Origin of the sequence: Streptomyces filamentosus (assembly GCF_014654895.1) — a bacterium.
Lineage (GTDB): Bacteria > Actinomycetota > Actinomycetes > Streptomycetales > Streptomycetaceae > Streptomyces > Streptomyces filamentosus.
Window position 1 is genome coordinate 209531 of record NZ_BNBE01000003.1, and the last position, 114402, is coordinate 323932.

Below are 114402 nucleotides of genomic sequence, written 5' to 3' on the forward strand. Positions count from 1 at the left end.
AGCTCGCGAAGGTCGCCGCCGTCGACGCCGACCGCAAGGCCGTCACGGTGGACGGCGCCGCGGGCCGCGAGGAGCTGGCGTACGACTCCCTCGTCTACGCCCTCGGCAGCGGCTGGGACCACGGAGGGGTCCCCGGCGTCGCCGAGCACGCCCACGAGGTGTCCGGCCGCCCCGGCGCGCTGCGGCTCCGCGACCGCCTGGCCGCCCTGGAGGCCGGCCGGACCGTGGTGGTGGTCGGCGGCGGTCTGACCGGCCTGGAGGCCGTGACCGAGATCGCCGAGGCCCGCCCCGACCTCGACGTGGCCCTGGTCGTCCGCGGCGCCCTCGGCGACTGGCTCTCGGAGAAGGGCCGGGACCACCTGCGGAAGGTCGCCGGCCGCCTCGGCATCACCGTCCACGAGCACCGGTCGGTCGCCGCCGTGGCCGCGGACCGGGTGACCACCGCCGACGGCACGGTCCTCCCGGCCGACGTCACCGTCTGGACCACCGGCTTCGCCGTCCACCCGCTCGCGGAGGCCACCGGCCTGGCGCTGGCCGCCGACGGCCGGATCGCGGTCGACGCCACCATGCGCTCGGTCTCCCACCCCGACGTCTACGCCGTCGGCGACGCGGCCGTGACCGCGGGCCCGGGGGGCGAGCCGCTGCGGATGTCCTGCGCCTCGGGCGTCCCGATGGCCTGGCAGGCCGCCGACGCCCTCGCCGCCCGGCTCGCCGGCGTCGAGGTGCCCCGCGTCCCCATCCGCTACGCCCAGCAGTGCGTCTCGCTGGGCCGCGGGGAGGGCCTGATCCAGTTCGTCACCGCCGACGACCGGGCCAAGGAGAAGGCCCTGACCGGCCGCTTCGCCGCCTTCTACAAGGAGATCGTCTGCAAGGGAGCGGCCTGGGGCGTCGCCCACCCGACCCTGGGCGTGCCCGCCCGCCGGCGCCGCGTGGCCCGGCCGGAGGTCCGGGACGCGGCCCGCGCGCAGGCCACGGCCTGAGAACCTCGCGGAAGACGCCCCTCCATGATCGCGGGACCGTAGGGTTCACGACCGGACGACGATTTTCGGACGACCGGACGGAGCGCACGGACATGAGGATCGCGGTACTGGGCACGGGCGAGGTCGGCAGACGGCTCGCCACCGCCCTCGCCGGGCTCGGCCACGAGGTCGGGCTCGGCTCCCGCACCGCCGACAACGCAGAGGCGGTGAAGTGGGCCGAGGGCCGCCCGGGCGCGATCCACGGCACCTTCGCCGAGGTCGGCGCCGCCGCCGAGCTGGTCGTCAACGCCACCGGCGGACTGGTATCGCTCGCCGCCCTGGAGGCGGCCGGCGCGGGGAACCTGCGCGGCAAGGTGCTGGTTGACGTCTCGAACCCGCTCGACTTCTCCGGGGGCTTCCCGCCGAAGGTGGTCACCTTCGACGGCCTCAGCCTCGCCGAGCGGATCCAGGCGGAGTTCCCGGAGACCCGCGTGGTGAAGACGCTCAACACCATGACCAACGCGGTGATGGTCGACCCCGGCCGGGTCCCCGGCGAGCACGTCGTCTTCGTCGGCGGTGACGACGCGGACGCCAAGGCCGTCGTCACCGGACTGCTCGGCTCCCTCGGCTGGCCCGCCGCCCGGATCATCGACCTCGGCGACCTGACCAGCGCCCGCGCCACCGAGCAGCTCATGCCGATCTGGCTCCGCCTCCACGGCGTCCTCGGCACCGGCGACTTCAACTTCGCCGTCTGCCGGGCGGCGGACCAGCCCTCCTAGGGCCCTAGGAGGAGGCCCGCGAGCCGATGGGCTCCTCGCGCTCCGCGGCCGGGCGTGCGGCCGTCCCCGCACCGGGGCCGGCCGCGTCCGGCACCGTCAGGGGCTCGATCTCCCGCGACAGGCGGTGCGGCCAGGTGCCGTACCAGAAGAAGGCGACGAGGAAGCCGAAGCCCAGGCAGATCAGGCCGCCCACCGCGTCCAGCCAGAAGTGGTTGGCGGTCGCGACGATCACGACCAGCGTCGCCGCCGGGTAGAGCAGGCCCAGGATCCGCGCCCAGGGCGCCTTGGCCAGGAAGAAGACGGTCAGCCCGCACCACGTCGACCAGCCGATGTGCATCGACGGCATCGCCGCGTACTGGTTCGACATGTGCTTCAGGTCGCCCGAGGCCATCGAGCCCCAGGTGTGGTGCACCAGCACCGTGTCGATGAAGTCCTTGCCCTCCATCAGCCGGGGCGGCGCGAGCGGGTACAGGTAGTAGCCGACCAGGGCCACGGCGGTGGTGGCGAAGAGGACCGTGCGGAACGCGGCGTAACGGCCCGGCTGCCATCGGTACAGCCACACGAGCACACCGATGGTGACGACGAAGTGCAGCGTCGCGTAGTAGTAGTTCATCGTCACGATGAGCCAGGTCACCGAGTTCACGGCGTGGTTGACGGCGTGCTCGAAGGCGAGGCCGAGGGACTCCTCGGTCCGCCAGATCCAGTTCGCGTTCCGCAGCGCCTCGGCCTTCTGCTCCGGCACCGCGTTGCGGATCAGCGAGTACACCCAGTAACTGACCGCGATCAGCAGCAGTTCGAACCAGATGCGCGGCCGCCGAGGGCTGCGCGCACGCAGCCACGCCCACCGGCCGTCGGCCACGATGGGTGACGACGGGGTCGTCCGGTCGTCCAAACTCTTCACGGTCGTTTCACCCATAGGCAGAGAGTTTGCCAGATCCACGCCCCCCGACCGATCATCCCTCGGACGGGTGTGCGGCGCACTCCCTCCGCCCTGAGGACTACGCGGGGGGAGGGGCCGACGCCGTGGAGCCGCGGACGACCAGCTCCGGCATGAAGACGAACTCCGAGTGCGGGGCCGGGGTGCCCCCGACCTCCTCCAGGAGCGCCCGCACCGCCGCCTGCCCCATCGCCTGCACCGGCTGCCGGATGGTGGTCAGCGGCGGATCGGTGAAGGCTATGAGCGGGGAGTCGTCGAAGCCGACGACCGAGACGTCCCGGGGCACGTCCAGACCCAGCTGACGGGCCGCGCGGATCGCACCCAGCGCCATCATGTCGGAGGCGCAGACCACGGCCGTGCACCCCTTGGAGATCAGGGCCGACGCCGCCGCCTGCCCGCCCTCCAGGGTGTACAGGGAGTGCTGGATCAGCTCCTCGGACTGCTCGGCGGTGAGGCCGAGCCGGTCCAGGACGCCCTTCTGGAAGCCCTCTATCTTGCGGAGCACCGGCACGAAGCGCTTCGGTCCGACGGCCAGCCCGATGCGGGTGTGGCCGAGGGCGGCGAGGTGCGTGACCGCCAGCTGCATCGCGGCCCGGTCGTCGGGGGAGACGAAGGGCGCCTGCACCTTGGGGGAGAAGCCGTTGATGAGGACGTACGGGACGCCCTTGCCGCGCAGCTGGTCGTAGCGGGAGGTGTCCGCGGTGGTGTCCGCGTGCAGGCCGGAGACGAAGATGATGCCGGCCACCCCGCGCTCCACCAGCATGTCGGTGAGCTCGTCCTCGGTGGACCCGCCGGGGGTCTGGGTGGCGAGCACCGGGGTGTAGCCCTGCCGGGTCAGCGCCTGTCCGATGACTTGCGCGAGGGCCGGGAAGATGGGGTTGTCCAGTTCGGGGGTGATCAGCCCGACCAGGCCCGCGCTGCGCTGGCGCAGCCGTACCGGGCGCTCGTAGCCGAGCACGTCGAGCGCGGCAAGCACGGATTCACGGGTGGCCGTGGCCACGCCGGGCTTGCCGTTGAGCACGCGGCTGACTGTGGCTTCACTGACCCCCGCCTGGGCTGCGATGTCGGCGAGCCGCGCGGTCATGAGAGTGGACTGTACCGGTCACAGCGCGTATTGCCCACCGGCCCGGGGTGCGCGGCCCTCCGGGAGCCACTTCCGCAAGGTCTTGCAGGTCTTGCAGCTGGGTGCGGGAGGTCATGGAGGCGGACGGACCGGTTCCGTTCGGAGGAGGAGGCGTCGGCCGGGCCCCGCGGGGCGGGATGTTCCGGGCATATGGGCAGAAGTGACCCCTCCGTGTCGCTGTCAAGCGCTTCGGCGGCAACCTTCAGGACACGCGGATGTAACGATCGCCGGTCCTTGCAGAAATTTCACGCAAGGTCTTTCGGCGCGTTTTCATCCCTGTTACGTTCCTGGCAACCCGGAGCGCCGCGAGGGAGCGGTCGCAATGAGGAAGGTTCCAGCCCCTCGTCACCCCGGGATCATGTTGAAGGAGTTCACATGCGGCGTGGCATAGCGGCCACCGCGCTGGTCGCGGCCCTGGGCGTCACCCTGGCGGCGTGCGGCGGGAGCGACAGCGGTTCCAACGGCGGTTCGAAGGGCTCGGGCGAGCTCTCCGGCACCGTGACCTGGTGGGACACCTCCACGGTCGGCTCCGAGGACAAGGTCTTCAAGAAGATCGCCGAGGACTTCACCAAGAAGCACCCGAAGGTCACGGTCAAGTACGTCAACGTGCCCTTCGGCGAGGCGCAGAACAAGTTCAAGAACGCCGCGCAGGCCGGCGCCGGCGCCCCCGACGTGATCCGCTCCGAGGTCGCCTGGACCCCCGACTTCGCCAACCTCGGGTACCTCGCCCCGCTGGACGGCACCGCCGCGCTGAAGGACCAGGACGACTTCCTGGAGCAGGCCTCCGCCTCCACCAAGTACGACGGCAAGACCTACGCCGTGCCGCAGGTCATCGACTCCATGGGCGTCTTCTACAACAAGAAGATCTTCAAGGAGGCCGGCGTCGAGGTCCCGAAGAACATCGCCGAGCTGAAGACCGTCTCCGCCAAGATCAAGGAGAAGACCGGCAAGACCGGCCTGTACCTCCGCGGCGACGACCCGTACTGGTTCCTCTCCTTCCTCTACGGAGAGGGCGGCGACATGGTCGACGCCGACAACAAGACGGTCACCTTCGACAACGCGGCCGGCGTCAAGGCCTTCCAGACCGTCAAGGACCTCGTCGACTCCAAGGCCGCGATCACCGACGCGACCAACGGCTGGGACAACATGCAGTCCGCCTTCAAGGACGGCAAGGTCGCCATGATGATCAACGGCCCGTGGGCCGTGGCCGACACCTACGCCGGCAAGGAGTTCACCGACAAGGCGAACCTCGGCATCGCCCCGGTCCCGGCCGGCTCCGGCGGCCAGGGCGCCCCGCAGGGCGGCCACAACCTCGCGGTCTACGCGGGCTCCAAGAACCTCGACGCCTCCTACGCCTTCGTCGAGTACATGACGTCGGTCGAGAACCAGTCGAAGATCACGAAGGAACTCAGCCTGCTCCCGACCCGCCAGTCCGCGTACCTCGACAAGACGGTCGCGAACAACCCGATGATCGGCTTCTTCAAGCCGGTCGTGGACAAGGCCGTCGAGCGTCCCTGGATCCCGGAGGGCGGCAGCCTCTTCGACCCGATCAAGGTCCAGTACACCAAGGTCCTCACGGGCCAGACCACCCCGGAGACGGGAGCCAAGGCGGTCGGCGACAGCTACCGCAAGCTCCTGAAGGACTGGAAGTAAGAGGAAGGCTGACCGGCTGATGGCTGTGGACACTCCCAGCCAGTCGGTGGTGAAGGCCGCGGGCGACCACGCCCGCGGCCGGAGCCGCGGGACTGGTCCGAAGCGGCGGGCGCCCAAGCGCTCCCTCGCCACCCACTGGTACGCCTGGGCCATGGTGGCCCCGGTGGTGATCGTGATCGCCGTGATCATCGGTTACCCGTTGGGACGCGGCATCTACCTGTCGCTGACCGACGCCAACGAGCGCAACGTCGCGCGGACCATCGGCGTCAACGAGATCCCGGCCACCTACGAGTTCGTCGGCCTGGACAACTACAAGGCCGCCCTCACCGGCAGCCAGTTCCTCTCCACCCTCGGGTGGACGGTCCTGTGGACCGTCTCCTGCGTGACGATCACCTTCGCCCTCGGCCTGGTCTTCGCCAACATCCTCAACCGGAAGTTCGCCGGCCGCTCGGTCTACCGGATGATGCTCATCCTGCCCTGGGCGATCCCCGGCTTCGTCTCCGTCTTCGCCTGGCGCTTCCTCTACGACGAGCGCCGCGGCATGCTCAACCAGATCCTCACCGGCGCGGGCCTCGACGGCGTCCCGTGGCTGAACGACCCCACCTGGGCCAAGTTCGCGGTCATCGCCGTCAACGTCTGGCTCGGCGTGCCCTTCATGATGGTGGCCCTCCTCGGCGGCCTCCAGTCCATCCCCGGCGAGCTGTACGAGGCCGCCGAGATGGACGGCGCCAACGCCTGGCAGCGCTTCCGGAACATCACCCTGCCGGGGCTCCGCTCGGTCTCCACCACCGTGCTGCTGCTCTCCACGATCTGGACCTTCAACATGTTCCCGGTGATCTTCCTCCTCACCGGCGGCGGACCCGGCGACGCGACGCAGATCCTCGTCACCCAGGCGTACCAGTTCTCCTTCCAGATCAGCCCGCGGGACTTCGCCCAGTCGTCCACCTGGGGCGTCCTCATCCTGGTGCTCCTGATGGCCTTCGCCGCGATCTACCGGCGCGTCCTCCGCAAGCAGGGAGAAGTCTGGTGACCACCACGACCCCCACCCCCCAGGCCGTGAACGCCCCGATCCGGGGACGCCGCTCCCCGCTCGCCTCGGTGGCGCTGCACCTCACCCTGATCGTCGCCTCCGTCATCGCCGTCTTCCCGGTGCTGTGGGTCCTGCTGACCTCGCTCAAGCCCGCGAAGTACGCGACCACCACGGACTTCTTCAAGGAGACGACGGTCGAGAACTACACGAACCTGCTGAGGGACACCCCGTTCCTCACCTGGTTCGGGAACTCGCTCCTCGTCGCCGGACTCACCACCGTCGTCGGCGTGTTCATCTCGGCCACCACCGGCTACGCGGTCAGCCGCTTCCGCTTCCCGGGCAAGCGCGGCCTGATGTGGACCCTGCTCATCACGCAGATGTTCCCGGTCGCCGTCCTCATCGTGCCGATCTACAACATCATGGCGTCGCTGGGACTGCTCAACCGGTCGGCCGGCCTGGTCATCACCTACCTGACCATCGCCGTCCCGTTCTGCGCCTGGATGATGAAGGGCTTCTTCGACGGCATCCCGCGCGAGATCGACGAGTCGGGGTACGTCGACGGGCTCACCCCCTTCGGCACCTTCTGGCGGCTCATCCTGCCGCTCGCCAAGCCGGGCATCGCGGTGACCGCGTTCTACTCCTTCATCACCGCCTGGGGCGAGGTGGCCTACGCCTCCGCCTTCATGGTCGGCGACGAGAACATGACGCTCGCCGGCGGTCTCCAGAAGTTCGTCAACCAGTACGGGGCCCAGTGGGGTCCGATGACGGCGGCCTCCGTCCTCATCGCCATCCCCGCCGCCCTGGTGTTCCTCTTCGCCCAGCGCCACCTCGTCACCGGCATGTCCGCCGGTGCGGTGAAGGGCTGACGGCCCTGAGCGCCGAACCCGTACGCCCCTCCTTACCTCCCAGGGAAGACATGACCCAGCACCTCGCCACCGCCGCCGACGCCCCCACCACCGGCACCGACACCGGCTGGTGGAGAGAAGCGGTGATCTACCAGGTCTACCCGCGCAGCTTCGCCGACGGCAACGGCGACGGCATGGGCGACCTGGTGGGCATCCGCAGCCGGCTGCCGTACCTCAAGGAGCTCGGCGTCGACGCCGTGTGGCTCTCCCCCTTCTACGCCTCCCCGCAGGCCGACGCCGGGTACGACGTCGCCGACTACCGGGCCATCGACCCGATGTTCGGCTCGCTGCTCGACGCCGACGCCCTGATCCGCGAGGCCCACGACCTGGGCCTGCGGATCATCGTGGACCTGGTCCCCAACCATTCCTCGGACCAGCACGAGTGGTTCCAGCGCGCCCTGCGCGAGGGCCCCGGCTCCCCGCTGCGCGAGCGCTACCACTTCCGCCCCGGCAAGGGCGAGACCGGCGAACTCCCGCCGAACGACTGGGAGTCCATCTTCGGCGGCCCGGCCTGGACCCGCACCGAGAACCCGGACGGCGCCCCCGGCGAGTGGTACCTCCACCTCTTCGCCCCCGAGCAGCCGGACTTCAACTGGGAGCACCCGGCCGTCCGCGACGAGTTCCGCTCGATCCTGCGCTTCTGGCTCGACATGGGCGTCGACGGCTTCCGCGTCGACGTCGCCCACGGCCTCGTCAAGGCGGCCGGCCTGCCCGACATCGGCGCCCACGACCAGCTCAAGCTGCTCGGCAACGACGTCATGCCCTTCTTCGACCAGGACGGCGTCCACGAGATCTACCGCTCCTGGCGGCAGATCCTCGCCGAGTACGACGGGCAGCGCGTCCTCGTCGCCGAGGCGTGGACCCCGACCGTCGAGCGCACCGCCAACTACGTGCGCCCCGACGAGATGCACCAGGCGTTCAACTTCCAGTACCTGGGCACCCACTGGGACGCGACCGAGCTGCGCACCGTCATCGACGCCTCGCTGGAGGCGATGCGCCCGGTCGGCGCCCCCACCACCTGGGTGCTGTCCAACCACGACGTCACCCGGCACGCCACCCGCTTCGCCAACCCGGCGGGCCTCGGCACCCAGCTGCGCACCGCCGGCGACCGCGAGCTCGGTCTGCGCCGGGCCCGCGCGGCGACCCTGCTGATGCTGGCGCTGCCCGGTTCGGCGTACGTGTACCAGGGCGAGGAGCTGGGCCTCCCGGACGTCACGGACCTGCCCGACGAGGTCCGCCAGGACCCGTCGTTCTGGCGGGCCAGCGGCCAGGACGGCTACCGCGACGGCTGCCGGGTGCCGATCCCGTGGACCGCCGCCGGCTCCTCGTACGGCTTCGGCGACGGCGGCTCCTGGCTGCCGCAGCCCGCGGCCTGGGGCGAGCTGAGCGTCGAGGCGCAGACCGGCGACCCCGGCTCCACCCTGGAGCTGTACCGCAGCGCGCTCGCCGTACGGCGCGAGCGCCCCGAGCTCGGTGCGGGCGAGGGCGTCGAGTGGCTGGAGGCACCCGAGGGTGTGCTCTCCTTCCGCCGCGACGGCTTCGTCTGCACCGCCAACACCACCGGCCGGGCCATCACCGTCCCGCTGCCCGGCCGGTATCTCCTCTCCAACGAGGAGGTCCGCGTGGTGGACGACGAGGCGGAGATCCCCGCCGACACCACCGTCTGGTGGGCGGTGTGACGATCCCCCTGCCGCGGGGCGCCGGGAACGGTGCCCCGCGGCTCGCGGACATCGCGGCCCAGTCCGGGGTCAGCGAGGCCACCGTCAGCCGGGTCCTCAACGGCAAGGCGGGGGTGGCCGGCGCGACCCGGCACAAGGTGCTCGCGGCGCTCGACGTGCTCGGCTACGAGCGTCCCGTCCGGCTCAAACGCCGCAGCGCGGGCCTCGTCGGGCTCGTGGTGCCCGAGCTGACCAACCCGATCTTCCCGGCCTTCGCGCAGGTCGTGGAGCAGGTGCTCGCCGGGCACGGCTACACGCCGGTGCTCTGCACCCAGATGCCCGGCGGCGCCACCGAGGACGAGCTGGTCGACCAGCTCGTCGAGCGCGGGGTGGCCGGCATCGCCTTCCTCTCCGGGCTGCACGCGGACGCCACCGCCGACCCGGGGCGCTACTCCCGGCTGACCGAGCGGGGCGTGCCGTACGTCCTCATCAACGGCTACCACGAGCGGATCGACGCCACCTTCGTCTCGCCGGACGACCGGGCCGCGGCCCGGATGGCGGTGCGGCACCTCGCCGAGCTGGGGCACGAGCGGATCGGCCTGGCCATCGGCCCGACCCGCTACGTGCCCTCGCGCCGCAAGGCGGAGGGCTTCGCCGCCGAGCTGTACGAGTGCCTGGGCGTGGAGCGGGCGGAGGCCGAACGCTTCGTGCGGCCCACCCTGTTCGGCGTCGAGGGCGGACACGCCGCCGCCGAGATCCTGCTCGACGAGGGGTGCACCGGCATCGTCTGCGGTTCCGACCTGATGGCGCTCGGCGTCGTCCGGGCGGCCCGCGCCCGGGGCCTCGACGTGCCCCGGGACGTCTCCGTCGTGGGCTTCGACGACTCCCCGCTGATCGCCTTCACCGATCCGCCGCTGACCACCGTGCGCCAGCCCGTGCAGGCCATGGCGACGGCGGCGGTCGGCGCGCTCCTGGAGGAGATCGAGGGCAATCCGGTGCAGCGCACCGAGTTCGTCTTCCAGCCGGAGCTGGTCGTGCGCGGGTCCACCGCGCAGCCGCCGCAGCCCGCGCGGTGACTCCTCGCGCGATCCCTCACGAGGGGCGTGCCGGAAGTATTGACCGCACGCCTGTACGCCCCTACGGTCGCGGCTGAAAACAGTTGCTGAGATTTTCGGCAACTTCTTGCGAACAGCTCTCGACACGACAGGGACGTCGTCCAGGAGGAAGCATGGCAAGAAAGACCGTGGCCGCTGCACTCGCCCTCGTGGCGGGAGCCGCTGCGGCCGTCACGGTGAACGCCCCGGCCCAGGCCACCCCGCCGGGGACCAAGGACGTCACCGCGGTGATGTTCGAGTGGAACTTCGCCTCGGTGGCCAGGGAGTGCGCCGACCGCCTCGGCCCCGCCGGCTACGGCTACGTGCAGGTCTCCCCGCCCCAGGAGCACCTCCAGGGCGGCCAGTGGTGGACCTCGTACCAGCCCGTCAGCTACAAGATCGCCGGCCGGCTCGGGGACCGCGCCGCCTTCCAGAACATGGTGAACGCCTGCCACGCGGCCGGCGTGAAGGTCATCGCGGACTCGGTCATCAACCACATGGCCAACGGCTCCGGCACGGGAACGGGCGGGACCCCGTTCTCCAAGTACGACTACCCGGGCCTCTACTCCGGCTCCGACATGGACGACTGCCGGTCCTCGATCTCCAACTACCAGGACCGCGCCAACGTCCAGAACTGCGAACTGGTCCAGCTCCCCGACCTCGACACCGGCGAGGACTACGTCCGCGGCAGGATCGCGGGCTACCTCAACGACCTCCTCTCGCTGGGCGTCGACGGCTTCCGCATCGACGCCGCCAAGCACATGCCGGCCGCCGACCTGGCGAACATCAAGTCCCGGCTGACGAACCCGAACGCCTTCTGGAAGCTGGAGGCCATCCACGGCGCCGGAGAGGCCGTCTCCCCGAGCGAGTACCTCGGCAGCGGCGACGTCCAGGAGTTCCGCTACGCCCGCGACCTCAAGCGGGTCCTCCAGAACGAGAAGCTCGCCTACCTGAAGAACTTCGGCGAGGCGTGGGGCTACATGCCCTCCGGCCAGTCCGGCGTCTTCGTCGACAACCACGACACCGAGCGCGGCGGCGACACCCTGTCCTACAAGGACGGCGCGAACTACACCCTCGCCTCCGTCTTCATGCTCGCCTGGCCCTACGGCTCCCCGGACGTCCACTCCGGCTACGAGTGGACCGACAAGGACGCGGGACCGCCCAACGGCGGCCAGGTGAACGCCTGTTACAGCGACGGCTGGAAGTGCCAGCACGCCTGGCGCGAGATCTCCTCCATGGTCGCCTTCCGCAACACCGCCCGCGGCGAGGCCGTCTCGAACTGGTGGGACAACGGCGGCAACGCCATCGCGTTCGGCCGCGGCTCCAAGGCGTACGTGGCGATCAACCACGAGTCCTCCGCGCTGACCCGCACCTTCCAGACCTCCCTGCCGGCCGGCACCTACTGCGACGTCCAGTCGAACAGCCCGGTCACCGTCGCCGCGAACGGCCAGTTCACGGCCACCCTCGCCGCGAACACCGCCCTCGCCCTCCACACGGGCGCCACGAACTGCGGCGGCACCACCGCCCCCACCACGCCCCCCGCCACCGCGGGCGCCTCCTTCAACGTCACCGCCACCACGGTGACGGGCCAGAACATCTACGTCGTCGGCAACCGCGCCGAACTGGGCAACTGGGCCCCCGCCGCCGCCCTCAAGCTCGACCCCGCCGCCTACCCCGTGTGGAAGCTGGCCGTGAACCTGCCCGCCGGCACGGCCTTCGAGTACAAGTACGTCCGCAAGGACGCGGCCGGGAACGTCACCTGGGAGTCCGGCGCCAACCGCACCGCGACCGTCCCGGCCTCCGGCCAGGTCACCCTGAACGACACCTTCCGCAGCTGAACCCCCTCCCTCCGCAGGGCCGCCCCGACCGGGGCGGCCCCCTCTTCCCGTACCTCCAGGGAGCCCCCGTGATACCCAAGAGAACGGCCGTGGCGCTCGCCGCTGCGCTGTGCGCGACCCTCGTGCCCGCCCTTCCCGCGACCGCCGCGCCCCGCCCGCCCGCCCCGCCGTCGGACCGCGCGCTCGCCGCCGAACCCGCCCGCCACGACCTCACCCGCGAGCAGTTCTACTTCGTGCTCCCGGACCGGTTCGCCAACGGCGACACCGCCAACGACAAGGGCGGCCTCACCGGCAGCCGTACCGCCACCGGCTTCGACCCCACCGACAAGGGCTTCTACCAGGGCGGCGACCTCAAGGGCCTCACCCAGCGGCTCGACTACATCAAGGGCCTCGGCACCACCGCCATCTGGATGGCGCCCATCTTCAAGAACAAGCCCGTCCAGGGCGAGGGCAAGGACGCCAGCGCCGGCTACCACGGCTACTGGATCACCGACTTCACCCAGGTCGACCCGCACTTCGGCACCAACGACGACCTCAGGAAGCTCATCAAAGCCGCCCACGCCAAGGGCATGAAGGTCTTCTTCGACGTCATCACCAACCACACCGCCGACACCGTCGACTACGCCGAGAAGAAGTACGGCTACCGCCCCAAGGGCGCCTACCCCTACCTCGACAAGGACGGCCGCCCCTTCGACGACCGCACCGCCGTCGGGAAGGTCGACGCCGACTCCTTCCCGTACACCCCGGTCGAGAAGGAGAACACCAAGGTCCCGGCCTGGCTCAACGACCCGACGATGTACCACAACCGCGGCGACTCGACCTGGCAGGGCGAGAACGCCGAGTACGGCGACTTCGTCGGCCTCGACGACCTGTGGACCGAGCGCCCCGAGGTCGTCGAGGGCATGAAGCGGATCTACGAGACCTGGGTCCGCGACTTCGACATCGACGGCTTCCGCATCGACACCGTCAAGCACGTGAACCTGGACTTCTGGACGCAGTGGGCCACCGCCCTCGACGCGTACGCGAAGAAGCAGGGCCGCGAGGACTTCTTCATGTTCGGCGAGGTCTACTCCGCCGACACCGCCGTCACCGGCCCCTACGTCACCCGCGGCCGGCTCGACGCCACCCTCGACTTCCCCTTCCAGGACGCCGCCCGCGCCTTCGCCTCCCAGGGCTCCGGCGCCGACCGCCTCGCCAAGGTCTTCGCCGAGGACTACCGCTACACCACCGACAAGGCGAACGCCTACGAGCAGGTCACCTTCCTCGGCAACCACGACATGGGCCGCTTCGGGACCTTCCTCAAGCAGGACAATCCGAACGCCTCCGACGCCGAGCTGGTCCGCCGCGCCACCCTCGCCAACGAGCTGATGTTCCTCTCGCGCGGCAACCCGGTGGTCTACGCGGGCGACGAGCAGGGCTTCACCGGCGCCGGCGGCGACAAGGACGCCCGCCAGACCCTCTTCGCCTCCAAGGTCGCCGACTACCTCGACGACGACCAGCTCGGCACCGACCGCACCCACGCCACCGACGCGTACGACACCACGCACCCGCTCTACCGGTCGATCGCCGCCCTGTCGAAGCTCACCCGCGAACACCCCGCCCTGCGCGACGGCGTCCAGCAGGAGCGCTACGCCGAGGGCTCCGTCTACGCCGGCTCCCGCACCGACGCCCGGCAGCGCGTCGAGTACCTGGTCGCCGCCAACAGCTCCACCGAGCCGAAGACCGTGAGCGTCCCGGTCGACTCCGCCTCCTTCCGCACCCTCTACGGCGGTCAGGGCGTCGTCACGGCGAAGGACGGCAAGGCCACCGTCACCGTCCCCGCCCTCTCCACCCTCGTCCTCCGGGCCGACCGGCCCCTCCCCGCCGTCGCCGCGAAGCCCTCCGTCACCCTGAAGGCCCCGGCCGCCGGCGCCACCGGCACCGTCGAACTCACCGCCGACGTCACCGGCGGCGGACTCGACCGCGTCGTCTTCGCCGCCCAGGTCGGCGACGGCCGCTGGCAGACCCTCGGCACCGCCGACCACGCCCCCTACAAGGTCACCCAGCACGTCACCGCACCCGTCGGCACCGCGCTCCGCTACAAGGCCGTCGTCGTCGACCCCGCCGGCCGCACCGCGAGCGCCACCGCCGCCACCACCGCCGGCGCGCCCCCGGCGCCCGAGAAGCCCGTCGCCGTCGAGCGGCCGTACGCGATCGTCCACTACCGGCGCGCGGACGGCGACTACGACGGCTGGACCCTCAAGGCCGCGGGCCAGGAAGCCGCCTTCACCGGCCGAGACGCCCACGGCGCCTTCGCCTGGGTCAAGGTCCCCGAGGGCGCCTCCTCCGTCGCCTACACCGTCGAGAAGGCGGGCACCGCCGACGGCCCGCAGCGCACCGTCCCCCTCGGCCGCACCGGCGAGGTCTGGATCACCCAGGGCCAGGACGGCCAGTCCGAGACCGCCCCGGCTCCGACCGCCCCGGACAGGACCAAGGCCGTCCTCCACTACCAGCGCCCGGACGGGAACTACGACGGCTGGGGCCTCCACCTGTGGACCGGCGCCGCCCAGCCCACCGACTGGTCCAAGCCCCTGCTGCCCGCCCGCTTCGACGCCTACGGCGCCGTCTACGAGGTCCCGCTCGCCGAGGGCGCCACCTCCCTCTCGTACATCCTCCACAACGGCGACCAGAAGGACCTCCCCTCCGACCAGTCCCTCGACCTCGCCGCCCGCGGCAACGAGGTCTGGCTCCTCGGCGGACAGTCCGGCTACCTCCTGCCGACCGTCGGCGGCGCCCCCTCCCTCGACCTCGGCAAGGCCGAGGCGCAGTGGATCGACCGCACCACCGTCGTCTGGAAGGTGAAGGCGAACGACTCCACCAGCCAGCAGCTCGTCCACGCCCCCGAGGGCGGCATCACCGTCACCGACGGCGCCCTCAGCGCCGAGGGCCGGTGGCTCCGGCTCAGCCCCGGCAGCCTCACCGACGCCCAGAAGGCGAAGTTCCCGCACCTCAAGGACTACCCCGCCTTCACCGTCGACCCGCGCGACGCCGACCGGATCCGCGCCTCCCTGCGCGGCCAGCTGATCGCCACCCAGCGGGCCGCCAACGGCGCCCTGCTCGCCGCCACCGGCGTCCAGACCGCCGGCGTCCTCGACGACCTGTACGCCGCGAAGGCCGTGAAGGCCGACCTCGGCCCCGTCTTCCGGGGCGGCCGCCCCACCCTCTCCCTGTGGGCGCCGACCGCGCAGTCCGTCGCCCTGGAGATCGACGGCCGGACCGTGCCCATGCGCCGCGACGACGCCTCCGGCGTCTGGCGGACCACCGGCCCCAAGTCCTGGACCGGCAAGCCGTACCGGTACGTCGTGAAGGTCTGGGCGCCCACCGTGCAGAAGCTCGTCGAGAACCGGGTCACCGACCCCTACTCGACCGCCCTCACCGCCGACTCCGCCCGCAGCCTCGTCGTCGACCTCGCCGACCCGAAGCTCGCCCCGGCCGGCTGGAAGACCCTGCGGAAGCCGGCCGCGGTGCCGCTGCGCGACGCCCAGATCCAGGAACTCCACGTCCGCGACTTCTCCGTCGCCGACCCCACCGCGAAGGACGCCCACCGCGGCACCTTCCTCGCCTTCACCGACAAGGACAGCAAGGGCTCGAAGCACCTCAAGGCCCTCGCCGACTCCGGCACCTCCTACGTCCACCTCCTCCCGGCCTTCGACATCGGCACCGTCCCCGAGAAGAAGTCCGACCGGAAGGAACCCGCCTGCGACCTCAAGGTCTACGCCCCCGACTCCGAGGAGCAGCAGGCCTGCGTCACCGCCGCCGCGGCGAAGGACGCCTACAACTGGGGCTACGACCCGCTGCACTTCACCGTCCCCGAGGGCTCCTACTCCACCGACCCGGACGGCACCCGCCGCACGGTCGAGTTCCGGCAGATGGTCCAGGCGCTGAACGGCGAGGGCCTGCGCACGGTCATGGACGTCGTCTACAACCACACGATCGCGGCCGGACAGTCCGACAAGTCCGTCCTCGACAAGATCGTCCCCGGCTACTACCAGCGCCTCCAGGCCGACGGCTCCGTCGCCACCTCCACCTGCTGCGCCAACACCGCCACCGAGAACGCCATGATGGGCAAGCTCGTCGTGGACTCGATCGTCACCTGGGCGAAGCAGTACAAGGTCGACGGCTTCCGCTTCGACCTCATGGGCCACCACCCGAAGGAGAACATCCTCGCCGTCCGTGCCGCGCTCGACGCCCTGACCGTCGAGAAGGACGGCGTCGACGGCAAGGCGATCGTCCTCTACGGCGAGGGCTGGAACTTCGGCGAGGTCGCCGACGACGCCCGCTTCGTCCAGGCCACCCAGAAGAACATGGCCGGCACCGGCATCGCCACCTTCTCCGACCGGGCCCGCGACGCCGTCCGCGGCGGCGGCCCCTTCGACGAGGACCCCGGCGTCCAGGGCTTCGCCTCCGGCCTCTACACCGACCCCAACGGCTCGCCGGCCAACGGCACCCCGGCCGAGCAGAAGGCCCGCCTCCTGCACTACCAGGACCTCGTCAAGGTCGGCCTGAGCGGCAACCTCGCCTCGTACTCCTTCACCGACACCACCGGGCGCGCGGTCAAGGGCTCCGAGGTCGACTACAACGGCTCCCCGGCCGGCTACGCCGCCGCCCCCGGCGACGCCCTCGCCTACGCCGACGCCCACGACAACGAGTCCCTCTACGACGCCCTGGCCTTCAAGCTGCCCGCCGGCACGTCCCCGGCGGACCGGGCCCGCATGCAGGTCCTCGCCATGGCCACGGCCACCCTCTCCCAGGGCCCGGCGCTCTCCCAGGCCGGCTCCGACCTGCTCCGCTCCAAGTCCCTCGACCGCAACTCCTTCGACAGCGGCGACTGGTACAACTCCATCCAGTGGGACTGCCGCGCGGGCAACGGCTTCGGCCGCGGCCTGCCCCCGGCCGCCGACAACAAGGCCAAGTGGGGCTGGGGCAAGCCGCTCCTGACCAACCCGAACCTGACGGTCGGCTGCGCCGAGATCGACGGCGCCTCCGCCGCCTACCGGGACCTCCAGAAGATCCGCACCACCGAACCGGCCTTCTCCCTGGCCACCGCCGGCCAGGTGCAGTCCGCGCTCTCCTTCCCGCTCTCCGGCGCGGACGAGACGCCGGGCGTGATCACCATGCGCCTCGGTGACCTCGTGGTCGTCTTCAACGCGACCCCGGGCGAGCGGAAGCAGACCGTCCCCGCCCTGGCGGGCACCGGCTACGGCCTGCACCCCGTCCAGGCGAACGGCTCCGACGCCACCGTCAAGTCGGCCTCGTACGAGGCAGGTTCGGGCACCTTCACGGTCCCGGCCCGGACGGTCGCCGTCTTCCGCGCCGCCGGCTGACGTTCCTGACCGGACCACGGGCCCCGGCCGCCACTTGTGCGGCCGGGGCCCGTGCCGTGAAGCTGTGGCCCGACATCCGTACCAGCAGGAGACGCCGTCATGCCGCAGATCACCGTCGACTACTCCGCGCCCCTGGACCGGCGCGGCTTCGCGCTCGCCCTCCACCCGCTCGTGGCGGAGGCCACCGGCGCCCCGCTCTCCGCCTGCGCGACCCGCTTCCGGGAGGTCGAGGAGACCGTCGTCGGCGACGGCGCCACCGAGCGGGCCGTGGTGCACGTCGACATCGTCGTGCGCTTCGGGCGGACCGACGACGACAAGCGCCGCCTCTCGAAGGCCGTGCTCGCCCTGCTGCCCCGCCACCTCAAGACGGCCGAACGGGCGCGCCTCTCGGTCGAGGTCCGCGACTTCGAGAACTCCTACCTGGAGGGCTGAGCCGGTATGCCGGGGGCGAGCGAGAGCAACCGGCCCACCAGCTCCGCGAACGGCCCGTCCGCCGGCTCCGCCGCCAGGATCGCCGCCAGCACCCCCGCCGTCTGCTCGTCGTCGACCGCGCTCACCGCCGTCAGGGCGGCGAAGTCGTGCACCAGCTTCCGCTCCAGCTCCGCGCGCGGCACCCGCCGCCCGTCCAGCCACAGCAGCGCCGTCGACTCCGCGAGCGACACCCAGGACCGCACGACCAGTTCGAGCCGCGGCGAGGGCTCCGCCACCCCGAGGTGGGCGACGATCTGCTCGTACGCGGCCTGCCGCACCTCGTCGATCATCGCGTTGGTCGTCGACGAACCCACCGCGGGGCCGCCCCGCATCAGCGCCGCGAACCCCGGGCCGTGGTCGTCGACGAAGTCGAAGAAGCGGCCCATCACCCGCAGCAGCCGCGCCCCCAGCGGACCCTGCGGCGGCTCCAGGAAACGGGCCGCCAGCTCGTCGGCCGCCCGCCGCAGCGCCGCCTCGTACAGACTCTGCTTGCCGGGGAAGTAGTGGTAGACCAGCGGCCGGGAGATGCCCGCGGCGGCGGCGATCTCGTCGATGGAGACCTCGTCGGGGGAGCGGCTGCCGAAGAGTTCGAGGGCCACCCCGATCAGCTGCTGCTTGCGCTCCTCGACGCCCATCCTGCGCCGTACACCGGTCGTCATACGAACAGCCTAACGGGGTCCGTTACGCTCCTCGTCCATGAGCGCTTCCGACCGTGACACCCCGGCCCCAGAGGCCCCCGAGACGGACGAGCCCGACGAGGTGCTGGAGGAGGAAGAGCAGGACGAGGAGGAAGCGGCGCCCGGCGAGGGCATGACCCCCAAGCAGGCGAGACGGCTGCGCGTGGCGGCCGCCTCGGTCCTGCTCGTGGTGATGGGCGTGATCCTGGTGGTCCGCCTCGCGAGCCGCACCTCCGTGCTGGTCGTCGGCGTCTACGGCCTCGCGATGATCCTCTGCGGCGTCGTCATCGAGCTGTCCCGCAACGGCCGCACCCGGCTGGGCACCTGGCTGCTGGCGGGCGGCCTCGCGGCCGCCCTCGCCCTCGACTGGCTGGTCCTGCCCTGACCCCGGCGGCTACAGGTCCAGGACGAGCTTCCCCCCGGCGCAGCGCGAGACGCAGATCAGCATCGAGCCCGCCCGCTCCGCGTCGGTGAGCAGCTCGTCCCGGTGGTCGACCTCGCCCGCCAGGACGGTCTGCCGGCAGGTGCCGCAGAAGCCCTGCGTGCAGGAGTACATGAGGCCCGGCACCTCCGGGCGCACCGCCTCCAGCACCGACTGGCCGGCGGCGACGGCCACCGTCCGCCCGGAGCGCCGGAGTTCCACCTCGAAGGGGGTGCCGCCGGCCGGGGCGAGCGCCGAGAAGCGCTCCAGGCGCGGGGTGCGTCCCTCCGGCAGCGCGGCGGACACGGCGTCCATCAGCCCGTCGGGACCGCAGCAGTAGACGAGCGTCTCGGCGGGCGTCTGCGCCAGGAACGACAGGTCCGGATACCCGGACTCGTCCTCCGCGACGACCGTCACGCGGTCCCCGCCGAGCCGGACGAGGTCCGCCAGGTACGGGATGGTGGCGCGGGACCGGCCGCAGAGGACCAGCCGCCAGTCCGCGCCCGCCGCCTCGGCGGCCCGCACCATCGGCAGGACCGGCGTGATCCCGATGCCGCCGGCGACGAAGACGTACGCGGGGGCGGCGAGCAGCGGGAAGCGGTTGCGGGGCCCCCGGATCTCGATCTCGATGCCCTCGTGGAGCTGCTCGTGGACCTCGCGCGAGCCGCCCCGGCCGCCCCGCTCCTCCTCGACGAGCCGGGCCGCGATCCGGTAGACGTCCGGCTGCCCGGGGTCGCCGCAGAGCGAGTACTGCCGGACCTGGCCGGAGGGGAGGACGACGTCGATGTGGGCGCCGGGCTCCCAGGACGGCAGGCGCTCGCCCTCCAGGCGCAGTTCGACGACGCCCTCGGCGGGGACGGACCGGCCGGTGACGAGCACCCGGCGCGGGACGGTCGCGCCGCGGCCGTAGCCGGACACCGGGGTCTCCAGGGACGGCATCGGCCACAGCGGCGCGCTCGTCATCCGGGAGCGGACCGCCCGGCGGACCAGGAGCGCGGCGCCCGCGACGAGGGCGACGGTGGCGAACCGGGGCATCAGCGGCCTCCGTTGGCGCCGGGGGAGGCGGCGAGGTAGGCCACGGCCTGCGCGGTGTCGCCCTCCTGGGAGGGGTGGTAGGCGCGGCTCAGGTAGCGGGGGATGGAGCGCAGCACGGCCGGGGTGGCGGGCAGCACGCCCTCGCGGCCCTTGCGGTAGAAGTCCGCCCAGGACGCCTTGGGGTCGAGCAGGCTGGGGTCGTTCTCCAGGAAGAAGCGGACCCCGCGCTGCCAGAGGAAGACCAGCGCGCCGAAGGCGAGCGCCCAGGTGCGGGCGCGGCGCCGGTAGCCGCCGTCGAGGTGCATGAAGAGCTCGAAGGCCACCGCCCGGTGCTCGACCTCCTCGGCGCCGTGCCAGCGCAGCAGGTCCATCATCATCGGGTCGGCGCCCCGCCGGTCCAGTTCCTCGGCGTTGAGCACCCAGTCGCCGAGGAAGGCGGTGTAGTGCTCGATCGCGGCGATCAGCGCGACCCGCTCCATCAGCCACCAGCGGCGGGCCCGGCCCGGCGGCAGCGTCCGGTCGCCGAGCAGCTTCTCGAAGAACCAGTCGACCTGCGCGGTGTACGGCGTCGGGTCGAGGCCCTGCGCGCGCAGGTGCGGCAGGACGTCGTCGTGCGCCTGGGAGTGCACGGCCTCCTGGCCGATGAAGCCGATGACGTCCTCGCGCAGCCGGTCGTCGGTGATGTACGGCAGCGCCTGCTGGTAGACGTGCACGAACCACCGTTCCCCGGCGGGGAGCAGCAGGTGCAGCACGTTGATCGTGTGTGTGGTGAAGGGGTCGCCGGGTACCCAGTGGAGCGGGGTCTCCTGCCAGTCGAAGGCCACCTTGCGGGCCTTGAGCTCGACGTGTTCCGACGCCACCGGAGCAGGCTGCGTATTAGACATGCCGTCAATGTACTGAGGAGTAAGCACGGCGAACAGAGCCCTGCACGGGCTTTTTCACCCCGCGCGGGAGAGACCGGGGGCGGTGCGGCGGCGACCCGGGGGACCGCCCCGGGCCGCCCCCGGGGCCTTCACCGCAGGGCGGGCATCCGGCGGCCGTCCTCCAGGGTGGCGCTCAGCTCCGCGCGGGTGCCCGCCGCCGCCTTCGCGGCCAGGGCGGGACCGTCCGCGCGGGCCGTCACCGCGCCCGTCACCGCCACCGACGCCACGTCGGGACCGCCCGCCGCCAGCACGTACCAGCCGCCGCCCGGCGCCTGCCACAGCGCGCCCGCCAGCACCCTCGGCTCCCGCACCCCGCACGCCGGGGCGTCCTGGGCACGGGCGGCGAGCGCGGCCGGCGCCTTCCGGTCCGGCGGCAGGAACTGCGCGAGCACCCGGGGGCCCGTGCCCCGCCAGGTCTCCGCCCGGGTGCACACCCAGGCCGCCCGCCCCGCCCCCTCCGGCAGCGTCTGCCGGGCGAACCGCCAGGCCCGCACCGACCGCACCCCCTGCCCGAGGACCGTCGACATCTGACAGGCCGTCCGCGCCCACACCGCCCGCGCCTCGCGGCCCGTCGCGTCCACCGGCGCCCCGGGCGGACCCCACAGCAGCCGGGCGGGCAGCAGCTCGCCGAGGTCGCCCAGGACCCGGCTGCCGGAGTCGTCCTCCAGCTGGAGGGTGTTCCACCGCTCGCACTCCCTCGCGAGCGCGGGGCTGGGCACGGCGTCGGTCACCCCGTGCGCGTCCCGCCCCAGCGCCCACGGCTCCTTCCCGGGCATCAGCAGGTCCCGTACGGAGGCGCCGGTCACCCAGGGCGCGGTGAGGTAGCGCACGTTGCCGTCCGCGCGGGACACGACGACGGCCTCCGCCTCGGGGCCCTCCGCCGCGTCCGCGCGGGCGAAGTCCAGCGCCGCGCCCGCGGTGCCCGCCACCGGCTCGGCGTACCGCACGACCCGCAGCCCGTCGTGGAGGAGCACCACCCTGGTCCCGTCCACCCGCCCCGCGAAGAGGAGCTGGGGCGGCCCCATCGGCGGCCCGACCGGAGTCCCCGGCGTCGCCGAGGACTCCACCGCCCCGCCGGGCCGCGCCCACACCGCCAGCGCCCGCCGCAGCAGCGCCGCGTCCCCCACGAGGTCCCCGCGCGCGGGCCACACCGAGAAGTCCCGCCGCACCGCCCCCGGCCACACGGCCGGCCCGACCCGCTTCACCGCGGCCGGGTCGAGCGCGGCCTCGGCGGCGGGGTTGCGGGCGTAACTGGGCGCCGCAGCACCGTTTCTGCCCCAGCCGTCGCCGGGCAGCCCGAGCAGCGTCCCGCACACCAGCAGCGCCGCCGCGCCCACCAGCACCGCCCGTCCGTGCTGCCGCCGGCGCAGCAGGTCGCCGGGCCGCGCCTGGAGGGTGCACGGGTCGAACTCCGCCGATTCGAGCAGCGAGGCACCACTGAGCCGCCGCCCGGCGGGACCGCCGTCCGGGGCTGCTTCCGGGGGCGGGCCCGTGCCCGCGTTCGCGCCCGTGTCCCCGATCGCTCCCCCGGTCGCTTCCGCGGTCGCTTCCGGCGGCGGGGGAGCGGTGGCGTGACGGCTCCGGCCGGGGCCGGCCTGCTCCGCCACCCGCTCGGGGCGCTCGCCGCCGCGCGGGGCCCGCGCCTCCTCCCGCGCCTCCGGGTCCTCCCCTTCCGGCCCGTCCTCCAGGCCGGCCAGCTCGGCGAGGGCGGACTCCGGGTCCTCGGCCCCCACCGAGGCGAGCACCCGCAGGACCTCCGCGTCGCCCTGCCGCTCCAGGCCGCGCAGCACGTACGCGGCGCGGGCCGGGCCGGAGAGGCGGGAGAGCAGCTGGTCCAGGGCGAGTTCGTCCGCCCCGCCGGCCCGGGGGTAGAGCCTCAGCCCCCACACCTGCGGCAGCAGCGGCGGCAGTTGCGCGCGCCGCGGCACCGCGAGTCGCCGCAGCGGCCGGCCGGCCACCAGCGCCTGCCGCAGCACCTCGCCCCGTACGTACGCGTACCCGGGGTCCACCGCGTCCTCGGGCCGCCGGGGTTCGGGCACGGCGGGCCCCGGCACCCGGCGGCGCGGCAGCGCCCGCTGGACCAGCGCGTGCGCGGTCAGCACCCGCCGGCTGCGGCCCATCGTCGGCGGCAGGACCAGATAGGCGATGCGCACGAGGCGCGGATAGCGCTCGACGAGGGCGGCCTCGGCCTGCTCGACGTCGACGGGGCCCACGGGCGAGGGAACGAGATCCTGGGTGCTCACGTTCAGCAGAACGAGCGATTCTTCCGATGGTCACCCCGGCGGGGATCCGGCGGGGGCCCGGCGAGGTGCCACGCGGGCGCCGTGCGGTGCGCGGTGAGGCGTGCCGTACGGGGCGTGGTCCGGTGTGCCGTGCGGGTCCTTCCCCGGCCGCGCCTCAGGCCGCGTACACCGTCAGCCGCTCCCTGACCAGGTCGGCGAGGTCGTCCGGGACGCCGAGGCCGTCGCGCACGTACGCCTCCATCGACCCGTGCCGGTCCGCGACCTCCTCCAGCGCCGCGTCCAGGTACTCCGGGAGCACCCCGACCATCGCGAGCACCAGATCGGGGTCGCCGCCCTGGGTGACGAAACCCTCGATCATCGGCGCGAACGCCTGCCGCACCGCCGGGTTCACCGCCAGGTACTCCTCCCGTACGGTCGTCTCGTCCGCCCCGAGCAGCGAGAGCAGCACCGTCGCCGCCCAGCCCGTGCGGTCCTTGCCCGCCGTGCAGTGGAAGAGCAGCGGCCCCGCGCCCGGCGTGCCCAGCTCGGCCAGGAGCGCCCGGTAGGAGGCGCGGGCCGAGTCGCTGGTGACGAAGGCGCGGTAGGTGCGCCGCATCGCCTCGTGGATCCGGCCGCCGCCGAGGTGCTGCTCGGCGAGGGCCGGATCGGCGAGGAGCGTCTTGAGCCGCGCGGCCGGCGGGAGCCCGCTCGCCGCCAGGTGGTCGGCGAGCACGTCCGCCACGAGCACCCGCGTCCCGTCCGGGAGCAGGTCGGGCCGCTCCGTCCGCTCGGCCTCGGTCCGCAGGTCGACGACGGTGCGCAGGCCGAGCCCGGACACGAGCGCCTCCGCCGGGTCCAGCCGGTCGAGCTGCCCGGAGCGCAGCACCAGGCCGGAGCGCACGGACCGCCCGCCGCCCAGCGGCAGGCCGCCGAGGTCCCGGAGGTTGGCCACGGAGACGGCGGGTATCGCGGGCATGGGGTCGGGCTCCTCCCGTCGTGCGGTTCTCCCCCGACCGTATGCGCCCCCGGTCCGCTCGGCACCACGAGCCGGGCCCCCTCCGGGACCCGGTCACGGAAGGTACTTGTAGCCGACCCGTCGCACGGTCTGGATCGCGTGGCGGTGCTCGGCGCCCAGCTTGCGCCGCAGCCGGGCCACGTGGACGTCGACGGTGCGGCCGTCGCCCACGTGCCCGTAGCCCCACACCGTCTGCACCAGCTGGTCGCGGGTGTGCACCCGGTGCGGGTGGGCCACGAGGTGGGCCAGCAGCTCGAACTCCAGGTACGTCAGGTCGAGCGCCCGCCCGTCGACGGTCGCGATCCGCCGCTCGCCGTCGATGCCGACGGGCCCCTCGGCGACGACCGGGCCGTCGGCCGGTCCCGCGGCGGGGGAGGGGACGGGGGAGGGCGGGGCGAGGGGCGAGGGCAGCGGTACGGGCGGATGCTCCTCGGCGGGCAGCAGCACCAGGTATCCGACCATCGGCGGGCGGCCCGGCAGCGTGGGCAGCGCGTGCGGCGGGGCCGGCAGGAGCGTGGCGCCCGGCGGCAGGAAGTCGGCGACCCGGGCGAGGCCCGCGATCTCGTCGCGGGCGACGGCGCGCAGCCGGGGACGCTGGTGGGGAGCGGCGAACGGGGTGGCGGCGGTCTGGGTGTGGGCCATGGGAGGTCAGCTCTTTCGCGCGAGTGGACGGACGGACGGGCGTCGAACGTCATGCGCGTCGGCCGAAGGCCGGGGGACCGGACACGTCTCCGGTCGAGGCTTTAGAGGGCCGACGCGTTCCCCACGCGCCGACAGCACCGATCGAAGTCGTGGTGCTGGCGGGAAGGCCAGAAGGGCTCGAGGTCGGGGCGACCCGTCGCGGTGTCCTTCTTCATGCTGGCCATATCCCTATTAAAGCAGGAGGGAACGGCTCCGGGCAGCCATCGTCCGGTCAACGCCCCTTCCGTCCCACTCTCTGGACACTCCCTCAGCTCACCGGCCCTCACCGGCCCCACGCGTCACGGAAGGGCGCGGAAGGGGGGAAACGCCTCGGGTGCGCGGAAGGGGCTTCGGGCACGCGGAAGGGGCGCCCACCGCGTCGGCGGTGGGCGCCCCTTCCCCGGGTGCGGGCGGATCAGACCTGGCCGGCCTTCTCCAGGGCCTCGCAGCAGGTGTCCACGATGAGGCGGGTCACCACGTACGGGTCCACGTTCGCGTTCGGACGGCGGTCCTCGATGTAGCCCTTCTGGTCCTGCTCGACCTGCCACGGGATGCGGACCGAGGCGCCGCGGTCGGAGACGCCGTAGGAGTAGCGGTCCCACGGGGCGGTCTCGTGCAGACCGGTCAGGCGCTCGTCGATGCCGGCGCCGTAGTTCTTGACGTGGTCGAGCGGCTTCGAGCCCTCGCCCAGCGACTCGCACGCGGTGATGATCGCGTCGTAACCCTCGCGCATCGCCTTCGTGGAGAAGTTGGTGTGCGCGCCGGCGCCGTTCCAGTCGCCCTTGACCGGCTTCGGGTCGAGGGTCGCGGAGACGTTGAAGTCCTCGGCCGTGCGGTAGAGCAGCCAGCGGGCGATCCACAGCTGGTCGGAGACCTCCAGCGGGGACAGCGGGCCGACCTGGAACTCCCACTGGCCGGGCATGACCTCGGCGTTGATGCCGGAGATGCCCAGGCCCGCCGTGAGGCAGTTCTCCAGGTGCGCCTCGACGATCGGACGGCCGTGGATCTCGTCCACGCCGACGCCGCAGTAGTAGCCGCCCTGCGGGGCCGGGAAGCCGTTGACCGGGAAGCCCAGCGGACGGGTGCCCTCGAAGAAGGTGTACTCCTGCTCGATGCCGAAGATCGGCTCCTGGGAGCCGTACTTCGCGGCGACCTCGGCGAGCGCGGCACGCGTGTTGGACTCGTGCGGCGTCATGTCCGTGTTCAGGACCTCGCACAGCACCAGGATGTCGTCGCCGCCGCGGATCGGGTCCGGGCAGGAGAAGACCGGCTTGAGGACGCGGTCCGACGCGTGGCCCTTGGCCTGGTTGGTGCTGGAACCGTCGAAGCCCCAGATCGGCAGCTCCGCCAGCGGCAGGACCTCGCCCGCGATGATCTTCGTCTTGGAGCGAAGCTTCGCGGTCGGCTCGGTGCCGTCGATCCAGATGTACTCAGCCTTGAAGGTCACGGGGTCATCCTTAGGGCGTGGCGTGCTGCTGCGGGTCTCCGCGGCGGCTCGCGACGCTGCGAGAAGCTGCGGGCGGCGCCGAACGCCCGGCCGGGGCCCGGCCTGCCGTCTGTGACGCCTTTCGTGTGACCGCAGCTTCGCAACACGGGATTTCCCTTCGGTTGCCCGTTTGTGAACCCCGTGTTACTCAGCCTTCCTGCGATTCCCGAGCCGCCCGTGCGAGCCCGTTCGCGTCGAGCAGTCCGCCGAAGCCCGCCGCCCGGATCCGCCGCACCAGCTCGTCGCGCACGATCCCCAGCTCCCCCGCCGTCCGCTCCAGGTGCCAGTCCTGGAAGGCCAGCCTGCGCAGCAGATAACCCCGTCTGACCTGGGCGTCCGACAACCGGAAGGTCTTCAGGTAGGCCGTCCGCCCCTTGCGGTCGGCGATCAGCTCGCCGATGTGCTGCTCCCGTCCGTCCCGCAGGAACGGCGGCAGGAACCGGTACAGGGCGAACGGCCCCGCCCGGTGGACCCGCTCGAAGGCGTACGTCGTCTCCAGCAGGTCCCGCGCCATCAGCCCGTCGTGCGCCACCGCCCAGCGCCGCTCCTGCTCCCGCGCCGCCGCCCGCAGGTCCGCGAGGTCCCGGATCCCGCCGGCGCCGTCCCGGATCCGCGCCGCGAACGCGGGCACCGGGCCGCCGTAGTGCGCGTACTGGTGCACCAGCTCGCCGTACAGGTCCTCCACCAGCGTCGGATGGAGCAGCCGGTAGTCCTCCGGATGCGGGACGACGAAGGCCGCCGCCAGCGCGTCCGCCGCGTACACCAGCACCCCGCACTGGCCCGGGTGCACCTCGAAGACCCGCAGCGCCTCCGCCAGCCCCGGCACGTCCACGCCCGCGTGCGCCGCCTCGGCCCGCGGCGACAGGCCCCGCCGCAGCGCCTCCCGCGACCACTCCTCCCACAGCACCGGCGGCCCGCCGAAGTGCAGCGCCAGATACCCCTCCAGGGCCAGGTGGAGCGGGAGGAACCGCAGCCGCCGCTCGCCGCGCCGCAGCTTGGCGAGCCGGTGGTGCGGGGCGCGCACCGGCACGGTCGCCGGGGAGCCGTCCCCGAGCCGGGTGCCGTACGCGGCCGTCTCCCGGTCCTCGCCGGACCAGTCCGCGACGAAGCCGTGCGGGACGTACGAGGTGTAGACGGTGCCGTCGCCCACGTCCACCGGAGAGGAGGGGCCGGGGGACGAGGCGTACCCGCAGTCCCGCCCGCCGTCGTCGAGCCGGGCCCCGCCGCCGTACACCTCCCGGTGCAGCCGCAGCCCCTCGACCGGCTCGGCCCGCACCAGCGGCACCAGCCGGATCCCGCCCCACACCTGCGAGGGCCGCACCTCCAGGCCGGTCAGATCGATCCGCGTCACGTCCCCGCCCCCTCTCCCGCCGCCTTCGCCTTCTTCTCCCTCTCCGCCTTCTCCCGCGCGTGCTCCGCGAGGAAGTCCGCCACCCGCCGGTCCAGATAGGACCGCAGCTCGGTCAGCCCGGTCCGGCCCTCCGCGAACCGCGCGATCTCCACGAGGGCCGGCAGGTCCTCCGCGTCCCGGATGCCGACCGCGGGCACCGAGGGGCCCAGCCGCCGCACGTCGAAGACCCCGGCGTCGTATACGGGGTTCACATGGACCACGGCCGTCCGCCGCTCCGGATCGAGCCGCGTCCGCCACACCCGCAGCACCTCGCCCGCGAGCCCCGGCGGCGCGTTGTCCCAGCCGTCCGAGACGACCACCAGCCGCTCCGGCCCCGTGTCCAGGGCGTCGAGGATCCGCATCCCCAGCGGGGTCGGGCCGTACGGCCGGACCAGCAGCGGGTCCGTGCCGCCCGAGGTCCACAGACCGGTGTACGACCCCGGGGCCGCCAGCGCCTCCAGGAGGAAGTGGCCGCCGAGCGCCACGGCCAGCGGCCGGCGCCGCTTCACCGCGGAACCCGACGAGGAGAAGCTGTCGTCGAGCACCGCCGCGACCCGCCCCCAGCTCCCGGCGTACGGCCCCGCGGCCCGCCGCGCCGCCGCCCGCAGCGCCTCCGTCAGCTCGGCCCGCCGCGCAGCCCGCTCCGCGAACGGCAGACCCAGCACGTACAGCGCGAGCCGGGTCAGCGGCATCACGGCCAGGCCGGACGCCCCGGCGGGACGGCCGGCGGCCCGCTCGCTCCGCAGCCGTTCGAGCCGGGTCATCCGGGGCGCGATCCGCTCCAGGAACACCTTCCGCTCCACCCCGTGCTTCGCCGCGAACCCCTCGGCGACGGTGAACGGCAGCGCGTACAGCGCGTTCTCGTCGTAGTGGGCCCGCCGGTACGCCTCCAGGGTGCGGTTCTCGTAGCGCGTCCGCCTCCCCGGCGCGAAGAGGAAGTCGCCGGTCTCGGCGTCGGCGGCCGGCAGGTGCGCGTGCCGGAGGGCGTCCTTCACCCCGGCCCGGTACTTGACGGCGTCCAGCGCCGGATCGGGCCGCGCGGCCAGCCACTCCCGCACGATCGCGCGCGTGCGCCGGTTGTTCACCCCGGCCCCGCGCAGCGTCCGGAAGAGCCGGTACACCCGCTGCGGCGCCGTCCGCGCCAGCCGGGCCGCGATCAGCCGCCCCTCCCCGTCCCCGGCCTCGCCGGGCGTCCGCAGCAGGTGCTCCGCGACGAGCACGGCGTTGTGGTCGTTGATGTCGAGCGCGAGGCAGGAGGCGTACAGCGGGCGGTAGTTGACCCGCACGTACTCGTGCAGGAAGGCGAGCGACAGCCGCTGCTCGGCGGCGGACGAGCGGAACTCCCGCTGTCCGGTGGCGGTGACGGCCGCGTTGACGAACAGCAGCACGTCCTCGGCCGCGACCAGTTCGGACACGGCGTCCCCCTTCCTCACGTGTAGGCGTGCCGGCCGGGGAGAGGGAGCGTGATCAGCGAAGACGTTGCTTTACCAGGCAGGTTCCGGAAGTCACGCCGAAGTCCCGCGGCCGGCACCCGAGCAAACTAACACCGTCCCGGGGACGCCGGGCCAGCGGATTTCGAGGCTGTGGACAACCGGCGTGCGCGCGATCGGCCTGTGGACGACGGGGACCCTGGGCCCCGGGCCGGGCAGACTGGCCCCATGGCGCATCACTCCCTTCCCGACCGCCCCCGCATCGGCCTCCTCGGCACCGGCCCCTGGGCCGCCCGCACCCACGCCCCGGCGCTCGCCGCCCACGAGGGCGTCGAGTTCGCGGGGGTGTGGGGCAGGCGCCCCGAGGCGGCCGCCGAACTGGCCGCCGCCTCCGGCACGCGCGCGTACGACGACCTGGACGCCCTCCTCGACGCCTGCGACGCCGTCGCGGTCGCGCTGCCGCCGGACGTCCAGGCGCCGATCGCGGCCCGCGCGGCCCGGGCCGGCCGCCACCTCCTCCTCGACAAGCCCCTCGCGACGACCGCCGGGGCGGCCCGCGAGGTCGTGGACGCGGCGGAGGAGGCGGGCGTGGCCTCGGTCGTCTTCTGCACCCTGCGCTTCGCCCGGCAGACGGCCGACTGGATCGAGGAACAGCGGGCCACCGGCGGCTGGTACCTGGGCGAGGCCCGCTGGCTCGGCTCCCTGTACGGCCCCGGCTCGCGGAGCGCGTACGCGGCCTCGCCGTGGCGGCGCGAGAAGGGCGGCCTGTGGGACGTCGGCCCGCACGTCCTCTCCGTCCTCGTCCCCGTCCTGGGCGACGTCACCTGGCTGCGGGCGGCGCGGGGCCCGGACGACACCCACCACCTGGTCCTCGGCCACGCCTCGGGCGCCAGCAGCACGGCGACGGTCACCCTGAGCGCCCCGCCGGAGGCCGCGGGCGCGTCGATCACCCTCCACGGCGCGGCGGGCCGCGTGGACCTGCCCCCGTGGGACGGCGCGGCGGACGCCTACGGCCGCGCCGTCGACGCCCTCCTCGCGGCGGCCCGCACCGGCACCCCCCACCCGTGCGACGCCCGCTTCGGCCTCCGCCTCACCGAGCTCCTCCTCCAGGCGGAACACGACGCGAAGACCACCTGACCCCCGCCCGGCGCCCCCCCCGCGCGCCGGGCCCCGGCCCGGCGCGGGGCGCCCCCTACCCCCGGCCGAGGGCGTCCCGGACGGCCTCCTCGGACCGCCCGACGACGGCGGTGCCGTCGTCCGCGGTGATGATCGGCCGCTGGATGAGCTTCGGATGGGCGGAGAGCGCCTCGATCCACCGCTCGCGGTCGCCGGCCTCCCGCCCCCACTCCTTCACGCCCAGCTCCTTCGCCACGGCCTCGCCGGTCCGCGTGATGTCCCACGGTTCGAGCCCGAGCCGGTCCAGCACGCCCCGGATCTCCTCGGCCGAGGGCACGTCCTCCAGGTACTTCCGCACCGTGTAGTCGGCCCCCTCGGCGTCGAGCAGGGTGAGGGCGCTCCGGCACTTGGAACAGGCGGGATTGATCCAGATCTCCATCCCCCCAAACTACCCCCGGACCCCGTCCGACCAGGCCCGATTGTCAGTCCCCGGCTTTAGAATGGGAGACGAAGGCAAGGGCCCCGGGGAGGGCCCCCGCCACCGTTCGCCAGGAGGTAGCCCATGGCAGTAGCCGTGATCCGCAGGCCGTCCATCGAACCCTTCACGCCCCTCCAGAAGAAGGCCCTTCCGGCCGGCCGCCCCCGCGAGTGGTACATCACGCACAACCGCCGCCTGAAGGCGATGCGCCTCACCATCGCCCTCCTCGACTCCGGCGTCTACATCCCCTCCAAGGCCACCAACGCGGCGATCCGCACCATGGCCGAGCGCATAGGCATCCACCCGCCCTCGGACACCACCTGCCGCATGGTCCGCACCCTCATCCGCTACAACAACCGCTGAGGTCCCGGCACCGCCCGGCGCCGATCCGCACGGCGAAGGCCGCCGCCCCCGGGGTTCCGGGGGCGGCGGCCTTCGTGGTGGTGCGGGGTGCCTCGCGGTTTAGAGGTCGTAGTAGAGCTCGAACTCGTGCGGGTGCGGGCGCAGCTGGATCGGGGCGATCTCGTGGGTGCGCTTGTAGTCGACCCAGGTCTCGATCAGGTCCGAGGTGAAGACGCCGCCGGCCTGGAGGTACTCGTTGTCCTCCTCCAGGGCCTTGAGGACGGCCTCCAGGTTGGTCGGGACCTGCGGGACGCTCGCGTGCTCCTCGGGGGCGAGCTCGTAGAGGTCCTTGTCGATCGGCTCCATGGGCTCGATCTTGTTCTTGACGCCGTCGAGGCCCGCGAGGAGGAGGGCGGAGAAGGCGAGGTACGGGTTCGAGGACGGGTCCGGCGCGCGGAACTCGACGCGCTTGGCCTTCGGGTTCGAGCCCGTGATCGGGATGCGCATGGCGGCGGAGCGGTTGCGCTGCGAGTAGACCAGGTTGACCGGCGCCTCGAAGCCCGGGACCAGGCGGTGGTAGGAGTTCACCGTCGGGTTGGTGAAGGCGAGCAGCGACGGGGCGTGCTTGAGGATGCCGCCGATGTAGTAGCGGGCGGTGTCCGACAGGCCCGCGTAACCGGCCTCGTCGTAGAACAGCGGGGAGCCGCCCGACCACAGCGACTGGTGGACGTGCATGCCCGAGCCGTTGTCGCCGAAGATCGGCTTCGGCATGAAGGTCGCGGACTTGCCGTTCCGCCAGGCGACGTTCTTGATGATGTACTTGAACAGCATCAGGTCGTCGGCCGAGGCGAGCAGGGTGTTGAACTTGTAGTTGATCTCGGCCTGGCCGGCGGTGCCGACCTCGTGGTGCTGGCGCTCGACCTGGAGGCCGACCTTCTCCAGCTCCAGGGACATCTCGGCGCGCAGGTCGGCGAAGTGGTCGACCGGCGGGGCCGGGAAGTAGCCGCCCTTGTAGCGGACCTTGTAGCCGCGGTTGTTCTCCTCCGCACCGGTGTTCCAGGCGCCGGCCTCGGAGTCGATGTGGTAGAAGCCCTGGTTCGCGGAGGTCTCGAAGCGGACCGAGTCGAACACGTAGAACTCGGCCTCGGGGCCGAAGTACGCGGTGTCGGCGATGCCGGTGGAGGCGAGGTAGGCCTCCGCCTTCTTCGCGATGTTCCGCGGGTCGCGGCTGTAGGCCTCGCCCGTGATCGGGTCGTGGATGAAGAAGTTGATGTTGAGCGTCTTGTCGCGGCGGAACGGGTCCAGGCGGGCCGTGGAGAGGTCCGCGCGCAGCGACATGTCGGACTCGTGGATGGCCTGGAAGCCGCGGATCGACGAGCCGTCGAAGGCGAGCTCCTCGGACGGGTCGAAGGCCGTCGCAGGGATCGAGAAGTGCTGCATCACGCCGGGAAGGTCGCAGAAGCGGACGTCGACCATCTTGACGTCCTCGTCCTTGATGAACTTCGCGACTTCGTCGGCGTTCTGGAACCCGTGCTTGGACATCCAACTCCTCCTACTCCCGGCCCGGGGAGGGGCGGGGTTGCAGCTCGGTGATGCACCAGTGCGGTGGCGCACGCTCGGACCCGACCCTAGGCAGTCGGGATTTCTCAAGCATGACCCATTTGTTTCGTCGAAGTTAACCGGGGCGGTTCTGGCCGGCTCGTGTCGCGCCCCATCCGCACCCGGACCGAAGTGATCGAAAACGGGCGCAGTACGGTGGTCGGGTGGACAACAGGCAAGCACTCGGATCGTGGCTCTCCGGCCCCCGCGCCGCCGCGGAGCAAGCAGGCGTGGACTTCGGCTACCGGGGGCAGCAGCTGGGCCTCCCGGAGGAGGGACCCGGCTCCATCGCCCGGCCCGGGGCACGTCTGGGCGCCCTCGCCGTGGACTGGGCCCTGTGCAGCGTGATCGCATACGGACTCATCACCCAGAGCTATGGCCAGACCAGCCAGAACTGGGCCCTGCTCATCCTCTTCGTCCTGATGACCCTGACGATCGGCACCGTCGGCGCCACCCCGGGGAAGCTGATCTTCCGCCTCCGGGTCGTGTCCGTCCGCGGCGGCCGGCTCTCCCCGCTCCGCGCACTGCTCCGCGCGGCCCTCACCTGCCTGGCGATCCCCGCCCTCGTCTGGGACCGCGACGGCCGCGGCCTCCACGACCGCCTCTCCGGCGCCGTCCAGATCCGGGTCTGAACCGTCCGGACCCGGGGATCCGGGACGGGGCGGACGTACGACCGGGACGGGGAGACGTACGAAAGGCGGTGCCCCGGGCCTCTCACAGGTCCGGGGCACCGCCTCTTCCGTCTCGTGCGCCGGTCAGCGCATCTTTCCGCCGCGCGGCATCTTCATGCCCTTGGGCATCGGGCCCTTCGGGAGCGGCATGTTGCTCATGAGGTCGCCCATCGCCCGCAGCCGGTCGTTGGCGGCCGTCACCTGGGGACCGCTGAGCAGCCGGGGCAGCTTCAGCATCTTGGTGCGGATCTTCTTGAGCGGGACCTGGCCCTGCTCCTCGTCGTTGCCGACGATGATGTCCGTGACCGGGACGTCGACCACGATCCGGGCCATCTTCTTCTTCTCGGCCGCGAGGAGGGGCTTCAGCCGGTTCGGGTTGCCCTCGCCGACCAGCACGATGCCCTGCCGGCCGACCGCGCGGTGCACGACGTCCTGGCTGCGGTTCATCGCGATCGCCGGGGTCACGGTCCAGCCGCGCCCGATGTTCTGGAGCACGGCCGCCGCCGCGCCGGGCTGTCCCTCCATCTGCCCGAAGGCCGCCCGCTCGGCGCGCCGCCCGAAGACGATCGCCATCGCCAGGAGCGCCAGGACGAAGCCCAGGATGCCCAGGTAGACCGGGTGTCCGATCAGGAAGCCGATACCGAGGAGGACGCCGAGCACGACGATGCCCACGCCGGCGACGACGAGCCCGACCTTGGGATCGGCCTTCCGGGTCATCTTGTACGTGAGGGCGATCTGCTTCAGTCGCCCTGAGTTCGCGGCGTCAGCGCCGCCCGTGTTTGCCTTCCTCGCCATGCCTTGAAGTCTACGTGGCCCGGGACGTCCGGCCGGACGCGGCCTCCAGGACGTGCTGGGCCTCCACGCGGTCCCTGGCTCGGCGGCGGTCCTCCAGGACGGAGGTCCAGGCGTTGCGCCGGGCGGTGCGCTGTCCGGCGCCGAGGAGCAGCGCCTCGACGGCCCGGAGGGTTCCGGTGACAGACGGGAGGGCGCTGACGCGCACGTGCGTCGATGCGGCCGGCATGAGGGGTCCTCTCGCGCGCGGGTGGTGACGAGGCGGGGGTGGGAGCGGTTCGGTGGCGGTGCGTGGAACCATGCTCACAGAACGGTGTTACCAGGGCATGACCCGGCGGTCAAACACTGGTGAAACGCCGGTGCGGACCCCCCGGACGGCGGAGCGGCCCGCACCGCCCCGCTGAACTGCGGGGCCGTACGGGCCGCTCACCCGGCAGGCACTACCTACCGGTAACCACCTGTGCGGCGACTCACACGACCGGCAGCCCGGCCGCGGCCGCCCCGCGCTTCTCGGGGCCCTCGGCCGAGCTCCGCCTCGCCACCGCTCCGGCCGCGTGCCCGCCCTCGTTCCTCGGACGGACCCGCAACCTACGCTTCGACTCGGCTGCGCTTCTCCATGGCCTGCTGGTAGAGACGCCCCGCGCGGTAGGAGGAGCGGACCAGCGGGCCCGACATGACGCCGGAGAAGCCGATCTCGTCGGCCTCGTCCTTCAGCTCCACGAACTCCTGCGGCTTCACCCAGCGCTCCACGGGGTGGTGCCGGACCGAGGGGCGCAGGTACTGGGTGATCGTGATGAGCTCGCAGCCCGCGTCGTGCAGCTGCCGCAGCGCCTCGCTGACCTCCTCGCGGGTCTCGCCCATGCCGAGGATCAGGTTGGACTTCGTGACCAGACCGTAGTCGCGGGCCTGCCGGATCACGTCCAGGGAGCGCTCGTAGCGGAAGCCGGGGCGGATCCGCTTGAAGATCCGCGGCACCGTCTCCACGTTGTGCGCGAAGACCTCGGGGCGGGAGTCGAAGACCTCCCGGAGCAGCTCCGGCACCGCGTTGAAGTCGGGGGCCAGCAGCTCGACCTTGGTGCGGCCGGCGGCGCGCTCCGCGGTCTGCTGGTGGATCTGGCGCACGGTCTCCGCGTACAGCCAGGCGCCGCCGTCCTCCAGGTCGTCGCGGGCGACGCCGGTGATGGTGGCGTAGTTCAGGTCCATCGTGACGACCGACTCGCCGACGCGGCGGGGCTCGTCGCGGTCCAGCGCCTCGGGCTTGCCCGTGTCGATCTGGCAGAAGTCGCAGCGCCGGGTGCACTGGTCACCGCCGATGAGGAAGGTCGCCTCGCGGTCCTCCCAGCACTCGAAGATGTTGGGACAGCCCGCCTCCTGGCAGACCGTGTGCAGGCCCTCGCTCTTCACGAGGCTCTGCATCTTCGTGTACTCCGGACCCATCTTCGCGCGGGTCTTGATCCACTCGGGCTTGCGCTCGATGGGGGTCTGGGCGTTCCGGACCTCCAGGCGCAGCATCTTGCGTCCGTCGGGGGCGACTGCGGACACATCGGCTCCTGTAGCTTCGATTCTTCGGCGTACATCAGGGTACGCCCGTTGCTTCCATGCCTTGCTACGTCTGGCCAACCCGTGGCCAGAGCCGGGCATTCCTAGGCCGGGGCCCGTTCCGTCTCGCGCGCGATCTCCCGGGGCCGGGGCTCCGCGCTCTCCAGCACGTCCCGCAGGTGCCGCTCCACCACCGGGAGGACCTCCTCGACGGTGACGTCGCGGCCCAGCTCGTTGGCGAGCGAGGTCACGCCCGCGTCGCGGATGCCGCACGGGATGATCCGGTCGAACCAGGCGTTGTCCGGGTTCACGTTGAGGGCGAAGCCGTGCATCGTGACGCCCTTGGCGACCCGGATGCCGATGGCGGCGAGCTTGCGGTCCTCGCGGCGCTGGCCGGCGTTGGAGGGGGCGTACTCGGGGCCGTTCAGGCGCGGGTCGAACTCCTCGTCCGTCAGCCGCGGGTCGAAGTCCAGCGAGAGCCCGCCGAAGGACGGCCGCTGCTCGACCGCGTCGCCCAGCACCCAGACGCCGCTGCGGCCCTCGACCCGGGTGGTCGCCACGCCGAACTCGGCGGCGGTGCGGATCAGGGCCTCCTCCAGGCGGCGCACGTGCGCGACGACGTCCACCGGGCGGGGCAGCTTGAGGATCGGGTAGCCGACCAGCTGGCCGGGGCCGTGCCAGGTGATCTTGCCGCCGCGGTCGACGTCGACGACCGGGGTCCCGTCGAGCGGGCGCTCGCTCTCCTCCGTGCGCCGGCCCGCCGTGTAGACCGGGGGGTGCTCCAGGAGCAGACAGGTGTCGCCGGTCTCGTCGGCGAACCGCGCGGCGTGCACCTCGCGCTGCTTGTCCCAGGCCGCCCGGTACTCGACGGCGTCCTCGCCGAAGCCCAGGCGGACGAATTGCAGCTCACTCACGGCCATGCCTCCTCCTGGGTGCCCGCGGCCGGGTTCCGGGGATCTTCCCGGGGCGGGAGCCGGCCCGGCACCCTGCGTTTTACGCGCCCATGCCACTGTACGGCGGCGTCGGCGCGTTCCTTCGGGCAGGTGGAGGGCCCGGGGGACCGCGGGGAGCGGCCGGGCCGAGGTCAGCGCCGCGCGACAACGAGGGTTCCGGTTCCTCACACGATCGGATGAATGTGGGGCGAAGCTGGCGGTACGGGCCGGGATGACCGCTACATTCACGCCGTTCCATGAGGGTCCAAACGGGCTGCCACCTGCGCCCGAAGGCAGGAGACCGCACAGCCGATGACGGAACGACCACCGCAGCGCGTCCCGAACCGCCAGCTCGCCGCGCTCATCGCCGAAGCCGGGTTCTCCAACGCGGGGCTCGCCAGAAGGGTGGACCAGCTGGGCCTGGAGCACGGCCTCGACCTGCGGTACGACAAGACCTCCGTGACGCGCTGGCTGCGGGGCCAGCAGCCGCGCGGCACCACCCCCGCCCTCATCGCCGAGGTCTTCACCCGCCGCCTCGGCCGCCGGCTCTCCGCCCAGGACCTCGGGCTCGACGCCTGCGCCCCGGTCTACGCGGGCCTGGAGTTCGCCGCCACCCCCGAGGAGGCCGTGGACATCGTCAGCGGCCTCTGGCGCAAGGACTCCGGCAGCCACGCCGAGCTCCGCAAGATCGCCTTCACCCCGGCCGGCCTCGTCGTGCCCAGCCGCGACTGGCTCATCGGCCGCGCCGACGACCGGGTGGCCCGCGGCGAGCAGCCGCCCGTGCCGGTGGTCCGCCCGGCGGCCCAGGGCGGCCCGGTCCGCCCGATCGGCCAGGACCCCCGGGTGCCCGCGCAGGGCCGCTTCTCGGTGCCCCGCCAGCGCGGCACCGAGCGGGGCCCCGGCCAGCGGGTCTCCGGCGGCGACGTCGCCGCGCTGCGCTCCGTCGGCGACCTCTTCCGCACCCTCGACCACGCCTACGGCGGCGGCCACGCCCGCCAGGCCCTCGTCCGCTACCTGGAGCACGAGGCCGAGCCCATGCTCCGCGGCACCTACGGCGAGACCACCGGCCGCCGCCTCTTCGGCGCCGTCGCCGACCTCACCCGGCTCGCCGGCTGGACCTCGTACGACATCGCCGCGCACGGCCTCGCCCAGCGCTACTTCGTCCAGGCGCTGCGCCTCGCCCAGGCCGCCGGGGACCGGGCCTACGGCTCGTACGTGCTCCTCACCATGAGCTGCCAGGCCGTCTACCTCGGCCACGGGCGCGAGGCCGTGCAGCTCGCCCGGGTCGCCCAGCAGGGCGTCGGCTCCGCCGCCCCGCCCGCCGTCCAGGCGATGCTGAACGCCGTCGAGGCCCGCGGGCACGCCGTCCTCGGCGAGGCCCGCGCGTGCAGCGCCTCCCTCGTCCGCGCCGAGCGGGCCCTGGAGTCCGCCCGGCCCGGCGACGAGGCGCCAGCCTGGGCGCGCGCCTTCGACGAGGCCCAGCTCGCCGACGACCTCGGCCACTGCCACCGGGACCTCCAGCAGTACCGTCCCGCCGCCCAGCACGCCGAGCGGTCCCTCCAGCTCCGCGCCCCCGGCCACGCCCGCAGCCGCCTCTTCTGCCGGGTCGTCCTCGCCACCGCCCGGCTCGCCCTCGGCGAGCTGGACCAGGCGTGCGCGCTCGGCGCCGAGGCCGCCCAGCAGGCCGCCGAGATGCGCTCGGCCCGCGCGATCGAGTACGTCCGCGACTTCGAGCGCCGCCTGGAGCCCTACCGCGACGCCCCGCCCGTCCGCACCTACCGCGACCGCGTGGCCGCCCTCGGCTGACCGCCGCCCTAGGTGTATTGCCCTGTGAGGTTGGGGACGCGGCTGGCGGGTGGTTTGCCTGCGAGCGCGGTGTGTCCGCGGTGGTGATTGTAGGAGTGCAGCCAGCCGGGGAAGGTGTCGCGTCGTTCCTGCTCTGACCGGTAGGGCTTCGCGTAGGCCCATTCGTCGAGCAGGGTGCGGTTGAGGCGTTCGACCTTGCCGTTGGTCTGGGGTCGGTAGGGCCGGGTTCGCTTGTGCGCGATCCCGGCCCGGGCGAGGGCGTCGCGCCAGTCACGGGAGCGGTAGCAGGCTCCGTTGTCGGTCAGGACGCGCTCGACGGTGATCCCGACGCTGGTGAAGTAGGCGTGGGCCCGCTGCCAGAAGCCGGTGGCAGTCTCCTTCTTCTCGTCGGCCAGGATCTCGCTGTAGGCGAGGCGGGAGTGGTCATCGACGGCGGTGTGGATGTAGCTGTAGCCGACGCCTGCACGGTTCTTCCGGCCGGCCCGGCGGCCGAGGGTCTTGTGGCCGCCGCCGTCGGGGATGTTGCCGAGCTTCTTGATGTCGACGTGGACGAGTTCGCCCGCCCGGTCGCGTTCGTAGCGGCGTATGGTCCGGCCGGTGGCCCGGTCCAGGTGGGACAGGCGGGCCAGGCCGAACCTGTTCAGGACCCGGTGCACGGTCGAGGGCACCAGGCCCAGCAGGTGCGCGATGCGGGCCGGTCCCCACCGCCGCGTGAGCCGGACCTTGATGATCCGGCGCTCGGTTCGGGTCGGCGTCCGGCGGGGGCTGTGGTGCGGTCGTGACGAGCGGTCGGTCATCCCGGCCTCGCCCAGCAGCCGGTAGCGGCCGGCCCACCGCTGGGCGGTTGTGGGTGAGACCTGGAAGCGTTCGGCGGCCCGGCGCAGCGGCCAGCCGTCCTCGACCACGCAACGGGCCAGGCGCAGGCGTCCGGTCTCGGTCAGGGGTGCATTACGGTGGGGCACGAGGGCCTTTCTGGTCGCCGGTGCAGATGTCGCAATCCACACCAGGCCAGAAGGCCCTCGCCCATTTCAAGATCCCTCAGCCGAGACCTGCATCACCTGTCCACAACCTCCCGGGACAGAACACCTAGGCCGCGTCCTCCAGCTCCGCCAGGGGCAGCGGGCGCAGCCCCAGGTCGGCGAGGACGGCGGCGGCCGCGCGCTCCCCGGAGGCGAGGGTGGAGCGCAGGGTGCCCGCCGCCCGGTGGTCGCCGCAGACGTACAGCCCGGCGAGCAGCCGCACCGAGCGGCACGGGTCGTGCGCCGGCGGGGTGGCGAGCACCGCGTCCCGCGTGTGGTGCAGCGCCAGCAGCTCCCACTCGTCGGTGGACGTGCCGTACAGCGCCGCCAGGTGCTTGCGGACCCGCCGCTCGGTGTCGTCCGGCGGCGTCCCGAGGACCGTCGACGTGACCAGCGTCCGGCCCGCGGGCGCCCGCGTCGGGTCCACCGCGCTCATCACCGCCGTGTGCGCCACCGGCCCGCCCGGGTCCGACTCCACCAGCAGCGCCGGCTCCGCCGAGGGCGCCACCGGGGCGGTGTGGTGCAGCACCGTCACCGGGTGGTACGCCGGGACCCGCAGGCCCGGCAGCAGCCCGGCCGCCGTCCGTGCCCCGGTCGCGAGGACCACGGCCCGGCAGCCGACCGTCCCGTGCTCCGCCGTGACGACCCGGGCCGCCGACACGTCCACGACCCGGACGCCGGTGCGCACCGTGCCCGGCGGCAGCAGCGCGGCCAGCCGTTCGGGGACCGCCGACGCCCCGCCCTCCGGCACCGACACCCGGCCCCGGGCGAAGGCCCGCAGCGCCAGGTCCGCCCGCCGGCTCGACACCTCCAGGTCCGGGTCGGCGAGGAGCGCCGCGAGCAGCGGCCGCAGCACGGTCTGCACGGTCCGGACGGGCAGCCGCCCCGACAGCGCCTCCTGCGCGGTCCGCTCCGGCCGGGCGAGGATCCGCTGGGTGGGGGTGGCCGCGAGCCGCACCAGGGAGGCGCCGAGCCGCGCCTGGTCCAGGGAGGCCGCCGGATGCCGGGGGGCGCTCGCGAGGGCGCGCGCCACGGTGAACGCGCCCCTGCGGTTCCGGGGGTGCGGCGCGCCCCAGCGGGCGTACCGCCCGTCGGAGTGGACCAGCACCCCCGGCGCGAAGGGGCGCGGCACCACGCCGCCGAGGCCCGGCAGGGCCCGCAGCTCCTCCGGCGAGAGGGTGAGCAGCCGGCCCACCCGGTCGAGCCGGAAGCCGTCGGTCACGGTGGTGGCGTGCCGTCCGCCGACGGACGGACCGGCCTCCAGGACCGCGACCGAGAGCCCCGCCCCGGTCAGCCGCCGGGCCGCGGCGAGCCCCGCGACCCCGGCGCCCACGACGACCACGTCGACGTCCCCCGGGTCACCGGGGCCGCTCCGGCCGTCCGCCGCCTGCCGGGGCCCCGGGACGGCCGTGTCCTGCGCGGCCGCCGGCACGGTGGTGACCTCCGTGGCGTCGTCCGCGTGCTGTGCCTGCTGTGCGGTGCGTGCGGTACTGAGCACGTGCCCCTCCCCAGGTCTGCGCCGCCTGTTGGGGGCCTATGCCCCCAACGGGCCCCCGGAATGCCCGAGTTCGCGATCCGTGTCGACTGGTGGGCATCGAGGGTAGGCAGCGCTCCCACGGCGGCGGCCCCGCGCGCGGCGGGCTTGCCGGAGCACGGGGGAGCGCAGGGAGCGCAGACCCGGCTCAGCGGGCCGCGGCGGCCCGGATGGAGTCGTCGATGGTGGGGAAGGCGAAGGAGAAACCTGAGGAGAGCAGCCGTCCGGGCAGCACCCGCTGGCTGCCGAGGACGTCCTCCGCGAAGTCCCCGAGGGCGAGGCGCAGGGCGGGCGCGGGGACCGTCAGGAGGGTCGGACGGCGCAGCACCCGGCCCATCGCCGCGGTCACCTCGCGGTTGGTGACCGGCTCGGGGGCCGTCAGGTTCACCGGGCCCGACAGCGACGGGGTGTCCATCAGGTGCCGCAGGGCGGCGACCTCGTCGTGCAGCGAGATGAAGGACCAGTACTGGGAGCCGTCGCCCATCCGGCCGCCGAGTCCCGCCCGGAAGACCGGGAACAGCCTTCCCCACGCGCCGCCCTGACGGGCCACCACCAGACCGGTGCGGGCGTACGTGACGCGGATCCCGGCCTCCTCGGCGGGGGCCGCCGCGGCCTCCCACTCCACGCACACCGAGGGCAGGAAGCCGGTGCCGGCCGGGGCGTCCTCGTCCACCGCGCGGCTGCCGGTGTCGCCGTACCAGCCGAGCGCCGTGCCGCACACCAGCGCCTCGGGCGGCTCGGCGAGCCCGGCGAGCGCCCGCGCGATCGCGGTGGTGCCGAGCACCCGGCTGTCCCGGATCTCCTTCTTGTACGCCTCGGTCCACCGCCGCTCGCCGACGCCCGCGCCCGCCAGGTGCACGACCGCGTCCACGCCGACGAGCCCGGCCGCGTTCACGTACAGCCGCTTCGGGTCCCATTCGACCTCGTCGGCGGCGGCGGCGGGCCGGCGGACGAGCCGGAGCACGTCGTGCCCGTCGGCGCGCAGGGAGTGGACGAGGGCGGCGCCGATGAGCCCGGAGGCCCCGGTGACGGCGACGCGCTTGCGGATGGCGGAAGGCTGCATGCCCCCATCCTGCCCCGGCCGGCCCGGGGCGTGGCACAGTGACGGCCATGACCGAGCCGGAGACCTTCCTGATCAGGGCCGCCCTGCCGGGCGACGCCGAACCGCTGGGACTGCTGGACCGGGCCACCTGGTCCCCGCTGCACGCGGTGGTGCCCGCGCCCTCGGAGCCGTACCCGCCCTTCTTCGACGACCGCCACCGGCCCGCGGACCACCTGGTGGCCGAGCGGGCCGGGACCCTGCTCGGCTACGTCCGGGTGGGGCACCCGACGCCGCTCGCCGCCAACGCCCACGTCCGCCAGATCCAGGGCCTCGCCGTCGCCGACGGGGCCCGCGGCCAGGGGGTGGGCCGCGCCCTGCTGCGCGCCGCGCTGGTGAAGGCCCGCGCCGACGGCGCCACCCGCATCACCCTGCGGGTCCTCGGGCACAACGTCCCGGCCCGCGCGCTCTACGAGGCGGAGGGCTTCGCCGTCGAGGGCGTGCTGCCCGGCGAGTTCCTCATCGACGGCGCTTTCGTCGACGACGTGCAGATGGGGCGCTCGCTGGACTAGAAGCCACCGGGGGGAAGGGGAAGAGGGGATCAGGCGGGCCCCAGCTCCCACAGCTTCACGCCGCCCGTCAGCTCGCGCAGGCAGCGCAGGGCGAGGGCGGCGGGGGAGCCGGGGCCCTCGACGGGGGCGTCGGACTCGGCCCAGCTCTCCAGGGCGACGCGGATGGCGTCGGTGGCCGCCGCGGCGGCGAGCCGTACCTCCAGGGGGTCGGCCCCGGGCCCGGCGAGGGTCGCCAGGACCTCCCGCAGCCGCTCCTCCGACTCCTGGTTGACCCGGTACCAGACGGCCCGCAGCGCCGGGTCCTCGGCCGAGGCGCGCAGCAGCCCCCGGGTCCAGCGCAGCCCCTCGGCCTCGGCCTCGTCGGCCGGGGTGAGGGAGGCGGTGATCGAGTCCTCCAGCGCGGCCGGCAGCGGGACCCCCGGGCCGGCCGCGGCGAGCGACTCCCGCCAGCGGTCCGCGCCGCCCGCGAGGAGCGGGGCGACGGCGTCCTGTTTGGAGCGGAAGTACCGGTAGAAGGTGCGCAGCGCGACCCCGGCCCGCTGGGCGATGGACTCGGCGGTGGTGCCGTCGGGGCCGTCCTCGGTGAACAGCTCGGCCGCGGCGCGGGCGATGTCCAGCTGGGTGGCGGCCTTGCGGCGCTGGGTCAGGGAGGGCGTCGCGGCCGTCGTGTCGGGTCGGTTGCTCACCGTACGAGGGTACGCCCCCCTCCCTCCGGCCTGCATGAAATGCATGTGTGGCAAAACGTGCCACTCGGGCGTACGGTGGCAGGCAAGCAAGGAAGCTTGAGATCGAGAGGTTGCCGCCATGAACCAGCTCACCCGTTACGAAGGACGCCGCGCGCTCGTCACCGGAGGCGGTTCCGGCATCGGCCAGGCCACCGTCCTGCGCATGCTCGCCGAGGGCGGCCGGGTCGTCGCCGCCGACATCAGCGAGGACGGCCTCGAGGACACCGTCGCCAAGGCGGGCGACGCCGCCGACCGGCTCACCACCGTCGTCGTGAACGTCGCCGACGAGGCGTCCGTACGCGCCGGCGTCGCCGCCGCCGTCGACACCCTCGGCGGCCTCGACGTCCTGGTCAACGCGGCCGGCGTGCTCCGCTCCTCGCACACCCACGAGACCGGCCTCGACTCCTTCGAGCAGGTCATCCGGATCAACCTGACCGGCACCTTCCTCATGATCCGCGAGGCGATACCGGCGCTCCTGGAGGGCAACGGCTCCGCCGTCGTCAACTTCTCCTCCACCTCCGCGATGTTCGCCCACCCCTACATGGCGGCCTACGCGGCCAGCAAGGGCGGCATCCAGTCCATGACCCACGCGCTCGCCGCCGAGTACGCCAAGCGGGGCATCCGCTTCACCGCCGTCCAGCCCGGCTCCATCTCCTCCGGCATGACCGACGGCTCCGGCGCCAGCAGGCAGTCCGTGGGCCCCGGCCTCCCCGCCGACGCCGACATGTCCCTCTTCGTGAAGCTCGCCCCCGCCCTCGGCCAGGGCTTCGCCGGCCCCGAGACCGTCGCCGGCGTCGTCGCGATGCTCGCCAGCGAGGACGGCCGCTTCATCACCGGCACCGAGGTCCGCATCGACGGCGGGACGCACTTCTGATGTCCTCGCGCGCCCTGAGGGAGTTCGCCGGCCGCGTCGCCGTCGTCACCGGAGCCTCCTCCGGCATCGGCGCCGGCCTCGCCCGGCACGCCGCGAAGCTCGGCATGAAGCTCGTCCTCGCCGACATCGCCGCCGACCGGCTCGCCGCCTTCGCCGAGGAACTGCGGGCCGCCGGGGCCGAGGTCGAGGCCGTCGTCACCGACGTCGCCGAACCCGCCTCCGTCGAGGCCCTCGCCGACACCGCGTACACCCGCTTCGGCACCGTCGACCTCCTGGTCAACAACGCCGGGATCATGGCCATGGGCTACTCCTGGGAGATCCCCGCCGAACGCTGGGACGCCATGCTCCGGATCAACATCGGCGGCTACGTCAACGGCATCCGCGCCTTCGTCCCCCGCATGCTGGAGCGCGGCGAGAAGGCCTGGATCGTCAACGTCTCCTCCATCGGCGGCCTGCTGCCGAGCCCGCTCATGGCCCCGTACAGCGTCACCAAGTTCGGCACCCTCGCCCTCAGCGAGTCGCTGCACCACGAGATGCTGATGAAGGGCGCCCCGATCCAGGTGTCCGTCGTGACCCCCGGCTCGGTCAAGAGCGAGATCTTCAGGGCCGCCCGCCCCGGCGAGACCGCGCCCCCGGAGATCGCCGCCTTCAACGACCGGCTCCAGAAGCTCGCCGACGAACACGGGCTCACCCCCGAGGAGCACGCCGAGCGCGTCTTCGAGAGGGTCGCCGAGGGGAAGTACTGGGCGATCCCGCAGCCCGAACAGCTCTTCCCCGCCCTCCAGCCGCGCACGGACATGATCCTCGCCCAGGAGAACCCCCGCCTCCAGACCGGCTGACCCCTCACCCGCACCACCGCACGGGCCCCGGCACCCCCTCCGCCGGGGCCCGACCGGCCGCGAACCGCTCCCGCGGCCGGGCCGGGGGTCTAACCGGCCTTGAACCGCTCCCACAGCCGGGGCAGCCGGGCCGCCAGGGCGGGGCCGTGCGCCAGGTCCAGGGGCACGCCCTCCGGCTCCCCGGCCGGCATCGCGATCCCCAGGTCCGGGGTCTCCGAGCCGGTCAGCGTCTCGTACGCCTCGTCCGCCGCGAAACCGAGCTCCTCGCCGTCCCCGTCCAGCTCCGGGTCGAACTCCTCCAGGAGCTCCGCCAGCCCGTCCGGATCGGCCACCCCGCCCTCGTACACCTCCCGGCCCTGCCCGATCAGCCAGCAGCGGAAGGCGTCGAAGCCCTCCTCGGCCGTCCCCGCCCCGTCGAGCAGCACCGCCGCCGCGCCCCACACGTCCCAGTGGTACGCGCGGTTGAAGCGGGCCTCGAAATGGCGCGCGTAGTCGAGCACCGTGTCCGGATCCAGCCGGGTCAGCCGTTCCACGAGCAGGTCGGCCTGCTCGTCGGGGTCGCCCTCGGCCTCCTCGCGGGTGGCGTCGATGATCTCCCAGAACTCGGTCTCGTCCATCACGGCTCCAGGATCGGGGCTCGGACCGGAGGACGCACCCGGAAAGCCCGGATTCCATCCGGACAGAAGATGTCGGGTATTCCTGCCAGCCTGAAGCCATGACCACCGACAGGAACACCGACGGGAACACCGACGCGAAGCCGCTGCGCGGCCGGATCTGCCTGGTCGCCGGGGCCACCCGGGGCGCCGGCCGGGCCATCGCCGTCCAGCTCGGCGCAGCCGGGGCCACCGTCTACGTCACCGGCCGCACCACCCGCGCCAGGCTCAGCGAGGTCGGCCGCGCCACCGAGACCATCGAGGAGACCGCCGAACTGGTGACCGCCGCCGGCGGCGAGGGCACCGCCGTCCCCACCGACCACCTCGACCCCGGCCAGGTCCGCGCCCTCGTCGACCGGATCGACCGCGAGCAGGGCCGGCTCGACGTCCTCGTCAACGACGTCTGGGGCGGCGAGCACCTCCTCGTCGACACCTTCGGCAAGAAGACCTGGGACATCGACCTCGCCGCCGGCCTCAGGATGCTCGAACTCGGCGTGCGGACCCACCTCGTCACCTCGCACACCGCGCTGCCGCTGCTGGGCCGCCACCCCGGCGGCCTCGTCGTCGAGGTCACCGACGGTACCGACGCCTACAACGGCACCCACTACCGCGAGAACCTCTTCTACGACCTCGCCAAGAACGCGCCCCTCCGGATGGCCTTCGGCCTCGCGAAGGAACTCGCCGACTCCGGCGGCATCGCCGTCGCCGTCAGCCCCGGCTGGCTCCGCTCCGAGCAGATGCTCGCCCACTTCGGCGTCACCGAGGAGAACTGGCGGGACGCGACGGAGAAGCTCCCCGACTTCGGCGTCTCCGAGTCCCCCGTCTACATCGGCCGGGGCGTCGCCGCCCTCGCCGCCGACCCCGACCGCGCCCGCTGGAACGGACGCTCGCTCGACAGCGGCCGGCTCGCCCGGGAGTACGGCTTCACCGACGAGGACGGCTCCCGGCCCGACTCCTGGGGCTTCATCCTCGCCAAGGAGGCCGACCCGGACACCCGTATCGAGGACTACCGGTAGACCGAGGTCCACCGGCGGCCCGTGGTCCACCGGTCGGCCGTGGAGCACCGGTCGGACCGCGGACCACCGGCCGCCGGGCGCTACCGGTAACGCTCGGCCGCCGCCCGCGCCGCCTCGGCGAACCGCGCGCGCAGGGAGGCGGGGGCCACCACCTCCGCCTCCGGGCCGAGCCCGAAGAGCTGCCCGAAGGCGACCTCCTCGTCCTCCACCCGCAGCGTCGCCGTCACCCGCCCGTCGACCTCCGGCACGGCCCCCGCCAGCGCCTCCTCGGCCGCCGCCCGGTCCGTCACGTACGGCAGCCGCCGCGCACCCGCCTCCGTCAGCCGCAGCACCACCTCGGCCCGCAGCAGCGAGCGCGCGAACTCCAGCGCGCGCTCCGCCCAGAAGACCGGCAGGTCGAAATCCGGGTCCCGGTCGAAGCGCTCCCCGCCCACCGCCACCGCCGTGAACCGGTCCACCCGGTAGGTGCGGTACGAACCGCCCGCGCGGGCGCACACGTACCAGACCCCCGCCTTCAGGACGAGCCCGTACGGCTCCAGCTCCCGCTCGACCTCCTCGCCGTCACCGCGCCGGTAGCGCGCCGACAGCCGCCGGTCGTCCCAGACCGCCTCCGCCACCGCGGGCAGCAGCTCCGGCGTCACCGGCTCCTGGTACCAGCCGGGCGCGTCCAGGTGGAAGCGGCGGGCCGCCGACCCCGGCGCGTCCGCCAGCGAGGGCAGCAGCGCCGCCGACACCTTCAGCCGGGCCGCCGAGGCCGCGTCCTGGAGCCCCATGTCCCGCAGCGCGCCCGGGAGTCCGGACAGGAACAGCGCCTCCGCCTCGTCCTTCGCGAGCCCGGTCAGCCGCGTGCGGTACCCGCCGACCAGCCGGTACCCGCCCGCCCTGCCCCGCTCCGAAAACACCGGAACCCCCGCCTCCGAGAGGGCGAGGGCATCACGGGTGACGGTCCGCTCCGACACCTCCAGCTCGGCGGCGAGTTCGGCCGCCGTCATGGAGGCGCGGTTCTGGAGGAGCAGGACCATCTTGATGAGTCGGGCGGCGCGCATGAGGACATCATGCGCGCCGCCACCGACACGCGGCCCCTACAGGCCGTAGCGCTCGCGCGCCTCCTTGACCGCGGTGGCCGGGACCTCGCCGCGGCGGGCGAGCTGCGCCAGGGACGCGGCCACGATCGACTGGGCGTCGACGCCGAAGTGGCGGCGGGCTGCGGCGCGGGTGTCCGACAGGCCGAAGCCGTCGGCGCCCAGCGAGGAGTAGTCCTGCTCGACCCACTGCGCGATCTGGTCCGGGACCTGGCGCATGTAGTCGGAGACCGCCAGGACCGGCGACTCGACGCCCGCGAGGGCCTGGCGCAGGTACGGCACCCGCTCCTCGCCGCGCAGGAGGGCGGCGTCCGCCTCCAGCGCGTCGCGGCGCAGCTCGGTCCAGGAGGTGGCGGACCACACGTCGGCGCCCACGCCCCACTCCTCGGCGAGCAGCTTCTGCGCCTCCAGGGCCCAGTGGATCGCGGTGCCCGAGCCGAGCAGCTGGATCCGCGGCGCGTTGGCGGGCAGGGTCAGCCCGGCCGACTCCGCCGTGTTGAAGCGGTACAGGCCCTTGACGATGCCCTCGTCGACGCCCGCGTGGCCCGGCTTGGCCGGCTGCGGCATCGGCTCGTTGTAGACCGTCAGGTAGTAGAAGACGTCCTGGTCCTCGCCCGGGGCGGCCTCGCCGTACATCCGGCGCAGACCCTCCTTGACGATGGCCGCGACCTCGTAGGCGAACGCCGGGTCGTAGGTCAGGGCGGCCGGGTTGGTGGCCGCGATGACGGGGGAGTGGCCGTCGGCGTGCTGGAGGCCCTCACCGGTCAGGGTGGTGCGGCCGGCGGTCGCGCCGACGAGGAAGCCGCGGCCGAGCTGGTCGCCGAGCTGCCACATCTGGTCGGCGGTCCGCTGCCAGCCGAACATCGAGTAGAAGATGTAGAACGGGATCATCGTCTCGCCGTGCGTGGAGTACGCGGTCGACGCGGCGATGAAGTCGGCCATCGAGCCGGCCTCGGTGATGCCCTCGTTCAGGATCTGGCCGTTGACGGCCTCCTTGTAGTACATCAGCTGGTCGCGGTCGACCGGCTCGTACGTCTGGCCCTTCGGCGAGTAGATGCCGAGCGAGGGGAAGAGGGACTCCATGCCGAAGGTGCGGGCCTCGTCCGGGACGATCGGGACCCAGCGCTTGCCGGTCTCCTTGTCGCGGACCAGGTCCTTCACCAGGCGGACGAAGGCCATCGTGGTGGCGATCGACTGCGAGCCGGAGCCCTTGTCGAAGGAGGCGAAGGCCTTCTCGGACGGGGCCGGGAGCGGGGCGACCGGGTGGACGCGGCGGGCCGGGGCGGGACCGCCGAGGGCCGCCCGGCGCTCCTGGAGGTAGCGAACCTCGGGGGAGTCGGCGCCCGGGTGGCCGTAGGGGACCACGCCGTCGACGAACTGCGCGTCGGAGATGGGGAGTTCGAGAAGGTCACGCATGTTCTTGAACTCGTCGGAGGTGAGCTTCTTCATCTGGTGGTTCGCGTTCTTCGACGCGAAGCCCTCACCCAGGGTGAAGCCCTTGACGGTCTGCGCCAGGATCACGGTCGGGGCGCCCTTGAACTCCAGGGCGGCCTTGTACGCGGCGTACACCTTGCGCGGCTCGTGGCCACCGCGCGAGAGGTGGAAGCACTCCAGGATCTTGTCGTCCGAGAGCAGCTGCGCCATCGCGACCAGCGCCGGGTCCTTGCCGAAGAAGTCCTGGCGGATGTAGGCGGCGTCGCGGGTCTGGTACGTCTGGACCTGCGCGTCCGGCACCTCGCGGAGGCGGCGGACCAGGGCGCCGGTGGTGTCGAGCGCGAAGAGCTCGTCCCAGGCGTTGCCCCACAGGGTCTTCACGACGTTCCAGCCGGCGCCGCGGAACTGGGCCTCCAGCTCCTGCACGATCTTGAAGTTGGCGCGGACCGGGCCGTCGAGGCGCTGCAGGTTGCAGTTGATGACGAAGGTCAGGTTGTCCAGGCCCTCGCGGGCCGCCAGCGCGAGGGCGGCGGTCGACTCGGGCTCGTCCATCTCGCCGTCGCCGAGGAAGGCCCACACGTGCGAGGCGGAGACGTCCTTGATGCCGCGGTTGGTCAGGTAGCGGTTGAAGCGCGCCTGGTAGATCGCGGAGAGCGGGCCGAGGCCCATGGAGACGGTGGGGAACTCCCACAGCCAGGGCAGGCGCCGCGGGTGCGGGTAGGAGGGGAGGCCCTCGCCGCCCGACTCCTGCCGGAAGTTGTCGAGGTGCGACTCGTTCAGGCGGCCGTCGAGGAAGGCGCGGGCGTAGATGCCGGGGGAGGCGTGGCCCTGGATGTAGAGCTGGTCGCCCGAGCCGTCGCCCTCCTTGCCCTGGAAGAAGTGGTTGAAGCCGGTCTCGTAGAGCCAGGCCGCGGAGGCGAAGGTGGCGATGTGGCCGCCGACGCCGTGCTTGGAGCCGCGGGTGACCATCGCGGCCGCGTTCCAGCGGTTCCAGGCGGTGATCTTCCGCTCCATCTCCTCGTCGCCGTCGATGACGGGCTCGGAGGAGGTGGGGATGGTGTTGAGGTAGTCCGTCTCCAGGAGCTTGGGCAGGGCCAGGCCCGCGCCCTCGGCGTGCTGGAGCGTGCGGCGCATCAGGTAGGCGGCCCGGTGGGGGCCGGCGGCCTTGGTGACGGCGTCCAGGGAGGCCGCCCACTCGGCGGTCTCCTCGGTGTCACGGTCCGGGAGCTGGTCGAGCTCGCTCGGAATCTTGCCTACGGGATCGGTCATGATCGCCGCCTTCCGGACAGATGGGGGTGGAGATAAAAACGGGGCCTTGTCTGGCAGGACAGGGCGAAGGGCCGGGTAGCGGCCCGCCGGAAACTGTAAACCGCCGATCGATGATCGATCAAAGGGTTGAAGGAGGAAACCTCTTCAGATCGAGAAAGTCGGCACAGGGTGCCGCGAAAAGGGGCACCCGGTGCCGACTTTTCGAACGGTGGGAGAACGCCGGGAGCCCCGCCGAAGCGGGGCTCCCACCTGCGAAAACGCTCAGGCGCGGGGCGCACAGCCCAGGACGTGGGCCTTCACCAGGGCCCCGATGTTCGGATCGCCCCGGCGGAAGGCCTCCACCAGCTCCTGGTGCTCCTCCGCGTACGACTTCTGCACCGTGCCCAGCCAGCGGATCGACAGGGCGGTGAAGACCTCGATGCCCAGCCCCTCCCAGGTGTGCAGCAGCACGCTGTTGCCGGCCGCCTTCACCAGCTCGCGGTGGAAGGCCACCGTGTGCCGGACCTGCGCCGTGCCGTCGGAGCCCGCGTCCGCCTCGTACAGCGCCGCCACGTGCGGCTCCAGCGTCGAGCAGTCGGCGGACAGCCGGGGCGCCGCCAGCTCGGCGGCGATCTGCTCCAGACCGGCCCGGACCGGGTAGCTCTCCTCCAGGTCGGCCGCGGTGAGGTTGCGGACCCGGACGCCCTTGTTCGGCGCCGACTCGATCAGCCGCAGCGACTCCAGCTCCCGCAGCGCCTCGCGGACGGGCGTCTGGGAGACCTCCAGCTCGGTCGCGATCCGGCGCTCCACGATGCGCTCGCCCGGCTTCCAGCGGCCGCTGACGATCCCCTCCACGATGTGCTCGCGGATCTGCTCGCGCAGCGAGTGGACGACGGGGACGGTCATGGAACGGCTCCTCCGGGAGTTTCGTGACCCTTAGACAATACGGCGGTGCCCCCGCCCGGACCCACATCCGGACGGGGACACCGCTGGTGAGGCTCGTTACGTTGCCTCAGAGGCGAAGGGCCTCACCGAGTCCTCAGAGACCGAGGTCCACCTCGAACTCGCCGGCCTCCAGGATCGCCTTGACGGCCGTCAGGTAGCGGGCGGCGTCGGCGCCGTCCACCAGACGGTGGTCGTAGGAGAGCGACAGGTAGGTCATGTCGCGGATGCCGATGACGGTGCCCTCCGCGGTCTCGATGACGGCCGGACGCTTGACCGTGGCACCGATGCCCAGGATGGCGACCTGGTTCGGGGGCACGATGACCGTGTCGAACAGCGCGCCGCGCGAACCGGTGTTGGAGATGGTGAAGGTCGCGCCGGCCAGGTCGTCCGGGGTGATCTTCGAGGCGCGCACGGCGGCCGCCAGCTCCGCGGTCTTCTTCGAGATGCCGGCGATGTTGAGGTCGCCCGCACCCTTGATGACCGGGGTCATCAGACCCTTCTCGGAGTCCACCGCGATACCGATGTTCTCGGTGTCGAAGTAGGTGATCGTGCCCTCGTCCTCGTTGATCCGGGCGTTGATGACCGGGTGGGCCTTCAGCGCCTGGGCCGCCGCCTTCACGAAGAACGGCATCGGGGAGAGCTTGACGCCCTCGCGGGCGGCGAAGGCGTCCTTCGCACGGCCGCGCAGCTTCATCAGCTTGGTGATGTCGACCTCGACGACCGAGGTCAGCTGGGCCTGCGAGTGCAGCGCCTTCATCATGTTGTCGCCGATGACCTTGCGCATGCGGGTCATCTTGACGGTCTGGCCGCGGAGCGGGGAGACCTCCAGGGCCGGAGCGGCCTTCGACGCGGAGGCCGGGGCGGCAGCGGCGGCGGGGGCCGGGGCGGCCTTCTTGGCCTCGGCAGCCGCGAGGACGTCCTGCTTGCGGATGCGGCCGCCGACGCCGGAGCCCTTGACGGACGCCAGGTCGACACCGTTCTCGGTGGCGAGCTTGCGGACCAGCGGGGTCACGTAGGCGCCGTCCTCCGCCGGGGCGGGGGCGGCGGCCGGAGCGGCCGGGACCGGGGTGACCACGGCCGGAGCGATCGACGGCGCGGCCGGGGCGGCCGGAGCCTGCGCCGGGGCGGCGGCGGGCGCGGCCGGAGCGGCGGGAGCCGGGGCCGGAGCGGCCGGAGCCGGGGCGGCGGCCGGGGCGGCCGGAGCCGGGGCGGCGGGGGCGGCCGGAGCGGCACCCGCGGCACCGATGACGGCCAGCTTGGCGCCGACCTCGGCGGTCTCGTCCTCGCCGACCACGATCTCCAGGAGCACGCCGGAGGCGGGCGCCGGGATCTCGGTGTCGACCTTGTCCGTGGAGACCTCGAGCAGCGGCTCGTCGGCCTCGACGGTCTCGCCGACCGACTTCAGCCAGCGGGTGACGGTGCCCTCGGTGACGGACTCGCCCAGCGCGGGCAGGACGACGTCCGTGCCCTCGGCGGAGCCGCCGCCGGCGGCGGCCTCGGCGGTCGGGGCCGGAGCCGGCTCCTGGACCTCGGTGGACGGGGTGGCCTGCGGCGCCTCGGCGGCCGGGGCCTCGGCGGCCGGGGCCGGGGCGGCCTCGGCGGCGGGCGCCGGGGCGGCGGCGGGGGCGCCGGTGCCGTCGTCGATGATGGCGAGCTCGGCGCCGACCTCGACGGTCTCGTCCTCGGCCACCTTGATGGAGGCGAGGATGCCGGAGGCGGGAGCGGGGATCTCGGTGTCGACCTTGTCGGTCGAGACCTCGAGCAGCGGCTCGTCGGCCTCGACGCGCTCGCCCTCGGCCTTGAGCCAGCGGGTGACGGTGCCCTCGGTGACGCTCTCGCCGAGCGCCGGCAGGGTTACGGAAACCGACATGGTTTCAGTTGCTCCTAACGAATTGCGGAAGTTGGTCGTCGCGCCCTGTGAGTGACGTGAGCGTCAGTCGTGGGAGTGCAGAGGCTTGCCGGCCAGGGCCAGGTGGGCCTCGCCGAGCGCCTCGTTCTGCGTCGGGTGGGCGTGGATGAGCTGCGCGACCTCGGCCGGCAGCGCCTCCCAGTTGTAGATCAGCTGCGCTTCGCCGACCTGCTCGCCCATGCGGTCACCGACCATGTGGACGCCGACCACGGCACCGTCCTTGACCTGGACGAGCTTGATCTCGCCCGCGGTCTTCAGGATCTTGCTCTTGCCGTTGCCCGCGAGGTTGTACTTGAGGGCGACGACCTTGTCCGCGCCGTAGACCTCCTTGGCCTTGGCCTCGGTGATGCCGACGGAGGCGACCTCGGGGTGGCAGTACGTCACCCGGGGCACGCCGTCGTAGTCGATCGGGACGGTCTTCAGGCCGGCCAGCCGCTCCGCGACGAGGATGCCCTCGGCGAAGCCGACGTGCGCGAGCTGGAGGGTCGGGACCAGGTCGCCGACGGCGGAGATCGTGGGCACGTTGGTGCGCATGTACTCGTCGACCAGGACGTAGCCGCGGTCCATGGCGACGCCCTGCTCCTCGTAGCCGAGACCGGCCGAGACCGGGCCGCGGCCGATGGCGACGAGCAGCACCTCGGCCTCGAAGGTCTTGCCGTCGGCGAGGGTGACCTTCACGCCGTTCTCGGTGTACTCGGCGCTCTGGAAGAAGGTGCCGAGGTTGAACTTGATGCCCCGCTTGCGGAAGGCGCGCTCCAGCAGCTTGGAGCTGTTCTCGTCCTCGACCGGCACGAGGTGCTTCATGCCCTCGATCACCGTGACGTCGGTGCCGAAGGACTTCCACGCGGAGGCGAACTCGACGCCGATCACACCGCCGCCGAGGATGATGGCGGACTCCGGCACACGGTCCAGGGTGAGGGCGTGGTCCGAGGTGATGATGCGGTTGCCGTCGATCTCCAGGCCCGGCAGGGACTTCGGCACGGAACCGGTGGCCAGCAGGACGTGGCGGCCCTCGACCCGGCGGCCGTCGACGTCGACGGAGGTGGGGGAGGACAGGTGGCCGGTGCCCTCGATGTAGGTCACCTTGCGGGAGGCGACGAGACCCTGGAGGCCCTTGTACAGGCCCGAGATCACGTCGTCCTTGTACTTGTGCACGGCCTTGATGTCGATGCCCTCGAAGGTGGCCTTGACACCGAACTGCTCGGCCTCGCGCGCCTGGTCGGCGACCTCGCCGGCGTGGAGCAGGGCCTTCGTCGGGATGCAGCCGTTGTGCAGGCAGGTGCCGCCGAGCTTGTTCTTCTCGATCAGTGCGACGTCCAGGCCCAGCTGCGCTCCGCGCAGCGCCGCGGCGTAACCGCCGCTACCGCCGCCGAGGATCACTAGGTCGAAAACGGTGCTGGCGTCGTTCGCCACGTCACGTCCTCCATGCATGTGCGCTCGTCGCCGGTCTTCGGTGACCGGGCGGCGGCTGGTGTCCGGCCGCATTATGTCGGCCCTGTGGTGGGGGCCCTGTCCTGCCGAGAACCCATCTTCGCACTTGTTGACGGATGGCGGGACGCGGGGCCGGTGGATGAGACCGGGCGATCGTCCGTCCGGCCGCCCAGGAAGGCGTACGAACCTACGGATTTCGTCGTCGGCGAACACCCGCGGGAGCGGGACGGGAGCGGGACGGCAGCGGCACGGGACCGCGCGGCGGGAGCGGACTCGGGCCGGGCGGAGCGAGCGGACGCGGGCCGGGCGGAGAGGAGCGGGCCGGGCGGAGGGAGGAGGGGGCGGAGACGGGTGAGGGCCCCGGGCGGGAAGCCCGGGGCCCTCACCGCCGGCGTGCTCAGAGCTCGCCGGCCGCCGTCAGCTCGGCGAGGCGGACCAGGGTGCGGACCGAGGAGCCGGTGCCGCCCTTGGGGGTGTAGCCGTACGGGGCGCCCTCGTGGAAGGCCGGGCCCGCGATGTCCAGGTGGGCCCAGGTGATGCCCTCGCCCACGAACTCCTGGAGGAACAGGCCGGCGACCAGGCCGCCGCCCATCCGGACGCCCATGTTCGCCATGTCGGCGGTGGGGGAGTCCATGCTCTTGCGCAGGTCCGCCGGGAGCGGCATCGGCCAGGACTGCTCGCCGACCTCGCCCGCGATCTCGTGGATCGCGGTCCGGTAGTCGTCGTCGTTGGCCATGACGCCGAAGGTGCGGTCGCCGAGGGCGAGGACCATCGCGCCGGTCAGGGTCGCCACGTCGACGATCGCGTCCGGGTGCTCCTCGGACGCCTTGGTGATCGCGTCCGCGAGAACGAGCCGGCCCTCGGCGTCGGTGTTGAGGACCTCGACGGTCTTGCCGCTGTACATGCGCAGCACGTCACCCGGGCGGGTGGCGGAGCCGGACGGCATGTTCTCCGCGAGGGCGAGCCACGCCGTGACGTTGACCTCCAGGCCGAGGCGGGCCGCGGAGACGACGGTGGCGAGGACGGCGGCGGCGCCGGCCATGTCGCACTTCATCGTCTCGTTGTGGCCGGCCGGCTTGAGGGAGATGCCGCCCGAGTCGTAGGTGATGCCCTTGCCGACCAGCGCCAGGGACTTCTCGGCCTTCGGGTGGGTGTAGGCGACCTTGACCAGGCGCGGCGGGTTCACCGAGCCGGCGCCGACGCCGAGGATGCCGCCGAAGCCGCCCTTGGCGAGCGCCTTCTCGTCGAGGACCTGGACCTTCAGGCCGTGGTCCTTGCCGGCGGCCTGGGCGACCGCGGCGAAGGCGGCCGGGGTGAGGTCGTTCGGCGGGGTGTTGACCAGGTCGCGGGCGCGGTTGATCTCCTCGGCCACGGCCTGGGCGCGCTCCGCGGCGGCCTTGTGGGCCTTGTCGCGGGGCTTGGCGCCGAGCAGGGCCACCTCGGCCGGCGGCTTCTTCGCGTCCTTCTGCTGCTCCTGGAAGGCGTCGAAGGAGTACGCGCCGAGCAGCGCGCCCTCCGCGACGGCGCCGGTGGCCTCGGCGGAGGCGACCGGCAGCGCGAACGCGACCTTCTTCGAGCCGAACAGCACGCGGGCGGCGGTGCCGGCGGCGCGGCGCAGGGTCTCGGTGTCGTACGCCTCGCCGTCCTCGGGGGCGGAGCCGAGGCCGACGGCCAGCACGACGGGGGCCTTCAGGCCGGCGGGCGCGGGCAGCTTGGTGGTCTCGCCCTCACCACCCGAGGCGCCCAGGGTCTCCAGGACGGCGGCGAGCCGACCGTCGAACGCCTTGTCGACGGCCTCCGCGCCGGGGGCGACCACGAGGGCCTTCCCGGTCTTCGCGACGCCGACGACGAGCGCGTCGGCGCGCAGCGTCGCCGCTCCGGCAGTGCTGAGAGTGAGAGCAGTCACGGTGGTGAATTCTCGCTTCCATTGAGTTCTGTGGCGGTCGAGGGATGGGCCGACCGAGCCCGCCGCATCGTATTTCGGCCCGATGAGCGCCGAGAACGAGCCTACGCTCGCTCACCCGGTTCGCTCACGGCGGCGTCGATTCACTCATCCGTGGTGTCTCTTTCATGTTTGTCCTTCCGGCTCGCGCCCCGGCGCCACACTCGCCTCATTCACGCAAGCGCGGCACTCGCGCCTTCGTTTCATCTCCACAGGTCCTCCCGTGCCCGGGGACCTGCCGAGGGGGGTCACCACACCATGCACACGAACAGATCCGGCATGCCCGCGGCCGCGCCGAAGAAGGCCGGAAAGCAGGGGACGGCCGAAAAGCGGGGGGCGGCGGGAAGGCGGGCGACGCCGCGCCGGGCCGGCCGCACCGCGGCCGCGCTCGCCGCCGCCGCGCTCCTCGCCGGCGTCCTCCCGTCCGCGCAGGCCGCCGCGGCCCCCGCGCCCCGGATCGACCTCACGGTCCTCGTCGTCGACGACGGCGGCAGCGCCGTGGAGGCCATCACCGCCGAACTGAAGGGCTCCGGAGTCCCGTACCGGGTCGTCGACCTCGACGACCCGAACCGGCCGGTCCTCGACGCGGCCTTCCTCAGCGACACGGTCGACGGCCGGCCCCGCGCCAAGTACCAGGGCGTCGTCCTGCCCCACGAGACCGCCTTCGGCCCCGACTCCGCCGAGCACACCGCCCTCCAGGCGTACGAGCGGACCTTCGGCGTCCCGCAGGTCGACGCGTACACCTGGTCCCACCCCGGCGTCGGCCTCGACTACACCACCGACGGCGGCTGGTCCGGCGTCCTCGACGGCACCACCGCGGGCGTCACCGCCGCCGGGAGGGCGGGCCCCTTCGGCTACCTCGCGGGCAGCCTGACCTTCGAGGACAACGACCCCGCGATCTCCGAGAGCTACGGCTACGCGGGCCGCCCCCGGGCCGGCTTCACCAGCTACGTCGACGTGCCGGTCGGGGGCGGCGGCCGGGCCAGCCTGGTCGGCGAGTACACCGCGGACGGCCGCCGCGAACTCGTCGTCACCTTCGCCTACAACCAGTACCAGCGGCAGTTCCGCGCCCTCGCCCGCGGCATCGTCGAATGGCTCACCCAGGGCGTCCACCTCGGCCGGTCCCGGAACTACCTCTCCGTCCACGTCGACGACGTCTTCGCCCCCGACGCCCGCTGGGACGCCGTCCGCAACTGCACCCCCGGCGACCTCGACTGCGCCGGCGGCGACGGCGAGGCCGAGAACCCCATCCGGATGACCGCCGCCGACGCCACCTACGCCGCCGCCTGGCAGAAGGCCTCCGGCTTCACCCTCGACATGGTCTACAACGGCGGCCAGGGCGAGCAGTGGAGGACCGAGCACGGCGGCGCCGACCCGCTCACCGACCGGCTGCTCGCCGACCGCGCCCAGTACCGCTGGATCAACCACACCTACACCCACCCCTTCCTCGGCTGCGTGCAGGACAACACCACCGTCCCCTGGCGCTGCGCCACCGACGCCTCCGGCGCCACCCTCTGGGTCAGCCGCTCCGAACTCTCCGCGCAGATCCGCGACAACCTCGACTGGGCCTTCCGCAAGGGCCTCTCCGTCGACCGCTCCGAACTCGTCACCGGCGAGCACTCCGGCCTGAAGACCCTGCCCCAGCAGCCCGCCGACAACCCGAACCTCGCCGGCGCCCTCGCCGACAACGGCGTGAAGTGGACGGGCAGCGACAACTCCCGCGAACCCCTCCAGCGGGCCGTCGGCGCCGCGAAGACCGTCCCCCGGCACCCCATGAACGTGTACTACAACGTGGGCACCGCCGCCGAGATGGCCGACGAGTACAACTGGATCTACACCTCCCGCGCCGACGGCGGCAGCGGCGCCTGCGAGGACAACTCGGCCTCCACCTGCCTGCCCGCCCCGCTCGACACGACCACCGGCTACGCGACGCACATCGTCCCGCAGGAGGCCCGCACCGCCCTCGGCCACGTCATCGCCAACGACCCCCGGCCGCACTACGTCCACCAGTCGAACCTGGCAGAGGAACGCCTCCTCTACCCGGTCCTCGACAAGGTCCTCGCCGACTACAGGACGCTCTTCGCCGCGAACACCCCGATCGTCAACCCCTCCCAGAAGGACGTCGGCACCGAACTGGCCCGCCGCGAGGCGTGGGACGCCGCCCTCGCCGCCGGCAAGGTCACCGCCTACCGGATCGGCACCGCCGTCACCGTCAAGGCCCCCTCCGGCGTCCAGGTCCCCGTCACCGCCCCCGAGGGCACCCGCAGGCAACTCCTCCTCGGCACCACCGCCTTCGGCACCCCCTACGCCGGCGCCCGCTCCGCCTGGACCGCGCCCGAACTGCTCCAGACCTCCGTCACACTCCAGCTCCCGACCGCCTGACCAGCACGCTCTGGGGGGACACGCACATGCCGAGCAGTGGCCGTCACGTCACCATGCTCACCGAAGGCACCTACCCGCACGTCCACGGCGGCGTCAGCACCTGGTGCGACCAGCTCGTCCGGGGCATGCCCGAGGTCACCTTCGAGATCCTCGCCCTCACCGGCAGCGGCCGCGAACCCGTCACCTGGGAGCTGCCGCCCAACATCGCCCGGCACACCGCGTTCCCCCTTTGGGGGCACCCGCAGGGACCGGACGCGCCCACCCGGGCGCGCCGGCCCCTGCGGGGGCGCGAACGCCGCCGCTTCCTCGCCACGTACGAGCACTTCCTGCTCGCCCTGCTCGACCCCGAGGCCGGCCACGACCTCGCCGGCAGCCTCTACGGACTGGCCGCCCTCGCCCGTGACGGACGGCTCACCCCGGCCCTGCGCTCCGAGGCCGCCCTGCGCTCCCTCATGTGGATCTGGACCATGCCGCACCTGCCGACGCGTGCGGCCGGACCCACCGTCCACGACGCCCTCACCGCCACCGACCTGCTCGAACACGCCCTGCGGCCGCTCGGCGCCCGGATAGCCGACGGCAGCGTGGCGCACGCCGTCTCCAGCGGCCTCGCCACCCTGCCCGCGCTCGCCGCGCAGCACTTCGAAGGAGTGCCCTTCCTGCTCACCGAACACGGCATCTACCTCCGCGAGCGGTACCTCGGCTACCGCACCGAGGCCCAGCGCTGGCCCGTCAAGGCCCTCATGCTCGGCTTCTACCGCGAGCTCAACTCCCTCGGCTACCGCAAGGCCGACCTCATCACCCCCTGCAACCAGTACAACCGGCGCTGGGAGGAGCGCGGCGGCGCCCCCGCCGACCGCATCCGCACCGTCTACAACGGCGTCGACCCCGCCCTCTTCCCCGAGGCCGGCCCCGAACCGGAGACGCCGACGCTCAGCTGGTGCGGCCGGGTCGACCCGATCAAGGACCTGGAGACCCTCGTCCGGGCGTACGCGATCTCCCGCGCCGAACTCCCCGAGCTCAGGCTCCGCCTCTTCGGCCCGGTCCCCGCGGGCAACGAGGACTACCGCACCCGCCTGGAGAAGCTCGCCGCCGAACTCGGCGTCGCCGACGGCGTCTCCTTCGAGGGCCGCGTCTCCGACGTCCCCTCCGCCTACGCGGCCGGCAGCGTGGTGGTGCTCTCCTCCATCAGCGAGGGCTTCCCCTTCTCCCTCATCGAGGCCATGTCCTGCGGCCGGGCGACGGTCTCCACCGACGTCGGCGGGGTGCGGGAGGCGGTCGGCGACGCCGGCGTCGTCGTCCCGCCCCGCGAACCCGCCGTCATGGCCGCCGCCGTCTCCGCCCTGCTGCGGGACGACGCCCGCCGCGCGGAGCTCGGCCGCCGCGCCCGGCAGCGGGTCGTCGACGAGTTCACCCTGCACCGCTCGGTCGACGGCTTCCGCCGCATCTACCGCGAACTCGCCGCCCCCCGCGCCCCCCTGCCCGCGTCCGTCCCCGTCCCCGTCCCGCTGCGCGTCAGCATCCCCGCCCCGCGCCGCGGCGCGCCCCGCGTCCCGGAAGGCACCCCGGCATGAGCGGCTCCCTCTGGCTGAAGCCCCCCGCCAGCACCCCGCCCCTGGCCGCCCCGCCCCGGCCGCGCCCCGCCCCGGAGGTCCCCGCGGGCCCCGGCCCCGCCCCCGACCCCCTCGACGAACTCGCCGCCCGGCTGGACGCGTTCGTGGCCGCCGCCGTCCACCCGGACGAGATAGCCGCGCTCCTCGAATCGGACGGGATGACCGACGCCCACATCCGCCTCACCTACGGGCGGAACGATTCCTTCGCGCTCGCCGAGGACCTGTACGCGCGCGTGGAGCGGTGCCACCCCGAGCCGCCCCCGAGGACCCGCGGCGGCCGCGTCCGGGCCGAGGGGCTCGGCGGCTGCCTGCTCCGCGGGCTCGTCTTCGCGCTGCCCGGCCTCGCCTACGTCCTGGCCGGGCCGCTGCTCGCCGCCGGACCGGGGCGGTACGGACTCCCCGCCGGGACCGTCCCGCTGCTCGCCGGGGCGGTCACCGGCTGGGTGTGGAACCAGGCCCTCTCCCACCGCGCCCACACCTGGCTCGGCCTCGGCGACCGGGCCGCCGCCGCCCGCGCCCTCCTCACCGGCGCCCCGGCCGGCGCGCTCGCCGGCACCGCCGTCGCCCTCGCCGCCGCCCGCGACGGCGAACTGCCCGCCGCCGTCTTCGCCGCCGGGCAGTCCCTCTACCTCGCCGCCGCCACCGTGCTCCTCGTCCTCGGCCGCGAACGGGCCCTGCTCGCCGCCCTGTCGCCGCTCGCCGGCGCCCTCCCCGCCCTCCGCTGGGACCTGCCCGACCCGTTCAGGGCCGGACTGCCCGCCCTCTCGCTGGCCGCCGCCGTCCTCGTCGCCGCCCGCGCGCTGCGCCCCGGCACCGCGCGCGGAGCCGCCGGGCGGGGCGGACCGCCGCTCGGGACCTCCGTCCCGTACGGCCTCTTCGGCCTGGGCAGCGGCCTCCTCGTGCTGGACGCCGGGCTCGGCGAATCCCCGGCCGCCGGCGCCGGCGCGGTCATCGCGCTCACCCTCTCCATGGGGCCCGCCGAGTGGCTGCTGCACCGCTTCCGGGGCGGCAGCCTCGCCCGGCTGCGGACCCTCACCACCGCCCGCGAGTTCCGCCGCGCGGTCACCGGCACCCTGGTCCTCTGCCTGGGCGGCTACCTCACCGTGCTCCTCGCCCTCGCCCTCGCCGCGACCCTGCTGTGGCCCGGCGCGCCCTGGCCGGCCCCGGAGCGGCTGCTCACCCTGCTGCTGCTCGGCACCGTGCTCTGGCTGGGGCTGCTCCTCCAGGCGTTCGGCGCCGTCCTCGGCGCGGCCGCCGTCTGCCTGCTGGCCGCCGCCGCGCAGACCCTGGAACCGGCCGCGGGACCGCTCGCCGCCGGGGGAGCGGCGGCCGTGCTGGCCGTCCTCACCCGTGCTCTGCTGGTACGACCGACCGCCCACCGCCTCTAGGGCCACCGCACTCCGGGAGACACCCCACGTGAAACGTTCCCTCCTGGTGCCGTTCTACGAGCACCCCGCCGACCGCCCCGAGGGCTGGGCGGCCCTCGTCGCCGCCGCACCGGCCCTCCACGGCGTCGTCCTCAACCCGGCGAACGGGGCGGGCGAGGCCCCCGACCCGGCCTTCGCCGAGGCCGCCGCCCGGCTGCGCGCCGAAGGGGTGCGGATCCTCGGCTACGCGGACACCGCCTACGGCCGCCGCCCGCACGCCGAGGTCGTCGCCGACCTGCTCCGCCACCGCGAGTGGTACGGCGCGGACGGGGCCTTCCTCGACCAGGTCGCGACCGCGCCCGAGGCCCTGCCGCACTACCGGCGGCTCGCGGTCGCGGCCCGCGCCGCCGGGGCGGCGACCCTCGTCCTCAACCACGGCACCCGGCCCGACGAGGGGTACGCGGACCTCGCCGACCTGCTGGTCACCTTCGAGGGCCCGTGGGACGCGTACCGCACCCTCGACCTGCCCGCCGCCCCGCACCACTGCCACCTCGTCTACGCGGCCCCGCCCGGCTTCCGCCCCGCGACCGAGGTCCACTGCGCGGTGCCGGGCACCGGCGCCCACCCCTGGGGCACCCTGCCGCACGAGGTCCCGGAGCCCGCCCGATGAGACGCCGCCTGCCGCTCCTCGCGGCCCTGCTGCTGCTCGCCACGGCCTGCACCTCCGGCCCCGGCCCCGACCCCAAGCCGGAGGAGACCGGCCGCTGGCGTCCCACGGCCGGCCTCGCCTGGCAGTGGCAGCTCAGCGGGAGGCTGGACCCGACCGTCGACGTCCCGGTCTACGACATCGACGGCTTCGACCACCCGGCCGCGACCGTCGCGGACCTGCACCGCCGGGGCCGGAAGGTGATCTGCTACCTCTCCACCGGCGCCTGGGAGGACTTCCGCCCCGACGCGGACCGCTTCCCGAAGTCCGTCCTCGGCCGGGGCAACGGCTGGGCCGGCGAGCGCTGGCTCGACATCCGCCGCACCGACGTCCTCGAACCCCTCATGGCGGAGCGGATCGACATGTGCCGCGCCAAGGGCTTCGACGCGGTCGAGCCGGACAACATGGACGGCTACCGCAACCGCACCGGCTTCCCCCTCACCGCCGCCGACCAGCTCCGCTACAACCGCCTGATCGCCCGCCTCGCCCACGACCGGGGCCTCGCCGTCGGCCTCAAGAACGACCTCGACCAGATCCCGGCCCTGCTCCCCGACTTCGACTTCGCGGTCAACGAGCAGTGCGCCGAGTACGACGAGTGCCACCGTCTCGCCCCCTTCGTCGCGGCCGGCAAGCCCGTTTTCCACGCCGAGTACGAACTGGCCCCCGCCGCGTTCTGCCCCGAGGCCCGGGAGCTGGGCCTCAGCTCGATGCGGAAGCGGTACGAGCTCGACGCCTGGCGCAGGCCCTGCTAGGGGCAGACCCCGTACGGGCCCCGCTAGGAGACCTCGTAACAGGTGGTCAGCACCTCGGTGCCGGTGCCCTCCTCCGGGGGCGTCCACCAGGCCCAGATGCCCCGCCCGCAGACCGCCTGGCTGCGGGCCGTCGTCTCCTCCGGGTCCGCGCCGGGGGCGACCCGGTGCTGGCCGGTGATCCGGGCGTCGTGGGAGGCGCCGCAGGAGACGGTCACCACCTGGCGGCTGTTGCGCTGGCCGGTGGTGAAGTCGACGCAGCCGCCCTCGCGGACCTCGGCGATGTCCCGGACGACGTCCGCCGCCTTCAGCACCCGGTCGCCGGGGGCCGGGGAGGGCACCGGGGAGCCGTACCCGGTGAGGGTGAGATCCATGGTGAGGGTGGTGAAGGCGGTGAGGTCGCCGTCCTCGCGGAACGCGTCCTTCACGGTGATCCCGGCGCGGGTCAGCCGCCCCTGGCCGTCCACCTCGACGGCGAGCGGGACGGGCGGCCGCTGGGCCGCGCTCGCACCGGCCGTGACGAGGTGGGGCCCGAGGTCGGGCGGGAAGAGCAGCTCCAGCGTGGTGTCGGGCAGTCCCGCCCGGTAGACGCGGCCGCCGGCCTTCCCCTCGCGGTACGAGGTCGCCGTCCCGGCGCCCACCGCCTCCAGGAGGGTGCCGCCGACCGGGGCCTCGCTGCCGCGCAGGAACTCCAGGGGGTCCTCGCCGACGAACGACTTGGCGACGCCCTCGGTGTCCTCGGGGGCGTAGTCGATCCAGTACGGGGAGGAGGCCGCCCGGTAGCGGGTCCGGTCGCGGTCGACCAGATAGGTGCCGGAGGTCTCGCCGTCCTCCCGGGAGGGCGTGAAGCCGAGGACGGCGGTGCGCACCTTCGCGGAGGTCTTCGCGGGGAGGTCCCAGGTCACCGCGACGCTCCCGCGGTCCGCGGCGAAGTCGAGGCTGCCGGTCATGGTCCGGACGAGGTCGCCCTTCTTCCCCGCGAAGGTCAGCTTCTGGGTGAAGCGGGCGGTGCCCGCCTTCTGCGTCTCCCGCAGGGCGAGGAAGACCTGCCGGCCGGTCTTCTGGCCGAAGACCGGGTGGTCGGCGGTGGCCGAGGGGCCGGGCCGGGCGGAGTCCTGCCCTCCGGCCGAACAGGCGGTCAGGGAGAGGAGGACGGCGGCGAGTCCCGCGGCGGAGCGGACGAGTTTTCCGGTCATGCAGGGGTGACCCCCGCGGGGGACGGATGGTTGTCCGGCCCCCGGTCACGAAACGATCACCGCCGGCCCGGTGTCAGCCCAGGGCCAGCGCGACCAGGGTGACCGTCGCGGCCGTCTCCTCCACCGCGCCGAAGACGTCCCCGGTGACGCCGCCGAAGCGGCGGACGCAGCGGCGGAGGAGGAGGGCGGCGGCGGCGAGGCCGGCGCCCGCGGCGAGGACGGCGTGCAGGGAGTCGTACGGGGAGGACAGCAGCCCCGTGGCCGCGGCGAGGAGGAGGACGGCGGCGGTGCAGAGGGTCGCGGAGCGGACCGGCACCGTCGCGGCGACGATCGCGCCGAGGCCCTCGGGCCGGGCCGCCGGGACGCCGTGCCGGGAGGCGTGGGTGAGGGCGAGCCGGGCGACCGTGGCGGCCAGCACGACGGCGACCGCGCCGTGCGCCCAGCCCTCCCCGTACAGCTCGTACACGGCGGCGACCTGGGCGAGGAGGGCGAAGAGCAGGGTGATGACGCCGAAGGGGCCGATGTCGGACTGCTTCATGATGCGCAGCGCGTCCTCGGCGGGCTTGGCGCTGCCGAGCCCGTCGGCGGTGTCGGCGAGGCCGTCGAGGTGGAGGCCGCGGGTGAGCAGCGCGGGGACGGCGACGGTGACGACGGCGGCGAGGAGCGGTCCGGCGCCGAGGGGGAGGAGCGCCCCGCCGGCGGCGGCGGCGACGAGACCGACCGCGAATCCGGCGACCGGGGCGCAGAGCATGCCGCCGCGCGCCGCGTCCCGGTCCCAGCGGGTGATGCGGGCGGGGAACACGGTGAGGGTCCCGAAGGCGAAACGCAGGCCGTCCATCCGGGCAGGGTAATCGCCGGACCGGGGCGGTAGATTTCCGATATCCGTATCGATCTGGATCTCTCGGGCATACCGGAACGGGGTGGCATGGGTCACTGGTTCTCCCGCAACATCCTGGAGCCGGGCAAGCTGCCCATGCTCCTCGCCCTGACCTCCTTCGTCCTGACCTTCCTCCTCACCCGGACCGTCACCCGGCTCATCCGCGCGGGGAAGGGCCCCTTCCGGAACGTCTCCTCGGCGGGCGGGCTGCACATCCACCACGTCGTGCCCGGGGTGGTCCTCACCGTCCTCGGCGGCTTCGGCGCGGTCGCCAGCGGCCGGCACGGCTTCGGGGCGGCCGCCTTCGCCGTCGTCTTCGGGATCGGCGCAGGCCTCGTCCTGGACGAGTTCGCGCTCATCCTCCACCTCGACGACGTGTACTGGTCGGAGGAGGGCCGGCAGAGCGTCGAGGTCGTCGTGCTCACCGCCGCCCTCATGCTGCTGCCGCTCAGCGGCTTCTCCCCGCTCGGCGTCGACGGCGTCACGGCCGAGGAGCGGCAGGACCGGGTGGGCTTCCTCCTCACCCTGGCCCTGAACTTCCTCTTCATCCTGGTCACCCTGGTCAAGGGCAAGCTGCGGATGGCGCTGATCGGGGTCTTCGTGCCCTTCGTGGCCCTGGTCGGCGCCGTCCGGCTGGCCCGCCCCGGCTCCTGGTGGTGGCGGCACCTCTACGGCCGCCGGCACCGGGCCCGCGCGCGGGGCACGGTCCGCGCCTACCGGCACGACAAGCGCTGGACCCGGGTGCGGCGCAGGGCTCAGGACCTGATCGGCGGCTTCCAGGAGCGGGTGCCCGGCCGGGGGACCGGCTCGCCCTGACCCCGCCGCCGCCACGCCCGGACGGCGATCAGCACGAGCACGCCCGCGATGGCCGCCAGGTGCTCCTTGCCCGCGAGGTTCGGCTTGACGAACACCTCGACCACCATCGCCACGACGACGGCCGCGCCCGTCCAGTACGCCCGCTGCCGCCAGCAGACGTAGACGGCGAGCCCCACCACGGCCGCCGAGGGCCCGGTGTCCACCACCTGCGCGTCGGAGGCGGGGAGCCCGAAGGGGGTGCCGGGGCCCAGCGCGATGCCCGCGCGCGCGTACAGCGTCCCGCAGAGCGTCGCCAGGTACGCGATCCCCAGCGTCCGCCCCCGCCCCAGGCACAGCTCCGCGATCCCGAAGACCAGCAGGACCTGCGCGAGCGCGCCCCAGACGGGCAGGTCGAGCGCGGGGACGAAGAGCGACAGCGGCGTGCGCAGCAGGGCGAGCCACAGCGGGTCCCCGGCGCGCACCGCGCCGACCGCCTGCACCGGCCCGTACCCCCAGTCCTGGTTCTGCGCGAACTGGAAGAGGGCGGTGAGGCAGACCGCCGACAGCGTCAGCGGCACCGCCCGCCACCGCCGGGCCGCCGGCTCCCGCCGCAGGACGGCGAGGAGCGGCCCCCACTCGCGCCGGGCGAAGCGCCGTACGGGGGAGGTCCGGGGAGCCGGGGCGGACGGGGAGGACGGGGAGGTCAACGCCCGCCCGCCAGGTGCTTGCGGTGCAGCCACTTCGGCAGGCCGGGCGCCTCCAGGAAGCCCTCGGCGCGCCCGGCGGCGAGACCGATGCGCAGCAGGTCGGCGCTCTTCTCGAAGAGCATGAAGCGGGGCTCCCAGATCGGTCGGTACTTGGCGTTGGCGCGGTACAGCGACTCGATCTGCCACCAGCGGGAGAAGAAGCTGAGCAGCGAACGCCACATGCGCAGCACGGGTCCCGCGCCGAGCTTCGAGCCGCGTTCGAAGACGGAGCGGAACATCGCGAAGTTCAGCGAGACCTGAGTGATCCCGATCTCCTTCGCCCCCTGGAGGAGTTCGATCACCATGAACTCCATCAGGCCGTTCTCCGACGCGCGGTCCCGCCGCATCAGGTCCAGCGAGAGCCCCTTCGGCCCCCACGGCACGAAGGAGAGCAGCGCCCGCAGTTCGCCCTCCCCGTCGGTGCACTCCAGCATCACGCAGCGCCCGTCGCGCGGGTCCCCGAGCCGCCCGAGTGCCATCGAGAAGCCCCGCTCGGTCGCCCCGTCCCGCCAGTCGTCGGCCTTCCGCAGCAGCTCGTCCATCTCCTCGGCGGGAATGTCCTCGTGCCGCCGGACCCGGACCTCGTACCCGGCCCGCTTGACCCGGTTGTACGCCTGCCGGACGGTCCGCATCGCCCGCCCGTCGAGGGTGAACTCGTCGGTCTCCACGATGGCCTCGTCGCCCAGCTCCAGGGCGTCCAGGCCGTGCCGGGCGTAGACCGTCCCGGCCTCCTCGCTCGCCCCCATGACCGCCGGGATCCAGCCGTGCTCGCGGGCCTCGGCGAGCCAGGGCTCGATCGCCCCCGGCCACGCCTCGGGGTCGCCGATCGGGTCGCCCGAGGCCAGCGACACCCCGCCCACCACCCGGTAGGCGATCGCCGCCTTCTCGCTCGGCGACCACACCACGCTCTTCTCGCGGCGCAGCGCGAAGTAGCCCAGCGAGTCGCGGTCCCCGTGCCTGTCGAGCAGCGCCCGCAGCCGCTCCTCGTCCTCCTCGGTCAGCGGGTCGACGGCCCGGCGCGAGCGGAAGGCGGCGAAGAGCACCGCGAAGAGCAGCAGCGTGGACATCACGTTGATGACCACGTCGACCCAGCCGGGCGTGGTGATGGTGGGGAAGCGGGAGTCGTCGGCGGCCAGCGTGACCAGCCGCATCACGCCGTACCGCCAGCGCTCCAGGAAGGTGGAGGAGCCGGCGGCCGTGTTGGTGGCGGTGACCAGGACGGCGGCGAGCAGCGAGGTGACGAGCAGTCCGCCGACGGCGACGAGCGCGGCGAGCAGCGGGTTGGAGCGGTCGCCCTTCGCGTAGAACTCCCTGCGGCCGAGGAGCAGGGCGGTGAAGAAGGCGGCGGTCAGGCCCAGCGAGATCCAGTTCTGGGCGTGCCGCCTGATCTCGGGGAAGAGCATCACCAGGGCGAAGAGCAGCAGGAAGAGGCCGCTCAGCACCGTGTTGAGGATCCACGCGGCCCGCTTGCGGCGCCGCATGGTGATCGCCAGGAAGAGCGTGAAGACGCCGGAGGCGAAGCCGGCGGTGAGCATGTAGGGCGTGAAGTAGTCGTCCTCGTTGTGCCGGCGCAGGTCCTGTCCGAAGGACACCCACACGGCGCTCAGGAAGTTGATGAACGTGACGACGCGGAGGTACCAGACGGCGAACGCGGCACTGCGCCGCGTCCGGTCGGTGCTCCGGGACACTCCTTCGGCGGACAAACGGACCTCTCCCATGAAAAGCGATCATATGGGGCATCGCTTCCCGTGCGGCGACGCCGGAGGCGGCCGCCCGCGCGTCGCGGACGGCCGCCCCCGGACCTCAGCCGATGGGTGCGCCCCCTCAGACCGCTCCGACGGAGGCGGCCGCGTCCGGAGTGGTCGGCTCCGGACGCTCGGGCAGCTCGGCGGCGAGCGCCGCCGCGGCCCGGACGAGGGGAAGCGCGAGCAGTGCCCCGGTTCCCTCACCCACCAGGACGCCCTGGTCGAGCAGAGGGTTGAGCGCCATCCGGTCCAGCGCCTTCGCCTGCGCCGGCTCCCCGGACACCTGGCCCGCCAGCCACCAGTCGGGCGCCCGGAAGGCCGCCCGCTGCGCCACCAGCCCGCAGGCCGCGCCCACCACGCCGTCCAGGACCACCGGCAGCCGCCGCACCGCCGCCTGCAGCAGGAAACCGGTCGTCGCCGCCAGGTCCGCCCCGCCGACCGCGCCGAGCAGCGCCAGCTGGTCGCCGAGCACCGGCCGGGCCCGCCGCAGCGCGTCCCGGACCGCCGCGCACTTGCGCATCCACGCCAGGTCGTCGATCCCCGCGCCGCCGCGCCCGGTCACCACCGAGGCGTCCGTCCCGCACAGCGCCGCGATCAGCGTCGCCGCCGGGGTCGTCCCGCCCACGCTCAGGTCGCCGAGCACCACCAGATCGGTGCCCGAGTCGGCCTCCTCGTCGGCGATCGCCATGCCGAGCCGCACCGCCGCCTCGGTCTCCTCCGGCGTCAGCGCGTCCTCGACGTCGATCCGGCCGCTGCCCCGCCGCACCCGGTGCCGGGTCACCGACTCCGGCAGCAGCTCCGGGTCGCAGTCCAGGCCCGCGTCCACCACCCGCACCGGCACGTCCATCGAGCGGGCCAGCACCGCCAGCGGGCTCTCCCCGTCCAGCAGCGACCGCACCAGCACGTGGGCGGTGCCCGCCGGGCGGCCCGACACGCCGAGCGCGGCGACGCCGTGGTCACCGGCGAAGACGACCACCTTCGGCTGCGCGACCGGCCGCACCCGCACCCGCGACTGGGCGGCGGACAGCCACTCGCCCAGCTCGTCGAGGCGCCCGAGCGCGCCCGGGCGGACGGTGAGCCGCTCCCGGAGCTCCTCGGCGTCGCGCCGGACCCCGCCGTCGGGGCGGACGATCAGATCGGAGAAGTCGTCGAGGTTCAGGGGGTGCAGAGGGTCCATCGGGGGTTTCCGCCTTGTGACATCAGCGAGGTTCGGCACGCAGGCCCATCGGGATCAGCACCCTACCCGCGCAGCACCAGCGGCTGACCGGCGACCACGAGCACCACCTGCTCGCACTCCTCCGCGAAGGCCGCGTTGAGCCGCCCCAGCTCGTCCCGGAAGCGCCGTCCCGCCGCCGTCGCGGGCACCACCCCCGACCCGACCTCGTTCGTCACCGCCACCACCGTCCGCCGGGTCGCCCGCACCGCCGCCACCAGCTCCGCCGTCCGCTCCCGCAGCGCCTCCCGCCCGCTCTCCGCCCACACCCCGTCGTCCCAGGCCCCCACCCGGTCCATGGCGTCCGTCAGCCACAGCGACAGGCAGTCGACCAGCAGCGCGGGGCCCTCCCCGGCGAGCAGCGGCACCAGATCGGTGGTCTCCGCGGTGCGCCAGGAGCCCGGCCGCCGCTCCCGGTGCAGGCCCACCCGCTCCGCCCACTCCGGGTCGCCCTCGCGGGTCCCGCCGGTCGCCACGTACACCACCTCGGGGAAGGTCTCCAGGCGCCGCTCGGCCTCCACCGACTTCCCCGACCGCGCCCCGCCGGTCACCAGCGTCCGCCGCGGCACCTCCGGCGGGTCCGAGTACTCGCCGGGGTACAGCACCGTCCCGTCCGGCACCGCCCGCGCCCCGGCCGCCGCGAGCCGCCGGTCCAGCTCGGCCCCGGTGGGCGCGTCGTGGTCCAGGTGGACGGCGATCACCTCCGTGCCGGGCCCCACCGCCCCGGCCGCCCGCAGCCGGGCCAGCGCGTCCGGCCGTCCCGTCACGTCCGCCGCGACCAGGTCGTACGGCTCCTGGTGGTCCGCGAGCCCGGCCGGCGCCCCGCCGCGCGGCAGGTACAGCAGCCGCTCCCCGTCGGGGGAGACCACCTCGTACCCGGTCCCGGGGGAGTCCATCGGCACGGCCCGCACCCGGTGCCCGCTGATCAGCGTCAGTTCCCGCCCGTCGGGCACCCGCCCGGCCGTCGGCAGTCCGGCCGGCAGCTCCACCGGCGGACCGTCGTGCGGATACGTCAGGAGCACCTGCCGCACCCCCACCAGCGAACGCCCCGCGCGGGCCGCGGCGAGCGCCGCCCCCGGGGTGAGGTCGAGCAGCAGGGCGCCGTCCACGAGCAGCGCGGTCGCGGCCCGCGCCCGCGTTCCGAGGGAGCGCGCACACACCGCGCAGGGGCAGTCGGGGCGGGGCAGGCCGAGCGGCGATCCGGTGCCGAGCAGAGTCAGTTCCACACCCTGATCCTCCCGCGCCCCCGCGGAGGGTGCGCGCCCGGCTACGCTGCGGGCAGGAAACCGATCATCCGGTGAGCCCCAGGAGGCGGACATGGCATGGACGTGGCGGTTCGAGAAGTCCGACGGCACGGAGGTCACCCCGGTGGTGACCCCGGAGGACTTCAGCACCCAGGGCGACGCCGAGAGCTGGCTGGGGGAGCACTGGCGCGACCTCCTCGCGGGCGGCGCGGACCAGGCGACCCTCTCCGAGGACACCACCAAGATCTACGGCCCGATGCCGCTGGACGCGGAAGGCGCCTGACGGCACGGCGGGGCACGGCGCCGGGCGCCGCGGGCCCGGCCTGATCCCCGGGACGGCCCGGGGGGCCGGGACCCGCGGGTCCCGACCCCCTCGCGCGCTTCCGTGCCCGCGGGGTCACATCTCGCCGAGGGTGACCTCCGCCTTGCGGGTCGCCGTGCCCCGCACGTACGTCACGTCGACCTTGTCGCCCGGCGCGCGGTCCGCCAGGGACTCGGCGAGGGAGGTGATGGTCGTGATGTCGTCGTCGGCGAGCCGGGTGATCACGTCCCCCGCCCGCAGGCCCGCGTCCGCCGCCGCGCCGCCCGGCTCGGCCTCCACCACGGCAACCCCCGCCGGCTCGTAGTCGTCGTTCAGGAGCGTCCGGCCGGTGATGTCGAGGGCGGCCCGCCCCGAGTCGGTGACCTTGCCGTCCTTGACGATCTGGTCGGCGACCGTCCGCACCATCGAGGAGGGGATCGCGAAGCCGATCCCCGGCGCGGCTCCGCCGCCCATCTGCGGGTCGCTGGCCGCCAGCGTCGGGATGCCGATGACCTGGCCGTCCAGGTCGACCAGCGCGCCCCCGCTGTTGCCGGGGTTGATCGCGGCCGAGGTCTGCACCATGTTGCCGATGGTGGCGCCCGTGCCGCCGCCGGTCCGGCCCTCGCTGACGGTGCGGCCGGTGGCGGAGACGATGCCCTGGGTGACGCTGCCGGACAGGCCCAGCGGAGAGCCCATGGCCAGCACGATCTGCCCCATCTCCACCTCGGAGGAGTCGCCGAACCGCGCCGGCCTGAGACCGTCGGGCACCGACTCCAGCCGGATCACCGCGAGGTCCTGCTCCGGGTAGGTGGCGACCAGCCGCGCGGCGACGGGCTGCCCGCCGGTGGCGGCGGTGACCCGGAAGGTCCGCTCGTCGCCCACCACGTGCGCGTTGGTGACGATGTGCCCCCGGTCGTCGTAGACGACGCCGGAGCCGAGGCTCTCGGAGGCGTCGATCTGCACCACGGACGGCAGGACGTCCTTGATGACGGTCTGGTAGTCGTCCTGGAGGTCGTTGGCGGCGAGCGGCGCCGCCTGCGCGGTGGACCGCTGGGGCGCGTCGGCCGCGCCGGAACCGGCGGAGCAGCCCGCGGTCAGCGCGGCGGCGCACACCCCGGCGGCGAGGGGCAGGACGAGCCGCCGCACACGGGCACGGGGAGGGGGACGGAAGCCGGTACGAGTACGGGCGCGGGAGACATCCATGTCCGGAGTATCCGTTCCGCCCCCTTCGTCCGGCCCGGTGGACGACTCCGATCAGGCGTACCCCGCACCGGACGGGGCAGGGGTACGGACCGGGAGTGGGCGACGCGCGAAGGGGCCGGCGCGCCGGATCGGCACACCGGCCCCTCGGCCGTGTCGTCGCGGGGTCTCAGCCCCGCACCCCGCACAGGTGCAGCAGCGCCGCCACCCGCCGGTACGGATCGGTCCGCCCCGCCCGCTCCTCAGCGGCGAGCAGCCGCTCCAGCTCCTCGGCGGCCGGCAGCCCGGCCTCCGGGGGGACGCCGTCGGTGAAGACCCGCACGCCGTACCAGGCGTGCAGCGGCGCCGCGATCCCCGCGAGCGTCGCCGTCAGCGACTCCAGCCGGTCGGCCCGCACCTTCACGCCGTCGTCGTCCTGGTAGACGTCCGTGTCGAAGCCGGCCAGCGCGCCCGTCCAGTCCCCGGCGAGCCCCGGCCGCATGGCGAGGGCGTCCGCGTTCCGTACCACCAGGGAGAGCAGGCCCCCGGGCGCCAGCATCCGGGCCAGCCCCGCGAGCAGCGCGTCCGGCTCGTCGGCGTACATCAGCACGCCGTGGCACAGGACCACGTCGAAGCTGCCCGGCAGGAAGTGGACGCCCGTCTCCCGGCCGTCGCCCTCGATCAGCCGGACCCGCTCGCGGATCCCGGCCGGCTCGGTCGCCAGCGAGTCCCGGGCCGCCTTCAGCAGCTCGGGATCGGCCTCCAGGCCCGTGACGGTGTGCCCGGCCCTGGCCAGCCGCAGCGCCTGCGTCCCGGCGCCCATGCCGGCGTCGAGGATCCGCAGCCGCTGCCCCACCGGGTAGCGGCCGGTTATCTGCTCGTCGACCTGGCGGGCGACGATCTCCTGCCGGATGGTGTCCCGGAGCCCGCCGTGACCGGCGGGCCAGTGGACGACGGCGGGCAGCACGGGACCGCCCGCCCCGGTGGCGCCCCCGCCGAAGACGGGATCGCCGGAGGCCGGGCCGTCCGCGCTCAGGGCCGCTCTCCGCGCTTGACCTGCGGCTTCGGCAGCCGCAGGCGGCGCATCTGGAGCGTGCGCATCAGGCCGTAGGCGATCGCGCCGCGCTTCGGCTCGTTCGGGAAGCGCTCGTTCAGCTGCTTCCGCAGCCGGAACCAGAGCCCGATGGAGTCGATGACGATCAGGACGATCACGCCGAGCCACAGCAGCAGCGAGATGTTCTGGAGCGCGCGGTTCGCGTTGCCGAACAGCGAGAGCACCAGGATGACCACGGCCATCGGCAGGAAGAACTCGGCGATCACGAAGCGCGAGTCGACGAAATCGCGCACGAAACGGCGCACCGGACCCTTGTCACGGGCCGGCAGATAACGCTCGTCACCGCTGTTCAGCGCCTCGCGCTGACGCGTCAGGTCGGACCGCCGCGCCTCACGCTGGCGCTTGGCGGCCTCCTTGCGGTCGAGCGGGACGGTCTGGGCACGACGGCGCTGCGTCTGGGCCTCACTCCGCTTCGGGGTCGGGCGGCCCTTGGGGGCCTCGGGGTCGCGGGGCTGCTTGGAGAGGTCCGCCGTCACCTTCTCGGTGGGGGCCTTCTCATCCTTCGAACGGCTACGGAACACAAAACCCAAGGGTACGGGGTGACGGGCGGGGAACCCCAGAGCGGGAGGGAACGATCCGCTCACAGCTCGCGTCGTAGCCCGTGAGCACACGAGGACGGGCGGCACCAGGGGTCTCCCGGAGATCCTCCTACTCCTCCCGCCGGAGGAGGGGAGGGCGTCAGTCGTCCTTGGGGAGGAGCGCATCCCGCTCCGAACAGTGCGGTAATGGAGGCAGGGACCGTACTGTGGATCCTGACGAAGAGCTGCTGCCGAGTCCGTCAGAAGGGGGCGCGCGAAGCCCATGAGCGGTGTCATGAAGCGTATGGGGATGATCTTCCGCGCGAAGGCGAACAAGGCCCTTGACCGGGCCGAGGACCCGCGCGAAACGCTCGACTACTCCTACCAGAAGCAGCTGGAGCTGCTGCAGAAGGTGCGCCGGGGCGTCGCCGACGTGGCGACCTCCCGCAAGCGGCTGGAACTCCAGCTGAACCAGCTCCAGGGGCAGTCCGCCAAGCTGGAGGACCAGGGCCGCAAGGCGCTGGCGCTCGGCCGCGAGGACCTGGCCCGCGAGGCCCTGTCCCGCCGTGCCGCACTCCAGCAGCAGGTCAGCGACCTGGAGGTGCAGCACCAGACCCTCCAGGGCGAGGAGGAGAAGCTGACCCTCGCCGCACAGCGGCTCCAGGCCAAGGTCGACGCCTTCCGCACGAGGAAGGAGACCATCAAGGCCACCTACACCGCGGCCCAGGCGCAGACCCGGATCGCGGAGTCCTTCTCCGGCATCTCCGAGGAGATGAGCGACGTCGGCCTCGCCATCCAGCGGGCCGAGGACAAGACCGCCCAGCTCCAGGCGCGGGCCGGCGCCATCGACGAGCTCCTCGCCTCCGGCGCGCTCGACGACCAGTCGGGCCTCGCCAAGGACGACATCCAGGCCGAGCTGGACCGCCTCTCCGGCGGCACCGACGTCGAGCTGGAGCTCCAGCGCATGAAGGCCGAGCTGGCCGGGGGCCCCTCCGCCCAGCAGCAGGCCATCGAGGGCGGTGCGGCGGGCACCGGACAGCAGAACCAGCAGCAGTCCCACCCCCGCTTCGACAAGCAGTAGCGGGCAGCACCGAGGACGACAAGGACGCGTCATGATCGTACGGATCATGGGGGAGGGCCAGCGCGAGCTGGCCGACGGCCACGTCGCCGAGCTGAACGGGCTCGACGACGAGTTGCTGGCCGAGATGGAGTCGGGCGACGAGGACGGCTTCCGCCGCACCCTCGGCGCCCTCCTCGCCGCCGTCCGCCGGCTGGGGACCCCCCTGCCGGACGACGCCCTGGAGCCCTCGGAGCTGATCCTCCCGGCCCCGGACGCGACCCTCGAAGAGGTCCGCGCGATGCTCTCCGACGACGGCCTGATCCCGGGCTGACGCGGGCACGGGGGCCGGTGCCCCCGCCGGCGGCCGAGCGGGCGGGCGTACCGGGACGGCATTCTCGGCGACCCCGGAGCCGCCCCCGGGACCCGCACCGCACCCCGGGCCCCGTGCCGTTCCCCGGCCGCCTCCGTGACCCGCGGCGTTCCCCGGCCGCACCCCGGGCCCCGTGCCGTTCCCCGGCCGCCTCCGTGACCCGCGGCGTTCCCCGGCCGCACCCCGGGCCCCGTGCCGTTCCCCGGCCGCCTCCGTGACCCGCGGCGTTCCCCGGCCGCACCCCGGACCCCGCGCCGTTCCCCGGCCCCCGCCGCACCCCGTACCGTTTCCGGGTGACCAGCACAGGAACCGGACCAGGCTTCGCGGCACCGCTGTGCGCACGCTTCCGCGAGCACCCCCTCGCCTTCGACGCCCTCCTCGCCGCGGGCGCGCTCGTCGCGATGATCGCCGCCTCCTTCACCGACCCCCACGGCAGCGCCACCGGTCCCACCTTCGGCGACCGCGCCCCCACCCTCCTCGGGGTCGGGATGATGACCGTCTCCGCCGTGGCCCTGGTCCTCCGCCGCCGCAGGCCCTTCGCGGTCCTCGCGTTCGTCTCCGCGCTCGCCCTGATCGAGCTGCTGGGCGAGACCCGGCCCGCCCCCGTCGCCATCGGCGCCGTCATCGCCCTCTACACGGTCGCCTCCCGCACCGACCGCCCCACCACCTGGCGGGTCGGCCTCGCCACCATGACCACCCTCGCCGTCGCCGCCATGGCCTTCGGCCCCACCCCCTGGTACGCCCAGGAGAACCTCGGCGTCTTCGCCTGGACCGGCATGGCGGCCGCCGCGGGCGACGCGGTCCGCAGCCGCCGCGCCTTCGTCGACGCCATACGGGAGCGGGCCGAGCGCGCCGAACGCACCCGCGAGGAGGAGGCCCGCCGCCGGGTCGCGGAGGAGCGGCTGCGCATCGCCCGGGACCTCCACGACGTCGTCGCCCACCACATCGCCCTGGTCAACGTGCAGGCCGGGGTGGCCGCCCACGTCATGGACCGCCGCCCCGACCAGGCGAAGGAGGCCCTGGCCCACGTCCGGGAGGCCGGCCGCTCCGCCCTCGACGAGCTCCGCGCCACCGTCGGCCTGCTCCGCCAGTCCGGCGACCCGGAGGCCCCCACCGAGCCCGCCCCGGGCCTCGCCGTCCTCGACGGGCTCCTCGACAGCTTCCGCAAGGCCGGACTGCCCGTCTCGCTGGCCCGCACCGACGGCGGCCGGCCGCTCCCGGCGGCCGTCGACCTCGCCGCGTACCGGATCGTCCAGGAGGCCCTGACCAACGTCCGCAAGCACGCGGGACCGGACGCCCGCGCCGAGGTCAGCGTCGTCCTCGTGGGCCGTACGGTCGAGGTCACCGTCCTCGACGACGGCGCCCCGTCCGCCGGGCCGGCCGCCGAGCCCTCCGGCGGCCACGGCCTGCTCGGCATGCGCGAGCGGGTCACCGCCCTCGGCGGCTCCCTCACCACCGCACCCCGCTACGGCGGCGGCTTCCGGGTGCAGGCGATACTGCCGGTGACCCCCGGGACGACCCGGGAGGCGGGGGAGGACAGATGACGATCCGGGTGCTGCTCGCCGACGACCAGGCCCTGCTGCGCAGCGCCTTCCGGGTGCTGGTCGACTCCGAGCCCGACATGGAGGTGGTCGGCGAGGCCGCCGACGGCGCCCAGGCCGCCGCCCTCGCCCGCACCGAGCGGCCCGACGTCGTCCTCATGGACATCCGGATGCCCGGCACCGACGGCCTCGCCGCGACCCGCGCGATCACCGCCGACCCGGAGCTCGCCGGCGTCCGGATCGTCATGCTCACCACCTTCGAGATCGACGAGTACGTGGTCCAGTCGCTGCGCGCCGGGGCCTCCGGCTTCCTCGGCAAGGGCGCCGAACCGGAGGAGCTGCTCGGCGCGATCCGGGTCGCCCACGCCGGCGAGGCCCTGCTCTCCCCGGCCGCCACCAAGGGCCTGATCGCCACCTTCCTCGCCCAGAGCGCCGCAGGCCCGCCCACCGCGGCCCGGGTGGACGCCGGACGGCTCGCCGCGCTGACCGCCCGCGAGCGCGAGGTCCTCGTCCTCGTCGGCGGCGGCCTCTCCAACGACGAGATCGCCGACCGGCTCGACGTCAGCCCGCTCACCGTGAAGACCCACGTCAACCGCGCCATGGCCAAGCTCGGCGCCCGCGACCGCGCCCAGCTGGTGGTCACCGCCTACGAGACGGGACTGGTACGCCCGAGGGGGGAGTGACCCCGCCCGGCGGCGTACTGCGGACGCGGTACGCGCCCCGGGGCATACCCGCCCCGGGGCCGACGCGGGCGGGCCCCCCGGTGGCCGATCCTGGGGCCGGGGGCGCTCCTGGCTGCCCGCCGCCTGCCGACGCGTACGCCACAGAAGAGAGTCCCCATGTCCTGGCTGTCCAGATTCAGCCTCGCGCAACGGGCGCTGATCGGACTGACGTCCCTCATCGTCCTCGTCTTCGGACTGATCGCCGTCCCCCAGCTGAAGCAGCAGCTGTTCCCGTCGATCGAGCTCCCGATGGTCTCGATCATCGCCCCGTACCAGGGCGCCTCGCCCGACGTGGTCGAGAAGCAGGTCGTCGAGCCGCTGGAGAACAACCTCAAGGCCGTCGACGGCATCAAGGGCGTCACGTCCACCGCCTCCGAGGGCAGCGCCGTCATCATGGCCTCCTTCGACTACGGCGACGAGTCGACCAAGCAGCTCGTCGCCGACGTCCAGCAGGCCGTCAACCGCGCCCGGGCGCTGCTGCCCGAGTCGGTCGACCCGCAGGTCGTGGCCGGTTCCACCGACGACATCCCGACCGTCGTCCTCGCCGCCACCTCCGGCCAGGACCAGCAGGCCCTCGCCGACCGCCTGGAGCGCACCGTCGTCCCCGCCCTGGAGGACATCGACGGCGTCGGCCAGGTCACCGTGGACGGCGTCCAGGACCTCCAGGTCTCCGTCACCCCCGACGAGCGCAAGCTCGCCGCGGCCGGCCTGACCACCGTGAACCTCTCCCAGGCCCTCCAGAACGGCGGTGCCACCCTGCCCGCCGGCTCCTTCGCCGAGGCCGGCAAGAGCCGCACGGTCCAGGTGGGCGGCGGCTACACCTCGCTCCAGCAGATCCAGGACCTCCGCATCAAGCCCGCCAAGGGCAAGGCGGTCCGGCTGGCCGACGTCGCCACCGTGGAGCAGGAGGAGTCCACCCGGGTCTCCCTGACCCGCACCAACGGCAGGCCCAGCCTCGCCGTCCTGGCCACCATGGACAAGGACGGCAGCGCCGTCGCCATCTCCGAGGCCGTCGAGGACAAGCTGCCCGGGCTGCGCGAGCAGCTGGGCGCGGGCGCCGAGCTGACCGTCGTCTCCGACCAGGGCCCGGCCGTCGCCAAGTCGATCTCCGGCCTCACCACCGAGGGCGCCCTCGGCCTCGTCATGGCCGTCCTGGTGATCCTGGTCTTCCTCGCCTCGATCCGCTCGACCCTGGTCACCGCGGTCTCCATCCCGCTCTCGGTCGTCCTCGCCCTGATCGTGCTGTGGACCCGCGACCTCTCCCTCAACGTGCTGACCCTCGGCGCGCTCACCATCGCCATCGGCCGGGTCGTCGACGACTCGATCGTGGTCCTGGAGAACATCAAGCGCCACCTCGGCTACGGCGAGGACCGCCAGTCCGCGATCATCACGGCCGTGAAGGAGGTGGCCGGCGCGGTCACCTCCTCCACCCTCACCACGGTCGCCGTCTTCCTGCCGATCGGCCTGGTCGGCGGCATGGTCGGCGAGCTGTTCGGCTCCTTCAGCCTCACCGTGACGGCCGCCCTGCTGGCCTCGCTGCTCGTCTCCCTGACGGTCGTGCCGGTGCTCTCGTACTGGTTCCTCCGCGCCCCCAAGGGCACCGCGGAGAACCCGGAGGAGGCCCGCAGGCTCGCCGAGGAGAAGGAGGCGAGGAGCCGCCTCCAGCGCGCGTACGTGCCGGTGCTCCGCTTCGCCACCCGCCGCCGCCTCACCAGCGTGGCCATCGCCCTCGTGGTGCTGGTCGGCACCTTCGGCATGGCGCCGCTGATGAAGACCAACTTCTTCGACCAGGGCGAGCAGCAGGTCCTGACGGTCAAGCAGAAGCTGGCGCCCGGCACCGCCCTGGAGGCCTCCGACGCGGCCGCGAAGAAGATCGAGGAGGTCCTCGCGGACACCGAGGGCGTCAAGGACTACCAGGTCACCGTCGGCTCCTCCGGCTTCATGGCGGCCTTCGGCGGCGGCACCGGCGCCAACCAGGCGTCCTTCCAGGTCACCCTGGAGGAGTCCGCCTCGTACGAGAAGACCCGCGACGCCATCGAGACGGCCCTCGGCCGGCTGGACGGCGTCGGCGACACCTCGATCGCGGCCGGCGAGGGCTTCGGCAGCCAGGACCTGAGCGTCGTGGTGAAGGCCGGCGACCGCGAGCTGCTCCAGAAGGCGTCCGAGCAGGTCCAGAAGGCGGTCGCGGAGCTGGAGGACGTCACCGACGTCCAGAGCGACCTGTCCCAGTCGGTCCCGCGGATCTCCGTGAAGGCCAACGCGAAGGCGGCCGACGCCGGCTTCGACGACACCACCCTCGGCATGGTCGTCGCCCAGGCCGTCCGCGGCATCCCCGCCGGCCGGGCCACCCTGGACGACACCGAGCGGGACATCCTCATCACCTCGGCGGCCCCCGCCACCACCCTCGCCCAGCTGAAGGCGCTGCCGCTCGGCCCGGTGAGGCTCGGTGACGTCGCCACCGTCGAACTCGTCCCCGGCCCGGTCTCCATGACCCGGATCGACGGCGCCCGCGCGGCGACCGTCACCGCCAAGCCGACCACGGACAACACCGGCGCGGTGGGCGCCGCCCTCCAGACGAAGATCGACTCCCTGGACCTGCCGGAGGGCGCCTCCGCCTCCGTCGGCGGCGTCTCCGAGGACCAGAACGAGGCCTTCGTCAACCTCTTCCTGGCGATGCTCGCCGCCGTGGCGATCGTCTTCCTGCTGCTGGTCGCGACCTTCCGCTCGCTGGTCCAGCCGCTGATCCTGCTGGTCTCCATCCCGTTCGCGGCCACCGGCGCCCTCGGCCTGCTCGTCGTCACCGGCACCCCGATGGGCGTCCCGGCGATGATCGGCATGCTGATGCTCATCGGCATCGTCGTCACCAACGCGATCGTCCTGATCGACCTGATCAACCAGTACCGGGCCCAGGGGCACGGCGTCGTCGAAGCGGTCGTCGAGGGCGGCCGGCACCGGCTCCGCCCGATCCTGATGACCGCCCTGGCGACGATCTTCGCCCTGATGCCGATGGCCCTCGGCATCACCGGCGAGGGCGGCTTCATCGCCCAGCCGCTCGCCGTGGTGGTGATCGGCGGCCTGATCAGCTCGACCCTGCTGACCCTGCTCCTCGTCCCGACGCTCTACGCGATGGTGGAGCTCCGCAAGGAGCGCCGCGCGAAGAAGAAGGCGGCGAAGAAGGGCGCGAAGAAGGCGGGGAAGAAGGACGGCGACCCGGTGGTGCTCCCGGAGCAGCCGGACGTCAGCCCGCTCGACGCCACCCTGCTGGACGCCCTGGACTAGTCCCCGCACGGCAGACGGAAGGGGCGCCCCCCACGATCGCGGGGGGCGCCCCTTCCGGCGTACGGAGGACCGCTACGGGAGAACCCGCGACGGCAGAACCGTTACGGCAGCGCCAGCATCCGCTCCAGCGCCAGCTTCGCGAACTTCTCGGTCTCCTTGTCGACCTCGATCCGGTTGACGAGGTTGCCCTCGGCCAGCGACTCCAGCGTCCACACCAGGTGCGGCAGGTCGATCCGGTTCATGGTCGAGCAGAAGCAGACCGTCTTGTCGAGGAAGACGATCTCCTTGCCCTGGTCGGCGTAACGGTTCGCCAGGCGGCGGACCAGGTTCAGCTCGGTGCCGATCGCCCACTTCGAGCCGGCCGGGGCCGCCTCCAGGGTGTTGATGATGTACTCCGTCGAGCCCACGTGGTCCGCGGCGGCGACGACCTCGTGCTTGCACTCGGGGTGGACCAGCACGTTCACGCCGGGGATCCGGGCGCGCACGTCCTCGACCGACTCCAGGGAGAAGCGGCCGTGCACCGAGCAGTGACCCCGCCACAGGATCATCTTCGCGGCGCGCAGCTGCTCGGCGGTCAGCCCGCCGTTCGGCTTGTGCGGGTTGTAGACCACGCAGTCGTCCAGGGACATGCCCATGTCGCGGACGGCGGTGTTCCGGCCCAGGTGCTGGTCCGGCAGGAAGAGGACCTTCTCCCCCTGCTCGAAGGCCCAGTCCAGGGCCTTCTTCGCGTTGGACGAGGTGCAGATCGTGCCCCCGTGCCTGCCGGTGAAGGCCTTGATGTCGGCCGAGGAGTTCATGTACGAGACGGGCACGGTGACGTCCGCGATCCCGGCCTCGGTGAGGACGTCCCAGCACTCGGCGACCTGCTCGGCGGTGGCCATGTCGGCCATCGAGCAGCCGGCCGCCAGGTCCGGCAGCACGACCTTCTGGTCGTCGCCGGTCAGGATGTCGGCCGACTCCGCCATGAAGTGCACGCCGCAGAAGACGATGTACTCCGCCTCCGGCTTGGCCGCCGCGTCACGGGCGAGCTTGAAGGAGTCGCCGGTGACGTCGGCGAACTGGATGACCTCGTCCCGCTGGTAGTGGTGGCCGAGGACGAAGACCTTGTCCCCGAGCTTCTCCTTGGCCGCGCGGGCGCGCTCCACCAGGTCGGGGTCGGAGGGCGACGGCAGATCGCCGGGGCACTCCACGCCGCGCTCGCTCTTGGGGTCGGCCTCGCGGCCGAGCAGCAGCAGGGCGAGCGGCGTCGGCTGGACGTCCAGGGGGGTCTGGGCGGTGGTCACGTCACGCACCCTTTCTTCGGGGAACCTTTGCGGGAAACCTTTTCGTCTAAATGACGCTATCTATCATAACCCCTTCGCGTCATCCTGACGATGCCCATAGTGTCGATGTGACGAATTCGCCCTCCGCGCCGGAAGCCCGGGTGTGCGAGCATGAAGGAGGGAAAACCCACTCGCCCCGGAATGAATCCGGGACGCCGCCGGTTGCAACCGTCGGCAAGCAGTCTCCGTACAACCCGGGAGAGATGTAGATGTCCGTATCGGACGAGACCAGCACCGTCACCGACGGCATCCTTCTGAGCGACGCCGCCGCGGCCAAGGTCAAGGCTCTGCTCGACCAGGAAGGCCGTGACGACCTGGCTCTGCGTGTCGCCGTCCAGCCCGGTGGCTGCTCCGGCCTTCGCTACCAGCTGTTCTTCGACGAGCGTTCGCTCGACGGCGACGTCGTGAAGGACTTCGACGGCGTCAAGGTCGTCACCGACCGCATGAGCGCCCCGTACCTCGGCGGCGCCTCCATCGACTTCGTCGACACCATCGAGAAGCAGGGCTTCACGATCGACAACCCGAACGCCACGGGCTCCTGCGCCTGCGGCGACTCCTTCAGCTAGACGCTGCGGGACCACGACAAGGGCGGTGGCCCGGGAGACCGACCTCCCGGACCGCCGCCCTTCCGCACGCCCGCGGCCCTTCCGCCCGCCCGCTACCGCCGGGGCACGGCCTCGCCGCTCGCCGCGTCCACCACCGGCCGGTCGCCCAGCGGCGCCGCCGTCCGCACCTCCACGGTGACCTCCTTCGCCACCAGGACGCACGCCCGGTCGGGATCCAGCGGCTTCTCGTCGATCGTCACCCGCACCTGCCGCGGGTCCTCCTCGACGCGCGCCGCGTAGGTGCTGCACACCCCGCCCCAGAAGGTCACCGACAGGGTCCGCCCGTCGCCCCCGACCGCGTACGACTCGATCCGCCGCACCGGCGCCGCGCCCTGGTCCGGCGTGCTCGGCTCGGGCCGCGGGGACGGCTTCGAGGGCGGCACCAGGTACTCCGGCGCCACCGCCGTCGAGGTCACCGTGTACGGCGCCGAGTCCGCCGGATCGGCCGTGAAGAGCCACGCCGGGACGAGCACCCGGCCGTCCGCCGCGTCCGTCGCCGCGAGCCCGAACACCGCGCCCGTCACCGGCACCTCCCGGGGCGGCGCCATGTCCACGACCGTCTGGCAGGGCGCGTCCTTCCCGGCCCCGCCGTCCGCCCGCGGCTCCCCGGCCGGCGGGTCCGTGGCGCAGCCGCCGATCCCGACCGGGCCGGTCCCCCTCGACTCCTCGTTCAGCCGCGCGAGCGCCCGCTCCGCCGTGACCACGGGGTACGTCCCGGCCGAGGGCGGCTCCTTCAGCGTCCCGCTGCCCGCCACCGGCCGTCCGTCCGGACCGATGTGCAGCCCCGTCGACCAGCCGTACGTGGGCAGCCCGCCGACCACCGGATCGGCGTTCACCACCCGCACCGAACCGTTCATGACCTGACGCGCCGACACCTTCGCGTCGTCCTGCCCCAGCGCCTTCAGGACCGGGGCCGCCGCCGCCCGCGCCGCGGCCTCGCCCACCGGCGAACCGCCGGCCGGCGGCTTTGCCTCGCCCGGCGGCGGACACGCCCTGCCCTTCAGACAGGCGTCCCCGGCCGGACCACCGTCGTACCAGGAGTACGTCCAGCTCCCCGGGGCCTGCCGGGCCACGTCGAGCCGCGGCCCCTGGCCGTCCTTCTCCGGGCGGATCGTCCACACGTCCCCGACCAGCGCGGGCCGCCCCGTCATCCCCAGGGCCCCCGCGAGCCTGGCCACCTCCTCCGAGGTGACCAGGCCCTCCGGCCGGTGGACCGCGGCCGACGAAGGCCCTTGGGGGAGTGGGCCCTCGGCTCTGTAGACCGTCCCGTTCGGGCCGCCGCCCGGGTCCGGCTCGCCCGGCGCGATCCCCGCGCCCGGGCCCGTACCGCCGCTCGCGCCGTCCCCGCCGCCGAGCCGCAGGGGCGGCGGCGCGGGCGCGCCCGCGGCCCGGGGCGCCGCGGCGCCCCCGCCCCCACCGTCCCCGGAGGCGGTCAGGTACCAGCCTCCGCCACCGGCCAGCAGCACACCCGCCGCCACCGTGGCGACGAGCACGGTCCGCCGTCCGCGTCCGCTCTCCGCCTCCGCACCGCTCACCGCAACGCTCCCTCGTGTCGATCGGACACCGGTGGGACGGGGCGGCGGCGCGGTCGGTTCCGTCCCGTCAGCCGCCGTACTCGGCGGTGGCGGCGATCAGCCGCGCCGAGGCGTCCGGCACGACCACCCCGTGGATCAGGGCGGGGGAGACCGGGGCGGGCGCCGGATCGGCCGGCGTCACCCAGTGCGGGACCATCCGGGCACTGGCGCCGCGCAGCTCGGCGAGGCTCGGTTCGGACTCGTGTCGCTCGCGGGAAGCGGGGTACGTGGTCATGGGCGCACCGTATGCACCACGAGGCTCCGAAGAAAAGACCTACTCTGGGGTAGTTTCCACTGTTCGGCAGCGGCCCCGGCAGCGGCTACCGTGGATCGTCAGCACCCTTACACCCGCAGGAGCACCCAGCCGTGCGTATCGCAGTCACCGGCTCCATCGCCACCGACCACCTCATGACCTTCCCCGGCCGGTTCGCCGACCAGCTCGTGGCCGACCAGCTCCACACGGTGTCCCTCTCCTTCCTCGTGGACAACCTCGACGTCCGGCGCGGCGGCGTCGGCCCCAACATCTGCTTCGGCATGGGCCAGCTCGGCGGCGCCCCGATCCTCGTCGGCGCGGCCGGCTACGACTTCGACGAGTACCGCGCCTGGCTCGACCGGCACGGCGTCGACACCGCCTCCGTCCGCATCTCCGAGGTCCTGCACACCGCGCGCTTCGTCTGCACCACGGACAAGGACCACAACCAGATCGGCTCCTTCTACACCGGCGCCATGAGCGAGGCCCGCCTCATCGAGCTCAAGGCCGTCGCCGACCGCGTCGGCGGGCTCGACCTCGTCCTCATCGGCGCCGACGACCCCGAGGCGATGCTCCGCCACACCGAGGAGTGCAAGGCCCGCGCCATCCCCTTCGCCGCCGACTTCTCGCAGCAGATCGCGCGCATGGACGGCGAGGAGATCCGCACCCTCCTCGACGGGGCGACCTACCTCTTCTCCAACGAGTACGAGAAGGGCCTCATCGAGTCGAAGACCGGCTGGACCGACGAGGAGATCCTGTCCCGCGTCGGCCACCGCGTCACCACGCTCGGCTCCCGCGGCGTCCGCATCGAGCGGGCCGGCGAGCCGGCGATCGAGGTCGCCTGCCCCGAGGAGGAGGCCAAGGTCGACCCCACCGGCGTCGGCGATGCCTTCCGCGCGGGCTTCCTCACGGGGCTCTCCTGGGGCGTCGGCCTGGAGCGGGCCGCGCAGGTCGGCTGCATGCTGGCGACCCTGGTCATCGAGACGCTCGGCACGCAGGAGTACACCCTGCGCCGCACCAACTTCATGGACCGCTTCACCAAGGCGTACGGCGAAGAAGCCGCCACCGAGGTCCGCACCCACCTCTCCTGACCCCACAGGCCCCGCACGGGCTGCGCCCGTCGTCCCTGTGGGCAGGTGTCCCGCAGGGCGGGACGGGTGGGCACAGGGACGGCGCCCGTAGCCGGGCCGAGGTTTTCCGGGCCTGGACCCGCACCCGGTGTGCGGCGCACTTGGGGTGCGGGTCCAGGCCCGGAAGCGGAGGCACCCGCGAGGGGTGCCGTTCCGTCGTGCCCACCCGTTCCGCCCCGGCGGAACGATTGCCCACAACGGAACGGCGGCGGCACCGCACCCGCGCGGCCCGGGGCCCAGGGGTGGGCACCGCCCCGGCGGAACGACTGCCCACAACGGAACGGCGGCGCCGCACCGCCCCTCGCGGAACGCCCGCCGCGGCGGGTCCGGGGGTCAGGACAGGCGGCGTACGACGTAGGCGTGGCCGCCGCGGGGGGACGGGGTCGCGCCGACGTACTCCTGGGCGCGCATCTCGCACCACGCGGGGATGTCGAGCCGCGCCGCCTCGTCGTCGGCGAGGACCGTGACGGTCCCGCCGACCCGCACCGTGCCGATGACCTTCGCCAGCTCGATGACGGGCAGCGGGCACCGCTTCCCGAGCGCGTCGACCACGAGGTCCTCCCCGCCGTCCGGCACCGGCGCCCCCGTGCCCAGCCGGTCCCGCACGCCCGAGACGACGCCGGGCAGCACCGCGAGGAAGCGGTCGACGTCGGCCTCCGTGGTGCCGGCGGGCAGCGAGACGCGGACGTTGCCCTCGCTCAGTACGCCCATCGCCCGCAGCACGTGGCTGGGCGTCAGCGTCGAGCTCGTGCACGACGAACCGGACGAAACGGAGAAACCCTCCCGGTCCAGTTCGGACAGCAGCGTCTCCCCGTCGACATAGAGACAGGAGAAGGTGACGAGGTGGGGGAGGCGCCGCACCGGGTCGCCGACCACCTCCACGTCCGGCACCAGCTCCGGCACCCGCGCCCTGATCCGGTCGACGAGGGCCCGCAGCCGCGCGCCCTCCGCCGCGGCCTCGGCCCGCACCGCCCGCAGGGAGGCCGCCGCCGCGACGACGGCCGGCAGGTTCTCGAAGCCGGGCGCGCGGCCCGACTCCCGTTCGTCGGAGGGGCCTTGCGGGGCGAACCGGACGCCCTTGCGCACCGCGAGGAACCCGACGCCCGCCGGCCCGCCCCACTTGTGCGCGCTCGCGGCGAGGAGCGACCAGCCCCCCGGCACCGGCCCCCAGCCCAGCGACTGGGCCGCGTCGACGAGGAGCGGCACCCCGGCGGCCCGGCACGCCTCCGCCACCTCGGCCACCGGCTGCTCCGTGCCCACCTCGTGGTTGGCCGACTGGAGGCACGCCAGCGCCACGCCGGAGCCCGCCGCACCGGCCCCCGCCCCGCCGTCCGGCCCGCGCAGCTCCGCCGCGAAGGTCTCCGGGTCCACCGCACCCGTCCGCCCGACGGGCACCTCCGTCACCGTCCCGCCGGCCGCCGCGTGCGCCTCGCCCGCGTGCAGGACGGAGGAGTGCTCGACGGCCGACACGACCAGCCGGTCGCCCACCCGCCGGCGCCCGGCGAGCGCCCCCGACACGCCCGAGTGGACCGCGTGCGTCCCCGAAGGAGTGAAGACGAGTTCGTCGGGGCGACAGCCCACCGTCTCCGCCGCGGCCTCCCGCGCCGCGTCGAGCAGCAGCCGTGCCCGGCGGCCCTCCCGGTGGAGCCGGGCCGGGTCGGCCCACCCCTCGTCCAGGGCGGCGAGCAGCGCCTGGCGGGCGACGGGATGCAGGGGAGCGGCGGAAGCGGCGTCGAAGTACGGCATCCGCCCACGGTAGAGCCTCGGCCGGAGCCCGCTCCGGCGCGGCCCGCGGGCGGCGAGGGGAGTCCGGCCTCCGGACGCCGCCCGCCGGGGATGAGGCGGCGTCAGGAGGGCGGCGCGGCGGGCCGCCAGACCCCCGAACGGACGCTTCCGGCCCCCCTGCGGAACCTCGGGGTCCACCCCTTCGGGGACTCGGACGGCGCGTTGGGCACCCTCCCCGCGCGACCCCAAATAGCGTCCAGTAGGGTTTGGTCCGCATAAACATCCAAACCCCTGCCCGCGGCCGGGGCGGCGACCGACCAGCGAGACGGACGGCCGTGGCCGACCAAACGCGGGCCGAGACTCTCGGGAAGGCGCTACGTGAGTCCCAACGGCTCCGACCGCTCGTCGCGGCGCCCGATGCGGCGGAAGCTGCCGCAGGTGCTGACTGCGGGCCTGATCCTGGCGACAGCCACCGGCTGCTCGTACAACTGGGAAGACTTCCCCCGCCTTGGCATGCCCACCCCCGTCACGGAAGAGGCGCCTCGGATCCTCTCCCTGTGGCAGGGCTCCTGGGCCGCCGCACTCCTCACCGGCATCCTGGTGTGGGGCCTCATCCTGTGGGCGACCATCTTCCACCGGCGCAGCAGGACCAAGGTCGAGGTACCTCCGCAGACCCGCTACAACATGCCCATCGAGGCGCTGTACACGGTCACCCCCCTCATCATCGTCTCGGTGCTCTTCTACTTCACCGCGCGCGACGAGTCGAAGCTCCTTGCCCTCTCGGACAAGCCCGCCCACACGGTCAACGTGGTCGGCTACCAGTGGAGCTGGGGCTTCAACTACATCGAGGACGTCCCCGGCGTCGAGGGTGACGCGAAGAAGGACAAGAACCTCGCGTCGATCCCGGACAAGTTCATCGAACAGTTCCCGGAGAACGCGGGCGGCGTCTACGACGCCGGCATCCCCGGCGACCGGAACCCCCAGACCGGCAACCCGGGCCCGACCCTGTGGCTGCCGAAGGGCGAGAAGGTCCGCTTCGTCCTCACCTCGCGTGACGTCATCCACTCCTTCTGGGTGGTCCCCTTCCTCATGAAGCAGGACGTCATCCCGGGTCACACCAACGCCTTCGAGGTCACCGCGACCCGTGAGGGCACCTTCCTCGGCAAGTGCGCCGAGCTGTGCGGTGTCGACCACTCCCGGATGCTCTTCAACGTCAAGGTGGTCTCCCCGGAGCGCTACCAGGCGCACCTGAAGGAGCTGGCCGAGAAGGGTCAGACCGGCTACATCCCGTCCGGCATCGAGCAGACGGACCCGGCCAGGAACGCGGAGAAGAACCAACTGTGAGCATCCCCAACGAAACCAAGGGTGCCGCGGCTGAGGACTCGTACGAGAACGAGGTGCCCGTCCGCCGCAAGCAGCCCGGCAATGTGGTGGTGAAGTGGCTGACGACCACTGACCACAAGACCATCGGTACGATGTACCTGGTCACCTCGTTCGTGTTCTTCATCATCGGCGGCCTGATGGCGCTCTTCATGCGCGCCGAGCTGGCCCGTCCGGGCACGCAGATCATGTCGAACGAGCAGTTCAACCAGGCGTTCACGATGCACGGCACGATCATGCTGCTGATGTTCGCGACGCCGCTGTTCGCCGGTTTCGCGAACTGGATCATGCCGCTGCAGATCGGCGCGCCCGACGTGGCGTTCCCGCGGCTGAACATGTTCGCCTACTGGCTCTACCTCTTCGGCTCGATCATCGCGGTGGCCGGCTTCCTCACCCCGCAGGGTGCGGCCGACTTCGGCTGGTTCGCCTACTCCCCGCTGTCGGACGCCGTCCGCTCGCCGGGTGTCGGCGCCGACATGTGGATCATGGGTCTGGCCTTCTCCGGCTTCGGCACGATCCTCGGTTCGGTCAACTTCATCACCACGATCATCTGCATGCGCGCCCCGGGCATGACGATGTTCCGCATGCCGATCTTCACCTGGAACGTGCTGCTGACCGGTGTCCTGGTCCTGCTCGCCTTCCCGGTCCTGGCGGCCGCGCTGTTCGCCCTGGAGGCGGACCGCAAGTTCGGTGCCCACGTCTTCGACGCGGCCAACGGCGGAGCGCTGCTCTGGCAACACCTCTTCTGGTTCTTCGGACACCCAGAGGTGTACATCATCGCCCTGCCGTTCTTCGGCATCATCTCCGAGGTCATCCCGGTCTTCAGCCGCAAGCCGATGTTCGGCTACATCGGTCTGGTGGCCGCGACCATCGCGATCGCCGGTCTGTCCGTGACCGTGTGGGCGCACCACATGTACGTCACCGGTGGCGTGCTCCTCCCGTTCTTCTCCTTCATGACGTTCCTCATCGCCGTACCGACCGGCGTGAAGTTCTTCAACTGGATCGGAACGATGTGGAAGGGCTCGTTGTCCTTCGAGACCCCGATGCTGTGGGCCGTCGGCTTCCTGATCACCTTCACCTTCGGTGGTCTGACCGGCGTCATCCTGGCCTCGCCCCCGATGGACTTCCACGTCTCCGACTCGTACTTCGTCGTGGCGCACTTCCACTACGTCATCTTCGGCACCGTCGTCTTCGCGATGTTCTCCGGCTTCCACTTCTGGTGGCCGAAGTTCACCGGCAAGATGCTCGACGAGCGCCTCGGCAAGATCACGTTCTGGACGCTGTTCGTGGGCTTCCACGGCACCTTCCTGGTGCAGCACTGGCTCGGTGCCGAGGGCATGCCGCGTCGTTACGCGGACTACCTGGACGCCGACGGCTTCACCGCGCTGAACACGATCTCGACGATCTCCTCCTTCCTGCTCGGCCTGTCGATGCTTCCGTTCATGTACAACGTCTGGAAGACCGCCAAGTACGGCAAGAAGGTCGAGGTCGACGACCCGTGGGGCTACGGCCGTTCGCTCGAGTGGGCGACGTCCTGCCCGCCGCCGCGGCACAACTTCCTCACCCTGCCGCGGATCCGTTCGGAATCCCCGGCGTTCGACCTGCACCACCCTGAGATCGCTGCGGTCGACCAGCTGGAGAACAAGCCGCACGAGGCCGAGGCCCTCACGGGCAGCAAGGAGGCCGGCAAGTGAAGATCCAGGGCAAGATGTTCATCTGGCTGAGCGTCTTCATCCTTGCCATGGCGATCCTGTACGGCGTCTGGAGCAAGGAGCCGGTCGGCACGACGGCGCTCTTCCTGGCCTTCGGCCTCTCCATCATGATCGGCTACTACCTGGCCTTCACGGCCAAGCGGGTCGACGCGATGGCGCAGGACGACAAGGAGGCCGACGTCGCGGACGAGGCCGGCGAGCTGGGCTTCTTCGCCCCGCACAGCTGGCAGCCGCTGTCGCTGGCCGTCGGCGGTGCCCTCGCGTTCCTCTCGATCGCGATGGGCTGGTGGATCATGTACTTCTCCGCCCCGCTGATCCTCGTCGGTCTCTGGGGCTGGGTCTTCGAGTTCTACCGCGGTGAGAACCAGAACCAGTAGCAGTACCCCGCAACACCCCGAGGGGCCCGGTCACTTCGTACGCGAAGCGGCCGGGCCCCTCTTTTGCCGCGCTCGGCGCGCCCGCGCGGGGAACTGTCCTTAGCGTGAGGTCATGAACGACACGCCGCGCATCCGGACTGTTGTGAGCTGCACGCTCCTGGCCCTCCTCGTCACCGCGGGCGCGACGGCGTGCGCGGGCTCCGGCGGCCATCCGCTGTCGGCGAGTCCCTACGACGCGGCCGACGAGATCTCCTTCGCGGCCGCAGACGGCACCCGCCTGGACCCCGAGAAGCCGCTGGAGATCAGCGCCAAGGGCGACGAGGCACGGATCGCCGACGTCACCGCCACCGACGCGGCCGGCCGCCACCTGGCGGGCGAACTCACCGCGGACGGCCGCACCTGGCGCTCCACGGCCTCGCTGGCCGCCGGGACCCGGTACACCGTCAGAGTGGCCACGGAGGACGAGGACGGCGCCCCAGGCGCCCGTACGTACACGTTCGAGACGGCTCAGGCCAAAAGGGCTCTGACCGTCGCCTTCGGGCCGGAGGCGGGCACCTACGGCGTGGGGCAGCCGATCACGGCCGACCTCAGCCTCCCCGTCAAGGACCGGGCCGCGCGCGCCGTCGTCGAACGGGCCCTCAAGGTCCGCTCCACGCCCGCCGTCGAGGGCTCCTGGTACTGGGTGGACGACAAGAAGCTGCACTTCCGGCCCAAGGAGTACTGGCCGGCCGGCGCCCTCGTCTCCGTCACCGGCAACCTCGACGGCCTGCGCGTCGGCGACAAGCTCTACGGCGGCCCGTCCGAGCCGCTCCGGCTGAAGATCGGCGACCGGATCGAGGCCGTCGCCGACGCCGAGACGCACCACATGACCGTGCGGCGCAACGGAGAAGTGATCAACACCATTCCGGTGACCACCGGAAAACCGGGCTTCTCCACCCGTAACGGGATCAAGGTGGTGCTCGGCAAGGAGTACTACGTCCGGATGCGCGGCACCAGCATCGGCATCGACGAGGGCAGCTCGGAGTCGTACGACCTGCCGGTGTACTACGCCACCCGGGTCACCTGGAGCGGCGAGTACGTGCACGCCGCCCCCTGGTCCGTCGGCTCCCAGGGCGTCGCCAACGTCAGCCACGGCTGCGTGGGCATGTCCACCGACAACGCCGCCTGGTTCTACGAGACCGTCCGTCCGGGTGACGTCGTCCGCACCGTCAACAGCTCCGGCGACCTCATGGACACCTTCGGCAACGGCTTCGGCGACTGGAACATGCCCTGGGACAAGTGGCGCCGGGGCAGTGCCCTGGTGGCCGAGGAGGGCGACCCGGCGGCCGCCCGCGACACCAGGGCCCGCCTCAGGCCGCTGTCCTTCTGAAACCCGCCCCGCAGCCCGGCGCTACGCGTCGAGCGACAGGCGGGAGCGGAGCAGGCCCGCGAGCGACGCCGCGAACTCGACCGGTTCCACCGGAAGGGTGACCGCGGCGTCCGCACGGCTCCACGTGGCCAGCCAGGCGTCCTGCGGGCGCCCGATGAGCAGCAGCACCGGCGGGCAGTGGAAGACCTCGTCCTTGATCTGCCGGCAGACGCCCATGCCCCCGGCCGGCGTGGTCTCGCCGTCGAGCACGCAGACGTCGATCCCGCCCTCGTCGAGGCGCTTCAGCACGGCCGGGAGGGTGGCGCACTCCACGAACTCCACCGGGGGCACGTCCGCCGCGGGCCGCCGCCCGGCGGCGAGCCGGACCTGCTCCCGGGTGTTCGCGTCGTCGCTGTAGACCAGGACCGTGGCACTCGACTGCATCGTTCCTCCGTCCGGAAGGCGGGCCGGTCGTCCTCGACCGGTGCGCCGGATGCTACTCCGCTCCACACCCCGTCAACACCCGTTCAACACCTGTTCGAAGGGTGCCGGAGGGCCCTCGCGATGGGCCGTTCGGGCAGGACACACCCCTCTGACACTCCGAACGGCACCCCCCGGAGTGAGGGCGGGATAAGCGACCGACATAATGTCGGTCGTGGCGACAGTAACGACAGTAGAAACCGGGCACGCGCACCCGTCGGTCAATCGACCGAACCTCACCAGCGTCGGAACCATCATCTGGCTGAGTTCCGAGCTGATGTTCTTCGCGGCCCTCTTCGCGATGTACTTCACCCTGCGATCGGTGACGGGTCCCGAGTTCTGGACGGAAAAGGCCTCGGCCTTGAACTTCCCGTTCTCGGCGACCAACACCACGATCCTGGTGCTCTCCTCCCTCACCTGTCAGCTCGGCGTCTTCGCCGCCGAGCGCGGTGACGTGAAGAAGCTCCGGACGTGGTTCATCATCACGTTCGTGATGGGTGCCATCTTCGTTGGCGGTCAGGTCTTCGAGTACACCGAGCTGGTCAAGCACGAGGGCCTCTCGCTCTCGTCCGACCCGTACGGCACGGTGTTCTACCTGACCACCGGCTTCCACGGCCTGCACGTGACGGGCGGTCTCATCGCCTTCCTGCTGGTCCTCGGCCGGACGTACGCCGCCAAGAGGTTCACTCACGAGCAGGCAACCGCCGCCATCGTCGTGTCCTACTACTGGCACTTCGTCGATGTCGTCTGGATCGGCCTCTTCGCCACGATCTACATGATCAAGTAGTCGGTCACCGCCGGTCACGGCGGACCGACATCCAGCAAGCATCGACGCAGAAGATCCTGACACCGGGGTAATCCGTGAAAAAGCTCTCCGCACGACGACGCCATCCGCTGGCGGCGGTCGTCGTCCTACTTCTCGCGCTGGCGGCCACGGGGGGGCTGTACGCCGCGTTCGCGCCCGCGGGCACGGCGAAGGCCGATGAAACCGCCCAGTCCCTCGCCATCGAGGAGGGCAAGAAGCTCTACTCCGTCGGCTGCGCCAGCTGCCACGGAACCGGCGGTCAGGGCACCTCTGACGGCCCGTCCCTCGTCGGCGTCGGCTCCGCCGCCGTCGACTTCCAGGTCGGCACCGGACGCATGCCGGCCCAGCAGCCGGGCGCCCAGGTCCCGAAGAAGAAGGTCATCTACACGCAGGCCGAGATCGACCAGCTCGCGGCGTACGTCGCTTCTCTCGGTGCCGGTGCGATCACGCCGACCGAGGGTCAGTACAACCCTGCGGGCGCCGACGCGGCGAAGGGTGGCGAGCTGTTCCGCACCAACTGCGCGCAGTGCCACAACTTCACCGGCGAGGGCGGCGCGCTGACCTACGGCAAGTACGCCCCGAGCCTTGAGGGCGTCAGCCCGAAGCACCTCTACGAGGCCATGCAGACCGGCCCGCAGAACATGCCCTCCTTCCCGGACACCACCATGCCGGAGCAGGAGAAGAAGGACATCATCGCGTACGTCCAGGCCGTCAACGGCGAGAAGGCCGACAACCCGGGCGGTCTCTCGCTCGGTGGCCTCGGCCCCGTCTCCGAGGGCCTGTTCGCCTGGGTCTTCGGTCTGGGCGCGCTGATCGCAGTTGCCATCTGGGTCGCGGCCCACACCGCTAAGGCCAAGAAGTCATGAGTACCCAAGAGATTCCAGAAGAGAACCTGCCGGCAGGGCAGGACACCGCGCACGGCGCGGTGAAGGTCGCGGACAACCCGTTCGTCGACCCGGGCCTCCCGCCCCACAAGCCGCGCGTCCAGGACATCGACGAGAAGGCCGCCCGGCGCTCCGAGCGCGCCGTCGCGTTCATGTTCGTGCTGTCGATGCTGGCCACCGTCGGCTTCATCGCGTCGTACGTGATCTTCCCGGTCGACAAGATCGTGTACATCTGGCCGTTCGGCCGGGTGTCCGCGCTCAACTTCGCCCTCGGCTGGACCCTCGGCCTCGCCCTCTTCTTCATCGGCGCGGGTGCGGTCCACTGGGCCCGCACCCTGATGTCCGACGTCGAGATGGCGGACGAGCGTCACCCGATGGCGGCGTCGCCCGAGGTCAAGGCGAAGGTCATGGCGGACTTCGCGGCCGGTGCCGCCGAGTCCGGCTTCGGCCGCCGCAAGCTCATCCGCAACACGCTCTTCGGCGCGCTGGCCCTGGTGCCGCTCTCCGGCGTCGTGCTGCTGCGTGACATGGGTCCGCTGCCCGAGAAGAAGCTCCGCACGACGCTGTGGGCCAAGGGCAAGCTGCTCATCAACATGAACACGCACGAGCCGCTGCGTCCCGAGGACGTCGCCGTCGGTTCGCTGACCTTCGCGATGCCCGAGGGCCTCTCGGAGCACGACCACAACTTCCAGACCGAGATCGCCAAGGCCGCCCTGATGATCGTCCGGATCCAGCCGGAGGACATCAAGGACAAGCGCGAGCTCGAGTGGTCGCACGAGGGCATCGTCGCCTTCTCGAAGATCTGCACCCACGTCGGCTGCCCGATCTCCCTGTACGAGCAGCAGACGCACCACGTGCTCTGCCCGTGCCACCAGTCCACCTTCGACCTGTCCGACGGCGCCCGAGTCATCTTCGGCCCGGCCGGTCACGCCCTCCCGCAGCTGCGGATCGGCGTGAACGACAAGGGCTTCCTCGAAGCGCACGGCGACTTCGACGAGCCCGTCGGTCCCGCATTCTGGGAGCGCGGATGAGCACTGTGACCAACACGCAGAAGAAGGCGCCCGCCGGTGAGCGGGTCGCCGACTGGGCCGACGGACGCCTGGGGATCTACACGCTGGCCAAGGCCAACATGCGGAAGATCTTCCCGGACCACTGGTCCTTCATGCTGGGCGAGATCTGCCTCTACAGCTTCCTCATCATCATCCTGACGGGCGTCTACCTGACGATGTTCTTCCACCCGTCGATGAACGAGGTGGAGTACGCCGGACCGTACGTCCCGCTCCAGGGACAGCTGATGTCCGAGGCGTTCAACTCGACCATGCACATCTCCTTCGAGGTGCGCGGTGGTCTGCTCATCCGGCAGATCCACCACTGGGCGGCGCTGATCTTCCTCGCCGGCATGTTCGTGCACATGATGCGCGTCTTCTTCACCGGCGCGTTCCGCAAGCCGCGTGAGATCAACTGGCTGTTCGGCTTCCTGCTGTTCTTCCTGGGCATGTTCACCGGCTTCACCGGTTACTCGCTCCCGGACGACCTGCTCTCCGGCACCGGTGTCCGCTTCATGCAGGGCGCGATCCTGTCGGTGCCGATCGTCGGCACCTACCTGTCGATGTTCCTCTTCGGCGGCGAGTTCCCCGGCGGCGACTTCGTCGCCCGGTTCTACTCGGCGCACGTGCTGCTGCTCCCCGGCATCATGCTGGGCCTGGTGGTCGCGCACCTCATCCTGGTGTTCGTCCACAAGCACACGCACTTCGCCGGCCCCGGCCGGACGAACGACAACGTCGTCGGCATGCCGCTGCTCCCGGTGTACATGGCGAAGGCCGGAGGCTTCTTCTTCCTGGTCTTCGGCGTGATCGCGGTCATCGCGGCCATCGCCTCGATCAACCCGATCTGGGCCATCGGCCCGTACCGCCCGGACCAGGTGTCCACCGGCGCCCAGCCCGACTGGTACATGGGCTTCGCCGAGGGTCTGATCCGTGTCATGCCGGGCTGGGAGATCAACCTGTGGGGCCACACGCTGGTCCTCGGCGTGATGATCCCGCTGGCGATCTTCCCGGCGGTCCTCGCGGTGATCGCGGTCTACCCGTTCATCGAGTCCTGGATCACCGGCGACAAGCGCGAGCACCACATCGCGCAGCGCCCGCGCAACGCTCCGACGCGCACCGCCTTCGGCGTCGCCTGGATCACCGCGTACATGGTCATGCTCGTCGGTGGTGGAAACGACCTCTGGGCCACCCACTTCCACCTGTCGATCAACTCGATCACCTGGTTCGTGCGGATCTTCTTCTTCGTCGGCCCGGTCATCGCGTTCATCGTCACCAAGCGGATCTGCCTCGGCCTCCAGCGCCGGGACAAGGACAAGGTGCTGCACGGCCGCGAGTCCGGCATCATCAAGCGCCTGCCGCACGGTGAGTTCGTCGAGGTCCACGAGCCGCTCAGCCAGGGCGAGCTGTACAAGCTCACCGCCCACGAGCAGTACGAGCCCGCGGCCCTGCCGCCGGCCGTCGACGAGAACGGCGTGGAGCGGAAGATCGGCGCGATGGAGAAGCTCCGGGTCAAGCTCAACAAGGGCTACTACGGCGACGACAACCAGGTCGCCAAGCCCACCCTCGAGGAGTACAAGGAGATCCAGAGCGGCCACGGCCACCACTGAGACCCTCCTGACCTCCTGAGGCAGGTCGCCACGGCGAGAGCCCCGTCCATTCGATGGACGGGGCTCTTTGCCGTACCCGGGGGTCGATAGGCTGGACCCCGCATCCGACGCACGACCATCAGGAGCTGCCATGAGCGCTGTGACCCCCGCTGGAGGACCTACCACGGCGGGCCGCTCCTGGCCCGTCCTCCTGAACGGCCTCCTGGAGGGGAACGACCTCTCCGCCGACGACACCGCCTGGGCGATGGACCTCATCATGAGCGGCGAGGCGACCGACGCGCAGATCGCCGGCTTCATGGTGGCGCTGCGCGCCAAGGGCGAGACCGTCGAGGAGATCAGCGGACTCGTCCGGACGATGTACGCGCACGCCCACAGGATCGAGGTGCCGGGACCGGCCGTCGACATCGTCGGCACCGGCGGCGACGGCGCCAAGACCGTCAACATCTCCACGATGGCCTCGATCGTCGTCGCCGGCACCGGCGCGAAGGTCGTCAAGCACGGCAACCGCGCCGCCTCCTCCGCCTCCGGCTCCTCCGACGTCCTGGAGAAGCTCGGCGTCAACCTCGGCCTCACCCCCGCCCGGGTGGCGGAGGTCGCCGAGGAGGCCGGCATCACCATCTGCTTCGCGGTGAGGTTCCACCCCTCGCTGCGGCACGTCGCCGCCGCCCGCGGCCAGCTCGGCATCCGCACCACCTTCAACGTCCTCGGCCCGCTCACCAACCCGGCCGGGGTGAAGGCCCAGGCGGTCGGCGTCGCCGACCCGCGGATGGCGCCGATCGTCGCCGGGGTGTTCGCCGAGCGCGGCAACTCGGCCCTGGTCTTCCGCGGCGACGACGGCCTGGACGAGCTGACCGTCACCGGCACCTCCCGGGTGTGGGTGGTCAGGGACGGCGCCGTCCGCGAGGAGGTCTTCGACCCGAGGGACGTCGGCCTGGCCCACGCGCCCCTGGAGGCGCTGCGCGGCGGCGACGCCTCGTACAACGCCGACGTCGCCCGCCGGCTCCTGGCCGGCGAGACCGGGCCGGTGCGGGACGCGGTGCTGCTCAACGCGGCGGCGGCGCTCACCGCCCTGGAGCCCGGCGAGGGCACCCTGGCGGAGCAGCTGAGGGCCGGCATGGCGAAGGCCGCCGCGTCGATCGACTCCGGGGGCGCCCGCGCCGCCCTGGACCGCTGGGTCGCCGCCAGCAACGCCTGAATCCCACCGCGCGGCCCGCGCGGCCTCGTCCCGGAATGCGGACGGGGTTGCGCGGACCGCGAGCGGTGGCATACGTTCGGCAACAGGTCATGAGTGACAGTCCTCAAGCCCCGGCTGACTGTCCGGCAACCCTCCGTCCGTGGCGGGGTGCCCCGGGTGAAGACCAGGCCGTGGACAGCAAGGTCCTCGGCAAGCGCGGACCCCTGCGCCATCCCTGGGGTCCTGGTCCTCGAGGGAGCGGTCTCGTGAGCAAGCGAATGCGATAGGGCCTCCGGCCCCTTTTTCCCCCTCCGTACGGCACCCTTCCCTTTCTTTCGCGCTGCCGTGCGTCGAGGTCGACACCCGTACGCGGTACGCCGTTCGGCGCCGCCCCGCGGGTCCTTCACGCCACTCGCCTGTCACGCCGGGAGATACCGCCATGTCCGCACGCCCGAACGCCGCCACCGAGACCGCCTCCGCCACCGAGACCGCCTCCGCCGCCGGGTCCGCCGACGCCTGCTGCACCGGGCCGCTGCCCGTCCTCGGCCGTGACGTCACCGTCCCGCTCGTCACCGGCGGCGAGGTCACCTACGCGGCCCTCGACTACGCGGCCAGCGCCCCCGCCCTCCAGCGCGTCTGGGACGACGTCGCCGCCTACGCCCCGTACTACGGCAGCGTGCACCGGGGCGCCGGCTACCTCTCCCAGCTCTCCACCGACCTCTTCGAGCAGAGCCGCGCCACCGTCGCCGGCTTCCTCGACTGCCGCGAGGACGACCAGGTCGTCTTCACCCGCTCCACCACCGACTCGCTCAACCTGCTCGCCCAGGTCGTCCCCGCCGGCTGCCAGGTCTTCGTCTTCGAGACCGAGCACCACGCCTCCCTGCTGCCGTGGCGCGACGCCCAGGTCACCTACCTCAACGCCCCCCGGACCCCGGCCCAGGCCGTCGAGACCCTGGAGCGCGCGCTCGCCGACCGCGACCCGTACGGCCCGGCGCTGGTCTGCGTCACCGGCGCCTCCAACGTGACCGGCGAACTGTGGCCGGTGCGCGAACTCGCCGCCGCCGCCCACGCGCACGGCGCCCGGATCGTCCTCGACGCCGCCCAGCTCGCCCCCCACCACCCGGTCTCCGTGAAGGACCTGGACGTCGACTGGGTCGCCTTCTCCGGGCACAAGCTGTACGCGCCCTTCGGCTCCGGCGTCCTCGCCGGCCGCGCCGACTGGCTCCGGGCCGCCGAGCCGTACCTCGCGGGCGGCGGCGCCTCCCGCACGGTGGCCCGCCGGGCCGACGGCGGCGTGGACGTCGAGTGGCACACCACCGCCGCCCGCCACGAGGCCGGCTCCCCGAACGTCATCGGCGTCTACTCCATCGCCTCCGCCTGCAAGGCGCTGACCGAGGCCGGCTTCGACACCCTCGTCGCCCGCGAGCGGCAGCTCATCGACACCGTCCGCGCCGGGCTCGCCGAGGTCCCCGAGGTCCGCGTCCTGTCGCTCTTCGGCGACGACGCCCCGCGGGTCGGCGTCATCTCCTTCGTCGTCGACGGCTGGAACAGCTCCCACTTCGCCGCGGCCCTCTCCGCCGAGTACGGCATCGGCGTCCGCGACGGCCTCTTCTGCGCCCACCCGCTGGTCCGCACCCTGCTCGGCTCCGACGCGCAGGACCCGGGCGAGTGCGGCGCCCCCGAGGCGGAGCCGGGGGAGCGCTCGCTCAACGCCATCCGGGTCAGCTTCGGCGCCGGCACGCCGGACGAGCACGTCGAGCGCTTCGTCGGCGCCGTGAAGGAACTGGTCCGCGACGGCGCCCAGTGGAAGTACCGCACGGAGGACGGCCGCTGCGTCCCCGACCGCGGCTGACACCGGCGGCCCGGGCCCCGGCCCGCTCCCTCACCCCTCGAAGGGAAGTGCGAGAGCGGTGCCGCGGACCCGGGCCGTCGTCGTGCGGGGCCGGTCTCAGGACTCCAGGCCGATGGCGAAGGCCGCCTCCAGGTCGTGCTGCGAGTACGTGCGGAAGGCGACGTGGGTGTCGGTGCCCTCGACGCCCGGGATCTTGCTGATCCGGCCGGGGATGACCTCGGCCAGGTCGTCGTGGCGGGGCACCCGGACCATCGCGATGAGGTCGTACGTACCGGTCACCGAGAAGACCTCGCTGACGTTGTCGAGCGCGGCGATCGACTCGGCGATCTCGGGGATGCGGTCCACGCTGGTCTTGATGAGGACGATCGCGGTGATCACGGCTGGCTGTCTCCCTCGGTCGCCGCTGCTGGGGTTTTCACTCTATCCCCACCCCGGAACCGGACCCAGGCGTAGAGGAAGCCGACGGAGAAGCCCACCACGTGGGCCAGGTAGGCGACGCCGGGGCCCTCGGTCGCGGCCCGGGCCGCCAGCCACTGGAGCGTGAACCAGAAGACGAGCACGATCCAGGCCGGGAAGCGCAGCGGCAGGAAGAAGAGGAAGGGGAAGAGGCTGGTCACCCGGGAGCGGGGGAAGAGGAAGAGGAACGCCCCGAGCACCGCGGAGATCGCCCCCGAGGCGCCCACCAGGGTCTGCTCCCCGTCCGCCTGGTCGGCGTGGACCACGGCGTAGCCCAGCAGGGCGACGTAGCCGGTGCCCAGGTAGAAGAGGGCGAACTCGACGTGCCCCATCCGCTCCTCGGCCATCGCGCCGAAGACCCAGAGGAAGAGCATGTTGCCGAGCAGGTGGAGCCACCCGCCGTGCACGAAGAGCGCGGTGAAGGGGGTGAGCAGGGCGCCGGAGCCGCCCCGCATCAGCTCCGCCGGCACCACCCCCCAGCGGTGGAAGTAGGCGCTCTGCGCCGCGAGCACCTCGTCCCCGGTCCCGTACGCCGGGTTGAGTCCGGAGACCGGGCTGACAATGAAGAGGAGACAGCAGGCGGCGATCAGTCCGTAGGTCACCGCGGGTCCGGTGCGGGTGCCCCGGAGGGCGCCCAGGGCCGTGCCTCGCCACTCGATCATGGACAGATCATGGCCCAACAGGGACGAAGTGGACAGAGTGCCTCGCCGGGCCGGGCCGCCTCCGGTGAGGCCGTAGGGTTACGGGATCGAGCACCGCAGTTCGACGGCGCACCGCGGCTCCCGTACCTGGTACCACCACCACAGGAAGAAGGACGGCAACCATGACGACGGTTCCCCTGCCGACCGCCGAGACCCGCTGGCGCTGCACCCTCTGCGGCAACCTCACCCGCTTCGACGTGACGCGCTCCTCCAAGGTCGTCGAGTACGTCCACCTGGACCTGTCCGGGGAGCCCAAGGTCGAGGAGCGCGAGGTGGTCAGTGAGACCATCGAGTCGGTCCGCTGCCGCTGGTGCAACGCGGTGGACCAGATCGAACTGGTGGACAAGCCGGGCGTCGAGTCCTGACGGACGGCGCCGACGACAGTAGGGGTGACGGATCGTGGAGCAGTCCGCGCACGGTGACGAACCGGCCGGCGCGGCGGCCGACGCTGCCGAGACGCTCGACCATCCCCTGCCGGAGGGGGTACGGCGGCGGGTGATCGCGCTGGTCGCCGACGCCTTCGGCGGCCTGACCGTCGCCGAGCTGCCCGCCCCCCTGCGGCAGTACGCCCGTTTCACCGCGAGCCGGCGCGCCAAGTTCGCCGGCAACGCGATGGCCGCCGCCCTGGAGGGCGACCCGCTCTTCCGGCAGCGGATCGGCGAGCGGTTCAAGCAGTCCCAGCCGGAGCTGGCCGAGGCCGTGGAGACCGGCACCCCGCCCGCCGCCGCCGACCCCGTCGACGTGGCCGCGGCGGCGTACGTGCTCCGCCCGCCGGGCTGGGGCAAGCTCGTGGCCGCCGCCGGCGAGGAGGTCCAGCGGGCCGACGCCGAGCGCGCCGACGAGGCGGGCCGGCGCGAGGTGGAGCGGCTCCGCGAGGAGCTGGCCGCCGCCCGCGAGCGCTCCCGGAGCGAGACCGAGCAGCTGCGGCACGACCTGGAGACCGCCCGCAAGGAAGCCGAATCGCTTCACCGCAAGCTGCGCAGCGCGCAGAGCGACGTGAAGCGCGGCGAGGCGGCGCTGCGGCGCGCCCAGGCCGAGATGGACGCCGCCCGCTCCGAGGCGGCCGCCCAGGTGTCCGCGGCCGAGAGCGAGTCGCGGCGGCTCAAGGCCCGGCTGGGCGAGGTCGAGGCGGCCCTGGAGGCGAGCCGCCGGGCGGCCCGCGAGGGGCGTTCGGTGGAGGACATGCGGCTGCGGCTGCTCCTCGACACCGTCCTGGACGCGGCCCAGGGGCTGCGGCGCGAACTGGCCCTGCCGCCGGTGTCGGTGCACCCGGCGGACACCGTGGACGCCGTGGAGCCGGGGCGGATGTCGCCGAAGGACATCGCGACCCGCGCCCTGTCGGAGACCGATCCGGCCCTGCTCGACCAGTTGTTGACGCTGCCGCAGACCCATCTCGTCGTGGACGGCTACAACGTCACCAAGACCGGCTATCCAACGATGCCGCTGGAGAAGCAGCGGTTGCGGCTGCTCGGCGGGCTCTCCGCGCTCGCGGCCCGCTCGGGCGCCGAGGTCACCTGCGTCTTCGACGGGGCCGAGCTGGCCGCTCCGGTGCTGCTCGCGCCGCCGCGCGGGGTGCGGGTGCTCTTCTCCAAGCCCGGTGTCACGGCGGACGAGTTGATCCGGCAGCTGGTCAGGGCGGAACCGCCGGGCCGGCCGGTCGTCGTGGTCTCCACCGACCGCGAGGTGGCCGACGGCGTCGCGAAGGCCGGTGCGCGGCCGGTGTCGTCCGCCCTGCTCCTGAAGCGGCTTTCACGCCTCTCGTAAAGACTCGCCCGGGTTGCAACTCTTGTGTTCTATGCCCGTTTTATGGACGGCGGACGGTCAAGTACCCGTCACGGGCGGTGTGATGCATGTAAATAAAGTGGTGCGTGAGCGAGTTTTTTGCCGTCGGGATTTGAACTGATCACAAGTTGGTCACTAGGGTCGGGCCTCGAACCTTCGCGCGGTTGATCACCCATCAGGGCGGTCCGTGGAGGAACCGCCTGCCCCTGACCGGCCGGGCGGCTCGAGGAAGAAGGAGCTCGCCTTCGTGGCGTCCCACCGTCGACCCAAGCAGCCGAGCCGCACCCGTGTGACCGTGCTCACCGCGACCGCGGCCGCCGCCGTCGCGTTCTCCGCCCAGACCGGAGCCCAGGCGGCCCCCAAGCCGAAGATCGACGAGGTCAAGTCCAAGGTCGACGACCTCTACCACGAGGCCGAAGAGGCCACCGAGCAGCACAGCCAGGCCGAGGAGCGCCGCAGCAAGCTGCAGAAGGAGGTCAGCCAGATCCAGGACCGGGTGGCACGTGGTCAGCAGGAGCTGAACACCCTCCGGGACCAGATCGGTTCGGTCGCCAGCGCCCAGTACCGCTCCGGCGGCATCGACCCCGCGCTCCAGCTCTTCCTCTCCTCCGACCCGGACGACTACCTGGACAAGGCGTCCGCCATCGGCCGGGTGACGGACCAGCAGGCCGACGTCCTCGCCTCCATCCAGGACAAGCAGCGCGCCCTCGCCCAGGAGCGCGCCGAGGCCACGGCGAAGCTCGCCGACCTGGAGGACGTCCGCAAGACCCTCGGCGAGAAGAAGAAGAAGATCCAGGGCAAGCTCTCCGAGGCCCGCAAGCTCCTCAACACCCTCACCGCCGAGGAGCGCGCCCGCATCCAGCAGGAGGAGCAGGAGCGCGCCGCGAAGGCCGAGCGCGCCTCCCGCGCCTCCGCCCCCCGCGTCGACCTCGGCAACGAGGCCCCGGCCAGCGGCCTGGGCGCCGCCGCCCTCGCCGCCGCCGCCACCCAGCTCGGCAAGCCGTACCAGTCCGGCGAAGAGGGCCCGTACGCCTACGACTGCTCCGGTCTGACGCAGTGGGCCTACCGCCAGGCGGGCGCCCGCCTCTCCCGGGTCACCTACACCCAGCAGAACGACGGCACCAAGATCGGCCGCAGCCAGCTCAAGCCCGGCGACCTGGTCTTCTTCAACAGCCTGTCGCACGTGGGCCTGTACGCGGGCAACAACACGATCCTGCACGCCCCCAAGCCGGGCGCCGTGGTCCGCTACGAGTCCATGGACTACATGGGCACCTTCCAGTTCGGCGTCCGCATCGGCGGCTGACCCGCCCGGCCTGCCGCCCGAACGGGTGGTTCGGCGCACGCCCCGCTGACCTGACGCCCCGCCGGTGACCTCGCGGTCTCCGGCGGGGCGTCCTTTTGTGTGCCCGGCGCCTTCGTTGGACGGGGGACGGCGAGCGGCTACTGTCTGCCGCGCCAGTCGTCCGCACGAGCCGAACGGAGCACGCACCGTGGCCGCCCACCGCCGACCCGCCCGGGTCACCGTCCTGACCGCAGCCGCCGCGGCCACCGCGGCGGCCTCCCTCGGCGCCGTCCCCGCCGTCGCCGACCCGGGCGCCGGCACCGAGGCCACCCGCGCCAGGGTCGACCGGCTCTACGAGGAGGCCGAGCGCGCCGCCGAGGGCTACAACCGGGCGGACGAGAAGGCGGACGCGCTGCGGCGCAAGGTCCGCCAGGCACAGGACAGCCTGGCCCGCGGCCAGGAGCGCATGAACCGGATGCGCGGCGCGCTCGGCGCGCTCGCCGGCGCCCAGTACCGCTCCGGCGGCCTCGACCCCGCCCTCGTCCTGCTGCTCTCCTCCGACCCGGACAGCTACCTGGACCGGGCCACCGCCCTCGACCGGGCGACCGCACGGCAGAGCGCCGCCCTCACCGAGCTCCGGCGCGAGCGCCACCGCCTCGACCAGGAGCGCGCCGAGGCCCGCACCGCCCTCACCGAGCTGGAGCGCAGCCGCGCCGAGGTGGCCCGCCACAAGCGGTCGGTGGAGCGCAAGCTCGCCGAGGCCCGCCGGGTCCTGGCCTCCCTCACCGCCGCCGAGCGCGCCGACTACGAGCGGGCCTCCCGCTCCGGCGGCCGTGCCGGGGACGGCCCCGGCGCCCCCGGCACGGAACTCCCGCCGGCCCCGGCCGACGCCGGGTCCGGCGACGCCCGGGGGAGCGCCGCGGTGATGGCCGCCCGCAGCGCCGTCGGCAAGCCGTACGTCTGGGGCGCGACCGGCCCCTCCGGCTTCGACTGCTCGGGCCTGATGGTCTGGTCGTACCGGCAGGCCGGGATCAGCCTGCCGCGCACCTCGGCCGCCCAGCGGTACGCGGGACGGCAGGTGCCGCTCTCCCAGGCGCGGCCCGGCGACCTCGTCACCTACCGCGGCGACGCCAGCCACGTCGCCATCTACGCCGGGAACGGGCAGGTCATCCACGCCCCCTACCCCGGCGCCCGGGTCCGCTACGACCCGGTGAACATGATGTCCCACGTGACGGTGACCCGGCTCTGACGTTCCCGGCTCCGACGCCTTCCACCCCCGCTTTGAGGCATCCCCCCGCTCCGACGCCTCCCCCCGCTCCGACGGTCCCGTCCCCGGGCCGGGAGGCGGGATTCCGTCACCCGACCGTACGATCTGAGGCGTGGCGGACCAGGGGCGCGGAGCGGGGCGGACGGGCGGAGTGCTGCTCGCCCTCCTCCTCGCCCTCGCCGCGCTCGTCGGCTGCGGCACCGCCGCCCGGCCCGCCGACCCGGCCCTGCGCGAGGTGCAGTCCCTCCTCGACCGGCACGCCCGGGCCCTCCTCGACCGCGACGAGGCCGCCTGGCTCGCCGCCGCCGACCCCTCCTACGCGGCGGCCGCCCGCACCGAGTTCCGCCGGCTCGCCGACGTGCCGCTGGCCGGCTGGAGCTACCGCGTCACCGGCGTCGAACGGACCGGCGGGGACCGGCTCACCGCCCGCGTCGAGCGCGGCCACCGCATCGCCGGCCACGACCGGGGCGCCCTCGGCGCGGGCCGGGTCGTGGACCTCGTGGAACGAGGCGGCCGCTGGTACGTGACCGGCGAGCGGCCCGCCGAGGGCGCCCCGGTCCGGCTCTGGGAGCAGGGCACGGTCACCGCCGTGCACGGCGCCCGCTCGCTGGTCCTCGGGGTCGGCCAGGATCGTGCCCGGCTGGCCGAGATCGCGCGCCTCGCCGACCGGGCGGTGCCCGCCGTCGACGCCGTCTGGAGCCCCGCCTGGGCCCGCCGGGTGCTGGTCCTCGTCCCCGCCTCCCTCGACGACATGGGCGGCCTGCTCGCGGTGGACGGCTCGCAGTACCGGGGGATCGCCGCCGTCACCACCGGCGAGACCGACCACCGCGCCGACGCCCCCGCGGACCGGGTGATCGTCAACCCCGAGGCGTACGACGTGCTCGGCGACTTCGGCCGGCAGCTGATCCTCACCCACGAGACCGTCCACGTCGCCACCCGCGCCCACACCTCCCCGGCCACCCCGGTCTGGCTCTCCGAGGGCTTCGCCGACTGGGTCGCCTACCAGGACACCGGCCGCACCCCCGCCGAGGCCGCCCCCGAGCTCCGCCGGGCGGTCCGGGCCGGGAACGTGCCCGCCGCCCTCCCCGAGGACGCCGACTTCGGCTTCGGCGGCGACGCGGAGGCACTGGCCCGCGCCTACGAGACCGGCTGGCTGGCCTGCGCGATGATCGCCGACCGCCGGGGCGAGGAGCGGCTGACCGCCTTCTACCGGGAGACGGGCGCCCACCCCGGCCGGGACGGCGCCGTGGAGAGCGCCCTGCGCGAGGTCCTGGACACCACCCCGGAGGAGTTCACGGCCGACTGGCGGGCGTACCTGCGCCAGGAGCTGGGGTAGCTCAGACCGAGCCGGTCAGCACCTTCTCGCGCTCCGGGCGGTCCGCCGGGACCGGGATCGTCACCCCGGCCTCCGTGACCGTGTGCTTCCACAGGATCCGGCAGGCCGTCAGGGTCGCCGCGATCAGCAGGCCGTTGCGCAGGAACAGCACGCCGACGCCCAGCCAGTCGCTCTGCGTCACGTGCGAGAACCAGACCGGGAACTCGAACTGCGTCACCGCCGTCGCCCACAGGATCAGGTACGCGGGCGTCCGCATCCGGCTGGAGCGGTACACCAGGCAGACGGCCGCCAGGCCGACCAGCCAGATCATGTACTGGGGGGAGATCACCCGGCTCGTCGCGGTGAAGAGCAGCACCGCCACGAAGGCCGCGTCCGCCACCGTCGAGGTGGTGAAGCGGCGCGCCTTGAAGCGCCACAGCAGCAGCCAGCCGAAGGCGGCCACGGTCAGCGCCATCGCGCCCTTCGACACCCAGGACACGTAGGGGCCGAGGAACTCGATCGAGCCGTAGTTCATCCGCGCCTCGCCGTCCCAGCCGAAGTGCCGGGCCACGTGGAAGACCATCGCGCCCAGCGACTCGACCTCCGTGCCCCGCTCGCTCTGGAAGGAGAGGAAGGCGAGCCCGCCCGGCATCCAGAGCATGCACAGCCCGAGCACGCCCGCCGCCGCCCCGGCAGCCACCGGCCAGGACCGCCAGGTCGCCCGGCCCTTCGGGGTGCCCGCGAGGATCAGCGCCGGCCACACCTTGAGGACCGCGCCGAAACCGGCCAGCGCGCCGAGCACCCGCGGGCTGCGGATCGCGGCGAGCAGCCCCGCCACCGCCACGGCGGTGACCATGATGTCGTAGCGGGCGTACGCGGTCGGGCCCATCAGCGGCACCGCCGCCAGCCAGAGCCACGCGCCGCGCATCGACCGGCCCGGCCGGCCCCCGGTGTGCACGAGCAGCCCGAAGACGGCGGCGTCGCACAGGAGCGCCAGCACGAAGAAGGCGGCCGAGTAGTTCAGGAACGGCAGCAGGGCGGGGGAGAGGATCGCGAGGGCGGCGGCCGGCGGGTACTGCCAGGTGACGTCGTCCTGCGGGTACGTGCCGGTCTTCAGGACCTCGTACCAGCTCTGGTAGATCTGCTCGACGTCACTGGTGACGTCGGGGCCCGGCACGACCACGATCTTGAACACGCACAGCAGGAGGATGATCCTGGTCAGGGCCCACAACCCCAGCGGCAGGCGCAATTCCCGCAGCCGCCCGGTCGTGCGCGAGCCGATCTCCACTGCGCCCGTCATACCTGTCCTGTTCCTGTCCTGTCGGTCCGCTCGCGCGGAGAGGGGTGGTGCCGGGCGTGGGGTGCGGCCGCGTGCCATCACGTACTGTCTGTCACGATGCACAAGACCCTGATCGTAACGAACGACTTCCCGCCGCGTCCCGGCGGAATCCAGGCGTTCCTGCACAACATGGCGTTGCGACTGGACCCCGACCGGCTCGTGGTCTACGCCTCCACGTGGAAGCGAGGCCGCGAGGGGGCGGAGGCCACCGCTCTGTTCGACGCGGAACAGCCTTTCACGGTTGTCCGGGACCGCACCACCATGCTGTTGCCCACACCACGCGTGACCGCCCGGGCCACCGCGCTGCTGCGCGAGCACGGCTGTGAGTCGGTCTGGTTCGGCGCCGCGGCGCCCCTCGGGCTGATGGCCCCCGCGCTGCGCAGGGCCGGGGCGAAGCGGCTGGTCGCGACCACCCACGGCCACGAGGCGGGCTGGGCGCAGCTCCCGGCCGCCCGGCAGCTGCTGCGGCGGATCGGCGAGGGCACGGACACCCTCACGTACCTGGGCGAGTACACCCGCTCCCGGATCGCGTCGGCCCTCACCCCGGCCGCCGCGGGCCGCATGGTGCAGCTGCCGCCCGGCGTCGACGAGAAGACCTTCCACCCGGGCTCCGGCGGCGACGAGGTCCGGGCCCGCCTCGGCCTCACCGACCGGCCCGTCGTGGTGTGCGTCTCCCGGCTGGTCCCGCGCAAGGGCCAGGACACCCTGATCCGCGCCCTGCCCCGGATCCTGGCGCGGGTGCCGGACGCGGTCCTGCTGATCGTCGGCGGCGGCCCGTACGAGAAGGACCTGCGCGGGCTCGCCGCCGAGACCGGCGTCGCCGCCTCCGTCCGCTTCACCGGCGCCGTCCCCTGGGCGGAGCTCCCGGCCCACTACGGCGCCGGCGACGTCTTCGCCATGCCCTGCCGCACCCGCCGCGGCGGCCTCGACGTCGAGGGCCTCGGCATCGTCTACCTGGAGGCGTCCGCGACCGGCCTCCCGGTCGTCGCGGGGGACTCCGGCGGCGCCCCCGACGCCGTCCTCGACGGCGAGACCGGCTGGGTCGTCCGCGGCGAGTCCGCCGAGGACACCGCCGACCGCGTCACCACCCTCCTGCTCGACCCGGAGCTCCGCGCCCGCATGGGCGGCCGGGGCCGGGCCTGGGTGGAGGAGAAGTGGCGCTGGGACCTCCTGGCGGAACGGCTCAGGGAACTGCTCTAGGAACTCGGGGAACCGCTCCGGGACACGGGAAGGGGCCCGGCGCACCGAGCGCCGGGCCCCTTCCGCCGTGCCCGCTACTTGGCGTAGATCGCCTCGATCTCGTCCGCGAAGTCCTTCGCCACCACGTTCCGCTTCAGCTTCAGCGAGGGGGTGATGTGGCCCGCCTCCTCGGTGAACTGGGAGGCCAGGACGCGGAACTTGCGGACCGACTCCGCCTTGGAGACCGCGGCGTTGCCGTCGTCGACCGCCCGCTGCACCTCGGCCAGCAGCTCCGGGTCCTCGCGGAGCGCGGCGGCGGTGGTGCCGGCCGGCTTGCCGTGCTCGGACGCCCAGCGGCCCAGGAACTCCTCGTCGAGGGTGACGAGCGCGCCCACGAAGGGACGCCCGTCGCCGACCACCATGCACTCCGCCACCAGGGCGTGGGCGCGGATCCGGTCCTCGATGACCGCCGGGGCGACGTTCTTGCCGCCCGCCGTCACCAGGATCTCCTTCTTCCGGCCGGTGATCGCGAGGTAGCCGTCCTCGTCGAGGGTGCCGATGTCACCGGTGTGGAACCAGCCGTCGGCCAGCGCCTCGGCCGTCGCCGACTCGTTGTTCCAGTACCCCGTGAAGACGTGCTCGCCGTGCAGCAGCACCTCGCCGTCGTCCGCGATCCGCACCACCGAGCCCGGCAGCGGCTGGCCCACCGTGCCGATCTTCGGGCGGTCCCACGGGTTGAAGGCGGTCGCCGCGCAGGACTCCGTCAGGCCGTAGCCCTCCAGGACGGTGAAGCCGATGCCGCGGAAGAAGTGGCCGAGCCGCTCGCCCAGCGGCGCGCCGCCGGAGATCGCGTACTCGCCCCGGCCGCCGAGGACCGCCCGCAGCTTCGAGAAGACCAGCTTGTCGAAGATCCTGTGCTTGAGCTTGAGGCCCAGCGACGGGCCCTGCGGGGTGGCGAGCGCCCGGCTGTAGGCGATGGCCGTGTGCGCGGCCTTGTCGAAGATCTTGCCCTTGCCGTCGGCCTGCGCCTTGGCCCGCGCCGAGTTGTAGACCTTCTCGAAGACCCGCGGCACGCCGAGGATCAGCGTCGGCCGGAAGGAGGCCAGCTCGTCCGTGAGGGTCTTGATGTCCGGGAGGCAGCCCAGGCGGATCGGGGCCATCACCGAGGCCACCTCGATCAGCCGGCCGAAGACGTGCGCCGCCGGCAGGAAGAGCAGGACGGAGGACTCGCCCGTGCGGAAGAGGGGCTTCAGCCGCTCCACCACGTTGCCGCACTCGGCGAAGAACGCCCGGTGGGTCAGCACGCAGCCCTTGGGGCGGCCGGTCGTGCCCGAGGTGTAGACGATGGTCGCCGGGTCGTCCGCGGTCGCCGCCGACATCCGGGCGTCCAGCGTCTCGTCCGTGACCTCCGCGCCGGAGGCCGTCAGGGCGGCGATCGCGTCGTCCTCGATCTGCCACAGGCCCTTCAGCTCCGGCAGCCCGTCCCGCACGGACTCCACCGACGCCCGGTGCGCGGCGGACTCCACGACCGCCAGCGAGGCGCCCGAGTCGCCGAGGATCCACCGGATCTGCTCGGGCGAGCTGGTCTCGTACACCGGCACGGTCACCGCGCCCGCGCTCCAGATGGCGAAGTCGAGCAGCACCCACTCGTAGCGGGTGCGGGAGAGCAGCGCGACGCGGTCGCCGACGCCGACGCCGGCCGCGATCAGGCCCTTGGCGACGCCGCGGACCTCGGCGAGGAACTCCTTGGCGGTGACGTCGGTCCACACGCCGTCGGCCTTGCGGCCCATCACGGCGACGTCTGGGTGCTGGGAGGCGTTGCGGCGGATGAGATCCGTCAGGTTGCCGTCCGAAGGGACCTCGTACAGGGCCGGAAGGCTGAACTCGCGCAAGACTGCTGCTCCTCATCGGGCTCCGGTGCCACGGCTCTGTGGGTGCACCGGTGCGGTCCATGATCGGGCAGGTGCTCGGTGGGGGCGAGCACGACTGTGGACTGCCCGGACGTTACCCACCAGTACGCGGTTCCCGATAGGGGGTCCCGGCCAGATGTTCTCTGCGTCACATCGTCGTGACGACCCTCTCCGCACAGTAATCCACAGCTTTCCCGACTCCCAAGTAACCGCAGGTCCGACGCCCTAGGGTGGGCGCATGCGAGTCCACGTGGTCAGCGATGTGCACGGCAACACCGACGCCCTCGCGCGGGCGGGCGACGGCGCCGACGCCCTCATATGCCTGGGCGACCTGGTCCTCTTCCTCGACTACGCCGACCACAGCCGGGGCATCTTCCCCGAGCTCTTCGGCACGGCCAACGCCGACCGCCTCGTCGAGCTGCGCACCGCCCGCCGCTTCGACGAGGCCCGCGACCTGGGCCGCAGCCTCTGGGCCGGACTCGACGTCGACCGCGACACCGCCATCGAGGCCGCCGTCCGCCGCCAGTACGCCGAGATGTTCGCCGCCCTCCCCACCCCCACCTACGCCACCTACGGCAACGTCGACATCCCCGCCCTCTGGTCCGAGTACGCCGCCCCCGGCACCACCGTCCTCGACGGCGCCCGGATCGAGCTCGGCGGCCTGACCTTCGGCTTCGTCGGCGGCGGCCTGCGCACCCCCATGCGCACCCCGTACGAGATCTCGGACGAGGAGTACGCCGCCAAGGTCGAGGCCCTCGGCGAGGTCGACGTCCTCTGCTCCCACATCCCGCCCGACGTCGCCGACCTGACCTACGACACCGTCGCCCGCCGCTTCGAGCGCGGCAGCCGCGCCCTCCTCGACGCCATCCGCCGCACCCGCCCCCGGTACTCCCTCTTCGGCCACGTCCACCAGCCGCTGGTCCGCCGGATGCGGATCGGTTCCACCGAGTGCGTGAACGTCGGACACTTCGCGGCCACCGGGCGCCCCTTCGCCCTGGAGTGGTGACGGGGGCGACACGGGGGCGCGATAGCCTTCCACCGGCACGTGTGTGCCCTGACGTACGTCCGCCGGACCGCACAGTGGAGGAGCCACCGCGATGGCCGAACACACCAGCTCGAGCATCACCATCGAGGCGGCGCCGGCCGACGTCATGGGTGTGATCGCCGACTTCGCCCGCTACCCCGACTGGACCGGCGAGGTCACCCGGGCCGAGGTCCTGACGACCGACGACGCCGGCCGCGCCGAGAAGGTCCGGCTGGTCCTCGACGCCGGCGCCATCAAGGACGACCACACCCTCGCCTACACCTGGACCGGGGCGAACGAGGTCAGCTGGACCCTGGTGAAGTCCCAGATGCTGCGCTCCCTCGACGGCTCCTACCGGCTCGCCCCGCTCGCCGGCGACCGCACCGAGGTCACCTACCAGCTCACCGTCGACGTCAAGATCCCCATGCTCGGCATGATCAAGCGCAAGGCAGAGAAGGTCATCATCGACCGCGCGCTCGCGGGCCTGAAGAAGCGCGTGGAGTCCCGGGTCTGAGCCCCCGCGGGGCCGCGATAGCGTCACCCGCATGCGGATCATCCTTGTCACCGGAGCCGGCGGCGCCGGGCGCACCACCGTCGCCGCCGCGACCGCCCTCGCCGAGGCCCGCGCGGGCCGCCGCGTCCTGCTCGTCTCACCGGACGGGGACCCGACCGGGGAGGCGTACGGGGAGCCGGACGGGGACGCGTACGGGACCACGGGCGCGGCCACGGGCGGTGCGGGGGGCGCGGGGGAGACCGCCGGGCGCCTCACCGTGCTGCGGCCCGACCCCGCCGGGGACTTCCGGCGGGAGTTCCTCGCCCTCCAGGCCCGCTCCGGCACCGTTCTCGACCTGCTCGGCGCCGCCCCCTTCGAGGACGCCGAACTCACCGAACTGCCCGGCAGCCGCCAGTTCGCCCTGCTGCGGGCCCTGCGGACGGCCGCCGCGGGCGACCACGACCTCGCCGTCGTCGACCTGCCGCCGCTCCACGAGGCCCTGACCGTCCTCGCCCTGCCCGAGCAGCTCCGCCGCTACCTGCGCCGGCTGCTGCCGCCCGAACGGCAGGCCGCCCGCGCCCTGCGCCCGATGCTCGCCCAGCTCGCCGGCGTCCCCATGCCGGCCCAGTGGCTGTACGAGACCACCTCCCGCTGGGAGACCGAGCTCGCCGCCGTCCAGGCCGTCGTCGAAGCCCCCGGCACCACCGTCCGGCTCGTCCTCGAACCCGGCCCGGCCGCCGCCGGCACCCTCCGCGAGGCCCGCCTCGGCCTCGCCCTCCAGGGCCTCGCCCTCGACGCCGTGATCGCCAACCGGCTGCTGCCCGCCGCCTCCGACGACCCCTGGCTCACCGCCCTCACCGCCCAGCAGCACCGGCACCTGGAAGCCCTCCGCGGCGGCGCCGGGGACCTCCTGCACGAGCTGCCGCACCTCGGCCGAGACCCGCGCGGCCCCCAGGACCTCGCCCTCCTCGCCGCCGTGCGCCCCGGACTCCCGCCCGTCCCCGCGCCCGCACCGGCCGTCGAGGACCGGCGCGCCCAGGAC

General features: G+C 73.1%; 98 protein-coding genes and 1 riboswitch (2 of these 99 only partly in view). Of the genes, 52 read left to right on the forward strand and 46 right to left on the reverse strand.

The window, feature by feature from the left end; translation table 11 throughout:
• Both IE326_RS28415 and IE326_RS28420 read left to right on the forward strand, forming a co-directional pair.
• On the forward strand, positions 1–980 hold the 3' portion of the coding sequence (locus tag IE326_RS28415) for an NAD(P)/FAD-dependent oxidoreductase (RefSeq protein ID WP_190043706.1). Its footprint begins 217 nt before the window's first position; 980 of the gene's 1197 nt are visible here — the last part of the coding sequence; its start codon lies off the left edge, out of view; it ends in the stop codon at positions 978–980.
• A 92-nt stretch (positions 981–1072) separates the two neighbouring features.
• The gene (locus IE326_RS28420) at positions 1073–1738 is read left to right on the forward strand and encodes an NADPH-dependent F420 reductase (RefSeq protein WP_190043707.1); all 666 of its coding nucleotides are present in this window, start codon (positions 1073–1075) and stop codon (positions 1736–1738) included.
• Between the two features lie 4 nt (positions 1739–1742).
• On the opposite strand, the gene IE326_RS28425 is transcribed toward IE326_RS28420, so the two are convergent.
• Positions 1743–2654, reverse strand: coding sequence for a phosphatase PAP2 family protein (locus IE326_RS28425; RefSeq protein WP_190043708.1), 912 nt, complete (start codon positions 2652–2654; stop codon positions 1743–1745).
• Positions 2655–2736: 82 nt separating this feature from the next.
• Positions 2737–3759, reverse strand: coding sequence for a LacI family DNA-binding transcriptional regulator (locus IE326_RS28430; protein WP_150227844.1), 1023 nt, complete (start codon positions 3757–3759; stop codon positions 2737–2739).
• A 414-nt stretch (positions 3760–4173) separates the two neighbouring features.
• Here IE326_RS28430 and IE326_RS28435 point away from each other — a divergent pair, with 414 nt between their 5' ends.
• The 8 genes from IE326_RS28435 to IE326_RS28470 all read left to right on the forward strand — a co-directional run bounded on the left by IE326_RS28435 (position 4174) and on the right by IE326_RS28470 (position 17771).
• Entirely contained in the window at positions 4174–5451 is a 1278-nt protein-coding gene (locus IE326_RS28435; RefSeq protein WP_150227843.1) for an extracellular solute-binding protein, read from the forward strand.
• A 19-nt stretch (positions 5452–5470) separates the two neighbouring features.
• Entirely contained in the window at positions 5471–6481 is a 1011-nt protein-coding gene (locus IE326_RS28440; RefSeq protein WP_030755209.1) for a carbohydrate ABC transporter permease, read from the forward strand.
• Positions 6475–7347 carry a sugar ABC transporter permease gene (locus tag IE326_RS28445; RefSeq protein WP_373310349.1) on the forward strand — a complete coding sequence of 291 codons (873 nt, stop codon included), beginning with the start codon at positions 6475–6477 and terminating at the stop codon, positions 7345–7347. Before IE326_RS28440 ends, IE326_RS28445 begins: the two co-directional genes overlap by 7 nt.
• 50 nt (positions 7348–7397) lie before the next feature.
• Positions 7398–9065 carry a glycoside hydrolase family 13 protein gene (locus IE326_RS28450; RefSeq protein ID WP_190043709.1) on the forward strand — a complete coding sequence of 556 codons (1668 nt, stop codon included), beginning with the start codon at positions 7398–7400 and terminating at the stop codon, positions 9063–9065.
• Entirely contained in the window at positions 9053–10120 is a 1068-nt protein-coding gene (locus IE326_RS28455) for a LacI family DNA-binding transcriptional regulator (RefSeq protein ID WP_150227840.1), read from the forward strand. The genes IE326_RS28450 and IE326_RS28455 overlap by 13 nt, the downstream gene beginning before the upstream one ends.
• 152 nt (positions 10121–10272) lie before the next feature.
• Entirely contained in the window at positions 10273–11976 is a 1704-nt protein-coding gene (locus IE326_RS28460) for a carbohydrate-binding module family 20 domain-containing protein (RefSeq protein ID WP_190043710.1), read from the forward strand.
• Positions 11977–12044: 68 nt separating this feature from the next.
• The gene (gene pulA / locus IE326_RS28465; RefSeq protein ID WP_190043711.1) at positions 12045–17339 is read left to right on the forward strand and encodes a pullulanase-type alpha-1,6-glucosidase; all 5295 of its coding nucleotides are present in this window, start codon (positions 12045–12047) and stop codon (positions 17337–17339) included.
• A gap of 99 nt (positions 17340–17438) precedes the next feature.
• Positions 17439–17771 carry a 5-carboxymethyl-2-hydroxymuconate Delta-isomerase gene (locus tag IE326_RS28470; protein ID WP_190043712.1) on the forward strand — a complete coding sequence of 111 codons (333 nt, stop codon included), beginning with the start codon at positions 17439–17441 and terminating at the stop codon, positions 17769–17771.
• Here the strand turns inward: IE326_RS28470 and IE326_RS28475 are convergent.
• Complete coding sequence (locus IE326_RS28475) at positions 17756–18469, reverse strand: TetR/AcrR family transcriptional regulator (RefSeq protein ID WP_150227836.1); 714 nt, start codon at positions 18467–18469, stop codon at positions 17756–17758. The genes IE326_RS28470 and IE326_RS28475 overlap by 16 nt on opposite strands.
• Positions 18470–18506: 37 nt before the next feature.
• Here IE326_RS28475 and IE326_RS28480 point away from each other — a divergent pair, with 37 nt between their 5' ends.
• Positions 18507–18872, forward strand: coding sequence for a hypothetical protein (locus tag IE326_RS28480; RefSeq protein WP_150227835.1), 366 nt, complete (start codon positions 18507–18509; stop codon positions 18870–18872).
• A gap of 9 nt (positions 18873–18881) precedes the next feature.
• On the opposite strand, the gene IE326_RS28485 is transcribed toward IE326_RS28480, so the two are convergent.
• From IE326_RS28485 to IE326_RS28520, 8 genes are all read right to left on the reverse strand, one after another.
• Positions 18882–19943 (reverse strand): PDR/VanB family oxidoreductase, encoded by a 1062-nt coding sequence (locus IE326_RS28485; protein WP_190043713.1) that lies wholly within the window; start codon positions 19941–19943, stop codon positions 18882–18884.
• The gene (locus IE326_RS28490) at positions 19943–20827 is read right to left on the reverse strand and encodes a metal-dependent hydrolase (RefSeq protein ID WP_150227833.1); all 885 of its coding nucleotides are present in this window, start codon (positions 20825–20827) and stop codon (positions 19943–19945) included. Before IE326_RS28490 ends, IE326_RS28485 begins: the two co-directional genes overlap by 1 nt.
• A gap of 128 nt (positions 20828–20955) precedes the next feature.
• The gene (locus tag IE326_RS28495; RefSeq protein WP_229915722.1) at positions 20956–23109 is read right to left on the reverse strand and encodes a hypothetical protein; all 2154 of its coding nucleotides are present in this window, start codon (positions 23107–23109) and stop codon (positions 20956–20958) included.
• A 154-nt stretch (positions 23110–23263) separates the two neighbouring features.
• A complete protein-coding gene (locus IE326_RS28500) occupies positions 23264–24064 on the reverse strand; it encodes a tyrosine-protein phosphatase (RefSeq protein ID WP_150227831.1) in 801 nt (266 codons plus the stop codon).
• 93 nt (positions 24065–24157) lie between these two features.
• Positions 24158–24745 (reverse strand): winged helix-turn-helix domain-containing protein, encoded by a 588-nt coding sequence (locus IE326_RS28505; RefSeq protein WP_190043714.1) that lies wholly within the window; start codon positions 24743–24745, stop codon positions 24158–24160.
• A 454-nt stretch (positions 24746–25199) separates the two neighbouring features.
• The gene (glnII, locus tag IE326_RS28510; protein ID WP_030751547.1) at positions 25200–26231 is read right to left on the reverse strand and encodes a glutamine synthetase; all 1032 of its coding nucleotides are present in this window, start codon (positions 26229–26231) and stop codon (positions 25200–25202) included.
• A gap of 187 nt (positions 26232–26418) precedes the next feature.
• Positions 26419–27621, reverse strand: a complete 1203-nt coding sequence (locus tag IE326_RS28515) for an ARPP-2 domain-containing protein (protein WP_190043715.1) — start codon at positions 27619–27621, stop codon at positions 26419–26421.
• Positions 27618–29075 carry a hypothetical protein gene (locus tag IE326_RS28520; RefSeq protein WP_229915723.1) on the reverse strand — a complete coding sequence of 486 codons (1458 nt, stop codon included), beginning with the start codon at positions 29073–29075 and terminating at the stop codon, positions 27618–27620. The genes IE326_RS28515 and IE326_RS28520 overlap by 4 nt, the downstream gene beginning before the upstream one ends.
• 243 nt (positions 29076–29318) lie before the next feature.
• Between IE326_RS28520 and IE326_RS28525 the strand changes: the two genes are divergently transcribed.
• Positions 29319–30227: a Gfo/Idh/MocA family protein gene (locus IE326_RS28525; protein WP_150227827.1), complete on the forward strand. Its 909-nt coding sequence runs from the start codon at positions 29319–29321 to the stop codon at positions 30225–30227.
• 55 nt (positions 30228–30282) lie between these two features.
• Here IE326_RS28525 and IE326_RS28530 read toward each other — a convergent pair whose 3' ends face one another.
• The gene (locus IE326_RS28530) at positions 30283–30645 is read right to left on the reverse strand and encodes an arsenate reductase family protein (RefSeq protein WP_150227826.1); all 363 of its coding nucleotides are present in this window, start codon (positions 30643–30645) and stop codon (positions 30283–30285) included.
• Between the two features lie 123 nt (positions 30646–30768).
• Here IE326_RS28530 and IE326_RS28535 point away from each other — a divergent pair, with 123 nt between their 5' ends.
• Positions 30769–31047: a hypothetical protein gene (locus tag IE326_RS28535; protein WP_150227825.1), complete on the forward strand. Its 279-nt coding sequence runs from the start codon at positions 30769–30771 to the stop codon at positions 31045–31047.
• Positions 31048–31146: 99 nt separating this feature from the next.
• Here IE326_RS28535 and glnA read toward each other — a convergent pair whose 3' ends face one another.
• A complete protein-coding gene (glnA, locus tag IE326_RS28540) occupies positions 31147–32568 on the reverse strand; it encodes a type I glutamate--ammonia ligase (protein WP_150227824.1) in 1422 nt (473 codons plus the stop codon).
• Between the two features lie 221 nt (positions 32569–32789).
• Here glnA and IE326_RS28545 point away from each other — a divergent pair, with 221 nt between their 5' ends.
• Positions 32790–33257 (forward strand): RDD family protein, encoded by a 468-nt coding sequence (locus IE326_RS28545; RefSeq protein WP_030751522.1) that lies wholly within the window; start codon positions 32790–32792, stop codon positions 33255–33257.
• Between the two features lie 123 nt (positions 33258–33380).
• On the opposite strand, the gene IE326_RS28550 is transcribed toward IE326_RS28545, so the two are convergent.
• The 4 genes from IE326_RS28550 to lipB form a co-directional block, all read right to left on the reverse strand.
• Positions 33381–34091 carry a DUF4191 domain-containing protein gene (locus IE326_RS28550; RefSeq protein WP_030751518.1) on the reverse strand — a complete coding sequence of 237 codons (711 nt, stop codon included), beginning with the start codon at positions 34089–34091 and terminating at the stop codon, positions 33381–33383.
• Positions 34092–34101: 10 nt separating this feature from the next.
• Entirely contained in the window at positions 34102–34317 is a 216-nt protein-coding gene (locus IE326_RS28555; protein WP_150227823.1) for an SCO2195 family GlnR-regulated protein, read from the reverse strand.
• 359 nt (positions 34318–34676) lie between these two features.
• Entirely contained in the window at positions 34677–35630 is a 954-nt protein-coding gene (gene lipA, locus IE326_RS28560; protein WP_150227822.1) for a lipoyl synthase, read from the reverse strand.
• Positions 35631–35731: 101 nt separating this feature from the next.
• Positions 35732–36541 (reverse strand): lipoyl(octanoyl) transferase LipB, encoded by an 810-nt coding sequence (lipB, locus tag IE326_RS28565; protein WP_190043717.1) that lies wholly within the window; start codon positions 36539–36541, stop codon positions 35732–35734.
• A gap of 330 nt (positions 36542–36871) precedes the next feature.
• On the opposite strand from lipB, the gene IE326_RS28570 reads away from it, so the two are divergent.
• Positions 36872–38365, forward strand: coding sequence for an NsdA family TPR-like regulatory protein (locus tag IE326_RS28570; RefSeq protein ID WP_150227820.1), 1494 nt, complete (start codon positions 36872–36874; stop codon positions 38363–38365).
• A gap of 8 nt (positions 38366–38373) precedes the next feature.
• Here the strand turns inward: IE326_RS28570 and IE326_RS28575 are convergent, their stop codons facing one another.
• The 3 genes from IE326_RS28575 to IE326_RS28585 form a co-directional block, all read right to left on the reverse strand.
• On the reverse strand, positions 38374–39327 hold the full coding sequence (locus IE326_RS28575) for an IS481 family transposase (RefSeq protein WP_190042421.1): 954 nt from the start codon (positions 39325–39327) through the stop codon (positions 38374–38376).
• Positions 39328–39451: 124 nt separating this feature from the next.
• Positions 39452–40726: an FAD-dependent oxidoreductase gene (locus IE326_RS28580; protein ID WP_308440352.1), complete on the reverse strand. Its 1275-nt coding sequence runs from the start codon at positions 40724–40726 to the stop codon at positions 39452–39454.
• A gap of 340 nt (positions 40727–41066) precedes the next feature.
• Positions 41067–41981 (reverse strand): TIGR01777 family oxidoreductase, encoded by a 915-nt coding sequence (locus IE326_RS28585; RefSeq protein WP_190043718.1) that lies wholly within the window; start codon positions 41979–41981, stop codon positions 41067–41069.
• A 47-nt stretch (positions 41982–42028) separates the two neighbouring features.
• On the opposite strand from IE326_RS28585, the gene IE326_RS28590 reads away from it, so the two are divergent.
• Positions 42029–42529 (forward strand): GNAT family N-acetyltransferase, encoded by a 501-nt coding sequence (locus IE326_RS28590; protein WP_150227818.1) that lies wholly within the window; start codon positions 42029–42031, stop codon positions 42527–42529.
• Positions 42530–42558: 29 nt separating this feature from the next.
• Here IE326_RS28590 and IE326_RS28595 read toward each other — a convergent pair whose 3' ends face one another.
• Entirely contained in the window at positions 42559–43251 is a 693-nt protein-coding gene (locus IE326_RS28595) for a TetR/AcrR family transcriptional regulator (protein ID WP_150232616.1), read from the reverse strand.
• An 82-nt stretch (positions 43252–43333) separates the two neighbouring features.
• Between IE326_RS28595 and IE326_RS28600 the strand changes: the two genes are divergently transcribed.
• Both IE326_RS28600 and IE326_RS28605 read left to right on the forward strand, forming a co-directional pair.
• A complete protein-coding gene (locus tag IE326_RS28600) occupies positions 43334–44128 on the forward strand; it encodes an SDR family NAD(P)-dependent oxidoreductase (RefSeq protein WP_150227817.1) in 795 nt (264 codons plus the stop codon).
• The gene (locus tag IE326_RS28605; RefSeq protein WP_190043719.1) at positions 44128–44967 is read left to right on the forward strand and encodes an SDR family NAD(P)-dependent oxidoreductase; all 840 of its coding nucleotides are present in this window, start codon (positions 44128–44130) and stop codon (positions 44965–44967) included. Before IE326_RS28600 ends, IE326_RS28605 begins: the two co-directional genes overlap by 1 nt.
• A gap of 89 nt (positions 44968–45056) precedes the next feature.
• On the opposite strand, the gene IE326_RS28610 is transcribed toward IE326_RS28605, so the two are convergent.
• On the reverse strand, positions 45057–45584 hold the full coding sequence (locus IE326_RS28610; protein WP_150232614.1) for a DUF4240 domain-containing protein: 528 nt from the start codon (positions 45582–45584) through the stop codon (positions 45057–45059).
• A gap of 98 nt (positions 45585–45682) precedes the next feature.
• Between IE326_RS28610 and IE326_RS28615 the strand changes: the two genes are divergently transcribed.
• Complete coding sequence (locus IE326_RS28615) at positions 45683–46636, forward strand: SDR family oxidoreductase (RefSeq protein ID WP_190043720.1); 954 nt, start codon at positions 45683–45685, stop codon at positions 46634–46636.
• An 80-nt stretch (positions 46637–46716) separates the two neighbouring features.
• Here IE326_RS28615 and IE326_RS28620 read toward each other — a convergent pair whose 3' ends face one another.
• The 6 genes from IE326_RS28620 to IE326_RS28645 form a co-directional block, all read right to left on the reverse strand.
• On the reverse strand, positions 46717–47682 hold the full coding sequence (locus IE326_RS28620) for a helix-turn-helix transcriptional regulator (RefSeq protein WP_150227814.1): 966 nt from the start codon (positions 47680–47682) through the stop codon (positions 46717–46719).
• 36 nt (positions 47683–47718) lie between these two features.
• Positions 47719–50421 carry a pyruvate dehydrogenase (acetyl-transferring), homodimeric type gene (aceE, locus tag IE326_RS28625; RefSeq protein ID WP_150227813.1) on the reverse strand — a complete coding sequence of 901 codons (2703 nt, stop codon included), beginning with the start codon at positions 50419–50421 and terminating at the stop codon, positions 47719–47721.
• 261 nt (positions 50422–50682) lie between these two features.
• Entirely contained in the window at positions 50683–51306 is a 624-nt protein-coding gene (locus tag IE326_RS28630; RefSeq protein WP_150227812.1) for a GntR family transcriptional regulator, read from the reverse strand.
• 133 nt (positions 51307–51439) lie between these two features.
• A complete protein-coding gene (sucB, locus tag IE326_RS28635; RefSeq protein WP_190043721.1) occupies positions 51440–53215 on the reverse strand; it encodes a 2-oxoglutarate dehydrogenase, E2 component, dihydrolipoamide succinyltransferase in 1776 nt (591 codons plus the stop codon).
• Positions 53216–53278: 63 nt separating this feature from the next.
• A complete protein-coding gene (lpdA, locus tag IE326_RS28640; protein ID WP_150227810.1) occupies positions 53279–54667 on the reverse strand; it encodes a dihydrolipoyl dehydrogenase in 1389 nt (462 codons plus the stop codon).
• Between the two features lie 415 nt (positions 54668–55082).
• Positions 55083–56591, reverse strand: a complete 1509-nt coding sequence (locus tag IE326_RS28645; RefSeq protein ID WP_030751462.1) for a leucyl aminopeptidase — start codon at positions 56589–56591, stop codon at positions 55083–55085.
• A gap of 315 nt (positions 56592–56906) precedes the next feature.
• Between IE326_RS28645 and IE326_RS28650 the strand changes: the two genes are divergently transcribed.
• Genes IE326_RS28650 through IE326_RS28670 form a run of 5 tightly spaced genes read left to right on the forward strand, consistent with a single transcriptional unit; the run spans position 56907 to position 63444 of the window.
• The gene (locus IE326_RS28650) at positions 56907–59009 is read left to right on the forward strand and encodes a hypothetical protein (RefSeq protein ID WP_373310351.1); all 2103 of its coding nucleotides are present in this window, start codon (positions 56907–56909) and stop codon (positions 59007–59009) included.
• 26 nt (positions 59010–59035) lie between these two features.
• Entirely contained in the window at positions 59036–60580 is a 1545-nt protein-coding gene (gene pelF / locus IE326_RS28655) for a GT4 family glycosyltransferase PelF (protein ID WP_190043723.1), read from the forward strand.
• On the forward strand, positions 60577–62007 hold the full coding sequence (locus IE326_RS28660; protein ID WP_190043724.1) for a hypothetical protein: 1431 nt from the start codon (positions 60577–60579) through the stop codon (positions 62005–62007). Before pelF ends, IE326_RS28660 begins: the two co-directional genes overlap by 4 nt.
• A gap of 28 nt (positions 62008–62035) precedes the next feature.
• Entirely contained in the window at positions 62036–62656 is a 621-nt protein-coding gene (locus tag IE326_RS28665) for a spherulation-specific family 4 protein (RefSeq protein WP_150227805.1), read from the forward strand.
• A complete protein-coding gene (locus tag IE326_RS28670) occupies positions 62653–63444 on the forward strand; it encodes an endo alpha-1,4 polygalactosaminidase (RefSeq protein ID WP_190043725.1) in 792 nt (263 codons plus the stop codon). Before IE326_RS28665 ends, IE326_RS28670 begins: the two co-directional genes overlap by 4 nt.
• Positions 63445–63467: 23 nt before the next feature.
• Here IE326_RS28670 and IE326_RS28675 read toward each other — a convergent pair whose 3' ends face one another.
• Both IE326_RS28675 and IE326_RS28680 read right to left on the reverse strand, forming a co-directional pair.
• Entirely contained in the window at positions 63468–64637 is a 1170-nt protein-coding gene (locus IE326_RS28675) for a hypothetical protein (protein WP_190043726.1), read from the reverse strand.
• Positions 64638–64710: 73 nt separating this feature from the next.
• Positions 64711–65475 (reverse strand): adenosylcobinamide-GDP ribazoletransferase, encoded by a 765-nt coding sequence (locus IE326_RS28680; protein ID WP_150227802.1) that lies wholly within the window; start codon positions 65473–65475, stop codon positions 64711–64713.
• An 87-nt stretch (positions 65476–65562) separates the two neighbouring features.
• Between IE326_RS28680 and IE326_RS28685 the strand changes: the two genes are divergently transcribed.
• Positions 65563–66330, forward strand: a complete 768-nt coding sequence (locus tag IE326_RS28685; RefSeq protein WP_150227801.1) for a hypothetical protein — start codon at positions 65563–65565, stop codon at positions 66328–66330.
• On the opposite strand, the gene IE326_RS28690 is transcribed toward IE326_RS28685, so the two are convergent.
• From IE326_RS28690 to IE326_RS28705, 4 genes are all read right to left on the reverse strand, one after another.
• Positions 66270–67016 carry a hypothetical protein gene (locus tag IE326_RS28690; protein WP_190043727.1) on the reverse strand — a complete coding sequence of 249 codons (747 nt, stop codon included), beginning with the start codon at positions 67014–67016 and terminating at the stop codon, positions 66270–66272. The genes IE326_RS28685 and IE326_RS28690 overlap by 61 nt on opposite strands.
• Positions 67013–68773, reverse strand: coding sequence for a phosphatidylglycerol lysyltransferase domain-containing protein (locus tag IE326_RS28695; RefSeq protein WP_190043728.1), 1761 nt, complete (start codon positions 68771–68773; stop codon positions 67013–67015). Before IE326_RS28695 ends, IE326_RS28690 begins: the two co-directional genes overlap by 4 nt.
• 106 nt (positions 68774–68879) lie before the next feature.
• Positions 68880–69959, reverse strand: a complete 1080-nt coding sequence (cobT, locus tag IE326_RS28700; protein WP_190044240.1) for a nicotinate-nucleotide--dimethylbenzimidazole phosphoribosyltransferase — start codon at positions 69957–69959, stop codon at positions 68880–68882.
• An 80-nt stretch (positions 69960–70039) separates the two neighbouring features.
• Positions 70040–71239: a bifunctional adenosylcobinamide kinase/adenosylcobinamide-phosphate guanylyltransferase gene (locus IE326_RS28705; RefSeq protein ID WP_170313800.1), complete on the reverse strand. Its 1200-nt coding sequence runs from the start codon at positions 71237–71239 to the stop codon at positions 70040–70042.
• A 91-nt stretch (positions 71240–71330) separates the two neighbouring features.
• Here IE326_RS28705 and IE326_RS28710 point away from each other — a divergent pair, with 91 nt between their 5' ends.
• Positions 71331–71540, forward strand: coding sequence for a hypothetical protein (locus IE326_RS28710; protein ID WP_030758074.1), 210 nt, complete (start codon positions 71331–71333; stop codon positions 71538–71540).
• A 114-nt stretch (positions 71541–71654) separates the two neighbouring features.
• Here IE326_RS28710 and IE326_RS28715 read toward each other — a convergent pair whose 3' ends face one another.
• From IE326_RS28715 to IE326_RS28725, 3 genes are all read right to left on the reverse strand, one after another.
• Positions 71655–72761 (reverse strand): S1C family serine protease, encoded by a 1107-nt coding sequence (locus IE326_RS28715; protein ID WP_190043729.1) that lies wholly within the window; start codon positions 72759–72761, stop codon positions 71655–71657.
• Positions 72762–72927: 166 nt separating this feature from the next.
• A complete protein-coding gene (locus IE326_RS28720) occupies positions 72928–73704 on the reverse strand; it encodes a class I SAM-dependent methyltransferase (RefSeq protein WP_190043730.1) in 777 nt (258 codons plus the stop codon).
• Between the two features lie 65 nt (positions 73705–73769).
• Positions 73770–74372, reverse strand: a complete 603-nt coding sequence (locus tag IE326_RS28725; protein WP_150227798.1) for a DUF3043 domain-containing protein — start codon at positions 74370–74372, stop codon at positions 73770–73772.
• A gap of 280 nt (positions 74373–74652) precedes the next feature.
• Between IE326_RS28725 and IE326_RS28730 the strand changes: the two genes are divergently transcribed.
• The 5 genes from IE326_RS28730 to IE326_RS28750 all read left to right on the forward strand — a co-directional run bounded on the left by IE326_RS28730 (position 74653) and on the right by IE326_RS28750 (position 81341).
• Complete coding sequence (locus IE326_RS28730) at positions 74653–75450, forward strand: PspA/IM30 family protein (RefSeq protein ID WP_150227797.1); 798 nt, start codon at positions 74653–74655, stop codon at positions 75448–75450.
• Between the two features lie 31 nt (positions 75451–75481).
• Positions 75482–75760 carry a PspA-associated protein PspAA gene (gene pspAA / locus IE326_RS28735; RefSeq protein WP_150227796.1) on the forward strand — a complete coding sequence of 93 codons (279 nt, stop codon included), beginning with the start codon at positions 75482–75484 and terminating at the stop codon, positions 75758–75760.
• A 332-nt stretch (positions 75761–76092) separates the two neighbouring features.
• On the forward strand, positions 76093–77343 hold the full coding sequence (locus IE326_RS28740; protein WP_229915725.1) for a sensor histidine kinase: 1251 nt from the start codon (positions 76093–76095) through the stop codon (positions 77341–77343).
• Complete coding sequence (locus IE326_RS28745) at positions 77340–78023, forward strand: response regulator (protein ID WP_190043731.1); 684 nt, start codon at positions 77340–77342, stop codon at positions 78021–78023. Before IE326_RS28740 ends, IE326_RS28745 begins: the two co-directional genes overlap by 4 nt.
• Before the next feature lie 156 nt (positions 78024–78179).
• Entirely contained in the window at positions 78180–81341 is a 3162-nt protein-coding gene (locus IE326_RS28750; protein WP_190043732.1) for an efflux RND transporter permease subunit, read from the forward strand.
• Positions 81342–81442: 101 nt separating this feature from the next.
• On the opposite strand, the gene nadA is transcribed toward IE326_RS28750, so the two are convergent.
• Entirely contained in the window at positions 81443–82624 is a 1182-nt protein-coding gene (nadA, locus tag IE326_RS28755) for a quinolinate synthase NadA (protein ID WP_190043733.1), read from the reverse strand.
• Between the two features lie 248 nt (positions 82625–82872).
• Here nadA and IE326_RS28760 point away from each other — a divergent pair, with 248 nt between their 5' ends.
• Positions 82873–83229, forward strand: a complete 357-nt coding sequence (locus IE326_RS28760) for a HesB/IscA family protein (RefSeq protein WP_030758092.1) — start codon at positions 82873–82875, stop codon at positions 83227–83229.
• A 92-nt stretch (positions 83230–83321) separates the two neighbouring features.
• Here IE326_RS28760 and IE326_RS28765 read toward each other — a convergent pair whose 3' ends face one another.
• Together IE326_RS28765 and IE326_RS28770 are read right to left on the reverse strand one after the other, a co-directional pair.
• Positions 83322–84803 (reverse strand): hypothetical protein, encoded by a 1482-nt coding sequence (locus tag IE326_RS28765; protein WP_190043734.1) that lies wholly within the window; start codon positions 84801–84803, stop codon positions 83322–83324.
• Positions 84804–84870: 67 nt separating this feature from the next.
• Positions 84871–85077, reverse strand: a complete 207-nt coding sequence (locus IE326_RS28770; RefSeq protein WP_150227790.1) for a hypothetical protein — start codon at positions 85075–85077, stop codon at positions 84871–84873.
• Positions 85078–85208: 131 nt separating this feature from the next.
• Between IE326_RS28770 and IE326_RS28775 the strand changes: the two genes are divergently transcribed.
• Positions 85209–86183 carry a carbohydrate kinase family protein gene (locus IE326_RS28775; RefSeq protein WP_190043735.1) on the forward strand — a complete coding sequence of 325 codons (975 nt, stop codon included), beginning with the start codon at positions 85209–85211 and terminating at the stop codon, positions 86181–86183.
• Positions 86184–86555: 372 nt separating this feature from the next.
• On the opposite strand, the gene IE326_RS28780 is transcribed toward IE326_RS28775, so the two are convergent.
• Positions 86556–87968 carry a cysteine desulfurase/sulfurtransferase TusA family protein gene (locus IE326_RS28780; protein WP_190043736.1) on the reverse strand — a complete coding sequence of 471 codons (1413 nt, stop codon included), beginning with the start codon at positions 87966–87968 and terminating at the stop codon, positions 86556–86558.
• A 357-nt stretch (positions 87969–88325) separates the two neighbouring features.
• On the opposite strand from IE326_RS28780, the gene ctaC reads away from it, so the two are divergent.
• The 4 genes from ctaC (at position 88326) to IE326_RS28800 (ending at position 92785) form a co-directional block, all read left to right on the forward strand.
• Complete coding sequence (ctaC, locus tag IE326_RS28785) at positions 88326–89291, forward strand: aa3-type cytochrome oxidase subunit II (RefSeq protein ID WP_150227787.1); 966 nt, start codon at positions 88326–88328, stop codon at positions 89289–89291.
• Positions 89288–91021 carry an aa3-type cytochrome oxidase subunit I gene (gene ctaD, locus IE326_RS28790; protein WP_150227786.1) on the forward strand — a complete coding sequence of 578 codons (1734 nt, stop codon included), beginning with the start codon at positions 89288–89290 and terminating at the stop codon, positions 91019–91021. Before ctaC ends, ctaD begins: the two co-directional genes overlap by 4 nt.
• On the forward strand, positions 91018–91416 hold the full coding sequence (locus IE326_RS28795; RefSeq protein WP_030758100.1) for a cytochrome c oxidase subunit 4: 399 nt from the start codon (positions 91018–91020) through the stop codon (positions 91414–91416). Before ctaD ends, IE326_RS28795 begins: the two co-directional genes overlap by 4 nt.
• A gap of 112 nt (positions 91417–91528) precedes the next feature.
• Positions 91529–92785 carry a L,D-transpeptidase gene (locus IE326_RS28800; protein ID WP_190043737.1) on the forward strand — a complete coding sequence of 419 codons (1257 nt, stop codon included), beginning with the start codon at positions 91529–91531 and terminating at the stop codon, positions 92783–92785.
• A gap of 21 nt (positions 92786–92806) precedes the next feature.
• Here IE326_RS28800 and IE326_RS28805 read toward each other — a convergent pair whose 3' ends face one another.
• A complete protein-coding gene (locus IE326_RS28805) occupies positions 92807–93208 on the reverse strand; it encodes a DNA-binding transcriptional response regulator (RefSeq protein WP_150227784.1) in 402 nt (133 codons plus the stop codon).
• A gap of 202 nt (positions 93209–93410) precedes the next feature.
• Here IE326_RS28805 and ctaE point away from each other — a divergent pair, with 202 nt between their 5' ends.
• The 6 genes from ctaE (at position 93411) to IE326_RS28835 (ending at position 100612) form a co-directional block, all read left to right on the forward strand.
• Positions 93411–94031 carry an aa3-type cytochrome oxidase subunit III gene (gene ctaE / locus IE326_RS28810; protein ID WP_150227783.1) on the forward strand — a complete coding sequence of 207 codons (621 nt, stop codon included), beginning with the start codon at positions 93411–93413 and terminating at the stop codon, positions 94029–94031.
• Between the two features lie 74 nt (positions 94032–94105).
• Complete coding sequence (qcrC, locus tag IE326_RS28815; protein WP_150227782.1) at positions 94106–94915, forward strand: cytochrome bc1 complex diheme cytochrome c subunit; 810 nt, start codon at positions 94106–94108, stop codon at positions 94913–94915.
• On the forward strand, positions 94912–95964 hold the full coding sequence (gene qcrA / locus IE326_RS28820) for a cytochrome bc1 complex Rieske iron-sulfur subunit (protein WP_030758113.1): 1053 nt from the start codon (positions 94912–94914) through the stop codon (positions 95962–95964). Before qcrC ends, qcrA begins: the two co-directional genes overlap by 4 nt.
• The gene (qcrB, locus tag IE326_RS28825; RefSeq protein ID WP_150227781.1) at positions 95961–97586 is read left to right on the forward strand and encodes a cytochrome bc1 complex cytochrome b subunit; all 1626 of its coding nucleotides are present in this window, start codon (positions 95961–95963) and stop codon (positions 97584–97586) included. Before qcrA ends, qcrB begins: the two co-directional genes overlap by 4 nt.
• Positions 97587–97716: 130 nt before the next feature.
• Entirely contained in the window at positions 97717–98781 is a 1065-nt protein-coding gene (gene trpD / locus IE326_RS28830; RefSeq protein WP_150227780.1) for an anthranilate phosphoribosyltransferase, read from the forward strand.
• Between the two features lie 85 nt (positions 98782–98866).
• Positions 98867–98983, forward strand: a riboswitch (SAM riboswitch).
• A 216-nt stretch (positions 98984–99199) separates the two neighbouring features.
• The gene (locus tag IE326_RS28835; protein WP_190043738.1) at positions 99200–100612 is read left to right on the forward strand and encodes an aminotransferase class V-fold PLP-dependent enzyme; all 1413 of its coding nucleotides are present in this window, start codon (positions 99200–99202) and stop codon (positions 100610–100612) included.
• A gap of 96 nt (positions 100613–100708) precedes the next feature.
• Here IE326_RS28835 and IE326_RS28840 read toward each other — a convergent pair whose 3' ends face one another.
• Both IE326_RS28840 and IE326_RS28845 read right to left on the reverse strand, forming a co-directional pair.
• Positions 100709–100990, reverse strand: a complete 282-nt coding sequence (locus IE326_RS28840; protein WP_030758121.1) for an Lrp/AsnC family transcriptional regulator — start codon at positions 100988–100990, stop codon at positions 100709–100711.
• On the reverse strand, positions 100987–101730 hold the full coding sequence (locus IE326_RS28845) for a rhomboid family intramembrane serine protease (protein WP_150227779.1): 744 nt from the start codon (positions 101728–101730) through the stop codon (positions 100987–100989). The genes IE326_RS28840 and IE326_RS28845 overlap by 4 nt, the downstream gene beginning before the upstream one ends.
• Positions 101731–101891: 161 nt before the next feature.
• Here IE326_RS28845 and IE326_RS28850 point away from each other — a divergent pair, with 161 nt between their 5' ends.
• From IE326_RS28850 to IE326_RS28870, 5 genes are all read left to right on the forward strand, one after another.
• Complete coding sequence (locus IE326_RS28850) at positions 101892–102134, forward strand: hypothetical protein (RefSeq protein ID WP_030758128.1); 243 nt, start codon at positions 101892–101894, stop codon at positions 102132–102134.
• A gap of 34 nt (positions 102135–102168) precedes the next feature.
• Positions 102169–103533 (forward strand): NYN domain-containing protein, encoded by a 1365-nt coding sequence (locus tag IE326_RS28855; protein ID WP_150227778.1) that lies wholly within the window; start codon positions 102169–102171, stop codon positions 103531–103533.
• A gap of 265 nt (positions 103534–103798) precedes the next feature.
• On the forward strand, positions 103799–104854 hold the full coding sequence (locus tag IE326_RS28860; RefSeq protein ID WP_150227777.1) for a C40 family peptidase: 1056 nt from the start codon (positions 103799–103801) through the stop codon (positions 104852–104854).
• Positions 104855–105041: 187 nt separating this feature from the next.
• Positions 105042–106082: a C40 family peptidase gene (locus IE326_RS28865; RefSeq protein ID WP_150227776.1), complete on the forward strand. Its 1041-nt coding sequence runs from the start codon at positions 105042–105044 to the stop codon at positions 106080–106082.
• A 130-nt stretch (positions 106083–106212) separates the two neighbouring features.
• Complete coding sequence (locus tag IE326_RS28870; protein WP_190043739.1) at positions 106213–107436, forward strand: hypothetical protein; 1224 nt, start codon at positions 106213–106215, stop codon at positions 107434–107436.
• A gap of 1 nt (position 107437) precedes the next feature.
• Here IE326_RS28870 and IE326_RS28875 read toward each other — a convergent pair whose 3' ends face one another.
• Positions 107438–108715, reverse strand: coding sequence for a glycosyltransferase 87 family protein (locus tag IE326_RS28875; RefSeq protein WP_150227775.1), 1278 nt, complete (start codon positions 108713–108715; stop codon positions 107438–107440).
• Positions 108716–108811: 96 nt separating this feature from the next.
• Here IE326_RS28875 and IE326_RS28880 point away from each other — a divergent pair, with 96 nt between their 5' ends.
• On the forward strand, positions 108812–109954 hold the full coding sequence (locus tag IE326_RS28880) for a glycosyltransferase family 4 protein (RefSeq protein WP_150227774.1): 1143 nt from the start codon (positions 108812–108814) through the stop codon (positions 109952–109954).
• A 74-nt stretch (positions 109955–110028) separates the two neighbouring features.
• On the opposite strand, the gene IE326_RS28885 is transcribed toward IE326_RS28880, so the two are convergent.
• Complete coding sequence (locus IE326_RS28885; RefSeq protein ID WP_150227773.1) at positions 110029–111825, reverse strand: AMP-dependent synthetase/ligase; 1797 nt, start codon at positions 111823–111825, stop codon at positions 110029–110031.
• A gap of 256 nt (positions 111826–112081) precedes the next feature.
• On the opposite strand from IE326_RS28885, the gene IE326_RS28890 reads away from it, so the two are divergent.
• The 3 genes from IE326_RS28890 to IE326_RS28900 form a co-directional block, all read left to right on the forward strand.
• Positions 112082–112849: a metallophosphoesterase family protein gene (locus IE326_RS28890; RefSeq protein ID WP_150227772.1), complete on the forward strand. Its 768-nt coding sequence runs from the start codon at positions 112082–112084 to the stop codon at positions 112847–112849.
• A gap of 91 nt (positions 112850–112940) precedes the next feature.
• Positions 112941–113381 (forward strand): SRPBCC family protein, encoded by a 441-nt coding sequence (locus IE326_RS28895; protein WP_150227771.1) that lies wholly within the window; start codon positions 112941–112943, stop codon positions 113379–113381.
• A gap of 31 nt (positions 113382–113412) precedes the next feature.
• Positions 113413–114402, forward strand: the 5' portion of a protein-coding gene (locus IE326_RS28900) for an ArsA family ATPase (RefSeq protein WP_190043740.1). 222 nt of this gene lie beyond the right edge of the window; 990 of the gene's 1212 nt are visible here — the first part of the coding sequence; the start codon lies at positions 113413–113415; the stop codon falls past the right edge of the window.

Excerpts from the sequence above, each read along its gene's own strand:
- IE326_RS28420 (WP_190043707.1), top strand. The coding sequence starts at position 1,073 with ATGAGGATCGCGGTACTGGGCACGGGCGAGGTCGGCAGACGGCTCGCC.
- IE326_RS28425 (WP_190043708.1), bottom strand. The coding sequence starts at position 2,654 with ATGGGTGAAACGACCGTGAAGAGTTTGGACGACCGGACGACCCCGTCG.
- IE326_RS28430 (WP_150227844.1), bottom strand. The coding sequence starts at position 3,759 with ATGACCGCGCGGCTCGCCGACATCGCAGCCCAGGCGGGGGTCAGTGAA.
- IE326_RS28435 (WP_150227843.1), top strand. The coding sequence starts at position 4,174 with ATGCGGCGTGGCATAGCGGCCACCGCGCTGGTCGCGGCCCTGGGCGTC.
- IE326_RS28440 (WP_030755209.1), top strand. The coding sequence starts at position 5,471 with ATGGCTGTGGACACTCCCAGCCAGTCGGTGGTGAAGGCCGCGGGCGAC.
- IE326_RS28450 (WP_190043709.1), top strand. The coding sequence starts at position 7,398 with ATGACCCAGCACCTCGCCACCGCCGCCGACGCCCCCACCACCGGCACC.
- IE326_RS28460 (WP_190043710.1), top strand. The coding sequence starts at position 10,273 with ATGGCAAGAAAGACCGTGGCCGCTGCACTCGCCCTCGTGGCGGGAGCC.
- IE326_RS28470 (WP_190043712.1), top strand. The coding sequence starts at position 17,439 with ATGCCGCAGATCACCGTCGACTACTCCGCGCCCCTGGACCGGCGCGGC.
- IE326_RS28475 (WP_150227836.1), bottom strand. The coding sequence starts at position 18,469 with ATGACGACCGGTGTACGGCGCAGGATGGGCGTCGAGGAGCGCAAGCAG.
- IE326_RS28480 (WP_150227835.1), top strand. The coding sequence starts at position 18,507 with ATGAGCGCTTCCGACCGTGACACCCCGGCCCCAGAGGCCCCCGAGACG.
- IE326_RS28485 (WP_190043713.1), bottom strand. The coding sequence starts at position 19,943 with ATGCCCCGGTTCGCCACCGTCGCCCTCGTCGCGGGCGCCGCGCTCCTG.
- IE326_RS28490 (WP_150227833.1), bottom strand. The coding sequence starts at position 20,827 with ATGTCTAATACGCAGCCTGCTCCGGTGGCGTCGGAACACGTCGAGCTC.
- IE326_RS28500 (WP_150227831.1), bottom strand. The coding sequence starts at position 24,064 with ATGCCCGCGATACCCGCCGTCTCCGTGGCCAACCTCCGGGACCTCGGC.
- IE326_RS28505 (WP_190043714.1), bottom strand. The coding sequence starts at position 24,745 with ATGGCCCACACCCAGACCGCCGCCACCCCGTTCGCCGCTCCCCACCAG.
- IE326_RS28525 (WP_150227827.1), top strand. The coding sequence starts at position 29,319 with ATGGCGCATCACTCCCTTCCCGACCGCCCCCGCATCGGCCTCCTCGGC.
- IE326_RS28530 (WP_150227826.1), bottom strand. The coding sequence starts at position 30,645 with ATGGAGATCTGGATCAATCCCGCCTGTTCCAAGTGCCGGAGCGCCCTC.
- IE326_RS28535 (WP_150227825.1), top strand. The coding sequence starts at position 30,769 with ATGGCAGTAGCCGTGATCCGCAGGCCGTCCATCGAACCCTTCACGCCC.
- glnA (WP_150227824.1), bottom strand. The coding sequence starts at position 32,568 with ATGTCCAAGCACGGGTTCCAGAACGCCGACGAAGTCGCGAAGTTCATC.
- IE326_RS28550 (WP_030751518.1), bottom strand. The coding sequence starts at position 34,091 with ATGGCGAGGAAGGCAAACACGGGCGGCGCTGACGCCGCGAACTCAGGG.
- IE326_RS28555 (WP_150227823.1), bottom strand. The coding sequence starts at position 34,317 with ATGCCGGCCGCATCGACGCACGTGCGCGTCAGCGCCCTCCCGTCTGTC.
- IE326_RS28570 (WP_150227820.1), top strand. The coding sequence starts at position 36,872 with ATGACGGAACGACCACCGCAGCGCGTCCCGAACCGCCAGCTCGCCGCG.
- IE326_RS28585 (WP_190043718.1), bottom strand. The coding sequence starts at position 41,981 with ATGCAGCCTTCCGCCATCCGCAAGCGCGTCGCCGTCACCGGGGCCTCC.
- IE326_RS28590 (WP_150227818.1), top strand. The coding sequence starts at position 42,029 with ATGACCGAGCCGGAGACCTTCCTGATCAGGGCCGCCCTGCCGGGCGAC.
- IE326_RS28595 (WP_150232616.1), bottom strand. The coding sequence starts at position 43,251 with ATGCAGGCCGGAGGGAGGGGGGCGTACCCTCGTACGGTGAGCAACCGA.
- IE326_RS28600 (WP_150227817.1), top strand. The coding sequence starts at position 43,334 with ATGAACCAGCTCACCCGTTACGAAGGACGCCGCGCGCTCGTCACCGGA.
- IE326_RS28605 (WP_190043719.1), top strand. The coding sequence starts at position 44,128 with ATGTCCTCGCGCGCCCTGAGGGAGTTCGCCGGCCGCGTCGCCGTCGTC.
- IE326_RS28610 (WP_150232614.1), bottom strand. The coding sequence starts at position 45,584 with ATGGACGAGACCGAGTTCTGGGAGATCATCGACGCCACCCGCGAGGAG.
- IE326_RS28615 (WP_190043720.1), top strand. The coding sequence starts at position 45,683 with ATGACCACCGACAGGAACACCGACGGGAACACCGACGCGAAGCCGCTG.
- IE326_RS28620 (WP_150227814.1), bottom strand. The coding sequence starts at position 47,682 with ATGCGCGCCGCCCGACTCATCAAGATGGTCCTGCTCCTCCAGAACCGC.
- aceE (WP_150227813.1), bottom strand. The coding sequence starts at position 50,421 with ATGACCGATCCCGTAGGCAAGATTCCGAGCGAGCTCGACCAGCTCCCG.
- IE326_RS28630 (WP_150227812.1), bottom strand. The coding sequence starts at position 51,306 with ATGACCGTCCCCGTCGTCCACTCGCTGCGCGAGCAGATCCGCGAGCAC.
- sucB (WP_190043721.1), bottom strand. The coding sequence starts at position 53,215 with ATGTCGGTTTCCGTAACCCTGCCGGCGCTCGGCGAGAGCGTCACCGAG.
- IE326_RS28650 (WP_373310351.1), top strand. The coding sequence starts at position 56,907 with ATGCCCGCGGCCGCGCCGAAGAAGGCCGGAAAGCAGGGGACGGCCGAA.
- pelF (WP_190043723.1), top strand. The coding sequence starts at position 59,036 with ATGCCGAGCAGTGGCCGTCACGTCACCATGCTCACCGAAGGCACCTAC.
- IE326_RS28660 (WP_190043724.1), top strand. The coding sequence starts at position 60,577 with ATGAGCGGCTCCCTCTGGCTGAAGCCCCCCGCCAGCACCCCGCCCCTG.
- IE326_RS28670 (WP_190043725.1), top strand. The coding sequence starts at position 62,653 with ATGAGACGCCGCCTGCCGCTCCTCGCGGCCCTGCTGCTGCTCGCCACG.
- IE326_RS28675 (WP_190043726.1), bottom strand. The coding sequence starts at position 64,637 with ATGACCGGAAAACTCGTCCGCTCCGCCGCGGGACTCGCCGCCGTCCTC.
- IE326_RS28680 (WP_150227802.1), bottom strand. The coding sequence starts at position 65,475 with ATGGACGGCCTGCGTTTCGCCTTCGGGACCCTCACCGTGTTCCCCGCC.
- IE326_RS28685 (WP_150227801.1), top strand. The coding sequence starts at position 65,563 with ATGGGTCACTGGTTCTCCCGCAACATCCTGGAGCCGGGCAAGCTGCCC.
- IE326_RS28695 (WP_190043728.1), bottom strand. The coding sequence starts at position 68,773 with ATGGGAGAGGTCCGTTTGTCCGCCGAAGGAGTGTCCCGGAGCACCGAC.
- IE326_RS28710 (WP_030758074.1), top strand. The coding sequence starts at position 71,331 with ATGGCATGGACGTGGCGGTTCGAGAAGTCCGACGGCACGGAGGTCACC.
- IE326_RS28715 (WP_190043729.1), bottom strand. The coding sequence starts at position 72,761 with ATGGATGTCTCCCGCGCCCGTACTCGTACCGGCTTCCGTCCCCCTCCC.
- IE326_RS28730 (WP_150227797.1), top strand. The coding sequence starts at position 74,653 with ATGAGCGGTGTCATGAAGCGTATGGGGATGATCTTCCGCGCGAAGGCG.
- pspAA (WP_150227796.1), top strand. The coding sequence starts at position 75,482 with ATGATCGTACGGATCATGGGGGAGGGCCAGCGCGAGCTGGCCGACGGC.
- IE326_RS28745 (WP_190043731.1), top strand. The coding sequence starts at position 77,340 with ATGACGATCCGGGTGCTGCTCGCCGACGACCAGGCCCTGCTGCGCAGC.
- IE326_RS28750 (WP_190043732.1), top strand. The coding sequence starts at position 78,180 with ATGTCCTGGCTGTCCAGATTCAGCCTCGCGCAACGGGCGCTGATCGGA.
- IE326_RS28760 (WP_030758092.1), top strand. The coding sequence starts at position 82,873 with ATGTCCGTATCGGACGAGACCAGCACCGTCACCGACGGCATCCTTCTG.
- IE326_RS28770 (WP_150227790.1), bottom strand. The coding sequence starts at position 85,077 with ATGACCACGTACCCCGCTTCCCGCGAGCGACACGAGTCCGAACCGAGC.
- IE326_RS28780 (WP_190043736.1), bottom strand. The coding sequence starts at position 87,968 with ATGCCGTACTTCGACGCCGCTTCCGCCGCTCCCCTGCATCCCGTCGCC.
- IE326_RS28800 (WP_190043737.1), top strand. The coding sequence starts at position 91,529 with ATGAACGACACGCCGCGCATCCGGACTGTTGTGAGCTGCACGCTCCTG.
- IE326_RS28805 (WP_150227784.1), bottom strand. The coding sequence starts at position 93,208 with ATGCAGTCGAGTGCCACGGTCCTGGTCTACAGCGACGACGCGAACACC.
- ctaE (WP_150227783.1), top strand. The coding sequence starts at position 93,411 with ATGTCGGTCGTGGCGACAGTAACGACAGTAGAAACCGGGCACGCGCAC.
- qcrA (WP_030758113.1), top strand. The coding sequence starts at position 94,912 with ATGAGTACCCAAGAGATTCCAGAAGAGAACCTGCCGGCAGGGCAGGAC.
- qcrB (WP_150227781.1), top strand. The coding sequence starts at position 95,961 with ATGAGCACTGTGACCAACACGCAGAAGAAGGCGCCCGCCGGTGAGCGG.
- trpD (WP_150227780.1), top strand. The coding sequence starts at position 97,717 with ATGAGCGCTGTGACCCCCGCTGGAGGACCTACCACGGCGGGCCGCTCC.
- IE326_RS28835 (WP_190043738.1), top strand. The coding sequence starts at position 99,200 with ATGTCCGCACGCCCGAACGCCGCCACCGAGACCGCCTCCGCCACCGAG.
- IE326_RS28845 (WP_150227779.1), bottom strand. The coding sequence starts at position 101,730 with ATGATCGAGTGGCGAGGCACGGCCCTGGGCGCCCTCCGGGGCACCCGC.
- IE326_RS28850 (WP_030758128.1), top strand. The coding sequence starts at position 101,892 with ATGACGACGGTTCCCCTGCCGACCGCCGAGACCCGCTGGCGCTGCACC.
- IE326_RS28875 (WP_150227775.1), bottom strand. The coding sequence starts at position 108,715 with ATGACGGGCGCAGTGGAGATCGGCTCGCGCACGACCGGGCGGCTGCGG.
- IE326_RS28880 (WP_150227774.1), top strand. The coding sequence starts at position 108,812 with ATGCACAAGACCCTGATCGTAACGAACGACTTCCCGCCGCGTCCCGGC.
- IE326_RS28890 (WP_150227772.1), top strand. The coding sequence starts at position 112,082 with ATGCGAGTCCACGTGGTCAGCGATGTGCACGGCAACACCGACGCCCTC.
- IE326_RS28895 (WP_150227771.1), top strand. The coding sequence starts at position 112,941 with ATGGCCGAACACACCAGCTCGAGCATCACCATCGAGGCGGCGCCGGCC.